Origin of the sequence: Paraburkholderia sp. GAS82, from assembly GCF_050436285.1 — a bacterium.
Classification (GTDB): Bacteria; Pseudomonadota; Gammaproteobacteria; order Burkholderiales; family Burkholderiaceae; genus Paraburkholderia; species Paraburkholderia phenazinium_B.
The window spans coordinates 228,093-343,435 of record NZ_JBNDLX010000009.1 but is presented as its reverse complement, the minus strand read 5'-3'; the positions used below and the strand labels follow the sequence as shown (position 1 = coordinate 343,435).

The window sequence follows — 115,343 nt, the reverse complement described above, 5'->3', positions numbered from 1 at the left end:
CGCATCGGATAGCACCGCCTTCGGGAATCCTTTCTGCAAAGTAACAAAGGGCGGCGCACCCCCGATCCAGCGACCATTGGAGCGGGTGCTAACGGCGGCCCAATGGCATGCGGTACTTCGTGCGGTCGATTCGTGGCCAAGCGAAAAAGTGGCGATACGTGCCCACTGGCTCTTCCTGTTGGCTTACTACTCGTTTTTGCACCGTGAAGAAATCGCCCAATTGAAAATGGGTGACTTCCGCCGATTGTCCTCGGGAAGCTGGGTCATCGAACTTCCCGACCCGTGCTATGGACGTGCACGGATCGCGATTCCTCCAAACCTCTTGATAGCGCTTCAGGAGTATCGCGTCGCCAACGGGTTGCCTCGATTCCCAGCGGAAGAAGATTCGACGCCCGCGATCATTCCGCTGCGCGCCGGTCACGCCAGCAGCCATGGATCGGCCATATATAAGGCATTCAAACAGCTGTTCGCAGAAGCGGCTGCATTCGCCCCAGAGCATGCACAAACGTTTTCGAGGGCCTCGCCTGAATGGATTCGCCATACAGGGATCGCAGAAGCGCTAAACAAATATTCGATCGCGGAGCGTTACGTCTGGCGCCAAGCGCGCCTGGCACGGTACCAGGTCGGTGGATACGTAGCTGACGACGATGAACTGGCGCTAGCGTTTAGGGACATGGGGCCGCCGGACGAGCCTGTCTCTTAGGATATCAAGAAGCCGTTCAGAGCGCCCATATCTCCGTCATGCTGCATTCTCTTTTGGAAATTACCACTGCCTAGAAATTGGGAGGTGGGAGCTCCGGTAAGCGGGGAGTCGTCATTGGCGTAGGAAAATGCCCCATAAATTGGGCATAAGGTCGGTCAATGCGCAGTTTATGGGGCACCGGGGAATCGTCACGTCACTACTTTCATCTCACTCTGCGATAGCCCTTTCTAACTTAGATACTTGTGGGACGGAAAAGTATCGTTGCAGAAGCTTATCTGCGACACGGTATTCGGCCCTCTTCTCGATCCGCGTGACCAGATCTCTCGCTAAGACGAGATAGTCCAACATTGTGTCCTCTCCGGTACGCACTTTCTTCCAAATTTTTCCCTGTTCTCTTGAGCATTCGTTTGCGTCCTTTCACTTCTTGGAAGCACTTTTTCTGACGGTCCGTAAGTGAAGTAATGCCATGCCGCCCGCGGCGCCAGTTTCGGGTCGGCCCTTTTACCGCAAGGCACACAGACAGATCAATCTGCGTATGCAATCGTGTCCGAGCACTACGGCAGCTTCATCGGGCGCTTTGCCTCCTTCGCGTTGTCCGAGTCACCTGCTATGCGCATGAGAGTCGCACCGTGTCGCGGATATCGCGCCTGGGCATGCACGGTGAGTAACGTAGGCAAGCGTGACGGCAGGACGGCTGAGATGGTCCTTTTGCATGCCTACGCCGTCCGGGACGCACGGCATCAAGTTCACCGCCGATCTGAAGAAGCGATTCCCAACCGAGGCTGCGTCACATGCGGGCTAGACAGTAGCGAGCCGGAACACGCCGACCACGGAGCGCAGGCGCCCGGCTTGTTCGTCGAGCGACGAAGCCGCTGCAGCAGCTTGCTCCACCAGAGCCGCATTCTGTTGCGTGACTTCATCCATCTGCGACACGGCCCGGCTGATTTGCTCGATACCGGTGCTTTGCTCGTCTGATGCGGCCGAAATCTCGCCCATGATATCGGTGACCCGGTCAATCGATTGCACGATCTCAGTCATGCGCTCACCGGCCGCCTCGACGAGCCGCGTACCATCGGTGACACTCGCAACGGATACCTGAATCAGGCTCTTGATGTCCTTGGCTGCCACGGCACTACGTTGCGCAAGCGCACGCACTTCACCTGCCACTACCGCGAAACCGCGGCCTTCCTCGCCGGCCCTTGCGGCTTCGACGGCCGCATTGAGCGCGAGGATATTGGTCTGAAACGCAATCGCTTCGATCACGGTCGTGATCTCAGCGATCTTGTCTGACTCGCCCGCGATCTGGCGTATCGTGCCGATCGCGTCCTTCACTGCCGCGCTCCCTCGCGCAGTCGCTGCAGTCGCCTGGCAGGCGAGCGCGTTGGCTTGCCGCGCATTGTCTGCATTCTGTTTGACGGTGGCCGTGATCTGCTCCATGCTGGCCGCTGTTTCTTCCAGTGATGCCGCCTGCTCTTCGGTCCGTTGCGACAGATCAAGATTGCCTTGCGCGATTTCACCGGAACCCGTCGCAATCGAATAACTCGCGGACTGAATTTCTGCAACTATCACGGCCAGCTTCGATTTCATGTCGTTTAGCGCAACGAGCAAGCTGCCCGGGTGCGCGTGACGCGTCTGCACTTCGATGTCGAGATTGCCGCTCGCGATTTGCGACGCGATCTGGGCGGCATAGGCTGGCTCGCCGCCCAGCGCCCGCGTGACGCTACGTGTTACCGCCCACGCGAGCAGGCCGACGGTTGCAAAAATGAGTGCTGCAATGGAGCCGAGCAGCGTCGCGAGCTTGTTGAAGGCCGCATTGATGTCATCGTAGAAAAACCCGGTTCCGATCCACCAATCCCAGTCCGGAATGGCCACGACGCCCTGCAGTTTCGGTACGGCTTCCGCGTCCGGGGTGCGCTTCACGAGCACGTCAACGAGAGCAATATGCGAAGCCGCCATGCCTGGCGATAGGCCTCGCTATCTGTCAGCCCCGAGGTGGTTTTATTGCCCTTTGCCTTTGTGCCGATGAATCGGGCAACTGGATGTACGAGGTTGACCCCTTCCGAAGTGGTAACCCAATAATAGCTTTGGGTATTGGCATTGAGTTGCGCAATCGCATCCTTGGCGGACTGTTGCGCCTGATCGCGAGTCATAACGCCACTCGCCTGTAAATCACGGTAATGGCTGACCAGATGTTCGGCCTTTGTCAGAAGAATGACGATCTGCTCGCGTCGGCTATCGACCAGCGAGCCGCGCAAGATCTGAACCGCTGTCACAGCCAGGACCGCAACGCCGAGCAACGCAGCGATCACCAGCACCAATAGCTTTGTAGAAAGTTTCACGCCGGTGCCCTTTAATGTTAACCATTTGGTACATTTATCGGCAGGATGGGAGTACTTCTTCAGGCATCAAAGCCCAGGACAAACCCTGTCAGGCAATGACTACATCGGACTTGGTTACTTGCTGCGATTTTTGTCAACACCGCGGCCCCAGACCGCAAACCCAACCCCGCGCTTTACTTACGCGCGGTTACTACGTCATCGACACCCGTACCGGCTCAGTACAATCCATTCCGCGCTACTACCCCCTCGTAGTAGCGCCGTTGGTACCTCGACGTATGTGTTGAGGCCCGCCCTTCTCTCGGCGGGCCTCTTTTTTTGTATGGGCCCGACGTCGTCGACGTTACGAAGAAATCGCCGGTAAGATCGAGTAAAAAAACTTTGTTGTCCTGCATGAGTCTGTATTCACCGATATCAACCTGATTCGGTTCAACATGCGCACGACAATCCTCGGCACTCTCCTCATCGCCATATTTTGTATCCTGGCGGTCGCATTGTGCGAATCGAAAACACTTGAGCACCTGGTTCTCGACGGCCCAAGCGACGACGCGCAGCAGCAGGACACCTACATGGAGCGCGCAAACTACCCGTTGGGATTCTGGACAATGTTTCAGGGCGATTTCTACCATGGCTTCGGAAGACGGCAAGCGGCATACGACCGTTATCACTTCAGCTATCTCGATGCAATCGATGCCGCGACAACGCTTCCTATCGAGACCTTGGCGCTGGCGCAAGCTCACCCCTCCGCCACCCCGGCCAATAGCGCAGAGCAGGATGCGGCTGGCGCTGCAAAAAAAATGCGTCGTGCAAGCACGACGCAATAAAATCCTGAGTTTCGAGGATCAGGACGTGAGAGACCAGAAGCACTGGAGCCATCTATCTCCAGACACAGCGAGTTATACGGCAAAACGGGGCTGCCGCTGAAGATCGGCGCCGGCTGAAAATTTCGTAAGGTAATCCTGAATGAACGTTTCGTGACGCTCAAAAACAGCTTCAATTCAGCGTTTTCCCTATGAAACCGGACTCCCACGCGCCAAAAAATCACATCCTTACGAAAATTTCAGGCAATCCCTACATCGGCGCACTACAGAGATCGATGGACGTTGCCGTATACCGAAGTAGCAACCATGGTTATGGTCCTTTCACCTTAGCTTCACAAAGTTCAGCTGCGGATATACACGATTCGATACACGCAACAAGGACAACTTTGGACAACAGACAGGCCGCGTATCGGTACCGTTAGGAGAGCCGAGATTCGAGTTTGATAGTCCGCTGTTGCAGATTGGACGCGTTAGCGATGGACCCGCGGGAATGCGCAATCATGAAGCTCAAGAAACTCCTGAAATCTGTTAGAGAAATTGCGAGCATCCCGCGAGACAATCCGGATCTGCTGATCGCCCAGTACCGGGCTTTCACGTTCCAGATGCCGCTCATGTATGTGGTCCTGATGATCAATACATGGGGGCTCGCGACGACGCACATGCACGTGGCGCCGCATTGGCTGACCGTCGACATACCCGTCATCATGACTGTGATTTCGGTGGTGCGGCTGATCGGCTGGCTGCGTCGCTCGCGGCAGGAAGCAAGCCATGAGATTGCGTTAGAAGCACTCTCCCGTACCCAACGGCTCGCGCCCTTTATTGCTCTCGCCTTCACGCTGTGGGCGTTCGGGCTCTTCCCTTACGGCGATCCGTATGAAAAGGCTCACGTAGCCTTTTATATGGCCATCACCGTGATTGGCGTGATTTTTTGCATGATGCATTTGCGGCCGGCTGCCTTCACGGTTGCATTCATCGTCAACGGCTCCTTTGTTATTTTCTTCGCTCTCTCGGGCACGCTGGTCTTTGTCGCGATCGCCGTCAACACAGCGCTTGTTTCCGCGGCGATGCTCGCCATACTTCTGGTTCACTATCGTGACTTTACCGGCATGGTCAGTGCGCGCGCGGAGAATTTCCGGCTGGCCAATATCGATAGCCTGACGGGGTTGGCCAACCGTCGCGCGTTCTTTTCGTACCTCGATTTCGCCTATGCGCGAGCGAAATCCGATGGAACGCGTCTTGCCGTCGGCATTATCGACCTGGATGGTTTCAAGCTCGTCAACGACATCTACGGCCATGCCACCGGCGACAAATTGCTGCAGATCATTGGAACGCGCCTCGTCGAGGCATGTCCGGAAAATTACTATGTCGCGAGACTGGGCGGGGATGAGTTCTCGATCGTGGCGTCGAACTTTGGCGACACAGTCGAACTGGTCGCGAATGGCGAATTGATCTGTTCTGCTATACGAGCTGTGGCATCGCTAGGCGATATCACGCTGCAAATAGGCGGCTCGATCGGTTTCTCGGTCTTTCCCGATATGGCGAGCGACACGACACAGCTGTTCGCCAACGCCGACTATGCGCTATATCACGGAAAGCGCAGCAGTCGTGGCAAGGTGACGCTGTTCTCCACCGACCACGATGCGAAGATCCGCTACGAAGCCAAGATCGAGCAGGCACTGCAGCACGCCAACCTCGAGGATGAACTGACGGTTGTGTTCCAGCCGATCGTCGATGTTTCGAACCGCTCGACGATTGGATTCGAAGCACTGGCCCGATGGGGCAGCCCCACCCTGGGGGCCATCACGCCGGCGCAGTTCATTCCCGTTGCAGAACGCACCGGAATGATAGAGAGGATCACTAAAACACTACTGAAAAAAGCACTAGCTCACGCGCTGCTTTGGCCTTCGACCATCCGTCTTTCGTTTAACCTGTCCGCCCACGATCTGAGTTCGCCGGACACTGTCCTCGACATCATCACGCAGATCGGCAAGAGCGGCTTCGACCCTGCCCGTCTCGATCTGGAAATAACCGAAACCGCGTTCATTCGTGATTTTGCGCAGGTCCGTCGTGCCACGGAGACGTTGCGGGCCCTCGGTTGTGGTATTTCTCTCGACGACTTTGGAACCGGCTTTTCGAGCCTGACGCACCTTCACGCGTTGCCGCTCACCAAGATCAAGGTTGATCGCAGTTTCGTGACAGATCTGAACACGAATCCCACGAGCTACAAGATCGTCAAGTCGCTCCTCGCGCTCAGCCGGGACATGAACCTTGATTGCATTATCGAAGGCATCGAGACGAGAGACGAACTGGCCATTCTCAAAACGCTGGGCGGTCTGATGGTTCAGGGCTATCTGTATTCCAGACCCATCCAGGCAAGCGAAGTCGTGAATTTCCTCGAACAACCGCTGATGGTCGCCTAGGCAACGTCGCGCAAACCACGCTTCATTCCGGCCGCGACTCCGCGATCAGCCGTTCCAGCAGGCGCTTTAACTGCTTCGAGTTGCGTGGTCCAAGCGCTTCTTCAATCGCCTCGTGATGCGCATCCACACTGCGCTTCAATCGCCCCACCATCTCCAGCCCGCGATCGCTGATATAGACCAGCACCTTGCGACTATCCTGGGCGTCCTGTGCGCGCTGGACGAGTCCGCGGCTTACCAGTCTGTCGACGTTCTTGGTCAGTGCAGGCCCATTCAGCAGTACCTGCTCGGCGAGTTCGCCCATCGAATGACCTTGCTCGTCGGATACGACCTGCAGGATGCGCCAGTGCTCCTCGTTGACATCCTCATCGGCAATCGACTGGGCTATACCCAGCTTCATCTGCCGGTGCGCCGAGGCCAGCAGCCAGGCGAGGTACTGCGAAAGGTCGTGTTCGGGCATGGTAGATGCATGGTGTCGAAGCAATGGCATCGATCTTACGCAAATTAATTTTCCGTGGAAAGTATCGGTGCAAAACTGGCTGAAAATGTGCCAAGCTGGCGCTCGTCCGCCCGTGGTTGGTGCAACGCTTGCGTCCGGCATGACGTTTTTGCCGCTCAGGCGTCGCGGCCAGCCTCGCTTACGTGTTCGACCACTTTGGCATCACACGCCCATCGATGAGTCAGCGTCCCGGTACCCGTAGCAGCAAGCAGGAATTGAATATCGCCTTGTGCGTGCCGCTCGGCGGCGCCGCGGGCATCTGGGGGCCGTCCGCGCTGGCGTCGGCGCGCCTCGCCGTGGCCGAGCTCAACAGCGGGTCGGGCATCACCGGCCGGCCTTGCCGGCTAATCACCCTCAACGCCGGCGACGACGCGCAGGCGATCGAAGACAGTCTGGTCGAACTGGTAGAGGAAGGCGCCGTCGATGCCCTCGTCGGCATGCACACCAGTGCGGTTCGCCATGATCTCCTGCGCGCAATCGGCGGCCGCATACCGTTCGTGTACACCCCGCTCTACGAGGGCGGCGAACGCACGCCCGGTGTATTCGCAATCGGCGAAACGATCTCCAGACAACTGCGTCCTGCCATTCACTGGCTCAACGAGCGCCACCGTCCGCGGCGCTGGATGTTCGTCGGCAACGACTATGTGTGGCCGCGCGCGTCGCATCAGGTCGCGCACCGTTTCGTCGCCGAATCCGGCGGCAGCGTCGTCGGCGAGATGTTTCTGCCCTTCGGTGGCGGCGACTACGAATACGTTCTCGACCAGATTCGCGAGCAACGTGCGGACGCCGTCCTGCTCTCCTTGATCGGCCAGGACGCGGTGGACTTCAATCGCGCCTTCGGCCATGCCGGCCTGGCCTCGCACGTTCTGCGGCTATCCTGCGCACTCGGCGAGAACGAACTGCTCGGCATCGGCGCACGGAACACGGACAACCTGTACGTTGCCTCTGGTTATTTCGCATCACTGGATACCGACGCCAACCAGTCGTTCAAGGAGCGCTATCACAGCCATTTCGGTGTTCGTGCGCCGACGCTGGATACGTTTGGACAGTCCACCTACGAAGGCATCCACTTCCTTGCTGCTTTGCTCAACGATGCGCATCAGCGCAACGCCACTAGCGCCAGTCTGGCGCGTCTCGGCACCGCGCCCCTTTCCTATCGCAGCGCTCGTGGCGCTGTTTACGCTGGCGGCCGGGTGAACCGGGTGCCGATTTATCTGGCCAGGGTCGACGGTCACGCGTTCCGCGTGCTGACCCATCTCTGATCGCGCCGCGCTTTGCCGTCGTCATTTTATTTTCCATGGAAAATAAAATGGTTGACGCAGAAAATAGTCGTCCATACCATTGCTCGCAAGTTGGTCAGGCATTCAGGCGCCTGACAACGCCGCCATCCATCGTCGAATGGTCACCGGCAGCACAGTAGCCGCAGGTCTGTCCGGAATTCAACTTACGGAGCAACCATGGCAGTCAAACGTCCTACGCTGAGCCAGCTTGAAGATGTCGCGTTGAGCCTCGGCATCCATCTTTCCGAAACGCAACTGGCCAGCTACAACGGCTTGCTGCAGGCGAACTTCGACGCCTACGATGTCGTCGATGCCCTCCCCGACTATCTGCCACGCGTAACTTACCCGCGAACGCCCGGCTATCGTCCGAGCGGCGAAGAAAACCGCTACGGCGCGTGGTACGTCAAAGTGGAAGTCAAAGGCGCGCCGGGCGGCAAACTGGCTGGCAAGACCGTCGCACTCAAGGACAACGTCTGCCTTGCCGGTGTGCCGATGATGAATGGCGCGTCGACGCTGGAAGGCTATGTGCCCGATGTGGACGCCACCATCGTGACGCGCCTGCTCGACGCTGGCGCGACGATTGTCGGCAAGGCCACATGCGAGTACTTCTGCTTTTCCGGAGGCTCGCATACGAGTTCGCCCGCGCCTGTCCACAATCCGCACCGCAGGGGATATTCCGCCGGCGGTTCGTCGTCGGGCAGCGCGGCGCTGGTGGCCGCGGGGGAAGTCGATCTGGCGATCGGCGGCGATCAGGGCGGCTCGATCCGCATGCCGGCGTCGTACTGCGGCGTCTACGGGATGAAAGCCACGCATGGTCTCGTGCCTTACACCGGCGTCATGCCGATCGAGCTGACGATCGATCACACGGGCCCGATGACCGCGAACGTCACCGACAACGCCCTCATGCTCGAAGTCCTTGCCGGCCCTGACGGCCTCGATCCGCGTCAGTACGCGGGGCAGACGGCCAAGCCCTATAGCGACCTGATGAAAGAAAGCGTCAAGGGTCTGAAGATCGGCGTGGTCAAGGAGGGCTTCGGATGGCCGCAATCGCAGGCGGCGTCCGACGCGAAAGTGCGCGAAGCCGCCGCGCGCTATAGCGATCTGGGTGCGAAGGTCAGCGAAGTATCGATCCCGATGCATCTGCTCGGCCCGGCTATCTGGCTGCCGATCGCGGCCGAAGGCGCGACCCAGCAGATGATGAAAGACAACGGCCACGGCTTTAACTGGAAGGGACTGTATGTGACCGGCATGGTGGACTTCCATGCGGGCTGGCGCGAACGCGCAGACGAACTCTCGGAGACGCTGAAGCTCACCATGGTGCTCGGCGAGTACTTCATCAAGCACTATCGTGGCCACTTCTACGCGAAGGCCCAGAACCTGTCGCGGCAACTGACACTGGCGTACGACACGGCGCTCGCCGATTACGACCTGCTCCTGATGCCGACGCTGCCGCTGACTGCGACTCCATTGCCCGCCGCGGGGGCGCCCCTCGAGGAAGTGGTTCAGCGTGCCTTCGAGATGCTGCCCAACACTTGCCCGTTCGACGTGACGGGCCACCCGGCGATGAGCGTGCCATGCGGCATGGTCGAAGGTCTGCCGGTCGGCATGATGCTGATCGGCAAGCATTGGGACGAAGCAACGATCTATCGCGGCGCTTACGCATTCGAACAGGCCGCGGACTGGAAAACGCTTTGACGCCGCTGGCGGATTAGCCGTAGAGAGCGCTAACATGGCGCTCGTATTCGATCTTGTTCACCTTCAGGAATCTTTCCATGGATCGCCGTTCCTTCATCAAGACCTCCGCTCTCTCGCTGGCTGCCGGTGCGGCTTGCGGTATCCCGTTTGCCGCATCGGCCGAAGATGAAATCGTCGTGGGCGGGATCACCGATTTATCAGGAGGACTCGATATTTACGGCAAGCCCATGGCCGATTGCCTGACGCTTGCCGTCGAAGAATGGAACGCGCAAGGTGGACTGCTGGGCAAGAAGATCAAACTGCTCACCTACGACCCGCAGTCGAATATGCAGCTTTACACGCAATTTTCGCAGCAGGCCGCGTTGAAGGACAAGGTCGCGGTCGTGCATGGAGGCATCACCTCCGCCTCGCGCGAGGTCATGCGTCCGGTGCTCGACCGCTACAAGACCCTGTATTTCTACAACACCCAGTACGAGGGCGGCGTGTGCGACCGCAATACGTTCTGTACTGGCGTGACGCCGGGCCAGACGGTGGCAAAGCTCGTGCCCTATGCAATGAAGAAGTGGGGCAAAAAGGTCTACGTGGTCGCAGCCGACTACAACTACGGTCAGATTACCTCGCAGTGGGTCAAGAAATTCGTGCAGGACAACGGCGGCACGGTTGCCTCGATTGATTTTTTCCCGCTGGACGTCACGAACTTCGGCCCGTCGATCTCGAAGATCGAAGCGGCCAAGCCCGACATGATTGTCTCGGCGCTGGTGGGCGGCGCGCATATGTCGTTCTATCGGCAGTGGGCCGCAGCGGGTCTGCACAAGAAGATCCCGCTCGCCTCCACCACCTTTGCCGGCGGCAACGAGCAGATCGTGCTTTCGCCCGACGAATGCGACGGTTTTCTCGTCTGCTACAACTACTTCGAGACGATCGACAACCCCGTCAATACAGCGTTCAAAGACCGCTTTCACAAGCGCTTCGGCGCCAACTATCCGAACATCACCGAACTGGCGATGGGCACTTACCAGGGCTTCAACCTGTGGGCGCAGGGCGTGAAAAAAGCCGGTACGCTAGACCGCATGAAGGTGATCGAAGCGCTGGAGTCGGGTATCAGCATCGACGCTCCCAGCGGCAAGGTCTCGATCGATGCGGCCACGCATCACTGCGTGCTGAACGTCAATATCGCCGAAGTGCGCAACAAGAAGCTCGATATCGTCGAGACCTTCCAGGCGCAACCGCCGAGCGATACCAGCGCCGTCTGCAATCTCATCAAGAACCCGCGCGACAACCAGCAATATGTCATCAAGCTTTGACGCTTGCGTGAAGCGGCCGCGCGCCGTCCCAAGGAGCCGCTGATGGATCTTGCCGCTATCGTCCTGATTCAGATCCTGTATGCGATCGCAAGCCTGATTGTCATCTCGTCGGGGCTCGCGGTCATCTTCGGGATGATGAAGGTGATCAATCTCGCGCATGGCGAGTTCATGATGCTAGGGGCGTACGCGACCATTGAAGCGATGCGGCTCGGCATCAATCTGTGGGTGGCGATCTTCGTCGTTGCGCCGGTGACGGTGGGCCTGATCGGCATCGTGCTGGAGCGGGTTTTCATCCGTCGTCTGTATGGCCGCATGATCGACACGATGCTCGCCACGTGGGGTTTGTCGCTGCTGCTGATCGGCGCGGTGACGTCGATTGCCGGCAACACGACCGCTGGAGTCTCGGCCCCGCTTGGTAACTTTACGATCGGCGCTTACTCGGTCAGCAGCTATACGCTCGTGATCATCGCGGTCGGCGCACTGCTGGCGCTCGCCTTGCGCTGGGTCCTCCTGCATACCTCCCTTGGTCTGATCGCACGCGGCACCATGCAGAATCCGCAGATGGCCGACGCGCTGGGCATCAACCCAAGCCTTGTGTATTCGGCCACCTTTGCAATCGGTGCGGCCTTGTCCGGCTTCGCGGGCGGCCTGCTGGCGCCGCTGACCGGTGTCGTGCCGACGATGGGCGGCGCGTTCATCGCGAAGGCGTTCATCACGGTAATAGGCGGTGGCCCGGCGATTGTCGTCGGCCTCGTCAGCGCGTCGACGCTGTTCGGTGCCATCAACCAGATCGCCACTTTTGCCTCGACGCCCGTGTTCGGCGAAGTCGCACTGCTGGTCGGCGCGATCATCATGTTGCGGCTACTGCCGCAGGGCATTACCGGCCGCTTTTTCAAGGGTTCGCTGTGACGAGGCCTGCGCACTCCAGCCAGCCGGCGCAAGGGCCCGACGCGCTGCAGCGCTTCTCGAGGTCGTGGGCAAGCGCCGCGCTTACCATTGCGCTGGGGCTGGCGCTGCTGTTCGTGTTGCCCCACGTGCTGGACGACTTCGCCCTCGTGCAGGCAACTGTCTACGTCGTGATGTCGATCCTCGCCATCAGTCTCGCCTTCATCTGGGGCTATGGCGGCATCCTGTGTTTCGGACAGTCCGCCTTCTTCGGGCTAGGCGCCTATACCTACGCGATCGCCGTGACGAACCTCGGCGACAGTACCGTGCCCTTCGTGCTGGCCATCGTGCTGCCCGCCGCGTTCGCCGCCATCCTCGGCTATCTGATCTTCTACGGACGGCTGTCCGATGTCTACATGGGCGTCATCACGTTGACCGTGACGCTGATCCTCTTCAACCTGATCAACTCCACCGCGGGACCGGAGTGGAAAATCGGCACGGCGCCGTTGGGCGGATTCAACGGCATACCGGGTATCGCGCCGTTGAATATGCCCGGCAATATCGACGACACGATCGGGCCGCGCGGCCTGTTCGAGCTGTCGTTCGGCGCGCTGCTGCTGGTCTATCTGCTCCTTAGGGCGCTGCTCGCCACGAAGCCGGGCCGGGTTATCGTCGCCAGCAAGGAAAACGAGCAGCGTCTCTTGCTGCTCGGTTACGACGCACGCGCCTACAAGCTGTTCACATTCGTTCTCGGCGCAGCTATTGCCGGACTGGCCGGATGCCTGTTCGCCAACTGGGGCGCCTTTACCAGCCCTACGGTATTCAGTCTCGCGCAATCGGCGCAGATCATCATCTGGGTGATCGTCGGCGGCCTCGGCACGTTAGTGGGCCCGGTGGTGGGCTGCGTCGCCATCCAGTGGCTGACCACGCAGATCGGCACGCAGCAGACCATCAACTCCAACCTGGTCCTCGGCGCCATTCTCGTGGTGTTCGTGTTGATGGTGCCCAAGGGAATCGTACCGAGCGTGGGCTCGCTCGGCGCAGCGCTCGTATCGCGCTTACGCCGTCGGCGCGACACGGCCAACGTCAACGGCGCCGTGAAGGAGGACCTGGACGCGGGGCCGCAGGCAGCAAAGATCGATCAAGCCGCAAAGCTCGATCCGCATGGAGAAACCGTGCGATGACGCCGCTCCTCGAAACCCGCGATCTGAACGTCCGCTTTGGCGGCGTCCACGCGACCCGCGACGTCAATTTCACCCTGGCGGAGGCAGAACTGCGCTGCGTGATCGGGCCGAACGGTGCGGGCAAAAGCACCTTCTTCAAGCTGCTCACCGGCCAGGTGAAGCCCACCTCGGGGCAGATCCTGTTTCGTGGCCAGGACATCTCGAACATGCAGCCGCATCAGCCGGCTCGGCTGGGCATTGGCATCAAGACCCAGGTGCCGAGCCTCTTCAACGGGCTCAGCGTATGGGAGAACGTCTGGCTCGCTGCGCGCCGGGTGAACACGCCGCAACAGACAGAACGGGTTACGCGGACGACGCTCGAACGCGTCGGCATGCTGGCGTACCGCGATGCGACGGTCGGCCTGCTCGCGCACGGCCAGCGTCAGTGGGTCGAACTGGCGGTGGTGATCGCGCCGGACCCGCCGTTGATCCTGCTGGACGAACCCGCGGCGGGCATGAGCGATGCCGAGGTCACGCGCACCGCAGAGCTGATCCTCGAAATCAACCAGCGGCACGCGCTCGTCGTGGTCGAGCATGATATGGGTTTTATCCGCAAGATCGCGCGGACGGTCACAGTGCTGCACCAGGGGGCCATCATCCGCGAAGGCACGCCGGATCGCATCATGAGCGACCCGCTGATCCAGCAGATCTATCTTGGCAAAAAGCCGCAATGAGCGGAGTCCGATGATGCTTGAGGTTGTCGATCTATGCGCCGGCTATGGCTCGATCCCGGTGCTCTACGACGTGTCGCTGTCGATCGCCAGCGGGGAATCGATCGGCATTCTCGGCCACAACGGCATGGGCAAGACCACCTTGCTGCGCAGTCTGATCGGAGCGTTGCCGGCGACTTCGGGCACGATCCGTTTCGACGGCGCCGACGTGACGCGCGCGGCACCCCACACGCGCGCGCGACGCGGGATGGCGTACGTACCGCAGGGTCGCGAGATCTTTCCTGCGTTGAGCACGCTGGACAATCTTCGGCTCGGACTCCTGAAGACCGGCCAGCGCCCAGTGGACGCGCTCGAACGGCTGCTGGCCGACTTCCCTCGCCTCAAGCCCTTGCTCGACCGTACCGGCGGATCGCTGTCGGGCGGCGAGCAGCAGTTACTGGCCCTCGCCCGCGCGCTGGCCGGCAATCCCAGCCTGTTACTGCTCGACGAGCCGACTGAGGGCATCCAGCCGTCGATCATCGACGAGATCGCCGAGACGCTAGTGCTGCTGCGCGAACGCAGCCGGCTCACCATCGTGCTGGTCGAACAGAATCTGGATTTCATCGCCGCGGTGTCGCAGCGGGTGCTGGTGATCCGGCGTGGCCAGGTCGGCGACGAGATTCCCCGCGAACACCTGGGCAACCTCGACATCATGAGCCAATACGCCGGCGGTTACGCGTGATGTGTACCGACCTCGGCGCGGCTTGAGGCAGTCCCGGACGACGACGTGCGCGTCATCGCGGCCGCTTCAACCTGGCTATGTGTCAACGCCGACAGCACCGTATGATCATTGAAGCGGAACGAGCACAGAATCTGCGACACCGAGGCGAGTTTCGTGAGCTCCTTGAGCGAAAGGGCCAGCAGAACATCGGCCACCTCGGGCGAGACGCCAAGGGTGCCCATGGCCGTGCTTCTGTCTTCTGCCAGCAGGCGCTGGATCAGCAGAAGATAGGCGAGATTCATCTCGCGTATCAAGCCTTGCGTGTCCTGATTCATTCGACCACCCCCGCGGCACCGGCCGGATCGGCTCTACTTTGAGCACACGGCGCTTCGAACAGACGCAAGCGATCGCCGCAAGTCGATACTAGACACGCCGCGCCGCTAGCGCCGTCAGGACTCCCAGATATTGAATTAGGCCGATATGGAATTCTCCGTAAGGAATTCCTGAGTGTGCTCCGCGTCCCTGTCCGTGAAACCCACTGTCAAGAATTTGACTTTTTTGCCGTCAACCAGGAAACGCCCTCGCCTGGCGAACGCCGGGCCGGCTCATGAATACCTGATTTGAGGATAGCCACGATGACATGGCGCGTGTACACAATGCCCCGGCCGGCCAGTGCTTTCAACTGGATGCCGACGCTCGAACGCATCAGGGAACTGGTGGAGGCGGACGGCGGCAAGTTCTCGCTTCAGCTTGTCGATTCGGAATACGAGGCCGCGACCGAGGCCGCCCGGGCATTTGGATGGGACGGCCAGTTCCTCGAAGGACCGCACGTTTTCACGTTGCCGAATGCGGATTCGATGCAGTTCGGGCTGGTGTGGACCCAGCCCGATGAAAAGCTGACGACGTTTATCGTTTCGCCGCGGGCGCTGCCCTGGCTCGAATGATCGCGCGCCAGTGAGCTAATGAGCTAGTGCGCTAGCTATTCGTTCGCGACCTCCGGCATGATCTTCCCCATTTCCATTGCCTGGCTGGGCGGCAGTTCCTGAATACCGATGACAATCTGGTCATCGGGTGCGCCGGTCGCGGTCTGAAACAGCTTCCAGAGACGCTGGATCAGCTCGCGCTTGTATTCAGGCGGGCGGCCGGTCCGGATCAGAAGCGTCAGCGCGGCGGTGGCCGCCGCTTCTCCGGCCGTGAAACCGTTGCCGGGCGGATACTCCTGAAACACCACATGCACCCAGTTTTTCGGTACACCCGAATACGACGAGTGCAGCTCCGTCAGTTCGACCGCGAGCCGGGTCTTGGCCTCGCTGCTGAGTACGCCATCCTGAGTCATCAAGGTATAAAGCGGCATTGAGGCTACTCCTGTCCTGACGTTTCCGGCCTGTCACTCGACGTAGTTCTTCAGAATCCGCAGATCCGTCACCGAGTAAGACATCCCCAGCCGATAACCGCGGCCAACGCGCAGCGGAGCGATCAGGTGCATGTCCTCACCGGCGACCTCGGGAAGTTTCAGCTCCGCGGTTCCGGTCCAGACATCGACGATCGCCAGATTGTCCGTAAGCGACATGGTCAGCTCGTCGACCGGCGGCTTGTCCTGAAGCCCGGCGGCGAGCTGGGGAAAGTAGCGGCGCATGGTCGTCGGGCGGTTGAACACGGTCGTCGGGTCGGCGACAGGCTCCTCGAGCTGGATACGGGCCGTCGCCAGGCGTTCGCCGTGTGCCGAAACGCTGGCGCCGAAGCGGCTCCCTTTGGCAAGCGGCGCGGCCGCTGCACTCGGCGCGGAGAAGCTGCGGGTCTGATAGACGCTCGCGAGCTTCTTCGGAAAGCCCTGCGCCCATCCGCGGGCAATCGCCGCATCGTTGTCGACGAAGATGTATGGGCAATAGTTGACCGGCACGCCGTCGAATACCGCCTCGACCAGAACGAAGGCCTCGCGGTACTGATAGCGGGCCGGGTCCGTCAATTCGTCGTTGGACCCGGTGAACTGCCAGTCCAGAAACCAGAAGAAGGCGCGCCCGCCGGACTTCTCGTCCACAGTCATGCCACGTGGCAGCAATGCCGCGATGGCCTTCGGATCGGCCCAGTATTCGATGGCCAGACAGTCGCTCGAATAGTGCCACGGCGGCATCGTCGCAAGTGCGGATTGCCCTTGCGGAGTAACAGGAACTGAAAACGCCTTAAGCATTTCGTTTCATCCTCAATGGGAGCGACCGCAGTCGCGATGACCCATTATTCTCGAAGGCGCTAACGTGTCCTATCCCCCGATCGGGTGTCGAAAGGCCGTTTGAAAGCCTTGCGCAAGGCCGTGGTCCATACCGTTACGTCGAAGGTTTTCGCAGTCATTTTGCCGGTATAGAATCGGCCAAATGTTTAAAACTACGTTAATGCCTGCCGAAGACGCCAAGGCTCGCCACGCCTCAGTGGTCAATTGCCCTGCCGTGCTGAAATCCGCGCCAGACCCAGCGCACCGAGGCGGCCATCGCCTTTCATATAGGATTGCAAGAATGAATGGGCCGTGCGGTCGGAGACAAAAGTGAGCGAATTCCCGCCTTTCCGGCTCGACCGGGCCAACCAGTGTGTCTGGCAAGCGACGCCGGATGGGGGCCAATCCCGGCTCAATCTCAGGCCTCGTGCGTATGACATGCTGCAGTACCTGATCGACAACGCCGGCCGCCTCGTGACGCACGACGAGTTTCTCGACGCGCTTTGGCAAAACGTCACGGTGCAACCGGAGGTGCTGAAGGGGCACATGCTGTCCATACGCGCCGCACTCGGCGACGATCCGGCCAACCCCCGCTTTATCGAAACGCTGCGCGGCCGCGGCTACCGTTTCATCGCCCCGCTGCTGGCCCGCACGCCGGTCAACGCCACGGACGATGTCGAGAGACCGGCTGACGGTACCTTCGTCGGACGCACACCGCAGTTGAACAAGCTCAAAACGCTGTTCGACGAGGCTTGCGCAGGCGAATCGCGGATTGTGTTCGTCGCCGGCGAACCGGGCATCGGCAAGACCACGCTCGTCAATCAGTTCCTCGAATCGCTCGACGGCCGTGGCGACGTGCTGACTTCGCTCGGGCGCTGCGTCGAGGGCTACGGCGGCACCGAGCCGTATTACCCCGTGCTCGAAGCGCTGGCTCAACTGGTGCGCGGCGACGCGGGCGCCGCCATCATGCGCAGCCTCATCTCGATCGCGCCCACCTGGGCCGCGCAGCTTCCCGGCTCGGTGCCGGAGCGGCATCGCGCCCAGTTGCAGCGGCAGCTGGTCGGCGCGGTCAGCGGCCGCATGCTGCGCGAGATCTGCGAGTTCTTCGCCGCGCTCTCGGCGCAAACGCCGCTCGCCCTCGTCTTCGAAGACCTTCATTGGTCGGATTATTCGACGGTCGACATGCTCTCTGCGCTCGCCCGTCATCGCACCCACGCGCGCCTGATGGTCGTGGTCACCTATCGCCCCGAAGATGCGGAATTCGCTCAGCATCCACTGTGCCGCCTGAACCACGACCTCGGTTTGCAGAAGCTTTGCCACGACATCGTGCTCGAGCCGCTGACCGAAAACGCCATTGCCGAATACCTTGAAGGCAAGGCGCAGAACGCTCGCGAAAACGGCCTGGCACAACTCGTCTGCGAGCACTCCGGCGGCAATCCCCTCTTCATGGTGGCGACGCTCGATCATCTGGTCGCACAGGGCATCGCGCAGTCCACCCCCGAAGGGTGGAAGCTGCATCTGTCTCCGTCGGAAGTGCGGCTCGAAGTGCCGCTGACTCTGAGCCAGGTTATCGAGCATCGCATCCAGCGGCTGACGGGCAATCAACAGCGCGTGCTGGAAGCCGCCAGTGTGGCGGGACTCAGCTTCGATGCCACGCTTGTTGCGCCGGCGGCCCAGTTGAGCCAGGAAAGCATCGAAGAGACGTGCGAAGCGCTGTGCCGCCAGGAGAGCTTCATCCGCCGCGAAGCGCCTGCGCCGCTCGAGCGCATGATCACGACACGGACCTACGCATTCCGCCACACGATGTACCGGCAGACCTTCTACGAGCGTCAGGGCGCGCTGCGTACCGCTCATTCGCATCTGCGGATTGCCGAGGAGCTCGAAGCGCGCAGCGCGCCGGAAGAGCACGGCAGCGTCGCGGCGGAGTTGGCCCAGCACTTCGCGGCAGCCAAGCAATGGTCGCGCGCGCTGGGGTATCTGCGGATCGCGATCCAGACCGCGAAGAAGCGTCTTGCGTACAACGACGCACTCGCTATCCTCGATCGCGCCATGATGCTGGCCGCCAACTTGCCGAACGAGGCACGCGCAGCGGCCGAGGCAGAGTTTCTCGAGGGGCGTGCGTCCGTCTTTACCGCGGCGCACGACCGGCGCGCGCTTGAGACCTGCGAACAACTGGCTAGGCGTGCCGCGCAACTCGGTCTGATCGATATCCAGAGCCGCGCGTTGTTGAGCCTCGCCTACGCCTATAGCTGGCGGGATCAGCTGCGCAGCAGCCGGATCATCGACGAAGCGCTGGTGCTGAGCGAACGGCAGACCAATCTGCAACAGCAGGCGCGCACCCGCATCAGTTGTTACGTCTGGAGAATGTGGGTGCGCGGCTGGCGTGCCGACGACATCCGTCAGTGCGAAGCTGCGCTGGAACCCCTGGGCAATGGCGACGATCCGTTCACGACCGCCTGGTCGCAATGCGAATACAGCATGGTCATGATGGTGTCCGCGCGGTATCAGCAGGCCCAGGACAACATTCTCGCGAACTACCAGTTCCTCGTCGACAACGACGAGAACCGGCCCGAGTTCAACATGGCTCGCGCCACCTGGATGGTCAATCTTGGCGTGCCCTGGACGCTGCTGTATCTGGGCGAGCTTGGGCGTGCACATCAGGAGTTCGACCGGGCGATTGCCATGTACGCCACCAATGGCAATCAGTACGGTGCCGATACGCTGACGCTGTATCGCTGCTGGGTGCAATTCCATGCGCTGGACTTCGACGCCATGCTCGAGTCCTGCAGCCAGGTTCTCGCGGAAACGCTGGCCGGGACCGCGGTGCGCCGCTCGACCCTTCCCGCGGAACAACGGCTCGCCATCCTCCTGAAGGGACTGGCCTATCTTGGCCTCGGCGACACCTGCACGGCGCGCGTGCATCTGGCCGACGTGATGCAGCGCATGGATAACGAGCCGGTGATTTTCGACTGGTACTGGCGGCTTGCGCTCGAATGGGGTCTCGCGAGCCTTGCCCTGATGCAGGGCGATCTGGACGAAGCGATGACGCACGCCGCGCGTCTGGTGAAGGCGGCGAGCGGCACGGAAGAGCGCACCTGGCAGGGTTTGTCGTGGGAGATTCAGGCACGCGTCGCGCTGCGCTTTGGTGCGGTGGCGGACGCCGTGCGGTATGTGGAAAAAGCGCTCGTTGCCACGCAGCATTTCCAGACTCCGCTCGCGGACTGGCGCATCCATCGCACGGCAAGCGAGGCCTACCGCCTGAGCGGCGATGCGCAAACTGCTGAGCGTCACGCCGAATTCGCAGTTGCCAAAAAAGCGGCGCTCGCGGCAAGTTTGCCTACCGGGCATCGTCTGCGCGTGACGCTCGACGCCGGGGATTAGCCCTCGACCGGCTCCGCGAGCCGCTGGCCGAAACCCGCGTCTTGCGGGATCGAGCCGGCCAGACGGACACGCAATTCGACGTAGCGCTGCTGTGCCGCTGCCATCCGCTGCATGTCGCCGCGCGCTTCGTGCAGCGACGCAGCGGTGCGCTGCAAACGCCAGTCCGCGAGCGGCGTCTCGAAACCTTCGGTCACCGAAAACGCGGCGTCCAGCTGGACCTTGGCGTTCTGCAAATGGCCCTCCCCCAACGATGCGCGCGCCATGGTTTCCCACGCGAGCGCCTGCCAGGTCCGTTCTTCGGTGGCAAGCGCGCGTTCGAGAAAGCGGCGGGCACGATATTGCGCCGCGTCGTAGTCGCCTTGCGCTATCGCGAGGTCGGCGCATCCCCATTCGAGCAGGAGTCGCCAGTACCAGTCGAACATGATCGGTTCGCGCTCCATCTGCTGTTCCGCTTCGGCAAAACGCGCTGCGGCAGCGGCGTTTTCGCCAAGCCCAGCGTGAGCCAGCCCGGCGAGAATGGTCCAGACGCGCTGCTGGGGCGGCAGGAATGCGGCACGCTGGCGGGCTTCGTCGTCGGACCCGGGCCGATCCGCCGCCTGCCTGAACTGACGGTCGAGTTCGAGGACGGTTTCGAAGTCCATCGTATGGATCAGCAGCCATCCGCGATAGACCTGCAGGGTGCGCGCCGCGAAGTAATTGCCGTTGTCGTGATACTGCCGGATGCCATGGTCGAATTCGTCGAGCGAGCGGCCCAGTTCGCCAAGCGACAGGTACGCCCACGGCACGCCCAGACGCACCATCCACATTGGGCGTGAGATATCGAAACACGGGTGACTCGCCGCATGGTCGTACAACACCCGATAGCTCGCCTGCGTGGTCTGCAGCGCTTTGCGGTACTGCGTCGACACCATCATCAGCATGCAGTGCTCCATTTGCGCTTGCGCGATGGACACCGGATCGCCTATCTCGCGCACGATCGCGAGCGCGTCGCTGAATTGCCGCGCATCGTCCGTGTTCCAGCCTTGCGTCCAGATACGCCGCACATTGCACGCGATCTGCGTCGACGCGCTAACGCTCCGGTCCGGATAGGACGCACTGAGCCTGAGCGCATCGTCGAGGCATTCCACCGAGCGAGCCTGATCGTCCCAGCTCAGCACGTACGAGAGGCCGAGCAGCGCGCGCAGTTGCACTTCGATCTTGCCGAGCCGCGTCGACTGTTCGTGCAGCGCCCGGTATGCGTCGATCGCCTGCCGGTCATGAGCGGCCGCATAGAGCGCCGCGCGCGCTTCGACGAATTCGACGCGCCGCAACGCGCGCAAGTCGGCCGGCAGGCGTGCGAGCAGCGTATCGGCCTGATCGAGTGCGGCTAGCGCTTCCCGATAGGCGCAGCGAACCTTGGCGGTTTGCAAGGCGGTGCGTACATAGTCGAGCGCCTTGTCCCATTGCTGCGCATCGGCAAAGTGCCAGCAGAGCTCCGCCGAGAGACTGCCGCGTTGCCCCACCGGAAACAGCGTCTCGAGACGCTCGCCAATCAGCCGGTGCGACCTGGAGCGCCGCGTTAGTCCCTGACGGTCGTAGAAGACGCTGCGAACCAGCGCATGCGTAAAGCTGAACGATTGCGCGCTGTTGCCGTCGGGCAAGCTCTGGACGCCGGCGCGGCGAATGAACTGGCCCTGGCGAGCAAGGCTGTCGCACAGATCCTCGAACGCCTCGATGCTCATCGCAGCCGCTTCGGCCGTTGTTGCCGGCGCAAACGTCAGTCCCGCCACACTCGCGGCCTCGAGCATGCGTTGCGCCCTGGCAGCCAGCCGCCGGATACGCATTTCGATGACCTGCACGATGGTGCGCGGAAGCGCCTCGCGCAACTGCGCGGCGCTCGCCGTCTGATGCCAGCCGTCAACCGTCCTGATCGCGAGGCCATGCTCGTACAGATGCTCGAGAATCGCCTGCATGAACAGTGGATTGCCCCCCGAGCGTTCGGCGACCAGATGCGCCAACTCCTCGTCGAGCGGGTTCAGGCTCGCGCCATGCATGAGCCAGGCGCCGACCGAGTCGGGCTTGAGCGGGGCAAGCTCGACCACCTCACACGCTCTGCGAAGCATTAGCGTGTGATTGAGCTTCATCACCGGATGCCGGACGGACGAGGCGTCGTCGCTACGGTAAACGGCTACGATCATGAGCCGCAGCGGTCCCTCGATCTGGGCAAGCGCGGACAGCATGTCGATGGTCGAAAAGTCCGCCCAGTGCAGATCGTCCAGCACGAGCAACAGCGGGCGTTCTCTCGCCAGCGTCTGCAGCAGGTCGCAGATTTCGCGCATCATGCGCTCGCGCCCGGCGCCGAGTGTCCGGGCGAGCAACGAATCGAGGATATCCGCCGGCACGCAGGACGGCATCAGGATGGCCCAGGTGGGCGCGATCGAGACGAGCGCCGTCTTGACCTGCTCGCCGCCTGCTCCGCGGCAGAGGCGGCCGAGCGCTTCGAGCACCGGATAATAAGGTTCGGTGCCGCCATAGCCTTCGACGCACCCGCCTCCCATCACCCGCGTGTCGCCCTGGCTTGCCGCAGCGAGGAACTCGTCGACGAGCGCCGTCTTGCCGATACCCGCCTCGCCCGTGACAAACACGATCTGCCGCGAGCCGGCCTCTGCACGCCGGTGTGCCGCCAGCAAGGCATCGAGCTGCGGCGTGCGGCCCACGAAGCGCTCCGCCCTGCGTGCAAAGAAGCCTGACTCGCCGCCAACGGCGAGATTGCCGACCGGCGCGATAAAGCGATAGCCCTGCCCGCGATGCGTTTCAACATAGCGCGGCTGACTGGCATCGTCACCCAGGGCGCGACGGATTGCAGCGACATGTCCCTTGAGCACTTCGGGCTGCACATGCACGTCGGGCCACACGGCTTCGAGCAGCGCATAGAACGACATCAGCTGCTGCGCATGTTCCACCAGATGCCGCAACACAGCGAAGGTCTTGGGCGGGAGGTCGATACGGGTAGCGGCCTGCGCCGGATCCAGCCGCCACAGACATTGACTGGACAAGTCGAGCTGAAAGCCGGGAAACTGGAGCGACGTGTGGATACGCAAGTCGGGGTTCAAGCCGGAAAAGTCCTCGGAATCTGGATCAGGCCAAGGCGGGTGGCGAGTGTGACCGCTTCGGTCCGGTTTCTGACCGACAGCTTCGTATAGAGATGCTTCGCGTGCGATTTTACGGTCTCAGGCGCGATGCACAACTGAACCGCGATCTGCTTGTTGGACAGACCTCGCCCCATCAGGTCGACGATCAGACGCTCGCGCTCGCTGAGTGCCGCGGCTGCGTTCGGGCGTCGCGCCGCGAATGGCTCAATCGCCTGGCGCGCGCCGCGTTGCCGGTGCACCAGCAGCAGCCCCGCGTAAGGCAGCAGTTCGCCCGCCTCGTGCACGGAGGCGATCCGCCGTTGCACGATCGCCTCGATCAGCTCCGCGACGCGCACACTGCAATCGACGAGCGTCTGATGCAGACCGACCGATGGCGCGAGCTTGAGCAGATTGACCAGCACCTCGACGGCTTCGCCGCGTTGCCCCGTCACGAGCAACGCCTCGTCAAGCAGGAGCGCAACGGGTACCGCCGCATAGAGACTGCCGCGCCGTACCGTGTCGAAATGAGCCTGCCGCAATGACGCGACATCGACGGTACCTGGCGAGCGGGCCAAAGCGACGTGCGCCCGTGCGAGGGTATGAAAACGCGCGATTTCGAGGGCCGCACTGCTGCCACTGGTGCTCGCGGCCCGCTTTTCACGTGTGAGCGCGGCGAGACGCTCCAGACATTGCTCGGCCTGCTCGAGGCGCCCGTTCCCGGCTTCGATTTCGACCTGGTACGCGAGGCTCGCTGCCCGCAACCGGGGCCAGCCACGCCGCGCACCGAGCGCCTCGGCCTCGCTGAGAATCACGAGCGCCCGGCCGGCTTGCCCCCGGTTCCTGGCGATGCGCGCGAGCAGCACATGCGCGCGCAGTGCGCCTTCGAACGTACTGCGTTCGCGGATATTGGCTATCCGTGCGGCGATCAACGCCTCGGCTTCGTCCACCTGCCCCTGCTCGTAGAGCACTTGCGCGATGATGGACGCGGGAAACGCATCGGCCGGAACCTGCCTGCCGAGCAGGCGCCGCCCCGTTTCGAGCGCGTCGGCAGCCAGCAGGCGTGCCGCGTTGAAGCGCATCTGATCGAAGGCGACGGCGGCATCCAAGGCCAGATCGAACAGCGCGGAGAGCGCCTGCATCGGGCCCGGCCGCGCGTCCCGCTCGACGCGCTCCACCGCGTAGAAGCTCTCCAGATCGCCGCGCCGCCAGTACACACAGCGGCACACGGTCAAAGCGACTTGCGCCGTCGGCGCGCTTGCGCCAAGCGCAAGCGCGGACAACGCAGCCGGCAACGCGGCCACCTCATCGTCCTGGAACACGAGCGCCACAGCCCGCAGCGCCGCAATTTCGCCGTGAAGCGTTTTCGTCACCGTCACAGACAGCCGGCTCGCCTGCTGCTCGATCAGCTCCGCGATGGCCATCGCCTCGCGCGAATCGAAGCGCATGATGGCCTGCCACGCCCGTTCGATATCGAGTCTGATGTGCGCGAAGCCGTCGCCGATCCGGGCGCCGCCAGTGCGCGGAATCTGCAGGGCGGCGGCGCTGCCGCTACCGACCGGCAGAGATCCCGGGGCGGCGCTGGGACGCTGCGCGCCCGATTCCGGCGATACGTACGGAATCGCCCCACTTCGCTGTGTTCGTCCAGTCTTGGAAAAGCTTTCGTATGCAACAACGACATCGTTCATTTCAGGCTCCGTAGGGACACCAGATCGTCGCAACCGCACAACGAGGGAAGATGCGGCCAAGACTAAACCGGGCACCGCTACGAAGCGTGATGATTCGGTTATTTTTCGGTAATGGCCGGGTCGTCAAGAGGCCTATACGGAAGTTAGACGGACAACGTGGCAGGAAATGAACGTGTGACGCCGCTATTCGTATGCGGGAATGTTGCTATCAGGGAGCATCCCGTTGAGCGGCGTGGCTGGGCGAATCGTCCGGCAACCTGGCACCGCGCATGCGCGCCCGCCAGGCGTTCGGCGGCTCGCCAATCATGCGCTTGAAGACCGCGGTGAAATGAGCATGCGAGCTGAAGCCGCAACTGAGCGCCACGTTCAGCACGCTGAATTCCGACGAGCGCAGCAGCATCTGCGCATGTTCGAGCCGACGTCTTAGCAGGTAAGTGTGCGGCGAATAGCCGGTTGTCGAGCGAAACTGGGCCGCGAAATGCATGCGCGTGAGTCCGGTACTGGCGGCCACCTCGGCGAGGCCAATCGGGTTGGCGAGATTGGCCTCGATGAAATCGATCGCGCGGCGCAGACGCCACCTCGGCAGCGACGCGCCTCGCGCGACCGGCCACGCCGCCATGACGTCGGTGCGCCTCGCCAGCAGGCGGGCTACGATTGCATCGCAAATGCTGTCCGCATACATGCGGCCGAAGGTATCGGCGAGCGGATTGGCGTCCTGCAGCGCGAGCGCCAGCCGTTCAACTGCGACATCCCGAAAGATCCGCGGATCCTGGTCCGCGAGATCGGGACGCACGAGCTGACCTGCGGCTTCGTCATAGCGCCGCGACAACAGGTCCGGCGAAATAAACAGATGTATCACGCGGCACGGCGAGGCATAAAAGGCTTTGACGCTTTCGCCGGGCTTCGTGATCTGGATCGAACCGGGCATCACCGGTCCGTCGCAGATGATCTTGCCGTCGTGCTGGAATTTCAGCGTGGTGGCGCTCAGGGCAATGCCGACCGTATAGAAGCGTTCATCGCCGACGCTCGACACTTCGCGCGGCTCGCCCGCGGGGACGTCCTCGCTCCAGCTGCCGGCGAGGATGCGATCCGCCGCCGCGGCATCGACTGCGGAAAACGGCGGACAGCGCCAACGCTCCTCGATCTGCACGACCGAACTCTCGCTCGCCCACAAGTTTGCACCGAACCCGCCTGCCGCATCCGGACAGGCCGCCCGGAGAACGCTCGACGCGTCCTGTGACTGTCTGGACATGATGTCACTCCGTTTTCATTGGTGAGCATCATGCGTGAGACTGGCGCTCCTCCGGTATCCCCCCAATGGGTGAAACCGCACTGCACGAGCGTGTCCGTGTTCTCTCAGGTCCGCGTGCCGCGCCGCGGCTTGATGGCACCGGCGGGATGATTCTTGGCGATGGTCGAGCGCAGCGCCGAGTAGGCGGGGGCCACCATCGGATAGTTGGCCGGCAGCCCCCATTTCGCCCGATACTGGTCTGGGGTCATGCCGTAGCGGTGTTGAAGATGGCGTTTGAGCGACTTCAGCTTGCGGCCGTCCTCCAGGCAGATCAGATATTCGTCGTGGATCGATTCGCCGATCGGGACCGCTGCCTCGGCATGCGGACCTGCGTCCTCGCAAGGATCGCGCAACGCGGCCAGCGCGGCATGGGTACTCGAAATGAAGGCGGGCAGATCGGCCGCGGGCAGCGGATTGCACGAGACGAAGCTCGCCACGATCTCGGCGGTCAGTTCGATCAGATGGGGGCGCTCCGTCACGGGCGGCCTCGCGAGCTCAAAGGCCCTGCGTTACTGGGATTGCCCGAAAGCGGCAGGCGGATTCGCACGGCACCATAAGCTTGTCTCGCTCTCAGGTGGGATACCTGATCAAAGTAGTGGCGCGACCTGAACGGGTCAATCCCCCGAATGGGGGCAAACCTGCGCGCCGGGTTAGAGATGCATTCCATGGAGCGCCTGCATACCGCGTGCGAGCCAGGCGGCGAGGCCGTGCGGCGTTGGCGGTACGTCCCTGGGTGGTTCCATTAACGCCTGTCCGCGGCGTTCACGCTCCGCGAGTTTTGCGGCCAGTACATGCGTCAGTTCGGGATGCCGTTTGAGCAACGCGGCAATCGCCGCTCCCGGCAGTTCATAAACAATTGCGTAGGTCTTCGCCGAGATTTCCGCGCCGATCGCCACGCCCGCTATGGGTCCGCTCTCGCCGAAGTATTCGCACGGTGAAAAGCGCATGACGTCCACGGTCCCGCCGTCGAGCCGGGTGGATGCGTTGATCACGCCATAGCCGATGAGCGTAATCGCTGACGGCACGTCGCCGGCCTGCAGCAGCACGTCGCCAGGCGCAAGTTCGCGAACCTGCAGGACGCTCGCGAGCTGTTCCTTTTCTTCACGCGACAGCAGGCCGAAGATGCCGATGCTCTCGACGAGGCGCCGCCCGACCGAGCGCTCGCCCGAAGCGTCCGCGTCGTCCGCTGGCGTGTGGAACAGCGACAGCGCTTCCAGATGCCGGTGCGCGGCGTCGAAAAAGACGTTGAGCGTGTCGTCGCTGCTGCGATCGCTCGAGACGAAGAACGTCACTTCGTAGTCGGTCGCCTGCCAGCCGACCGTCTTCGTGACGATGTTCGCCGGTAGCGCAGCGTCGATGCCGATGCACGAGTCGATTGCCAGCCGCAGCGCCGACACCACCGACGACGGACGATGCACGGGATCCGCCTGAAACCGGACCACGGTCGCGTGCGTCCCAGCCGGGACACTCGCGTTGACGACCTTCGATTTCGCGATCGCCGAGTTCGGCACGACGATCAGATCATGGTTGCTCTTGAGCACGTGTGTCGCGCGCCACGTCACTTCGCGCACCGAGCCTTCCGAGCCGTCGTCGAGCACGATCCGGTCGCCGACGCGATACGGCGCCGTCGCATTGATGACGAAGCCGGAGAACAGGTCGGCCAATGTGCTTTGCAACGCCAGCCCCAGCACGATCGCGACGGCGCCCGATGTGGCCAGCACGCCCTTGAGCGGAATGTCGAACACATCGGCAACGATGGCGACCGCCGCGGTCAGATACGCCACGACCTCGGCGACATCGAGCGTAAAGCGCTCCTGGCGGGTGCGGTCGTTGATCGTGTAGTAGAGCCGCACCACCGCCATGATCGTGGATGCCGCCAGCAGCCACCAGGCGATCTGCACCGCCCCGCGTGCAAAGCGGTACTCGGCGGAGGCGCCGAGATCGGGCGTCTGCGTCGGCGTCACACCCGCGTGCAGCATCGCGATCGTCAGCGCAGCAAATGCAAGGCAGCGCAACGTGGTGCGCGGCATCGCGAAGCGCATGCGTGCGCAGCACAGCAATACGATGAAATTGAGCGCGACCGCGGCGACCGGAAGCAACAAGGGCGCGAGCGGCTGCGGCAGCATCTAGTTCGCTCCGCTGGCCGCTAATGGTGGCACCGGCGGCCGGCTCGGCAGGTCGTCGCTGCGATAGCCGCCGCCCAGCGCCCGCGTCAGCACGATTTCCGCTTCGAGCTCGTCGCCGTTGAGCTGTAGCAGCGCGATCTGCCCTTGTATCACCGGAGCCTTCGCCTGGATCGACGCGGTGCGGTCGGCAAGACCGCGCTCGTACTGGGCCTCGGTGCTGTCGCTCGTGACGCGCAGCGCGTCGATCCGCTCGTGCTGCAGTTGCGCGCGATGGTCGAGATCGTCGATCTGACTGCCCGTTTGCGCCACATCGCGAACTGCATCGAGCACCGCTTCGTTGTACTGCTCGATCAGCGTGTTGCTGGCCGTGCGCGCGCCATGCAAGCTCGCATTCAGACGACCGCCGTCGAAGATCGGCAGATAAAGCCCGGGAATGATATTGATCTGCTCAGCCGTATGCGTAAACAGATCCCGCATCCGTAGTGCGTTGAAACCGAAGAACGCCGTGATGTCGAAGCTCGGGTAAAACGCCGCTCTGGATGAATCGATACGGTCGAACGATGCGTCGACCAGCCAGCGCATTGCCTGCAGGTCGGGCCGGCGGGCGAGCAGCTCGAAGGACAGCGTGGCCGGCAGGCCGGCCGAGGGCGCGGGTAATGCCACCGGCGTGATTTGCGGCAGGTCGTCCGGTCCCGCACCGAGTACTGCGCGCAAGGCCTCGCGAGTCTGAACGATCTGTTCCTGTGCCGAAGCGATCTGCTGGTCGATCGCGAGCAGTTGCGAGCGTGCCTCGGCCGACTGCGTAATCGCCGCCAGCCCTCGTTCGTGACGCGCGGTCTGGGTGTCCAGTTCGAGCGCCTCGACGCTGCGCAATTGCTGCAGCAGGTCAAGGCTCGCGTAGACGATCTGGATCTGGTAGTAAAGTTGCGCGACGCCGGTCGACACCTCCAGCTCGGCCTGCGCTGCCTCGGCGCGCCGTGCGTTCTGCTCGCCGAGCGCCGCACGCACGAGGTCGCGTTGCTTGCCCCACACATCGATATCGTAGTGAGCATCCACGCCGACCAACCCGGTCCAGTACCACGGGCCGTAGGCGCCGATGGCAGGATCCTTCGAAGCGTAGGCGCTGAGGAATCCATGGCCGGATACGTGCTCGCGATCCGCCTCGGCGATCGCGGAGATCTGCAGATCGCTCCCGGCGCGAACCAGCTCTACCTGTGCGTGGGCCTGCGACACATGCTCACGGGCGATGGCCAGCGTCGGCGCATGACTGAGGCCGCGCTCGATCAGCGCTTCGAGTTGCGGGTCGTGATAGTGCTCCCACCAGCGCGCAGAGGGCCAGCCTTCGCTCGCGAGGTGAATATCGTCGGCGAGGCGGATCTGGTCCTGTGGGATGAGCGTCGCCGGCGGGCTATCGTGATGAATCATCGCGCAGGCTGCCAGCCCCGCACAGACTGGCAGCAGCACCAGCCAACGCGGCACGAAGCTCGGCAACGAATGGCGGGCACCTGTGCCACGCGCGGTCTGCATCAACGGGTTTTGATCGTCGCGCATCGCGCTATCCCTGTCCGGCAACAGCCGGCAATGCTAAAGGCAGTTCATCGGTCGACCATTGCGGCAGGCCCGACAATGCAGTATCGATACGTGCGGCCCACTCCAGCAGCGCGGTGGCAGGCGCGCCTCCCTCTTCACCTGCCGCCGCTGCGGCCACCCTTGTCAAATCGAGTGGCACCGGCGGCACGGCGAGTGGCGGCTCGCCCGACAATTGCTGGGCATATCGCTCAAGCGACTCTGCCAGGTTTCGCTGCAATACCCCGCACACTTGCCTCAAACCCGCACCCGACACGTTGGTGCGTCGCGCGTCGAAATTTGCCTCGATATGGAACGCGTCGCTCGCCAGCAGAATCGAGCGGCTCTGCGCGAGCACCGTTTGCGCGAGAAGCGTGACGCGGGCCGTTTCGCCCTCGCGCCAGTCGGGCTCGAGCGCAACCCGTGCGAGCATTGCTTCGCAATCGGCCAGCATGACCCAGGCGGTCGACGCGGATTGCGATTGTGCTGCCGGAGCGTCGCTTTCGACCACTTGCGCATGATTGCGTGCAACCCCTGCGATCGCGCGCAGAACCTTGGCGAGTTGCAGCCGCAGCGAGTCGGCCTCGCCTTCCGGCCATAGCGACATCTGCATGAAAGTCGCAACCCCCACGCCGAGCAGAATCCCCACCAGCCGATCGCGAATCTCGGTGAGATCGGACGGCGGCGCGAACTGCTCCAGCAGAGCGAGCGAGAAGGTGAACATGATCTGCAGTCCGGCGTAGCTGATCCGCTCGGAACCGGCCGACACCCATGCGCCCAGCGCGATTACCGGCAGACTCATCAGCAGCAGGCCCGTCACGCTTTCCAGATGCGGGATGACGAACGCAACCGCGAACAGCGCAAGAGCGCTGGCAATCAGCGCGCCGCTGATGCGCAGCACGCCGTGCCGGGTCGATGCGCCGAGGCTGGGCAACGCGACGATGAGGCAGGTCAGCATGATCGTGTGAATGCCGGGCCAGTTCACCGCGTTGTAGAACACATAGCAGATCAGTACCGACAGCAGTGTGCGAAGCGCGAAGCGGGCGTAGAGCGGATTTGTAAAGGCATCTGCCGGCAACATCGCGGGGGCGGCGGGCGGCGGCGTGCTGGCGTGCGATTCCTGGCTGGCGGCGGCATCGGCGAGGGCTTCAATGGCTCGCTGCATCGCAGCGACTGCGGGAATCGACGGCCCTTCTTCCTCGCTGCCCGCAGCGACTGCGCGCGGCAATGGCAAGCCTTCGGAAATCGCGGCATCGAGCGCCGCGACTTCGCCCCGAACGCGGCGGATAGCTGCAATCCCAGCCGCAGTAGACGCTTGCGCCGTGACAGGCAATCCCGCCGCTGCTTCGTACAGCCGCGACACGGCGGTCACACAGGCCAGCATCGCTGCGGCCGCAGGCCCGCTGTAGCGTTTGCGCATCGTGGAGAAGCGCATGAGTTTCTGCAACGACAACGCGCCCTGCTGCAGATCGTTCGTATTGAGCGCGACTGGCACCTCAGCGGGATCGACCAGCGCGGCGAGACGCGACTGCACCGCGCCAAGTTGCCGGTGCATGGCGGCCCGCAATTGCCGCTCAGGCTCGGCGGGCAGCAGGATCGTATTGAGGATCAGGGCCACGGCAACCGGATAGTTGACCGCCGACCATACCCACAGACAGGCGCGTACCAATGCTTCAGCGTTATCGGTTCGATCGGCGAAGCTCTGCGCATAGATGACGATCAACGCGGTGACAAAGAAAACCAGGCCGAACTTCGTGACGGCCCGCAGCAGATACGTGCAGCAAAAAAATACCGCGCTCGCGACGGCGATGCGCAGCAGCGGGTAATCGAAGGTCAACATGAACACCACGATCGCGCTGGCGATCGCACAGGTCGAGCCAATCACGATGTTCAGCGCGATCACGCGCGACAACACCACGTTCGACTGTGTGACGAAGAAAACGACGATCAGCGACAGCGCCAGCTCGGGTACCTGCAGCGTCATCGACGTGACGATCACAATCGCGCTACCCAGCACGCAGCGCATCATGACATTGCCGCGACCGGGAAACGCCGCCAGTTCACGTCGCAGAAACGCCGCGAAACGCGCCAGCGGGCGCGGCCACGCGAGCTCGCGCCGCGAGCCGGTCACCGTGCTCATGACTGTGCTCCGCTGGCGGCGGCCGTGTCGTGCGCGGGATCGCGCGTTGCATCTTGCGCATGAACACGCAACACCGCTACCGCCGACGTGCCGATACGGAACAGCCGCGGATCAGGATGATCGATCACGATCTTCACAGGAAAACGCTGTGCGACATGGACCCAGTTGATACTGCGCTGGATATTCGGCAAGCCGTTCGCCGTGGCGCCGCCGTCCTGCGGATCGACGCCGTAGCCGATCGAATCCACCGCGCCGCTGAAGCGAATCCCGGTGTCGCTCATCAGGTAGACCGTCGCGGGTGTGCCGGGGTGGATATTGCCGAGTTCGTTCTCGCGGAAATTCGCAATCACGTACCAGTGTCGTGTATCGATCAGTGTGAACACCGGCTTTTGTGCGGAGACGAACTGCCCGACCGATGTGGTCAGCTGCACGACGCGGCCGTCGAATGGCGCCCGTACCGTGGCGTACTCGAGATTGAGCTGCGCCGACGCAATTTCGGCCTGCAACACCGAGCGTTGCGCCACCAGCGCGTCGACGCTGCTGACGGCCGCCTGCGCTTCGCGTTCCTGCGATTCGGCCGCCGCCAGTTCCGCGAGCGCGGAGCGCTGTGCGGTGCGTGCGCGATCGAGGTCGTCGGCAGAAATGTAGCCCTTGCCGATCAGCGGCGCCATTCTGGCGAGCGTATCGCTTGCCTGGTTCGCCGCGGCCTGGGCACGCACGACCGCCGACTTCGCCGCGGCAGCAGCGAAGGTCTGCGCGTTCACGCTGCGCTGGGTCAACGGAATCTGCGCATCGAGTTGCGCAAGCGAGGCCTGTGCCCGCGCCAACGTGTATTGATACGGACGCGGGTCGATCTGGAACAGCAGATCGCCCTGCTTGACCTGCTGGTTGTCGCGCACGGCCAGGTTGACGATCTTGCCGCTCACTTCCGGCGACACGCCGATGGTGTCCGCATAGGCATAGGCGTCGTCGGTGCGCGGCACCGTGTCGACGCGCCAGATCGCCGCGATGGCCGCAGCCACCACCAGCACGATCAGCAGCATCGCCGGCCAGGTGCGGGGTCGAGGTTTCGTTGTACCTGGGCCGTTTGGCGCGGTCGGATTAGAACTCATATTTCGCACCGTGTGTCACAGATTGAAGCCAATGGCCCAGAGCACAATCGAAAAGAGCACCGTCAGCGCGGGATAGACGATCGCCGGGGGCGTAAGCCAGCTACCGTAGCCATTGCGGTACGACAACACATGCACGACGGCCGTCAGCACCGTGCCTCCGATCACGCAGAACAGCCAGTCCGGAAAATACGCGCCGAGAATCCCCACCGACGGCGAGCCCGAGCACGCCGCCAGCAGCACGCACATCAGGAGGCTCAAGGCTGCCTCGCACCGGCGGCGTGCCGGCCCCTTCTGCAGGCGTGCATCTTCCGCTGTAGCGGTGCTGGAGGGCGGCTTCGGCACGTGCGGTCCAGGTGTAGCGCAGCGCACGCGTGAACCGGTACGGGTAGCCAGCATCAGCGTGTCAGATTCACTTTCGCCAGATCGATCAGCGACTTGCCGCGGCCGTCCAGCACTGACTTCATCATGAAGAGCCCGAAATGCCACGCTTCGTCGATCGTCGTCTTGGGCGGCATGATGAGTTCCTCGCGCGCGCTGACCACATCGACCAGCGCCGGACCATCGTGCGCGAACGCTGCAGCGAGTCCCGCTTCGAGGTCCTGCGGCTTCTCGACGCGAATGCCCTTCACGCCGATCGCTTCGGCCATCTTCGCGAAGTTGGGGTTGATCAGCTCGGTGCCGGTGTCGATGAAGCCTGACGCGCGCATTTCGATTTCGACGAAGCCGAGCGTGCCGTTGTTCAGGACCACGACCTTCACGGGCAAGCCGGCCTGAACCAGCGTGAGGAATTCGCCCATCATCATCGCGAAGCCGCCGTCGCCGGACATCGACACGACCTGGCGGCCCGGACATGCTGCCTGGGCGCCGATCGCATGCAGCAGCGCGTTGGCCATCGAGCCATGGTTAAACGAGCCGATCAGCCTGCGCTTGCCGTTCAGCTTCAGATAGCGCGCGGTCCATGCGATCGGTGTGCCGACGTCGCAGGTGAAAATCGCATCATCCGCCGCGAGCTGGCTGACCAGACGCGTGACGTATTGAGGATGAATCGTCGTGCTCGACGGATTGCTTTCCGCAAGCGAATCCAGATCCCTGCGTGCGGTGGCGTAGTGTTCGAGCGCGCTCTCGAGATGCGAGGTATCGGTCTTTTCGTTGAGCACGGGCAGCAACGCGGCGAGCGTGTCCTTCACCGTGCCGAGCAGACCGAGATCGAGCGAGCAGCGATTGCCGAGCGCTTCGGGGCGCACGTCGATCTGGGCGATCCTGGCGTTGTCCGGATAGAACTGCCGGTACGGAAAGTCCGTGCCCAGCAGCAGGAGCATGTCGCACGCCTTCATCGCAGCATAGCCCGAGGCGAAGCCGACCATGCCGGTCATGCCGACGTCGTACGGATTGTCGTGCTCGATGTACTCCTTGCCGCGCAGCGAATGCACGATCGGCGCCTTGAGGCGCCTGGCCAGTTCCACGACTTCGTCATGCGCACCCGCGCAGCCGGCGCCGCACATCAGCGTGATCTTCGATGCCGAGTGCAACATGCCCGCGAGGCAGGCGATGTCGTCGTCGTTCGGGCGCAGCACCGGCGCCGAGGTGGGCACCACCCAGGCCGGCACTTCAGCGATCGAAGGCGACAGCGCGACGTTGCCCGGAATCACGACGACGGCGACGCCGCGGCGTGCCACCGCGACCCGCATCGCGCGGGTCAGGATCTGCGGCAGTTGCTCGGCGTTCGACACCAGTTCGACGTAGTGGCTGCACTCCTTGAAAAGGCTCTCCGGATGCGTCGCCTGGAAGTAGTCGATGCCGATCTCGCTGCTCGGGATATGTGCGGCGATCGCCAGCACGGGTACACCACTGCGCTGGCAGTCGAACAGCCCGTTGATCAGATGCAGATTGCCCGGTCCGCAACTGCCCGCGCATACCGCGAGCTGCCCGGTCAGATGCGCCTCGGCACCGGCGGCAAACGCCGCGCCTTCCTCGTGCCGGACGTGAATCCAGTCGATCTTGCCACGCCGCCGCAGCGAGTCGGAGATGCCGTTCAATGAATCTCCAACGACGCCAAAAATACGCTTGACGCCAGCATGCTCAAGCGTGGTGACCAGGTAGTCAGCTGCGGTAGTCATGCGGTACCTCCGTACGGACAGGTGAGTGCGAGTGAGCCGGTGGACCGGGAACTGAGGCCGGCATGCCGCGTGCGTCTGGTGATAGTGCCGCGCCGCGCCTGCCGGCGCTGTTCAAATCGCACGGGCTGCTTGCGATTTAGCACGGTGTGCAATCCGGGCTCTGGCGTGTATCGGCCGTAGGTTCGCCGCGTTGTCCGTCCATCGCCCACGTGGCCCGTAACAATCCTCTGGCCGTTACGTAGCGGCAGCCTTTGATGTCCGTTGCGCCGCCGCTGTTGCATTGCCTCGGAAGTCCCGTCCCACAAGGCTTTGCGCCCTGCTCCCCGCCATCGAAGATCACCCTTCATTCACATGGCACGATCCCTGCAGTACAGCCTGTAGAGACGGACGCCGGCGTGGTTTTCTCCCGCGTTCATCGACTAGAAACCAGGCCGTACCAGGGCCGCAACGTCCACGGGGACCACGATGATCGACGACCTTTTGCTCGATTCCGACCTTGCCGAACCGGCGAGCGATATTCATCCGGACTTCGCGCAACGCCACCCATTGCAGATTGCGGTGTGCCTTCGCAAGCTCGTATCAGGCGGGGACTTTGTCACGGCGGAATTCGATGGACGGCAGATCGTCACGCAGGTGCTCGCGGTCGACTCGCGCAACGGCCGTTTTATTTTCGATGCCGGTAGCGTCGCCGCCGACAACCGCAGCTTGCCGGGTGCGAAGAAGCTGATGTTCCGCAGCTTGCCCGGCGGTATTCGGGTCGAGTTCGCCACGGACGCGGCCGAGGCAATCGTCTTCGAAGGACGGCTTGCTTTCGAAGCGCCGTTCCCTGCACTCCTCTACTACGTCCAGCGTCGTGAATATTTCCGCGTGCAGACGCCCGCACTCGATCCGTATGTCGTCAGCGGACGTTACGCGGACGGCGATTCGTTCAAGGTGGAGATGCAGGATCTGTCGCTGGGTGGGGTTGCGCTGCGCACCGCGAATGCGCGTTTCGGCACGCTCGACGCAGGCTGCGTCTTGACGGATGTCACATTGCAGCTTGGCGACTTCGGTACGCTCAGGCTCGATCTGGAAATTGTCGCGCCCAGGCACTTTACGAGTACCAGCGGCGAGCGGCGCTTCGTGATGGGCTGCAGGTTTGCCGGGTTACCCGGGCCTGCCGAACGGATGCTTCAGCGCGTCATTACGCAGCTTGAAACGCGGCGCCAGGCGCTGGTGCCGCGCGAGTGAGCGCGGCACCATTCGACGGTATTGTCGCAGGGATTATTGCGGGTTAACCTTGTGCGGCCTGGTCGCCTTCTCGAGCTTGTTGTACTGGAATTCAGGCAGGTTTTTCAAGGCTTCTTTGGTGGCGCCCGCCAGATAGAGATTGCCGTTGCGGATGTCGAAGCGGTCGATCGGAATGGCCACGTAATGGATACCCATGCCGAGGAAGCCACCCACCGATAGCACCGCGTACGTCGCCTTGCGATCGGGCGCAATGATCAGGTCATAGATTTTGCCGATATTGTCATTGGCATCGTTGTAGACCGGTTCGTCGACCAGCGCCTTACGTACGCTCCAGCCGTGCAGCAGACCATTGGTTTCCTCCACCGAGCCGCCGAGCGGTTGAACGCCGGCAATCTGCGCCTGCGCGAGCGGCACTGCGCAACAGGTGAATACGAGCGCGCCGGCGCATACGAGTGTCTTTGCTTTCATCTTCATATCCTTAATCTGGGTCAAAGGCGTTTCGCCAACAGGCGAATTACCGGGTAGCACACGCCATGCCCACGCCTCATGCGGCGGCCGTTGCCGGCGCCGCGCACGCCGATCGGCCGCGCCGGGTAAGATGGCAAACGCGATGGCAAACGCGGTGACAAACGCAAAGACAAGCGCGATGGCGCCGCCCGCTTCCCTTCCCCTGAACTGAACACCACCGATACCGATGCGCGTTCGCGATGAATGCCCTGCTCCGGCGCTTGAATGCCGACGATTGAGCAAAGCCTACGGGACCGCCCGCGTGGTCCTCGCACAGCTCGACTTTATGCTCGACCCTGGCGAATTCGTAGCGATCATGGGCGACTCGGGGGTCGGCAAATCGACGCTGCTCAACCTGATCGCAGGGCTCGACGCGCCCGATAGCGGCGAGGTCCTCATCGATGGCACGCTGGTCTCGGGCCTCGACGACGATGCAGCGACCCGCCTGCGCCGGCAAAAGCTCGGCTTCGTTTTTCAGGCGTTTCATGTGCTGCCGCATCTGACACTCGCGCAAAACATCGCGCTGCCGCTGCTGCTCAACAATTTGCCGCCGGCCCATGCTGTTGAAATGCTGGCTGCAGTCGGCCTCGCTGGACGCGGCGACGATTTCCCGCGGCAGTTGTCCGGCGGCGAACTGCAGCGGGTGGCGATCGCCCGCGCGCTGGTGCATCGTCCGCGGCTGATTCTGGCGGATGAGCCCACCGGCAATCTCGACCCGGATACGGCTCACGAAGTGCTCGCCCTGTTTCGCGCCGAAGCCAAGGCGAACGGTGCGGCAACCATGATGGTGACGCACTCCGTCGCGGCCGCGGCCGTCGCGGACCGCGTGCTGATCCTCAGTGAGGGCGGCCTGCATCCCGCTGGGCATGCCGACGTGCAGCAGGTTCGTTCGTCTCATGAGTGACGCCTTGCGGCCGGAGTCTGCGCCCGTGAGCGGCAGTCGGCGGCTCGCCCGTTGGCTGCTCGAAGCGGAGTGGCGCAGTCAGCGCGGGCGCGCGATTGTCGCCGTCATGACGATCGCGCTGGGTGTGGCGCTCGGTTACGCCGTGCAGCTGATCAACAGCGCGGCGTTCAACGAATTCTCGGCAGCGGCCCGGAGCCTGTCCGGCCAGGCTGACCTGCAGGTGCGGGGCGCGCAGCCTACTTTCGATGAGTCGTGGTACCCGCGGCTTGCCGATGAACCCGGCGTCGCGCTCGCCAGCCCCGTCCTCGAACTGGACGCGACCGTGCCTGGCCAGAATGCACCGCTCAAGGTGCTGGGCATCGACGTTTTCAAAGCCAGCCAGATCGCGCCGGACCTGGTCGGGGTGCCTGCGTCGCAGCGTCCCATGGATACCCTCGCCGACGACACCCTCTTTCTTTCGCCAGCGGCCCAGCAATGGCTAAACACCGTGACCGGCCAGCACATCTCCCTGTTGAGCGGCACAGCCAGTGTGCCGTTCCGCGTCGCAGGCGGTCTCGTCAGAGCCAGGCCGGGTCAGCGCATTGCCGTGATGGATATCGCCGCCGCGCAGTGGCGTTTCGGCAGGCTCGGGAAGTTGTCGCGGGTCGACCTTGAACTCGCGCGCGGCGTCGACCGCGAACGCTTCAGACGCGAACTTCAGGCGCGGTTGGGCAATCAACTGGTGGTCTCCGAACCGCGCGACGTCGAAAGCCGGACCGACCGTCTGTCACGTGCGTACCGTATCAACATGAATGTGCTGGCGCTGGTGGCGCTGTTCACCGGGGCATTTCTGGTGTTCTCGACCCAGGCGTTGAGTGTCGTGCGGCGCCGCTCGCAACTGGCCATGCTGCGGGTGCTCGGCTTCACGCGCGGCCAGTTGCTGCGGCAGATCCTGATGGAAGGCGCCGTGCTCGGCGTGCTTGGATCAATTGCGGGCCTTGCGCTCGGTTACGCGTTGGCAAGCGCCGCGTTGCGCTTTTTCGGCAGCGATCTGGGTGGCGGCTATTTCCCAGGCGTTCGGCCTGGTGTCAGTTTCGAACCGATCGCGACAGCGATTTTTCTCGCCTTGGGAATTGGAGTCTCCGTGCTTGGCAGTTTCGCGCCTGCGCTCGAGGCAGCACGTGCCCGACCGGCTGCCGCCCTCAAGGCCGGCAGTGAAGAAGGCGCGTTGGCGCGGCTCGCCACGCCGTGGCCTGCGCTCGGCTGCCTCGCGCTGGCGGGGGTGTTCACGCAGATGCCGCCCGTTTTCGAGGCGCCGATTCTTGGCTACCTCGCGGTCGCGCTTCTGCTCGTAGGGGGCATTGCGTTGATGCCGCGTTGCACGGCCGTGTTGTTCACGGCCCTCGGTCGCTCGCGTGTGGGACGTCAGGCGAAGACCACCAGCGCGCTGTCGCTGGCACGGCTTGCCAATGCGCCCGGACAAGCGTCGGTGGCGATGAGCGGCGTGCTCTCGAGCTTCGCGCTGATCGTTGCAATGGCGATCATGGTGGCGAGCTTCCGCGTTTCCGTCGACGAATGGCTCGAACATCTGCTGTCCGCCAACCTGTATGTGCGAGTTGCGCCGAACGGCGACACCGGTGTGCTGAACCTCGCCGATCAGGCAAGCATCGCGGCGACAGCCGGCGTGAAGACCGCGGCATTTACGCGTGCGTCGCAACTCACGCTCGATCCCGCACGTCCCGCAATCGTTCTTCTCGCCCGCGAAATCGACGCAGCCGACCCCGGCGCCAGTCTGCAAGTGTCCGGGCCCGTGCTGCTTCCATCCGCACTGCATGGCGAGACGCCGGTTTGGGTGTCCGAGGCCATGGTCGATCTGTATGGCTACCGGCTCGGCGAACATGTCGAATTGCCGGTCGGGCAGCACAACGAGGCGTTCGTCGTGGCCGGCGTGTGGCGCGACTATGTGCGTCAGACCGGCGCGATCGAGTTGCGGCTGGCCGACTATCGGCGCCTGACTCGCGACACCGGCGCCACCGATGTGGCGATCACCGTCGCGCCCGGCGCCGACATCGATCGGGTCATCGCCGCGCTGCGCGCACTGCCGTTCGGCGACGCGCTGCAGTTCGCACAACCCGGCGAGATTCGCGCCCGCTCGCTGACCGTCTTCGACCGCAGCTTTGCCGTCACGTATCTGCTCGAAGCGGTCGCCATCGTCATCGGGCTGTTCGGTGTTGCGGCGACGTTCTCCGCGCAAACGCTTGCCCGCTCGCGCGAGTTCGGCATGCTGCGCCACGTCGGCGTGACGCGCGCGCAGATCATCGCCATCCTCGCCAAGGAAGGCGGCATGCTGACGGCGCTTGGCATCGCGATGGGCTTTGTCCTCGGCTTTGCCATCAGCCTGATTCTCGTGTTCGTGGTCAACCCGCAGTCGTTTCACTGGAGCATGTCGTTGCACATGCCGTGGTTCGTCTTGAGCATGGTGGCTGCGGTGATGCTGGTCGCTTCGTGCGCAACCGCCGTGGTGGCGGGACGCCGGGCGGTCTCCGTCGATGCGGTCCGCGCCGTAAAGGAGGATTGGTGATGCGGCACAGAGTCCGAACCGTGTCGAGTATTGCGTTGTTCATGTTCTTTCTCGGCATAACGACTGCCATGCCCACGATAGCCGCGTCACCCGGGTTCGCCGCGGTCACGCCCGGTCACGCGCTGGCGTTTCCAGCGGATACCGGCGCGCATCCCTCGTTTCAGACCGAATGGTGGTACGCCACCGGCTGGCTCGACACACCGGACGGCAAACCGTTAGGTTTCCAGATTACTTTCTTCCGCTCTGCCACCGGTGACGACGCAGCGGATCCGAGCGCGTTCGCGCCTTCACAGCTGATCATCGCGCACGCCGCGCTGAGCGATCCGGCTTTCGGCACACTTGTGCACGATCAGAAAATCGCGCGGCAGGGTTTCGGCCTCGCCTATGCCAAAACCGGCAACACCGACGTCAAGCTCGACACATGGAGCATGGTGCGCGCGACCGACGGCCGCTACCTGGTGCATGCCGAAACCCGCGAGTTTGCGCTGAACCTGTCGTTCACGCCGACGCAGCCACTGCTGCTGCAGGGGGACCACGGCTACTCGCAAAAAGGCCCGCTTCAGAGCGAAGCCAGTTACTACTACAGCGAGCCGCAGCTGCGCGTTAGCGGCAGCGTCTCGCGGCCCTCGCACCCGACGGGACGCTCAGGCACCCCCACGTCAGTAAGCGGCGTGGCATGGCTCGATCACGAATGGTCCAGCACGATCCTGAGCCCCGATGCGGCTGGGTGGGACTGGCTCGGTGCGAACCTCGCTGACGGCTCCGCGCTGATGGCGTTCAAGGTGCGCGGCCGCAATGGCGGCTCCGTCTGGGCGCACGCGGTGCTGCGCGACGCAAGCGGCAAGCTCACCACGTTCGACCCGGCCCAGGTCGATTTCGTCCCGCAGAGAACGTGGCGCTCGCCGCGCACGAATACGCTTTATCCGGTGGCCGAAACCGTCAAGACCGGCACGCTCACGTGGCAGCTCGAGCCCTTGCTTGAGGATCAGGAAATGGACGCCCGCGACTCGACCGGCTCTGCTTACTGGGAAGGCGCGGTGACCTTGAAGCGCGGCGGCGCAAACGTGGGCCGGGGCTATCTGGAGCTAACCGGCTATCAGAAGCCGTTTGAACTTCAGAACCCGACGAAGGCTGCGCGGTAGTGCTGCTCCTTGCCGTTGTCCTGATGCGGCCGTCGGCTGATCAAAGCCCTGCCAGCGTGCCCCACAACTGCTGTTTGAGCTTGCCCGTCGCTTCGTCCGTGTTCTCGTAGGGTTGCCCCTGCACGGTCACGATGCGCCAGAACGACGCGTCGATATGGCGCAGCTCCACATGCGTTTTCATCGTGGGGTCTGACTTTAGGCGGCCCTCGGCAATCCAGCTTTCATGACCGTCGACCGTGTCGCGCGTCCCTGGCACGCCGAGCGGCATCGTCGACGCATTGTTGCGCAGATACGCGGGGATGTATCGGCTGAACCCCACGTCCGGCAGAACTTCCCGCGCGAAGACGACCGCAGCGCGGCCGGTCGGGTCGGTGAAGGTATAGATCGGCTCGCCGTTTTCGGTTCTGGTTACCGAGAGCGTCCAGACGCCATCGATCTGCACACTCGCACCGGTGACAGGATTAGTCCATCTGGCGGCGACATTGGCGTGCGGTGCCGCGCTCGCAATGGTCCGATGAACCGGCAGGCGATGGTTCGCGTGCCAACCCGTCCACGCCGCGGCCAATACGATGGCAACGCAAACAACAATCCTGAAGGCGCGCGCCCGAGCCGACTCCTTCGTCTTGCCCTGCTGGGAAGTGGCCGCTTCGGGTGCTGTGTGCCGCCTCTGGTTGAACGTCGAAGCCCTGGCGGACGCCGCGAAGGACGGTTCCGCCCTGCCGTTGCGCTCGCGCGGCGAAGGGTACGCCGGCGCCGCATCGGGCGGCGGCCCCTGCACTTTCGGCACTTGCTGCTCATGCGCCGAAAGTTCGCGGTCGTACGCCTTTCTGCGTTCCGGGTCGCCCAACACCGCGTAAGCCTCGTTGATAATGCGCATGATGCGCTGCGCATCCGGACTGGTATTTTTGTCGGGATGGTAACGCTGGCTGAGGGCCTTGTAGGCGGCCCGGATCACCTCGGCCGGCGCGCCGCGCGTGACCTTGAGATTGTCGTAATGGGTATGCATGTGCTTTCCGTGGCGATTCTTCCCCGCATCGACAGCATATCGGCTCAAAAACAGATTGCTTGAATGGCGCGGCCATGCGAGCCCTTACCGCTTTGCGCGCGACAGGCACGCCGGTTGCTGACGCCTTCCGTGGTGTACCGTTTCACCAAGCCTTTCCGCTTGCAGCAACCGCCCGATTGTATCGGTGCGCAGCCCTGCCGGCCCCGTAAAAACGACGGAGCAACAGGCAATGGAAATTCCCGAACCGACCCGCCGGCGCCATATTCGCCATGCGCGCCGGCGCGCGCGCTCGAGCGAGATGTCCCGTTATGCCGGCAAGCCGATGGCTCTGCTATGGCGCTACATCGCCCGGCGCAAGGTCTCCCATCTGATCGTGCTGGTGAGTGTGCTTGCCGCGGTCGGGTGCGCGCTGGCCTCGCAATGGGGCATCAAGAATCTCGTCGATGCGTTACCTTCTGGCCGCACCCATCCCGCTGTCGTGATGCGGGCCTTCGTGATTCTCGTCGGACTGATTCTCGCGGACAACCTGTTCTGGCGCGTCGGCGGCTGGATCGCCGCGCGGACTTTCGTCACGGTGACCGGCGATATCCGGCGCGAGATGTTCGCCTATCTGACCGCTCACCCACCCGCGTTCTTCGCCGACAAGCAGCCGGGCGTCCTATCGAGCCGCATTTCCGCCACGGCGAACGCGGCGTACATACTCGAAAACACCGCTTCGTGGACGGCGATACCGCCGTGCCTCACGGTAATCGGCGCCATCATCATGGTTGGCGCCGTCAGTGTGCCGATGAGCGCCGCGCTGGTGGCGGTCTCCGGCATTCTCGCTTTCGGCGTTTACATCCTGGCGAGCCGCGGCACTTCCCGGCACCATGCCTTCGCTGCGCGGGCCGCAGCGGTGGATGGCGAACTGGTGGACATCATCGGCAACATGGGGCTCGTGCGTGCGTTCTCAGCCATCGGGAGGGAACGTCGACGCCTCGACGAGCAACTGGGCGTTGAGACCAAAGCGCGTACCGGCAGCCTGCTTTACCTCGAAAAGCTGCGTCTGCTGCATGCAATCGCCACGGCGATCCTTTCCGCTGGCATGCTCGGCTGGACCCTCTGGCTATGGAGCATGGACCGCGCGACGACGGGCGACGTCGTGCTGATCAGCTCGCTCGGCTTCGCGATTCTGCACGGCACACGCGATCTGGCGGTCGCATTCGTGGATCTGACGCAGTACGTGGCGCGCCTTGGCGAAGCCTCGGCCATCCTGCTCGCGCCCCACGCGATGCCTGAGCACCACGACGCGCCGCCGTTGCACGTCACCACCGCAACCATCGATTTCAACAACGTCACGTTTGCCTATCCGGGGCGCCGGCCGGTGTTGAACGGCCTGAACCTGCAGATCCGCGCGGGCGAGCGCGTGGGGCTGGTCGGTCCGTCGGGCGCCGGCAAATCGACGATTCTTGCCCTGATCCAGCACTTCTACGAACCGGCGTCCGGCACCGTCAGCATCTCGGGACAGGACATCTCGAAGGTCGGCCAGGACAGTCTCCAGGCCGCGATTTCGATCGTGCCGCAGGATGTCTCGCTGTTCCACCGGACCTTGCTCGAAAATATCCGCTATGGGGTGCCGAAAGCGAACGAGGCGGACGTGAAGCGCGCCTGCGAGGATGCCAACTGCATGGACATCCTCAGCGCGTTGCCCGACGGGCTCGACACCGTAGTCGGGGATCGCGGCACCAAGCTCTCCGGCGGTCAACGGCAGCGGATCGCCATTGCGCGCGCCATTCTGCGCGACTCGCCGATCCTTCTGCTCGACGAAGCCACGTCGTCGCTTGACTCGGCCTCGGAAGCCGCGATCCAGCTGGCGCTCGAACGTCTGATGCAAAACCGCACGGTGGTCGCTATCGCCCACCGCCTGTCTACGCTGCAGAGCTTCGACCGGATCGTCGTGGTCAATCGCGGCCGCGTCGTCCAGGACGGCTCGCCCTCTGAACTGGCGAACGTCCCCGGCATCTACCGCGATACGCTGACACGCCAACGCAAGCGCAGCACTCCGCCGCCAGAACTGGCGTGACCGGTTGACCGGACCCCCGGGGGCGCTGGGGTCCCACTCGCCGCCCACTCCTCCCATTGCCACGACAACGTTTGCGCAACCCGCTCGCGGCACGCGCACACCGGCAATTTCCCTCGGACTGCTCATAAAAACTGAAGAATGTTAAGAAACCTGCCGATATACGAGGGTTAAGGCTCAATTCACACGAGGAGCACTGATGGGATCGGTAGCTCGAATAAGGGGGGCGTTCACGGTCGACAGCACCGACCCGGAACTCGTGCGCTCGCAAATGCAGGCGTTCGGCCGGCAAATCCCGCTCCTCTACTTCATGCTGGTGGTCAACACGATGGCGGTGGCCATCACCCACCTTGCCTACGCACCGGCCTGGCTCGCCATCCATATTCCGGCGGCCCTTTGCACGGTCTGCGTGTTCCGCTGCGTACGGTGGTGGTTCGTCCGGCACCGCACGCTCACGCATGAGAAAGCCGTACCCGAACTGCGCAAGACTTTCTGGTTCGCGTGCGGGTTCGGCGTCGGCTTCACCACCTGGTCGCTGCTGCTATTCCCCTATGGATCCGCCTACGAGCAGTGTCAGGTGGCGTTCTACATGGCCACCACGGTGGTCGGATGCGTGTTCTGCCTGATGCATCTGCGGACCGCGGCGCTCACGCTGCTGACCATCGTGATCGGTTCTTTCACCATCTTTCTGCTGGCCGCGGGGCGCCCCGTGTTCGTGGCGATGGCGGCGGATATGCTGTTCGTCGGCGTGACCCTCGCTTTTATCGTCCATCTCTACTACCGGAACTTCGCGAGCCTTGTCTCTTCGAAGCGCGAACTGCTCGTGAGCCAGTCGGTCACGCAGAAACTCAGCGACGACAACTTCCGCCTCGCCAACATCGATAGCCTGACCGGCCTGCCCAACCGGCGCAGTTTCTTTTCGTCGCTCAATGCGCTGGCTGAGCAAAGCACAGGCGGCGTCGCCAACTTCCACATGGGGCTGATCGACCTCGACGGTTTCAAGCAGGTCAACGACATCTACGGTCATTCGAGCGGCGACCTCGTGCTCAAGGAAGTCGGCAACCGGCTTCTGGCGCTCGCCGATCCGACGATTTTCTTCGCGCGGCTCGGTGGCGACGAATTCGGCATCATCATTCAACGGCGTCTTGGCGAGGACGAACTCGATCGCCTCGGACAAACGCTATGCGAGCGGCTCAGCCGGCCCTATACGGTCGGCGAGAACACCGCCGAGTTGTCGGGCACGATCGGCTGGGCCGGTTTGCCGCCTGCGAGTGTCAGCGTGGCCGAGGTGTTCGAGCGCGCGGATGCCGCACTCTACGTCGGCAAGGAAAGCCGGCGCGGCACGGCCGTGGTGTTTTCCGCCGAGCACGAAAACCGCGTGCGGCGCGCGAGCCTCGTCGCCCAGGAGTTGAAGGCGGCGAACCTCGACGCCGAACTCTACCTGGAGTTTCAGCCCATCTACGACGTCGCCACCCGTACCGCGGTCGGCTTCGAGGCGCTTGGCCGGTGGCGCAGTCCGAAGCTCGGTCAGGTGAGGCCGGATGAATTTATCCGCATCGCCGAGCGGACCGATCTGATTCGTGTGGTGACCGAGGTGCTGTTGCACAAGGCGCTGAACGAAGCCGCCAACTGGCCGCCGCATATTTACCTGTCGTTCAACCTCTCGGCGCTCGACATCTCGTCGGTGCCGCGCGCAAGGCGGTTGCTCGACATCGTGCAGGCGAGCGCGACGCTGGCCGAACGGGTGCATTTCGAAATCACCGAGACCGCGGTGACCCGCGACTTCAGACAGGCGCGTGCGTCCTTGTCGCTGATCAAGCAAGTGGGCTGCCAGGTGTCGCTCGACGATTTCGGCACCGGCTATTCCAGCCTGAGCTACGTCCATCGCCTGCCCTTCGATACGATCAAGATCGATCGCAGTTTCGTAGCCGAGGTCGATACGGACGTGGCATGCGGCAAGATCATCAAATCGGTGATGGACTTGTGCCGCAACCTCGGGCTCGAATGCGTGGTGGAAGGCGTCGAGACCGAATCGCAGTGCGAAATGCTGACCGCACTCGGCTGCCGTGTGATGCAGGGCTATCTGTTCGGCAAGCCAATGCCGGCCGAGGCGCTGCAGTTTTTCCAGGCCAATGTCGTTTAAAGAAGGCGTGAATTACCGGAGCGCCTGACTCGCACCGGTACATGTTGCGACCACCCGCCCGGATCAAGGCGCCTCTTCGAGCGGCACGCCGCCGAATGCCTGGCGCTGCGCGAGCGAAACGAAAGTCTGGGCATCGCGCGCCGCCTGAACCACCGGCGCCATGCCGAAGAACTCATGTGTCGCCCCCTGATAGTTGCGGTGCTCGACGGCAACACCGGCATCACGCAGCTTTTCCGCGAGTTTCTCGCCATCGGAGCGCAATGGGTCGATGCCCGCGGTCACCACCACCGTAGGCGGTAGGTTCGACAGATCCGCGCTGACCACATCGATCAGCGGGCTTTTCAGATCACCCTCGTCGTTGATCACGTTCTGGACGAACCACAACATCATCTTCTTGTTCAACGGCTTCGCATTGCGATTCTCCTCATAGGAGATCGAAACGATGTTGTTGCTCGCCACGGGATAGATCAGCGCCTGATGCAAGGGTGCGCGCAAGCCTGAATCGCGCGCATGGATGGACACGTTGATGGCAAGATTCGCCCCGGCGCTCTCGCCCATCACCGCTATCCGGCTTGGGTCGCCGCCGAGGCTCGCCGCACTTTCGACGATCCAGCGCCACGCGGCGAACGCATCCTCGTGTGCGGCGGGCAACCTGTGCTCAGGCGCCTGCCGGTAGTGGGCGGACACCACGATCGCGTTGCTTTGTGCCGCAATCGAGCGCGGCGTCGCATCGTAGACGTCCAGATCGGCAATCACCCAGCCGCCGCCGTGAAAATACAGGATCAGCGGAAACGGGCCATCGCCGGCCGGACGGTAGATACGCGCCGGATTGCTGCCCGCAGCGCCCGGAATCAGCTTGTCCTCGCTCTGCACCGCCTCCACTTCCAGCGGTAGCCGGGCGGCGTGACCCGCCTGCGTCATCAGTTTCCGGACGGCGTCGGTGGGCGTCGGCTGCTCGCGGGCCTCGGCGACGCTGCATTCTTCGATCGGCTTTGGGTTCAGTTCCTTGAGCGCGGCGAGCACCGCCTTCATATCGGCGTCTGCGTGGGCGGTCGGATCAAGTCCGATCATGCCCTTGAGAGTATCGGCGAGTGTCATGGCGCGGCTCCAGGTGAGACCGGGGAATCGGGAATGGGTTGTCGTCGAGCCCCCGGCTCAATGCCCCTTGGTATCGCTGCTCGCGTCGGCGCCGGGCATGTTGGTCGTATCGTTAGCCGGCCTGGACGCTGTCGTGTGTTTCTTCTTCGTCTTGCTCTTCGACATCGTCGTCGGGCCGCTGCCGCTGGCGGCGGTCATCGCCGAATCGCCAGGGGCGCCCCCGCCTCCGTTGCCATTCCCATTGCCGCCCGCTCCGCCGTTCCCGGTACCACCTCCACCCGCAGCCAGCGCAACGCCAGAGCTCAACAACAACGCCGAAATCAAGACCGCTTTTTGCATTTTCATGACTTACTCCTTGGTGAGATCAGAGAGATTCAGATTTGAGCGGCTGCGTTGCCAATGCACGCAGGCCTGCCAAAGATTCAGCAAGCGACGTGCCGTTGTAAAAGCGCTGGGAGCGAAGAGCGTGCATCGCTGCACTGTTGTGTAGCCGTCGTGCGTAAAAACTGCCCCGCATTGACCGTCTTGCCAGACGCGTGCTGCCACGAATGCGTCACGAGCTCCGTACGAAAATCGCAAATATGTGATGCGCTACGCGATGCAAATCTGAATCGACACGCGGCTTCGCTTTAGGCCGCAAGCCGCAGATCCTTGTACAGCGCGGCAAAGAGCGCTGCGCGCAGGTGGCGCGAGCGCACGTCGACGAGCGAGGACACGCACTCGCCGCGGCTGAACTCGCAGCTCCCCCTTCGTTCAAGGGCCACGGGCACAGTGCTTGCTGAAAACTATCGGTTTGATTTCTGCCGTACGTCTATCCGCTTACGCCCCACCGCCAAATTTTTATCCGACTATGCCGACGCCGCTCAACGTTTTACTGGTTGCATCCGAAGCAGCCCCTCTTGCAAAAACGGGCGGCCTCGCCGACATGGTCAGCGCATACGGCGCCGCGTTATGCGAAGCCGGCGTCGCTGCGTCGATCCTGATGCCCGCCTATCCCGGCGCACTCGAGCGCGTGCTCGGCGCGACCCGCGTGGCCAGACTCGCGGGTCTGCCGGGCGGCGACGGCGTGATCATCCGGGCGCAGATGCCCGACACGGGCGTGCCGGTGCTGTTGCTGCAGATGGATCATCTGTTCACACGCGAAGGCATCTACCGCGACCGCTACGGCCGCGACTACGTGGACAACCTCGTGCGGTTCGCATCGCTCGCTGCCGCCGCGGCGCGGATTGCGCGCGGCGTGCGCGGCATCAAGCGGCCGGACGTCGTGCACGCTCACGACTGGCACGCGGGACTCACGCCGCTCTACATGAAACTCGGCGGCGTGCAGGCCCGCAGCGTCTTCACGATCCACAATCTCGCGTTTCAGGGTAACTATCCGCTCGCCGCCGGTCCGTGGATGGGCGTGCCGCCTGAACTGCTCGCGCCGGCACTTACCGACGAGCGCAGCATCGAGTTCTACGGTTCGCTTAGTTTGATGAAGGCCGGGATCGTCCACGCCGACCGCGTTACGACTGTGAGCGAGCGTTATGCGACGGAAATTCTGACACCGCGCTTCGGCCATCGGATGGAAGGCGTGCTGAACGCGGAGTCGCACAAGCTCTCCGGCATCACCAACGGCATCGACATGCAGATGTGGAACCCCGCCACCGACGCGCTGATCACGAGCAATTATTCGGCTGACAACGTAGCGGGCAAATACGCGTGCAAACGGGCGTTGCAACAGGCATTCGGACTTGCACGCGAACCGTTCGTGCCGCTGGTGGCGATCGGCAGCCGGCTCACCGAACAGAAGATGGCGGAGGTGGTGGCCGAGGCGATTCCAGCCATGATGGCGCGGCACGAGCGGCTGCAGTTCGCCATTCTGGGCCAGGGCGACGCGCCAATCGAAGCGCGCATGCGCGAGCTGGCTGCGCGTTGGCCAGGACGTGTCGGCACCTGCATTGGTTATGACGAGACACTCGCGCACATGCTGCATGCCGGCGCGGATATGCTGTTGCACGCGAGCCGCTTCGAACCGTGCGGGCTCACGCAACTGTACGCGATGCGCTTCGGTACGATTCCGGTGGCCTCGCGCGTGGGCGGTCTAGCCGACACGATTTCCGACTATGCGTTAGGGCTGGGCAAATCGGGCGCGGCGACCGGCTTCCTGTTCGAAGGAGAGTCGCTCGAGGATGTCGCTGGCGGCGTGGCGCGTGCTGTCGAGGCGTTCAAGAATCCATCGCTGTGGCGCGCACTGCAGCGTAATGCGATGACGCGCGATTCAGGCTGGGGCACGGCAGTCAAACGCTATGTCGACGTGTACTGCGAATTGACGGATGCGCGCCCTGTGGCACCGCGCGAAGAGCCGACGACAGTTCCGGCTATCGCCGCGCGCCGCCGCCGTACCGCGGCGAGGCCGGTACCCGCCGACAATTCGCAGGCGGCAGCCGTTCAGTAGCGGTCTTGGCGGCTAGCTGTAAACGGAAGCTTAAAGCGGGAGGTTAAAGCGAGGTCACGGCGTGGGCGTGCCGGAAGAAGGCGCGACCCTGGTCTCATCCTGTAGTTCCGGCCGCACGCTGAAGCTCGGCTGGACCATCCATTCCTCGAGCCACTCGCGCCATTCGCTCCAGTGCCCCTCCAGACTGAATTCCTTGTCGATGAGGCCGCTGTCGTCGTCTCGCAGCGTCGCGTACACGATACGCTGGCCATTCCAGTAAGCGACGGCGCGATCCGTAAGGTCGGCGGTCGTGCCGAAGGCAGCGTCCTGCAAGATCATGGCTAACCGGTTGTCGAACTCTTCGCGAGTCATGGCGATTTTTTCCCGTAAATACCGGGATCGCAGCATAAACGATGCCTGCGTAGCCAATATTACGGTGCCGGATCGTTCTCGCGGGCTTCGAGCGCCAGCAGCGCGTCGTTCAGTCTTTTGACCCGGCTGACCTGCGACGGCACGCGCGCCGCGACCGTCACACTGGCGAGCCGGCTGCGCCAGTAGCTTAGCGGCAAGGCGCCGTCCAGCGCGGCGATACGCGGCAGCAGGTGTTCAAGATGTTCGATATCTTTTTCGAGCTGGTGGTGATTCATTGCTTCCCCGGGCACTCCCATCAATAAGGTCTTCGCCCGTCGGTGCGTGCGTGTATGGCCTTGCATTGCCTTGATTGCTCTCATGATGCTGCTTGACCGCCAGTGTGCCTGCAGATTGATGCGAGGCTTGACCGTGAGTGTCAGTTTTGCTGGAACATGGGGTCAACTTGATGTCACTGCGGGGAAAGACTGGCATGTTATGCGACACGCATTGTCCTGACCGGCGCTCGTACGGAGCCTCTTGGGCCGCAATCGTTTGCTGGCTGTTTTGTCATGGACGCGTCAGCATTGCGCCCCGGCTGCGGCCGTAGACTGAACTGGCGTTGTGGAGACCGGAATCGGCGTCGCATCAGAAAACAAAGCCGACCATCCAAACGTCCTTTCACCAAGGAGTCGAATATGATCCGAATCGCTTATATTGCAGCAGCCGTATCCGTCATGACTTGCGCCGCGCCCGTATTCGCGCAGGACACCCCGAACGCGCCTCAACCGGCCACAACTTCGAACATGGGAAATGACAACGCCAACAGCAACCAGAATAGCGGCGTCGGCATGGATACCAATGGACAAGTGGCCTCTGGCGCGCCCGCCGGCCTCACCCGTGCCGAGGTGAAGCAGGACTTGTATCAGGCGGAAACCGACGGTCAGATGAAGACCCTCAACCGCACCGTCTACAGGGGCAATTAAGCTCGCGGGCGCGACACGCCGGGTTTGAACGACCGGCGTGTTCCGCGAGCGGTACGGGCCTCATCAGTTCACTGAGTTCGAGTGAAGCAGCGGCCAGACGAGGTTCAGTTTCACGCCCCCTCGGGCGGGCACGTAGAGATCGCGACTGCGCTGCGCGCCGTCGAGGCTGGCAACCAGCCGATAGTGGCCTTGCGGTAGCCGCGCATAAAGATAAGGACCATCCGATGTGGCGTTGAATACGACGGTGCCATCGGATCTCGCTACCTGCACCGCGACGCCCGACAGATACTCGCCCGACCCGGTCGTAAAGGTCGCGCGCATGTTGTAGCCGGAGGCCAGTCCGCGAAACGCTGCAACCTCATCTTGCCCCACTCCGCCTGTGACGTATGCGACACCGTGGTCGTCGTGCGCCACGGGGATGTCGCTCGGCACGGCGTTGCGCACCGGCGCATCGTCGTCCGGTAGCGTGGGTCTTGCTGGGACGCCCGGCACGTTCGCCACGGTCTGCTCGCGAACCGGCATCGGACGTGTGGCCGGTTCCTGCGTTGCGGGGGCAGGTACATGTGGCACAGGCTCACGCGTCGCCAGTTCGCGCGGCAGCGGCGCTTTGTGTTCAGGCACTTCCCGCGCGCTCGCAGGAGCCGGGACGGGAGCAGGTGCCGGTGCAGCGGCCTGCACGTGGGGCCGCGGCGTGCCGGGTTCGCAGCTGAGCCCCGGTATGCTGCCGCCTTCGCTGGCAGGCCGTCCTTCGATCAGCCACGCCGGCAATGCAACACCTTGCCCCTTGGCGCGCGGCGTCAACGTATCGCGCATGCTCGCAGTCACCGCGCTGCGTTCCTGCGGTGTGGAGGCGCGTCGCATTTGTGTGCAGAAAGCGACCCGTTCATCGTCGCTGAGCAGCTCGGATGGAACGGCCGAGGGTTGGGCCAGCAGACGCTGCGCGTGCGTGCCGAAAGCTAGCACCGCAGCGCCGCACATCAGCGTCCACCGGAGAGTCTTCGACAAACCGGAAAACGTAGTGGACATGAATCACCTCCGGGACATTCTCGGGAGTATTGCGTCGGGTCGATTCAGGGAGCGTCAATGAGCGCTTCGCTTAACTTCTTTGGAAACACAGCGGCACGCGTAGTCTTGCGGGGATAAGTTGCGTCGCGGGTACTGCAAAACCCAATCGCAGTGTAGCAAACCCATTTGCTTTCGCTGCGCCCCAAAGGCCGCGCGAATTAGTCGATGTCCGCCATGTTCCAGCATGATCGACCTGAATTCGCACATTGCGGGTGCAAGTTCGCGGCGCGCGTCATGCTACGCAGCGAGATCGTTGCTTGGGCTAGGACACAAACGGCAGCTTCTGATCGCGCGCGGCGGCAAGCATCGACAACGTAATCTTGCGCACTTCGAGTTTGCTTTGCGTGATGTGCGCACGCAGCAGAATGCTGGCTTCGGGCAGGCGGTTGCGTTCGATCAGGTGCAGCATCGTCGAGTGCTCGTCGTAGGTCGCACTGGTGCGATGCGGCTTCAGAAAATCGAGCCGCCGCACGATGCGGATGCGCTCGGTCACCTCGTTGTGGACGCGAAGCATTTCCCGATTGCCGGTCGCGGCGACGAGCTGCCGGTGGAAGTTTTCATCCATGCCGAACATGGTGACGGGATCGCTCTCGCGCGCCTCGGTTTCGACGCACCAGACGGCCTTGAGCGGATCGATCGACTCATGCGGCGCATTGCCCGAGGTAAGACGCTCGAGCGAAGCCAGTTCGAGCACGATGCGCAGATCGTAGAGCTGGTCCAGTTGCTCGAAGTTGATCTCCGAGACTTTCCAGCCGCGCCGGAACCCCACTTCCAGATATCCCTCGCGCTGCAGGCGAAACAGGCCGTCGCGCATCGGCGTGCGCGAGACGCCGTAGTGTTGCGCGATGTCGCTCTCGGAGAAGCGGTCGCCGGGAAAAAGCCGGAAGCTGAAGATGTCGCTCTTCAGTTGCTGATACACCTGCTCGGCCAGCGCGTTCGGAGCGTTCGGTGCATTTGGCGAGGGGCTTGCGGTGCCACCCGTTGTACCGCTTCCGATTACGTTTGCAGCTGCGTTTTCGCTCATATCAAGGCATTGCGATCAGACTGACATGCGCTGCGACGATTTTCCAACCCTGGTGCGCCTGCGCCGCAGACTCGATGCGTGCCCAGGTCTGCATCTGGCGGCCGAGCAACGGGGTCGCGTCGCTGGTGAACTCGGTGCTGACGGTGGCGTAATCGTTGCCGAACGTGGTCACCCCCGTTCGATGCAGGCGTCGCGAACGTGGCACCGGCGCGCACGACGCGCGCCACGCACGAATCGCTTCGCCGCCGTGCTGGACTTCGGCGATTCCGTATCGCACGGTTTCAGGCGTGTGCCAGAACAGCGCGTTCATTGCTTCGACGTCGTTGTCGACCAGTGCCCGTTCGTATTCGACAAAGGCCGCTGTCACTTCGGCGACGATCTCCGGCTTGTTGACTTCCATCCTCACAGTCCCTCTTTCAATGCCGCGAGCGGCGCGGTCCAGCCCACGATGCCTCCCTGCGAGCGGATCATTTCGAGGCTCGCCTGCTTGAACGCGGGAAAGTAGCTCGCGGTCGCGTCTTCGATCAACAGACATTCGTAGCCACGATCGTTCGCTTCGCGCATCGAAGTTTGTACGCAGACTTCGGTCGTTACGCCGGCGAACAGCAAATGCGTAATACTGCGCGCATTCAGCTCGCCGCTCAACGGCGTTGCATAAAACGCGCCCTTGCCGGGCTTGTCGATGACGAGTTCGTCTGCGAGCGGCGCGAGCGCGTCGACGATCGCATTGCCGGGTTCGCCGCGCACCAGAATTCTCCCCATCGGCCCGGGGTCGCCAATGCGCATCTGCGGCGCACCGCGCAAGCGCTTCGCGGGCGGGCAATCGGAGAGATCCGGCGCATGCGACTCGCGGGTGTGCACCACCATTAAGCCTGCCGTGCGCGCGAGCGCTAGCAGCTCCGCGACCGTTGGAACGATCTCGGCGAGCAACGAGACATCGTTGCCAAGCGATTCGCCAAAGCCACCTGGCTCGATGAAATCGCGCTGCATGTCGATGATCACGAGCGCGGTGTGGCGCGGCTCGAAAACAAACGGCGAGGGTAAAGCCTGAACTTCGCTGCTCATGGTTTAAACCTTGGTTTAAGCCTTGTTATAACGTGCGGGCGGCTTGCGCCGCCCGCCGTCACCGGTCCTCTATCCCTGCCCTGCTTGCCATTGGCACGCAGTCACCTGCCACTGCCCCCGTTTTTATACGGTCCTGGAACGCTCATCCCTGCACGTGTCCTAAAGCGCTGCTTCCTCTGTATGTCCCGCCATGTGCTGCCCAAGCACTGCGCGCTCAGCGCTCGCTGCCGGCGTTTCGTAGACCAGCCGGCCCTCCGCCATCACGGCGATGCGGTCAGCCAGTTCCAGCAGTTCATCGAGGTCTTCGCTGACCAGCAGCACGGCTGCACCGGCATCGCGCGCGGCGATCAGTCTCGCGTGGATATCGGCCACCGACGCGAAGTCGAGGCCAAACACCGGGTTCGCGACAATCAGCACATCTACCGGTTGTCCCAGCTCGCGTGCCAGCACGGCGCGCTGCACATTGCCGCCCGATAGCGTGCCGATCATCCGCTCCGGCACAGGAGGCTTTACGTTGAAATCGCGGATCAGTTGTGTGGCCCGCTCGCGCATCGCCCGACGATCGAGGCGCCAGCCGCTGCGGCACACGGGCGCGCGGTCGAAGTCGCGCAAGGCGAGGTTTTCCGCCACGCTCATCCCGGCGACGCAGGCGTTCCTGAGCGGCTCTTCGGGAATCGCAAACACACGTCGTGTAGTCATCTGTTCGCGAGTGGCTTGATACGGCGCACCGGCAATCTGCATCTCGCCTTCTACCGGACGGCGCTGCCCGACCAGGGCCTCGACCAGTTCTTTCTGGCCATTGCCCGAGACCCCTGCGAGGCCGAGAATCTCGCCGGCACGCACTGCCAGCGTGGCGTGCCGCACGGCGGTATGGCCGCGATCGTCCTGCACCGAAAGATCGCGCAGTTCCAGCCGGATCGCTGCGTGCGGATCGACCGGCTTGCGCGCTGGGCGTTCGGTACGGATCTCGGCCAGTACTGGTGAATCCTTCGCCGCAGAATCGGTCTGCAGTGCCGAGCTTGTGCCCATCATCAAGCTCGCAAGCTGGTCGCGATCGGTATGTGCGACGGCCGTCGTGCCGACCTGCCGACCTTTGCGTAACACGGTGACGTCGTCGGCGTAGGCCATTACCTCGCGGAATTTATGCGTGATCATCAGCACGGTCAGTTCGCCGCGTGACGTGAGATCGCGCATCAGGCCAAGCACTTCGTCTGCTTCCTGAGGCGTGAGCACCGAAGTCGGTTCGTCGAGAATCAGGAAACGTTGCTTTAGATACAGTTGTTTGAGAATTTCCAGTTTCTGCTTCTCGCCGGCCGCGAGTCCGGCGACGGGCGCCTCAAGCGGCAGGCTGAACGGCATGCGCTTCATGAACTCCGTCAAGGCCGCGCGTTCGCTCTTCCAGTCGATCCGCCAGGACAGACGCCCACGCGCCAGCAACAGGTTCTCTTCCACCGAGAGGCCGGTTGCCAGCGTGAAATGCTGGTACACCATGCCGATACCGAGCGCCTGCGCATCGCGCGGCGAAGCGATTTTCGCTTCGCGGCCGTCGGCGGTGATCTGTCCTTCGTCGAGCAGTCCATAGCCGACGAGTCCCTTCACCAGCGTGCTCTTGCCTGCGCCGTTTTCGCCTAGCAACGCGTGGATCGTGCCGGGTGCAACCTTGATGGAAACCTTGTCGAGCGCGCGAAACGTGCCGAACGTTTTTGAAGCGCCAAGCACCTCGACGCCCAGGGCGTGCGTGGCGGCGTCTTGCGGCTGGTTGTAGGGAGCGGGAGTCGACATGATCGGTCAGCGTCCGAGTGTGGCAAGCAGCGCGTGCGAATCGGACACCGTGCCGAACACGCCGCCCTGCATCGTGATCATATGCAGCGCGGCGTCGTGATTGCCCTTGTCGGTCGCCCCGCAGCAGTCCGCCAGCACCGTGCATTCGAAGCCGCGATCGTTCGCTTCGCGCATCGTCGTGTGGACGCAGACATCGGTGGTGATGCCGGTCAGCACCAGATTGGTAATGCCGCGCGTACGCAGGATCAGTTCGAGATCGGTCGCGCAGAACGAGCCCTTGCCGGGCTTGTCGATGATGATCTCGCCGGGATACGGCGCGAGTTCGTCGATGATTTCCCAGCCCGGTTCGCCGCGCACCAGAATGCGGCCGCACGGACCGTCGTCGCCGATACCCACGCCGTCCGTACCTGCGCGGCGGCTGCGCCAACGTTTGTTGGCCGGCAGATCGGACAGGTCTGGACGATGCCCTTCACGCGTGTGAATGATCGTGAAGCCCTGCTCGCGCATCAGTGCGAGCACCCTGCTGATCGGCTCGATCGGGGCACGCGTGAGCGAGAGGTCGTACCCCATCTTGTCGACGTAGCCGCCGTGGCCGCAGAAATCCGTCTGCATGTCGATGATCACCAGCGCCGTATTCTCGGGACGCAGGTCGCCGTCGTAGGGCCAGGGGTAAGGCTTCGCATCGATGAATCGGGTCATGGTGGTGGTCTCTTCAGGTTGGCATCGACAGGCGCTATGCGCGAACGCGTGCTCGCGTCAGCACATCAGCGCGTCAGGCTCAGTTCGCCGGGTGCGCCGGCCAATGTTCGATCGGGACGGCAATTGATGATCATGATCACGAGCGTCAGTACATACGGTGCGGCGTTATAGAGGTAGTAACCGCTCGTCACGCCAATGCCCTGCAACGCGGGCCCGAGCGCACCCGCCGCACCGAACAGCAGCGCTGCGACGAGGCATCGCAACGGCTGCCAGCGCGCGAAGATCACCAGTGCGACGGCCATCAGCCCCTGCCCGCTCGAAAGCCCCTCGTTCCAGCTGCCCGGATAGACGAGCGAGAGGTAAGCTCCGCCGACGCCCGCGAAAAAGCCGCCGATTGCAGTGGCTGCAATCCGGATGCGCGTGAGCGGATAACCCATCGCGCGTGCCGTCTCGGCGTGATCGCCGACGAGGCGCAGCGTCATGCCCCAGCGCGTGCTGCGCAGACCCCACTGCAGCAGAAACGCCAGCACGATGCCGATCACGAACAGCGGATTGATATGCAGTGCGTTATGCAGTTGCGGCGAGACGGCCCAACTGCCGAGATCGATCGACGGCAGCATCGGCGCCTGCGGCTGGATAAAGGGCTTGCCAAGATAGAACGCGAGGCCGGTACCGAGCAGCATCAGAGCAATGCCGAAGGCGATATCGGAGACGCGCGGCAACGAGCACACGAGACCGTGCAGACATCCGAATAGCAGACCTACGACGCCTGCGGCCAACACACCGAGCCAAGGCGAGCCGGTCAGATAGGAAGCGGCGTAGCCGCTCATCGCGCCGGAGACGAGAATACCCTCGAGACCGAGATTCACCCGGCCGCCCTTCTCCGTGAGGCATTCGCCGAGACTCACGAACAGATACGGCGTGCTCACGCGAATCGCACCGGCCAGCAACGAGAGCAGCAGAACCACCACAGGCGAGTGCATATCAGGCATGAGTCTTCTCCAGTTGCACCGGCACTTCGGTCACCACGAGCGCCTGCAGTTTCACGCGCCATGCGACGATACGGCCGCCTAACGCTTCCCATGCCAGCAGGTTGGCAAACAGCAACCCCTGCAGAACGAGCGTGGTCGCATCGGGCAGATCGAGGCGACGTTGCAGCAGACTGCCGCTCGCTTCGATCCCACCGATCAGCACCGCGCACAACACGATGGCCAGCGGGTTCTGACGCGCGGCGAAAGCGACGAGAATGCCGCTGTAGCCGTAACCCGCCAGCAACGATGCGTTCGCGCTGCCCTGTACTGCGGCCACTTCGAACATGCCGGCAAGACCCGCTGCGGCGCCTCCCATCGAACAGGCCGCCAGCGCCAGCATGCCGACCGGCAAACCGACCAGACGGGCCGCGCGGTTGCTGCCGCCCACCACGCGCATCGCAAAGCCCTTGGTGCTGTGCTTGACGAACACCCACGCGGCAATACAGGCCACCACGCCCCACAACAGGCCCCAGTGCACTTCGAGTCCCGGCAGCGAGCCGATCGTCATTGGGTCGGGCACGGGCAGCGTCGAGGGCTTGTTCAGACTCGCGGGATCGCGCAACGGTCCTTCGACGAGGTGCTTGAATAGCGCAATCGCGATGTACGACATCAACAGGCTGCTGATTGTCTCGTTGACGCCGCGCCATTGCCGCAACGCCCCGACCGCTCCGATCCAGATGCCGCCCGCGAGCATTCCTGCCACGGCCATCAAAGGCGTCGCGATGAGCCACGGTGTACCGGCAGGCAAACACTGCGGCACCACCGCGGCGGCGAGACCGCCGAGCGCAAGCGCACCCTCGCCGCCGATCACGATCAACCCGACCTGTGCCGGCAAAGCGACGCACAGCGCGGTCAACATCAGTGGCGACGCGCGCAGCAAGGTGCTTTGCCATGCGAACGACGAACCGAATGCGCCCTGAAAAATCAGCCCGATCGCATCGAACGCCGGCGCGCCCTGCACCAGCAGAAACAGCCAGAACAGCAAAAGCGTGCCCACCAGCGCGCACAGGGTCGGCAACGCAGGCAGCACCCCAAGCATCAGCCGGGCAGAACTCGCATTAGGGCGCATAGCCGCTCCTTGAAAGACGTTCGGATTGCGAAAGAATCAGATCTGGCCCACGACACCCGAGACCAGATAGTTCATGCTTTCCAAGGTGTAGTCGGTCTGGATATGGCTCGTGCCGTCGGCGACTACCACGCCGCCCTTGTTGTCCTTGATCGGGCCTTTGAAGATCACGAACTCGCCGGACATCATTTTCGATTTCACGCCGTCAGCGTTCTGGCGTGCGTCGGGCGTGACTTTCGGACCATATGCCGACATCTTCACGAAGCCTTCCTTGAGGCCGCCGCGCAAGACGTTCGGTTGCGGTTTGCCGGTTTGCGCGCCTGCCACCAGTTCCTTGTACGGCGTAGCCCAGTCCCACTCGGCGCCCGTCAAATAGCCTTTCGGCGCGAGTGCCGCTTGGCTCGCGTGATAGCCGCAGCTCATGACGCCGCGCTTTTCGGCGGTTTCGATCACCACCTTCGGACCGTCGACGTGACAGGTCAGCACATCGCAGCCCTGATCGACGAGGCTGTTGGCCGATTCGGCTTCCTTGACCGGCATCGACCAGTCGCCTGTGAAAATCACATGTGTGGTGATCGAAGGATCAACCGACTGTGCGCCGAGCGTGAACGCATTGATATTGCGCAGCACCTGCGGAATCGGCTTGGCCGCCACGAAACCGAGCTTCTTGCTCTTGCTCATATGGCCGGCAACAACGCCGTTCAGGTACTGGCATTCGTCGATATAGCCAAAGTAGCTGGTGATATTCGACGGGTTGCCCTGCTTCCACAAACCGCCGCAATGCGCGAAGCGCACGTTCGGATATTTGGCGGCCATCTTCAGCACGTGCGGATCGAAGTAGCCAAACGAGGTGGCGAAGACAAGCGTCGCGCCGTCCTGTTCGATCATGGCTTCCATCGACTTCTGCACGGCGATGGTCTCCGGCACGTTCTCTTCTTCGACCACCTTGACGTTGGGGAGCGCCTTGATTACGTTGGCGGCGGCGGCTTGCGCCTGGTTATAGCCGTAGTCACCGCGGGCGCCAACATAGATCACGCCAACGGTCAGTTTGCCGGCGGCAAAAACGGATTCGAACGGCAGCACCGCGCCGAGCGTCAGCAGGCTGGCATTCTTTAGAAAGTGGCGACGATTGCTCATAGCGGATCCGGTCTCGTGTGGTTGAGGTTGATTGCAGCGATAGCGGTAGAAAACGGCGCGTCGAAGCGCGTGAGGTTCATGAGTTCAATCTTGGATACAAGTTTGAACTCATAGAGCAGGAGTTATGCCAATTGACGGGTGCGTAGCCCATTACGTGGCGCAGAGGCTTACGCAGCAAGGGTCTGCGGCGCGCCGCGAGGAACTTCGCTGGGGAACCGGGACAGGCCCGGACGGCTGGAGGACGGCCTATGTTTGTGCGTCATTCCCCACAACGGGGCGATCGTGAACCGCGCAGGATCGTGCGCGATTTACGGTCGACGGGGGAAGCGGAAGGGACGGACTGCGGGGTCGGCCTAAACCACCCTACTCTGTACTCGCCGCAACGCGAGCCGCGAGTTTGGCGTCGTAACTCGAATGCACATGCACCCGTTTCTGTTCCGGGTAGGCATAGGTGTAAGCCTTGCGCAAGGCCAGCGATGCCTCATGGAAGCCGGACAGAATCAGCTTTTGTTTGTTCGGATAGTTGGCGACGTCGCCTACCGCGAAGATGCCTGGCCGCGAGCTTTCGTAGTTCGACGTATCGACGTCGATCCGGCCGGCATGAAGGCTTAGCCCCCAGTCAGCGATGGGGCCAAGATTCGCCACCAGTCCATAAAGCACCACAAGATGATCCGCTTCGATCTGGGTCGCGCCGCCAATCTGGCGAATCTCAATCGATTCGAGCTTGCCGTCGGGCGCGCTCAAGCCACCGACCGCGCCGACCATGAACGTCATTTCCCCGGCGTCGACTGCACGCCGCATCTGCTCGACGCTCGAATCCACAGCACTGAAACCATTGCGCCGATGCACCAACGTCAGCTTGCGCGCCACCGAACGCAGTGCGAGCGCCCAATCGAGCGCCGAGTCGCCGCCGCCCGCCACAACCACGTTCTTGCCGGCGAAATCCGCGAGCCTCGGCACGCTGTAATGTACGTGACGCCCTTCGAGCGGCACGGCCTCGTCCAATGCCAGCCGCTGCGGTGCAAACGCGCCGTTGCCTGCTGCAAGCAGAATGGCGGCGGCATCGAACACGAGCCCCTGGCCGGTCTTGACGGTCCAGCGGCCGTCGTCGCGTTGCTCGACGGTGTCGACCCGTTGACCCAGATGAATCGGTACGTCGAACGGTCTGCACTGCTCCAGCAAACGCTCGACCAGTTCGCGCGCAGTGCACGACGGTATGGCCGGGATATCGTAGATCGGCTTGTCGGGATACAGCTCCGTACATTGGCCGCCGACGCGGTCGAGTGCGTCGACAATGTGGCACGACAGGCCGATTACCCCCGCTTCGAACGCGGCAAAGAGTCCAACGGGTCCAGCGCCGACGATCAGTACGTCGGTGCGTAGCGGTACATCAGATGTCCCTTGCGACGCGTCGAGGCCGCCAGCTTGTTGCGGGGTAGGCGCTGCCTGTGATGGATCTGTCGGCGGGGTTACTTCTGAAGTCATTCGGCGTCCTTGGGGTTGAGCACGCGGGGTCGTCTCTGGTCACGACCAGGCGCGCATGGCTCACCCACCATACAGACTCGGCCGCATCCCGGCAACGATGCCACCACGAACTGTGTGGACAGTACCGTCGTCGCCGTGATCGCCTTTAGAATTGATGCATGATCCCGACGTACGCCCCCGTCTGCGACTCGCCTTGCAGCGGGCTTGTGCTGCCCGTGCCTTCACGAGGATTGGCGAGCAGCGAGAAGTCGGCTTGCCTGCTGTTGTCCACGTAAGCGATCGTGCCGTAAAGGAAAGTCCGCTTGGTAAAGTTGTACGTTGTGCTGAGCGTATACATCGAGGCGTGACCGGATGGATCGTGCAGCGCATCGCCGCCGCCATCGCCGACAATCACGTAGAAGCCCGCTGCCGTCACAGCCCACGTTGGATTGAACGTGTAGGTCGCGCCCAGCCAGTAGTAATTCGCACTGTCCGCGAGACCGGCTGGCGTATCCGGTGCGGAGTAATGCGTATAGGCGCCCTGGATTTTGACCGAGTCGAAGTGCACGTTCGCGCCCGCGAAAAACTCGCGCGAACTGGTGAAGATATTGGCGAACTGGCCGTTGCTGTCGCGTAGCTCGTCGTAGATGCCGCGCACGTCGAACAACGTCGAGTGATACGTCAGCATGATGCCGTCGGAGCGCCCGAACTGGCCAACCGCGCCGTTGTTGAAGGCGCCCGGCTGATTACCGAGTGCGTACTGGCCTTGTACGTCGAAACCGCCAAACACGGGGCTGTGATATTCGACGTTGTTGCTGGTCTGCTGCCAGTTGCGGCCGCGCACCAGCGAGGCCGATGAAAACGCCTGCTGCACCATTGGGTCGAATTCCCACACCCCGTCGCTATCGATAAACAGGTTGCGGCCGGCCTGCAGCGTGCCCCACTCGTCACTCTTCAGGCCCGCAAATGCACGCCGCGAAAACAGCAAGCCGCCGCTCGTGGTGCCGTTCTGTACCTGCAAACCGGTTTCCAGGGTGAAGATGGCGTGCAACCCGCCACCCAGATCTTCCGTGCCTTTGAACCCCAGCATGCTGGTGCCCCAGTCGCCGCCTTCGGCGCTCCAGCTATTTGCGGTGCCGCCGTTGCCGGTCGGCACATGATTGATATATTGCAGACCCGCGTCGAGCCGCCCATAGAGCACGACACTCGATTGCGCTTGCGCAAAAGGGCTTGCCACCAGCAAGGTGGCCATCAACGGTTCGCGTAGTTTCATTTTATTCTGCCGAACACCATCTATTTATTGGTTTCGCCCAAAACGGGCCATCTCCAGACCCTATGCGAGCGGGCTTTCGCGACGCTGGATAAGTTGACTCTAGGTGAAAAAAGCCGGCTGCGCAAAACAGCGTCGGGGCATTCGACCGAGGCCCGATTGTGCGAATTACTTAATTGAATGGGCCGGTAACGGTCGATCTGAAACAGCCTGAAGCGGCGACCGGACGCGAGGCGAATCGCCATTCGCAGATGGAACCGGCCTGCGCCCGCTCGCAGGTCCGGGATAAGATAGACGTTTGCTCCTGGCCGGCATGGCTGAACCCGATCGACACGCTCCGATGAACGCTCCTGAATTGACTGAAGCTGAACACCTTGGCCTCTACCTGCGCGCCACCGACACCGGCGACGAGTGGTGGCGCGTCACCGTAGCGGACCGGCCGCAAACCTATCGCCTCGAACACGGCGTGCAGCACGCGCAAGGCAATGGCGCCGTCGATATCGATCTGGTGGTCGACGCCGAAAACCTGCGCGCCAAGCTGAAGAAGTGGCATCGGGAAGGTTTCGTCTTCGAGGCGCGAGGTGCGGTACCAGAAGCGGATGCACTGCAACGGGCAGCGTTTATGCCGGACCTGCAGCGAGCGGCGGCGCAGCGGCGTGCGTGTGCTGGCGCCCCTGGCGCTGGCCTCGGCCCCGGCTCCAGCTCCAGCTCCGGTGAGGCCCGTGCCGCGACGGTTCGCATCGGCGAAGTCGACGTGCCCTGCGGCGCCGGCGGCCCGCTCGTGCCGCGCGTCAACCCTGCCTATCTGTTCTCCGAGCGCTTTAACGACATCGTCGAAGATATCGTCGAAAACAAACGCGTCATGCTGATCGGCCACACCGGTGCGGGCAAGACCAGTCTGATCGAACAGGTGGCGGCGCGTGCCGGTCATGGCGTGGTGCGCTCGAACATGAACGGCCAGACGACGGTGGGCGATTTCGTCGGCTTCTGGACCGTCAAGGGCGGCGAGACGCTCTGGGTCGACGGCGTCCTGCCCACTGCCATGCGCGAAGGACTCTGGCTGATCGTCGACGAGATCGACTTCGCCGAGCCGTCGATTCTCGCCGCGCTGACCGCCGTGCTCGAACCGCATGGCCGCCTCACGCTGAAGGAAAAAGGCAACGAGGTCGTGGCGCCTCATCCGGCGTTTCGCCTGTTCGGCACGGCCAATGCGGTCGGCGCCATGAGCCAGTTCCGCCATCTGTATCAGGGCGCGAATCTCATGAATGAGGCGTTTCTCGACCGGTGGCGCGTCTATCTGCTCGACTATCTCTCGCCGGCCGAAGAAACCGACGTGCTGGTGCGCACGCTCGCCCCGCATATGACGCCTACTGTCGCCGCCACGCTCGCGGCGATCGCAGCCGATTGCCGTGCGGCGTTTGCACGCGAAGACCTCGCGAGCGCCTTCTCCACCCGGCGGCTCCTCGACTGGGCCGAACTGATGCTGCGCACCGGCGACCCCGAGCGCGCGGCCGGCCCTGCCATCTACGCCAAGGTGAGCCCGGAAGACGCCACGCTGATCCGCGGCATCATTCGTCATCACATCGCTCCGGCGGAGTGAGCGCGATGCACGCGGCGCGCGACGCCAAAGGATTCGAGTTCGAGTCCGCGCTCAGCAAGATTGCGCGCGTCCTCACGGGGCAGTATGGCGTGAGCGTCGTGTTCAGTCCGGATGGACCGCGGGTCGAGCGCGGACGGATCGTCATTCCCGATTACGAGGTGGGCGGCGCCCTCTCGACCGATGTACTGGTCGGCTATCTCGACCTGCTAGTGGCGCGCGCAAAACATTCGGACCTCGCGCAACTCGAAGCGCTGCCTCGCGGTGTCGAAGCGAACCTCGCGCAGGTGATCGAAGACCGGCGCGTGTGCGGCCAGTTGCTCGACGAGTATCCCGGTGCGCGCTGGTTTATCGGCAAGCTGCGCGCACATGCTGCGGCCCGCACGCAGCAAGGCTGGAATCGTCTGCGCTGGCGCGAGCGCTTTATCTGGCGCGTCGAGCGCAGGCTGTGGGACGAGACCACCAGCGGCGCGGAAAACAGCCAGTCGCTTTCCGCTGCGATGGTGGCCGCGCACGATCTGCTCGAGCGGGCGAGCCGCAGCCGGTCGACCGCCGACAGCATCGCCGCCGCGCGGGAGATTCTGGCGCGGGTCCGGGCGCTATCCGCGGGCGACGTCAATAACATGATGTTCACGGGCAGCACCGCGGAGGACATCGATACCGATCCGCTGCGCTCCTCCTTCGAGCCGTTCGAAAGCGACGGCACGCGCGCCAGCGAAGAGAACGCAGCAGCCGCGCCGCTGGATCCGGGCGGTGGCGCCGAGGCCTTGAACGGCGCCGGCATGGGGCACGCGCTCGCCGATGCGCAACCGTCCGCCGCGCGTGCGGACAGCACGGTACAACCCCTGCGCGCGTCTGCCCGGATGGTGATGTCGATCCCGCTTGCCACCGAATTCGACGTGGTCAACGACCAGACGGGCCGCGGCGACCTCGCCGCCTGGCGCGAACTGCGCACGCGGGCGCGAGCCGAAACCGCGCAACTCAAGGAAAAGCTCGAGCGCGCACTCAGCGCCGACGAGCGCACGCGCTGGCGGCGCGAGCAGGAGCGCGGCGAGATCGACCGGCCGTCGCTGGCGAAGCTCGCCACGTCGCCCGGCTATCGAACCCCGTTCAAGGTGAAACGCGCCACCAAAGGACGCGACGTGGCCGTCACGCTGCTGATCGATCGCAGCGGTTCGATGGCGGGCCGCAAGATCGAACTGGCCCAGTTGTGCGCCGCCGCGCTAGGCGACGCGCTAACCCAGTTGGGCTTCGATTGCGAAGTGCTCGGCTACAGTTCGATCGAATCCCCGCAGATGAAACTGCTCTACGCCCGGCAAAAGGCCGCCGGCGCAGATTTGCACCGCTACAACCGGCTCGTCGAACGGCTCGATCTGCAGATCTATAAACGTTTTGGCACGGCGGATCTGAGCGGCCTCACCGGCATCGACTGCGGTCACGAAAATCCGGACGGCGAAGCACTCGCCTGGGCAGCGACGCGGCTCGCCGATCATGCCGCCGAGCGCCGTATCCTGATGGTGTTCTCCGACGGCTATCCCGCCACCGGCGACGGCGATCCGCTGGTGTTGCGCAGCGATCTGCGGCAACGCGTGACGGCGATCCAGAAGACCGGTATCGAACTGGTGGGGATCGGCGTGCTGACCGACGCGGTGGAGGCGTTTTATCCGCACAACGTGGTCGTGAGCCGGCTGGCAGAACTGCCGTCGACGGTGTTTTCCGTGTTGAGCGCGATGTTGCTGAAGCGGTAGAGACAATTCGAGGCGGATTCAAGGCAGATTCAGACGCGCAGAATCAAAGCGTATTCAACGGAATCTTCAGATAGCGCACGCCGTTTGCCTCCGCCTCCGGCAACGCTCCGGCGCGGATGTTCACCTGAATGGCGGGCAGAATCAGCGTCGGCATCTCGAGCGTGCGGTCGCGCGCCGTGCGCATCGCAACGAATTCGTCCTTCGTCACACCGTCGTGCAAGTGGATGTTGCTGCGCCGCTGCTCGGCCACCGTGGTTTGCCATTGCGGCTCGCGCGTCGAGGGCGGGTAATCGTGGCACATGAAGAGCCGCGTTTGCGCCGGCAGCGCGAGCAGTTTCTGCACGGAGCGGTACAGCATCCGCGCGTCGCCGCCTGGAAAATCGCAACGCGCCGACCCTACGTCCGGCATGAACAGCGTGTCGCCGACGAACACCGCATCGCCGATCTGGTACGCCATGTCCGCTGGCGTATGGCCCGGCACATGCAGCGCCCGCGCCTGCAACGCACCGATGCTGAAGGTTTCGTCCGGCGCGAACAGATGATCGAACTGCCTGCCGTCAGCGTGAAGCTCCGCACCGAGATGGAAGACGCCCTTGAAGACCCCTTGCACCGTGCGGATGTTTTCGCCGATCGCGATGCGGCCACCCAGCGCTTCCTTCAGGTACGGCGCCGCCGACAGGTGATCGGCGTGCGCGTGCGTCTCAAGCAGCCACGCCACCTGCAAACTGTGCTCGCGTACGAACGCGACCACCCGCTCCGCCGATGCGGTCGACGTGCGCCCGGCTTTCGGGTCGTAATCGAGCACCGGGTCAATCACCGCGCAGGCCGAGCCGTCGCCCGCATGGACCACATAGGTCACGGTCGAGGTGGCGTGATCGAAAAAAGCTTCAATGAGGAGCGGCATGGTCGATTTCCGGCGAGCGGTTCAAAGCCATATTATTCGCTATTGCGCGCCGGCAACGGCGCTCAGGCCCACCTATGCGCTCCGCGTAGCGCCACCGAGGGTTTGACTCTAGACAATTGCGGGCAGCGCATGCCGATAATCCGTTCAGGGCCGGCGGACCTGGCTGCCGCGGCCCGCCCTGGACAACAAGCACCTCACGGAGTGTGCATGCGCAAGCTCGGATTCAAGCAGAAACTCTGGCTACCGCTTCTCGTCAGCCTGACCGCCCTGCTGCTGGTGTCGATCTCCGCTGCCTGGCTGTCCTATCAGACGCGAATCGACGAGCGCAAACACGATCTGGTCAACGTCGCGCATATAGGCCTGTCGATTGTCGAGGAGTACGCAGCGCTTGCGCAGGCCGGCACCCTCACCGAGGATCAGGCTCGCCAGCAGGCGCTCGCCCGGCTGCGCGACATCCGCTACGGCGAGGATGGCTACTTCCTCGTCATCAATTCGCGGCCGCAGATGGTGATGCATCCGATGAAGCCGGCGATGGACGGCAAGGATCTGAGCGGCGTCGCCGACGCCGACGGCCGCCACCACTATGTCGCTTTCGCCTCGACCGCGCAGGCCCCGCAAGGCGGCTTCGTCGACTACGTGTTTCCCCGGCCGCATATCACGCCGGCCACGGCGGTCGACAAGCTGGGCTACGTCGTACGTTATGCGCCTTGGGACTGGATTATCGCCACCGGCGCTTACACAGACGATATCGCCGCTGCGTTCCATAATTCCCTGTACGCAGCGGGCGGCGTGTTCCTCGTGCTCGCCGTGCTGCTGGCGTTGCTGGTCGCGCTTATCAACCGCAGCATCGAACGCACCATTGGCGGCGATCCGCACTACGCCGCCGACATCACAGAAGCGATCGCCTCGGGCAACCTCGCCATCGGCATCCGCACGCGCAGGAACGACACCGATAGCCTGATGCAGACCATCCGGCGCATGCGTGATGCGTTGAAACGCACCATCGGCGAGATTCGCGGCGTCGCCGACAACGTGGCTGTCACCGCTCGCCAGATTGCCAGCGGCAATGCGGACCTCTCGGCGCGCACCGAGAGCCAGGCGGCTGCGCTACAGCAGACCGCGTCGAGCCTGGAAGAAATGACCTCGATGGTGCACCAGACTGCGGAGAACGCCCGCAGCGCGAGCCAGCTCGCAACCAACGCCGCGCAGGTCACCGACCGCGGCGGCGCGATGGTGGTCGAGGCGGTCGCCACCATGCGCGACATTTCCAGCGAATCGCAGAAGATGGTCGACATCATCGCGGTGATCGAAGGCATCGCCTTTCAGACGAATATCCTCGCGTTGAACGCCGCCGTCGAAGCCGCAAGGGCCGGTGAGGAAGGCCGCGGCTTCGCGGTGGTGGCGGGTGAAGTGCGCAATCTGGCGCAGCGCAGCGCGAGTGCTGCCAAGGAAATTCGCGGATTGATCCAGAACGCCGTGGGCAAGGTGGGCTCGGGCGCCGAGCTGGTCGAGCGGACCGGTGCGACGATTCAGGAAGCGCAGGACGCCATGGCGCGTGTGACCAGCATCGTGCAGGAGATCGCCTTGGCGGTGGCGCAGCAGAGCGAGGGCATCGAACAGATCAACGTGGCCGTCACGCAGATGGACAACGTGACGCAACAGAACGCCGCGCTCGTCGAGCAGGCGGCTGCGGCGGCACTGTCGTTCGAGGATCAGGCGCGGCAGTTGCAAGCGGCCGTGGCGGCGTTCGACGTGGGGGAAACTTCGCATGGCTCAGCGGTCCAGCATTGAAGCTGTGGCGCTATGTCTTGAAGCTGAGCGCGTGGCCGCGCCCGCGCCCGAAGGTTGACCCGGCGCCCCCCACGTAAGCCCGCCTTAGCCCGCCTCATCCCAGGTGCGGGTTGAAGTCGTATTGTTCGATCTGGCCGCCACGCGCCACCACCGCCGTACGCTCCGGAATCTCCTCCCACCAGCCGGGCAGATCCACCAGCGGCTCGGACAACACCAGAAACGCATCGTCGCCGGCCGCGGCGATACGTGCATCGTGCGGATACAGTTCATGCAGGTGGTGGAACGACGTGCTGTGAAACAACGTGCGCGAATCGCGCTCGCTCGAATAACGTACTGCGATGATCTGCTCGCCATCGGTCGCGCAGACCGTCATGTTCAGCGGGTGTTCGACGCCGTTCTTGTGGCCGGTGGCCTCCACAAAAGCGACCATCCGCTCCAGCGCGGTGACCGGCGTCAATTCCAGGCCGAAGGTCAGCGCGAGATAGAACAGCACTTCAGAGTCGGTCGAACCTTCGATCGACGGGAACAGTTCCGGCTTGATCGCCAGCATCAGTTCGCGCCGCACCAACGGGTAATTGCGCACGAGGCCGTTGTGCATGAATAGCCAGCGTCCGTGGCGAAACGGGTGGCAGTTGGTTTCCTGCGCGGGGGTGTCGGTGGCTGCGCGAATATGCGCGACAAAAAGCGGCGAGTGGATCGCGCGAGCGGCTTCGCGCAGGTTGCGGTCGCTCCAGGCGGGCTGCATACAGCGGTAGCGGAACGGGATGTCCGTAGGACGCCCGTACCAGCCGATGCCGAAGCCGTCACCATTGGTGGTGGTTTTGCCAAGGCGCGAATGCAGGCTTTGATCGATCAGCGAATGTTTGGCGCGGAACAGAACCGTCTCGAGTTGGACGGGATTGCCGGTGTAGGCCAGCCAGCGACACATGTGGGACCTCCTCGGGTTGATTCGGGATATCGGGACCTACGCGGTTGGCTTACCCGAACGCGTGCGAAGCCTGGTCCAACACCTCGTCGGCCCATTGACTAATACTTTTACCAGCTGCCGCGGCGGCGACACTGACTGCGGCATGGACCTCGGGGCGGATGCGGAGCATGAGTTTGCCCGACGCGGCCTTTTGAGGTTCCCGCCCGGTCTTCTCACAATCGTCCAGGTAGTGATCGACTGCTTTGCGAAAGTCAGCCGTCAACCCGGCTACTGTTTCGCCGTGGAAAGTGATGCGGTCCGACACACCGAGCACATGTCCAACAAAAATGTTGTCGGCTGGATCGAATCCGACCTTGCCCAGATAACCCTTATAGGTCATTGCATTCATCATGGCGTTACTCCCAATTCGATGAACCATTCCCGCACTTCCTCCACCTGATACCTTTTCGCGTCCTTGCCCGGATGCGGTCGATGCAAATATCGTCGACTGCCATTCAATTCGAATGCAATCCGCGAACCGGCGCCTTCCCTGACTTCGCCTCCTAACGCAACGATCAGCGATTCAATTTCCGCGAACACGATGCCGCCGGGCGTAGGTCGTTTGAAGACCGCGTGCAATGTCGATTTGTGCCTGGCTTTCATGGTCGATGATATCATAAAGTGATATCATAACGCGCCACGTATCTCGATAAAGCTGCGTCTCACTGGCACGTTGATGTCGCGCAAATTTTCAGCGCTGCAGCAGTTCTCTGTGCAGGCCGCCACTTACTTCGGCGGCAACTGCGCAATAGGAATCAGAAACTCCGAAAACCCCGTCAATATGATCTGCACGCCAATGCAGAGCAGCAGAAACGACGACACCCGCATCGCCACCTTGGTGCCTTCGACGCCAAGATAGCGGGCAAAAATGACGGCACGGCTATAGGTGACATAGACGACCACGGCCACGATGATCGAGATCACGACCGAGGCGATGCTGGACAGCACGAACTCGGACAGCTTGTGGGTTCGGTTCGCATTCAGCGCGATAGCCGTGGCGAGCGAACCCGGCCCGGTGGTCAACGGCACCGTGAACGGGAAGAAAGCCCGTGACGTGGCGTTCTCCGCATCGACCCGCTTGACGGCGGATTCCGCCGGCGGCGTATCGGGCGCATTGAGCATGTTCCAGCCGGCGACCGCGACAGCCAAGCCACCGCCGATGCGCAGCGCCTCCATGGAAATGCCGAAGAAATGCAGAACAGGCGTGCCGAGGAAGAACGCGACGAGCAGCACGCACATCACGTTGATGGCAATCTTGCGCGCCAGCGCGGTGCGTTCTTCAGTGGTAAGCGATGCAGTCCGGTCAAGGAAAACGAAGGCAATGCCGAATGGATTGATGATGCTGATCAATCCGGTAAACCCAAACAGAATGTCCGAGATCAGACTTTCCACCATGTTGACGATCCGCATCGAGCGACAGCTCAGATGGGTCCCGGCCGGGACGCGATGAGCCATCGGATTGTGTCTGGCTGGACGGAACCTGCTTCCCCGCCCAGATCGTTCTTCTGTTATTCACGCGGTCAGACCATGCGGGCAAACCCGATTGCCGTAGACACCCATGGCCACACTATGGTCGCACGCCTAATCATATCCCGGCCGCTCCCGTTACGACCGCCGCGGCTCAAAGCCTTCAAATTGCCTACATCTTTTTGACGACCTTTACGGACCAGAGCCATCTGGCATAAAGTCGGGACGGAAGACTGGCTTCCCCAGACGCACCTACCGTTCGAGGAGTTGCTCCCCATGTTCCTTCGCATTCTCGCCGCGCTGCCGTTCATCGGCATCCTGCTCGGCGTGCCGTTCGTCAACCGTGTCGAGCCGCTCGTGCTGGGCATGCCATTCGTGCTTGCATGGATCGTCCTGTGGGTGATCCTGATCTCGATCATCATGGGAATCGTCTACCGGCTTGATCCGACCAATCGTCAAACCGCCGTCGATACCGAAGAGGCCCGATCATGAGCAGCGCTCTCGTTATCATCGCCCTCTTCACGGCATTCGCGCTGTATCTCGGACTGCGTGCCAAGCGCGGTCACGACATGAGTCTCGAACAGTGGACCGTCGGCGGCCGCAGTTTCGGCACCGCGTTCGTTTTCCTGCTGATGGCGGGTGAGATCTACACCACCTTCACCTTTCTCGGCGGCAGCGGGTTCGCCTACGGCAAGGGTGCGCCGGTCTATTACATCCTCGCTTACGGGTCGCTCGCCTACATCCTGTCGTACTGGATGCTGCCGCCCATCTGGCGCTTTGCCAAAGCCCAGCGGCTGATCTCGCAGCCGCACTTCTTCGCCCGCAAATACGACAGCCCGGCTTTGGGCGTGCTGGTCGCGCTGGTCGGCGTGGCTGCGCTGATTCCGTATCTGGTACTGCAACTGAAGGGACTCGGCATCATCGTCGCAACCACCTCGTATGGCGCGATCTCGTCGACCTCCGCCGTCTGGATCGGTGCCGCGGTGGTGACGTGCTACGTGATCGTCTCGGGGGTGCGCGGCTCGGCGTGGAACTCGGTCGTCAAGGACACGCTGATTCTGGCGATCGTGCTGTTTCTCGGCATCTATCTGCCGATCCATTACTACGGTGGCCTTAGCGATATGTTCCGGACGATCGACGCCGCCAAACCCGGCTTCCTCACTTTCCCCGCCAAGGGGTCGAGTGTGGCGTGGTTCCAGTCGACCGTACTGCTCACCGCGCTTGGGTTTTTCATGTGGCCGCACACCTTCGGCTCGGTATTTACAGCCAAGGACGAACGCATTTTCCGCCGCAACGCGATCGTGCTGCCGCTCTATCAGCTGATCCTGCTGTTCGTGTTCTTCGTCGGTTTTGCGGCCGTGCTGAAAGTGCCGGGCCTGAAAGGCGGCGATATCGATCTCTCGCTGTTCAAGTTGTCGTTGCAGACCTTCGATCCCTGGTTTGTCGGGATCATCGGCGGCGCGGGCGTGCTGACCGCGCTGGTGCCGGGCTCGATGATCCTCAACACGGCCTCGACCCTGCTCGCCAATGACGTGTACCGCGGCCTGCTCAAGCGCGATGCAGCCGACGAGTCCGTGAAGAAGCTTGCACGCGTTCTGGTGCCTGTCGTCGCTCTGGTCGCCGTGGCTTTCACGTTGCATGGCGGCGAAACCATCGTCGCATTGCTGTTGATGGGCTACAGTTTCGTCACCCAGCTGTTTCCGGCCATGGTGTGCAGCCTCGCGCCGCATAACCGGGCGACCAAACAGGGGGCGTTCTGCGGAATTCTGGCCGGCGTGGCGGTGGTGGCAGTGACGACACTGATGCATCTCAGCATGGGCCAGTTATTCCCGTTCCTGCCCGATGTCGCCAAGGACGTGAATATCGGTTTTGTCGCACTGGCCTTGAATATCATCGTATTCGTGCTGGTCAGCGCGGTCACGCAGCCGCGCGCCAGCGGGCAACAGCCGGCGCATACGCAAGTGCATTGAGCACGCGACGCGGCTTCTATTTGCAGGTGTCGGCAAATAGAGGCCGCTTTCCCTGGATTGATTGTTAGACATCCTTCGCGATCTGCGAATCTATCTGTTTCCAATAACAGCGCCAATCGGCGCCAAGCAGTGCCAATTCCCTCCTCAAACTGCTCCTATCAATCCATTCATAAGCCATTTCTACCTGCAATCGATAATTGATTAAACTTTCCGGTAATGGTGACGTTATTATTAGTCACCCACTTCGATATTAAGAACGCCAAATGAACGAAGATACCGTGGAGTTACCCGTCAGGGCAGTGCCGGCCGCATTGAACCTTGACACCGTTCCGGTCGGCACGCCGCTTGACTGGCCTATCGTGGACGGCGACGGCACCTTGCTGCTCGATGCCGGCGCGATCCTGGTCGGCGTCGAGGAACGCAAGTTCCTGTTCGACAACTTCAAGCCGCAGCGCGGCGACGTGCCTGATGCCGACGCATCGCCCGGCGAGGCTGGCGCCGCCAGGACCGACACGTCGGATCCGCTGGCGGTCAAAGACATGCATCTGACGATCGGTGCGCTGATCGGCGTGCGTCTGCATGTGGGCAGCGCCGCGCCGATGCATCCGTGCCGCATCATCGGTTTCGCGCCGAACCAGTCGCTGTTCGCTACCCCGCCGCTGTTCGAAGGCAAAATCCTGCCGCTGGGGGTCGGCGAAAACGTGGAGATCGTCGCGATCGCGAGCCAGGCGGTGTTCCGCTTCGTCTGCACGGTCGAAGCGGTCTGCCAGTTGCCGTTCGACTACGTCGTGCTGTCCAGACCAGGGGTAATCCGCCGGCTGCGCGAGCGCAAATCGATCCGCGTGCGGGCTCGCCTCCCGGTGCGCTACGGGGTCGGCGAAACTGGAAACACGTACGAAGGCATCGGCCTCGCGAAGGGCGTCAGCGCGCTTGGCATGTCGCTGACGGCGTCCTGGCCGCTAGGGTCGGTGGGCGAGCGTTTGCGCGTCGCCTTCCGTCTCAAGTCCAAGGAGCTCGACACGACGATCGAGACCACGGCGATCATCCGTAACGTGCAAAAGGGAGTCGCCGGCGAACCCGCCGTGCACGGCCTTGAGCTCGACCGGCTCGACATGGGGCAGCAGATGGCCATGAAGGTCTTCGTGTTCGACCGGCAGGACGACGTCCTGTATTGGACCAACGGCAGCAACAAGTAGCGGTAGCGGACTGCGCACGAATCAGGGCGCCACGGGCTTCACCGACACGACCTGGGGCGTACCGCCCCCGTTGTTGGCGCGCAGTTTCACGCGCCAGTCCGGGTGATCGGCAAACGGAAACTGGGCTAGCGCGCTCTTCACGAGGTACGGAATCGCATGCTGCGGGTCGGCATCGTGATCCACGCTGCTGGCGCTTACTTTGTAGACCTCGTGTCCGTTGGTCTGCTCGAAGAAGCGCAGCGTCAGCGAGTGTTTGTACGAGTGGCCGAACAGTGAGAACGAGGCCTGGCCTGGGCTGCTGCAGTCCGCCTCCGGGCACCCTGCCGTGCCGACGCCCACGCCCGCAAGCCGGGTGTCGTAAGCGATCGACAGCATATAGTGCGCGTGCAGTTCGGTGGCATCGGCGAAGCCGTATTTGCCGAGCTCGGTCCGGATCAATGCTTCGTATTCCCGATGATCTGGTGTGTCGTCCTGCAACGGCGAGCGTGCCAGCACATAGCTGCGCTCGCCTTGCAGCGGCGCAGCCGAGGGCGACGCCCGCACGTCGGTGTTGACGCCGGCACATCCCGTCAGGCCGGCGGCGAGGCTTGCTGCAATTAGCACGGTACCTATCAGCGTGATTTTCATCATCTTCTCGCTTCGTCAAAAGAATACGGTGTGCCCGTCAGGCGCTTCATGGCCGCTAGTCTGCTTGACGCTAGCTACCGCAGCCTGGCGTCGAGTTGCGTATCGAGCTTCGCGTCGAGTGTCGTGTCGTCGAAGGCCGGGAGACACACCGTAAACGCGGTGCCCTTGCCCGGTGCGCTCTCGACCTGCACCTCGCCGCCGTGACGCGTCACGACAGTTTTCACGAAAGCCATCCCGAGTCCCGCGCCGCCGGTCTCCGGCTGCTCGGTTTCGTGGAAACGCCGGAACCGCTGGAATAGCCGGCTCTGCTGATCAAGCGGGATGCCATAGCCCTGGTCGCGGATCGTGCATTGCACGCGTCGCGGCAAGCCGTCGACCGGCCCCACCGTGCAGACGATGCGCGACCCAGGCGGGCTGTACTTCACGGCATTGTTCATAATATTGACAAGCGCACGCGTCATCAACGAGCGATCGGCGCAGATCCAGTAGCCGTCGTCGCCTTCCGCGGCGGTTTCCATCTGGATCTGCTTGGCATGAGCCTGCGGCCACACTTCGTCGCTGGCGTCGATGGTCAGCTCGCTCAGGCTCACCGGTTCGAGAACATACGCCTGCGATTCGGCGCGTGCCAGTTGCACGAAGTCGTCGGCCAGCGTCAGGGCGCGGCGCGAATAACGTGCGATGCGCTCCAGCAGTTCATGTACGTGGCCCGACTCGGTGCGGGCGCGTTCAATCTCGACCAGCGCGAGAATCGAGGCCTGCGGCGAGCGCATGTCGTGCGACAGCAGCCGCAATGCATCCTCGCGCTGGCGCTCCGCCGCGTGCAGCGCAGAAACGTCGACCAGACCGGCGATCCAGCCGGTCACTTCCCCTTCTTCGTTGCTGCACGTCGCGTAGCGCAGCAGGTGGTCGCGCTCGGCCTGATCGCGCACTTCGATGCCCTGCGCCATCAGGTCTGCGAATTCGCGCCGCGCCGGATCGAGGATCGCCGGCCAGTGTGTGCGCGCCCGCGCATCGTTTTCGGCGTCACCCTCGCCGCCGGCATCGATGGTCTTCACGAACGTCAGATCGCCGAGCACCTCGCCCATCAGACGGCCTTGCGGCGGCTGGGCTCCCAGTCGAGCAAAGTGCGTCATCGCGGCGTGGTTGGCAATCAGCACGATGCCGCGCACGTCGCTCACGAGGATCGACTCGGGCATGCTGTCGAGGCTGTCCCAGACGAAGCGCTTCATGTCCTGCACGCGCCGGGCGGCCTGCGCCATCAACGCCATATGCTGCTCCAGCACGTCGCCGCCGAACTCGCGGCGGCGCGGCGGCGTCTCCGGCAGCAGGTGCGGTTCGTCTGCGAGACGCTGCAGTTCCTTGCGCAGATACGTCATGGTCATTTCGAGCCGCCGCCAGTTCCAGATCGGATACACCACGATCAGCCCGAGCACAGCTGGCACCGGCGACACCCACAGCCGTGCGCCGTATAGCAAGGCGGCACTCCCGCAGCCGATGACCGCGCTCAGCGCCGCCGTCAGCAACAACGAACGCCATGGCGAGAGCACGAGGAAGCCCGCCAGCAGCGCGGCGAGCGGCACCAGCGAGACCAGGATCAGCAGAAAAGCCGGGACTGGATCGATAGCCCGGCCGGTCAGCAGCGTGTCCAGAATATTCGCGTGGATATAGACGCCGGGCAGCGGTCCCAGATCACCGGAGACAGGCGTCGCGAAGCGGTCGTATAAGCCCGAGGCGGTCACGCCTACCAGCACGACACGACCGCGCACCGCGTCCGGCGGGACCTCGCCTGCCACGACGCTGGCGAACGACACATGCGAATAGTTCGTTGCGTTCAGGCTGAAGGGGATCAGAAAGCGCGCTTCGTCGACGGGTTCGCGGGTGCGGTCCTGCCGCCCAGCTAACCCTTCGACCGGTTGCGCGAGCCGGATGGCACCGCTTTTGATCGCGCGCCAAGGGGGTACCATCAACTGCGGCCAGCGCGAGTGGGCATCGCCTTCAAACAGCGCGACACTGCGGACGATGCCGTCATTGTCGACTTCCAGATTGATGTGTCCCAGTCCCGCCGCGGCTTCCGCCAGGCGCGGGACGGGTTTGACGACGACCCGTGCACCGTCTTTGTCCTCGGGACTGAGCAGAACCGGCAGATAGGTCGGGCTGAGGGCGACCGCGTGGGCCAGTTGCGCGTCGTCTGCAGCGGCCTCGGTGAACAGCACGTCGTAGATCACGGCGGCCGGCTTCGCCTCGGCCAGCCGCTCCAGCAGGCTCGCGTGGACGCTGCGCGGCCACGGCCAGTGGCCAAGCCGCTCGATGCTCGCATTGTCAATTTCGACCACGACGATATCGGCCAGCGCTGCTTGCTTATGCAGCATCAGGAAGCGGTCATAGACGAGATGATCTATGCCTGCCGTCCAGCGGCCCGAGGCGCTGGCCAGGATCACCGCAATGCCCAGGCAGCCGATCGCGCCCCACTCCAGCAGGAAGCGTCGGCCAGCCGGCCGCCCAAGTCGTGCACGCGGATCGAGGCTCATGCGCGGAGAGTTAGAAGAGTCCTAGCGGGCAAGCGTGAACGACCGGACCGAGCTGCCCTTCTCGTAGAACCGGCCGTTTTCGAACTGCTCGGCAATCACGGTCCAATAATAAACGCCGCGTGGCAGATCCGTCACCACGAGCTCGCCGGCCGGCAGGTCGGTCCGGTCGACAAGCGGACTGCGGAGATCGGGCGAGGCGCCAAGGACGAAGCGGAAACGGGTCTCCACGCCCGGCCGGCTCGCGAACCAGCGGAACGTATAGTCGCGGGTGCCGGCGCGTGGCGTGGCCGACGCGCTCAGACCCAACTGGCGCCGCTCGAAAGCGTAGATCTGCGGCAGGCCTTCAAGGCCATTGCGATCGACTGCGGAGATGCGCACGAAGTAAGTGCCGTCGGGCAGATCGCCGAAATCGGCATGCGGTTCTTTCACCGGTAGATCGCGGATCAGGTCGAGCAGATCCGCATCGCGGGCGATCTGCACGCGATAGCCGGAGGCCTGATTTTCCGGCAAGAGATCGAACGCGACGGTTTTGCCGTCCTGTACCCTGCCGGGATCGGTCAGCGAGGGGGCGGCCAACAATTCGACCGGCGTGCCGATCGAACCGCTCGCGCTGGACACGTTGCCGAAGCGCGCCGACACGAGCTGCTCGGACGCTTGCAGCGGCACACCCGGCGCGGGTGCCGCCGCCGACCCGCTGGCCGGATCCACGCCGACCGCGCCGTCCAGCACTTCCACCGCGGTCTGCTGCTGGGCGGTGTCGTAGCTCACCCGAAAGTGCGTGCCGCGCACGCCCGCCACCACCGACGGCGAACGGATCTGGAAACGATCGTCCTTCTTCGTCGCGTGCGTGACTTCGCTTTCCACCTCTCCACGCTGCAGCAGAAGCACCCGGTCGGAGGCACCCGTCAGGCTGGTCACACGCAGCTTGCCGACCTCGAGCCTCGCGCCCTGCGACAGCGTCACGTGCGAGCCGTCCGGCAGTTCCAGCGACGCGAAGCCATCGTGGCCGGTACGCACGCGATCGCCTTCGCCGAGACTCGTGCCGGCCGCAAGCGGCGTGTACGGGCCGGCGCCAAACGCACGTTCGACCGGACCGCTGACGGCCACCACCCGCGCGGCTTCCTGCTCCTGGCGCAGCAATGCTGCCGGGATTTGCAACTGGATGCCGGCCTGCATGTGGCGCGGCGCCGGCACCTTGTTCAGGCGGCTCAATACGGCCCAATCGTGCGGATCGCGCAGGTAACGTGCCGCTATCTCATACAGGGTGTCGCCGGCCTTGGTCGTGTAGGGCACGGTCACAAGTGACGCGCTTTTGCTGTTGTGCGCCGCGGCCAGTGCCGGGGAAAGCCCGAGCGCCGCGACGAAGCAAGGCACGAAGATCGCCAGCGCACGGCGCGCACTGCCAGCCGCCAGACCCACCGGCGGCGTGAATCCAGAAACCGTCACGCATCCCCCTTTTCGATGCGCTCAAGCCGGTATCCATAGCCGTAGATCGGCGTCAGGCGATAGCCGTTTTCCGGTCTAAGGCCGAGCTTGCTGCGCAACATCGAAACGTGGGTATCCATTGTGCGTGACGGGATTTCAGTGGCCTGCTTCCAGATCACATCGAGAATGTGCGCACGCGAGAGCGGCCGGCTCAGATGCTGGAATAGCAGCAGGGCAAGGTCGAATTCCTTTTGCGTGACCGCCACGGCGGTGCCTCGCACCAACACGTGCTTGGAACTGAGATCGAACTCGTAATCGCCGAAGGTTTCCTTGAGCGCCGCAGTGTTGAGCTTGTACGCTCGCCGCAGCAACGAGCCGACGCGAGCCAGCAGGACGCCCGAGGACACCGGTTTCACGACATAGTCGTCCGCGCCCGTGTTGAGGATCGAAGTGATATCGGTCTCGCGGCTGCGGCTCGTCATGAACAGCACCGGCAAACGCTCGGAGAGGCTCTCGCGCACCCAGCGCAGCACTTCTTCGCCGGACATATCGGGGACGTTCCAGTCCAGCACCAGCAGATCGAAAGTCTGGCGCCGAAGCTGGCGGACCAACGCGCGGCCCTCGGCGTAGGCGTGGCAGATGTGACCAGCGGCCGAGAGCGTTTGACATACCAGATCGGCCTGAGCCGGATCGTCATCCAGGACTGCAATTCTCATAACACCCCGCAACGCAATTCCGTTATTCGTATCTGGATGGCCGGTCATCGGTCAAGAAAGCACGTGCCTCTGTTGGGGCTGCACCGCGGCGTTATCTTTTGCGTCAGACGCGTACCCGGCGCGTCAAGCACGAGACAACGAACTCCGCCACCGACAACTCTATTTATCGATTATTAGTCGTGCGCCACAAACCTGCGTTTAAAACAGGTATCGGGAATATCTCAAAAATGGCGCACGCTTCACCCGGTCACAAAGCGTGATTGGGTTTTTTATCATAATCGAAAACCGCCACCCCCTTCCGAATGTCATCCACCTGCCATCCGGCATCGGCTCAAGCTCTCGAGCCTGTCACTCCACTTCCCTAAAGCACTTCCTTGGGTCATAACCGGGCTTACAGCAGGTCTCGCTCGCGCTAATTCTATGGCCCCGTCTAACCTGTTCTTGTGGGCGCAAAGCTCTTTGCATCGCTCTCGCCTTCGTCATTCTCATCGTCGTTCTGCGGCTTCGACCGACTGTTCAAAGCCGCGTCCAGGTGAATGCGTACGTGCTCCCAGGCTCCGTGTGCATAGTCAGGTTGAGTCGCTGCCCAATCTTGTGCCAGTCCGAATACACGCCGCACTGTCGCGGCGCAAGCACTCAGATCGTCGTCCGAGTCACGCTTCGCCGTCTCACGCAGCAACTCGGCCAGCCACGGCATCTCGGGCGCACACGAATCGGCATAAGCAACCACCGCTGCGCGGGCGTGGCGATCATTCGCCGGATCGAGTTCGATACGCTGCAGGCGCCGCCCGACCTTGCGCTTCTGCTCGTTCGCCCTGAACGGAATGCGCGTCGTGCCTGGTCTAAAAAACATCCAATCCCTCGATTAGCGGTGCAGCACCCGTCACGCTATTTTTTCCAGCGTGATGCATCCCGCATGTTTTTCGTGACGCCGTCCCCGCCATACGTCCGAGTGTCAAATAATTATGGTCTGCGAGACAGTATAAGAACTGTCTCAATTTAAATCGTTTAAAGATTGTTAGATCGGTTTCCGGGTGTGTTCGGGAGCGCGCGTAAAAACGCGGCCTCGACGCGCCAATCCATTGAGGGCAGGCAGGTAGTCAGTATTTTGCGCAGTACCGGCCAGATTATCGTGTTACAGAATTTGTGCGGCCGGCGATTCGTCAGGCGGAATTTTGCTTTCGTAATTGGCGCGGATGCAGCGCGGGACCGTTCGACTATTGCGCTGCCCATTCAGCCAGAGTCGCCACGGTATTCATGTTGCGTGCGGTTCCATTCGTGGCGGCCCGGATCTTCAGTTTTGAGTTTGCGATCCCGTTTGCATAGTGCACGTAGATCTCGCGGGTTCCGAGTGCGATCTCTTCCGTCTGCTGGCCGCTCACCTTGCTCAAGGTGTCCGCAGGCGGCGCTGCGTCGAGAAAGATGGCCACCGTCCGGTTCGGCGCGGCCGACTTGAAGGGGTTAGCGTCAAGCACCGCTGCCAGTTCCGCACCGGTTCGGACCAGCACGCCCACGGGCTTGCCGGCGTAGGCCTCGAGGGCACCTTCCAGCTTTGCCTTGACGGACTTTTCAGAGAGCTTGCTGACAAAGACGACGTTGCCGCTCGCGATGTACGTGCGCACCTTCGTAAAGCCGAGGGATTCGCACATGGCGCGTAGTTCCACCATCGGAAGTTTGCCGGTGCCGCCGACATTCACGGCGCGCAAGAGAGCGATATAGGTCGTCATGTCGGCATTCTATTGCGTGTCGAGCGGTCGCGGTTTGTCTATGGCCGATCCCCTTACGCCTTACCCTTCACCCCGCGCGGGCGATCTCCGGCATCGGCGCGAACAGCGCGTCGAGATCGTCATCGGAGAATTTCACTGTCTCCGCCGCGTCCTCGGACAGAATGCTGTCGGCCAGTGCCGCCTTCTTCTCCTGCAACCGGACAATCTTCTCCTCGATACTGCCCGCCGCGATCAGCTTGTACACGAACACAGGCTTATCCTGTCCAAGACGATGGGCGCGATCCGTGGCCTGATTCTCGGCCGCCGGGTTCCACCACGGATCGTAGTGGATCACCGTGTCCGCTGCCGTGAGGTTCAAGCCGACGCCGCCCGCCTTCAGGCTGATCAGGAAGAGCGGCACCTCGCCGCGCTGAAAACGCTGCACCGGCGTGGCGCGATCGGTGGTGTCGCCGGTCAGGGTGACGTACGGGATCGCGGCCTTGTCGAGCGCCGCCGCAATCAGGTCCAGCATGCCAGTGAACTGCGAAAACAGCAGCACGCGCCGGCCTTCTTCGATCAACTCAGGCAGCATCGCCAGCAATAGCTCGAGCTTGGCCGACTCCTTGACGCGCGCCGCCTTCTCGAGTTTCACAAGACGTGGGTCGCAGCACACCTGACGCAATTTCAGCAGCGCATCCAGCACGATGATGTGGCTTCGGGCAAGTCCCTGCGAATTCACCGCCGCACGCACTTTCGCCTGCATCGCCGTCCGGACGATTTCGTACAGATCACGCTGCGAGCCCTCCAGATCCACCGTACGCACAATCGTGGTCTTTTCCGGCAGCTCTTTCGCCACCTCGTCCTTGCGCCGGCGCAGCATGAACGGACGAATGCGCCGCGCCAGCAGCTCGCGCCGAACGCCATCGCCATTGCGCTCGATCGGATTGCGCCAGCGCTTGGTGAAGTCCTTCTGCGTGCCGAGAAAACCCGGCAACAGGAAGTCGAACTGCGACCACAATTCCCCGAGATGGTTTTCCAGCGGCGTGCCGGTGAGGCACAGACGGTGCCGTGCGCGCAGATCGCGAATCGCAGTCGCCGACTTGGTGGTGGCGTTCTTCACATACTGCGCCTCGTCGAGAATCAGCAGGTGATACTCGTGCTCCGAGAGGACAGCGTGATCGCGCCATAGCAGCGCATAGGTCGTGAGAATCAGGTCGTGCTGGCCGATCAGTTCGAAGCGCTCCTTGCGCTGCGGCCCGTTCAGGACCAGCACCTTCAGATCCGGCGCAAAACGCTGCGCCTCTTCCCGCCAGTTATGGACCAGCGTGGTTGGCAAGACGATCAGCGCGGGACGGTCGAGACGCCCTGCTTCCTTTTCCGCCAGCACGTGGGCGAGCGTCTGCACCGTTTTGCCGAGGCCCATGTCGTCGGCCAGAACGCCGGCCAGGTTGTGCTCGCGCAGGAACTGCATCCAGCTCAAGCCCTGATGCTGATACGGACGCAACTCGGCCCGCAGTCCGCGCGGCACCGGCACCTCCTGCACACCGCCGCCGGTCTGCAGACGCTGTGCCAACTGGCGGATCGACGCGTCGCCCTGGAACTGCCAGCGTCCCGTATCGGTCAGTGCGGCAAGACGTCCGGCATCAAGCTCAGGAATCCTGAGATTCTCGTCACCCTTCCAGCTGCCCAGCCCGTCGAACAGATCGACCAGCACCCGCACCACCGGCTTGAGCCGTCCCGCACGCAGACGCAAGCGTTCGGCGCGGTCGGTGGTCAGTTCGATGGCTTCGTCATCGTCGATCGTTTCGAGCGCCCCGCCGAGCCAGCGGCGGTCGCGCCGGAACAGTCCGGCCAGCAGCGGCTCGAGGCGCACGGTGCGATCACCCAGCGTGATGCCCATCTCGAGGTCGAACCAGCCGTCGCCGGTCCGGCGCGCGGTACCTTCGATTGCATCGATTTCGATCACGTGATGACGGAAGCCGGACGCCAACGTTACGCGCCATCCCGCGTTGCTGAGCGCCGGCAGGGTTTCGTCCACGAAGTCGGGCCAGGCGTCGACATCGGGTAACGCCAGTAGCGTCTCGGGCAGCGTGTGCCGCGCGTGGCCGCCGCTTGCCGGCACCACCTGCAGCCCTGCTTTGCGCAGTTCGAGAAGACGCTTCTTTTCAGTGTCGTAGCGGCGCCGGATATGCAGCACGCTGCCGCCGGGCACCGGCACTAGCGTAGCGCTGCTCTCCGCCTTGATGCTGACGCCTTCGTAGTCGAAGCTGGCCGTTGCGAAGTCCAGCATCTGATTGCGCTGGAAGTGTTTGCCAAGGCCGAGCGCGGACATCGACAGGCTGTTGAGGGCAAGCACCGGCACAGGCTCAACATCGATGACGCGGACTTTGGCCGTATCGAGCGCGGGCGGCAACGGCAGATCGGGTGCGACTTCGCGCAGCACTGCGGCCACCAGCGGCGCCTCGGCGAGCGAAATAGGCGGCATCGACAGGTAATCGGGCAGTTGCGGGAATGGCAACGACAGCTCGACGATGCCCGCCTCGCCCGCCTCGGCGTCGACGTACCAGACCGGCTCGGTGGCGAGCACCATCGCGGCCTGCGGCTCGGTGCGCAGCACCGGCCTCAGACGGTCGTCCGCCTGAGCTTCCCATTCAATGCGGCCCGCTCTTGCCGCGCCCCTCGAGAGCGGGCGTGGCGGATGCCGTGGTGTGCCGTCGGCTGGGTTCGCGGGAAACAGACGCCCTGTCGCCACGAGCTTATGCAGGACGTCGCCGCCGTTCGAGCCACGCAAGATGAAATGCCCGTGGTTCTGACGCGAATGGCCGAGCCACAAACTGCGCAGGATAACCAGGTCGTCGTCGGAAACGAATTTGGGCGCCTTGATCAAGGCTGCTTCGACATTGCTCCACGGTTCGTCGATCGAACGAATCACGCCTTCCGAATCGAGCCGTGCCTTGAAAAGCTGGATCTCGTGGCGCTGTTGATAACGCGACCAGCCGAGCTGATAGGCGAGCGCATGGGTCGGCTCGGCGCCTGGAGTGCGATGGCTCGGGGTGGTCTCGCTTTCGGCGCGTGCACGGAATGTCTCCATCCACCGGACCAGCTCGGGCCGCACGCCCGGCTGCGACTCGACCGCCCCTTCGAGCCCCGCGATCAGCAATGCGGCCATATGCTTGCACTGGTAGCCGACCGGGCACGAGCAGTCACCCTCGACCCATAACTCGTCGCCAATGTCATGAAACTGCACATCCACGACGTACGGGTGCCGTTGCGTACCCTGCACTTCGCCGCTCAGGGTGTTGTTTTCCCAGTGCAGGTTCGACACTGCATCGACGTAGTCGCGCGCCTTCTCGACCGTTTTGGCTCCCAACCACTTCGTAACGTGTTCTCGATCGTAGAAAACTGACGACATCCGGGTGACCCATCCATGCGTGTTCAGGCGAGCGGCAGCGTCGAGGAAATGCCGGGGCAGCCTGACCCGGGCTGCGGATCCTCTGCTGTTCTGCGAGGCCCGCCGAGGGTTGGCGGGGGCCGCATTCGCCACTGCAAACCGACTATTTTACGCATGTGCCGGTCATCACCGTTGCGGATGTGTCAAGAAAACAAACACGCGTTTGAAGCGGGGTGCACCGCCGCCGGATCGCTCAGGGCGCGACGCCCGCCGCAGCGTCCGCGGGCATGCCAGAGCTCACCTCCAGATCCGCTGCGGCAAACAGCTGGGTCAGCGCAGCAGACGGCGCCTGATCGGTAATCAGCAGATCGACCGCCTCGGGGCCGAACGCATGCACAAGCGCGGTGTGGCCGAATTTAGCGTGGTCAGCCACCACCACGCGCCGCTCGGCTTGCGCAAAAGCGACGAGCGAGTACGACACGTCGTCGGGCTGTGCGTCCATGAAGCGGCCTTGCGCGTCGATTGCCGTCACCGAGACGAACGCATAGCGCACGTGAAACTGGCGGATGAACGCCAGCGCGCTTTCACCGAACGCGGCCGAGTCGTCGGCGCGCAGTTCGCCGCCCGCGATGAACACCCGGTTGCCGTTGCGCGGCGCCAGCGTACGGGCAATTTCCGCGGAATTGGTCACGACGGTCAGTTGCGAGCGGGCGCACAGTGCCTGGGCGATATGGACACAGGTCGTGCCGCTATCGAGGATGAGCGAAGCGCCGTCCTGCACCAGATCGGCCACGCGCGCCGCGATTACCCGCTTAGCTTCGAGATTCTCTTGCATGCGGCGCTGGAACGGCGGTTCATCGAGCCGCTCCGGCAGCATCACGCCGCCGTGCACCTTCAGCAACACGCCTTCGGCGATCAACGGTTTGATGTCGCGACGGATGGTCTCGTCGGACACGGCAAAAACTTCGGCCAGTTCGGTGACCGTGCAGGTGCGCTGGGTCTGCACGATGCGCAGGATTTCAGCTTGACGTTGGGTCGAAAACATACCGGAGGGCGGGAAGGTGCGAGTGGTGCCTAGTCTAGCAAAGGTGTCACGCCAGAGAAAGCCATTTCCACACATATCCAACCAAATCAACTTTACCCAAAAAATGAGCTTAAGCCTTTATATTTAATGAAATAAGACGCCTTATCCAAATCACCTTGCGATGAATTTTCCGTGACAGTGTTGCGTTTTGAGGCGTTATGTTGCACTCTACGCCAACGAATTTCCACGCATATCCACATTCATCGCCCAGGACCTGAAAGATGTCTACACCTCTCCCCCAGCACGCCCGGGTTGTGATCGTCGGCGGCGGCATCGTCGGCTGCTCCGTGGCGTATCACCTGACGAAAATGGGTTGGACCGACGTGGTCCTGCTGGAACAGGGTCAGCTGTCTTGCGGCACTACCTGGCACGCAGCGGGTCTCGTAGGCCAATTGCGCGCCCAGGAAAGCATGACAAAGCTGATCCGCTATTCCACCGCCCTCTATGCCGAACTGGAAGCGGATACCGGCCTCGCCACCGGCTGGAAACAATGCGGTTCGCTGTCCGTTGCGCGCACGGCGGAGCGGATGACGCAACTCAAACGCACCGCGGCCGTCGCGCGCGCCTACGGCGTGACCTGCGATGTCATTAGCCCGCGGGAAGCCGGGGATCTGTGGCCGGTGATGCGCACCGACGACCTGCTCGGTGCAGTCTGGCTGCCCGGCGACGGCAAGGCCAACCCCACCGACCTCACGCAAGCTCTCGCCCGCGGCGCCCGCACACGTGGCGCGCGGATCGTCGAGAACACCCGCGTCACCGCGATCCATACACGGCAAACTCCGGGCGGCCGCGAAGTCAGCGGCCTTGCGTGGCGCAACAAGGACGGCGCCGAGGGCATCATCAACGCCGAGATCGTCGTCAACTGCGCAGGGCAATGGGCGAAGGGCGTCGGCCGGCTTTGCGACGTGACAGTGCCGCTGCACTCGGCCGAGCACTACTACATCGTCACCGAGCGGATTGCCGGCGTGCATCCCGACCTGCCCGTGATGCGCGACCCGGACGGCTTTATCTATTTCAAGGAAGAAGTGGGCGGCCTCGTGATGGGCGGCTTCGAGCCGAACGCGAAGCCGTGGGGCATGAACGGTATCCCCGAGAATTTCGAATTCCAGCTGCTGCCCGACGACTGGGATCAATTCGAAATCCTGATGGAAAACGCCCTGCAGCGCGTGCCGGCACTCGAGAGCGCCCGGGTCCGGCAGTTCTACAACGGCCCCGAGTCGTTCACGCCGGACAACAACTTCATCCTCGGCGAAGCGCCTGAACTGCGGCATTTCTTCGTGGGCACGGGCTTCAATTCGATGGGAATCGCCTCGGCCGGCGGCGCGGGCATGGCGCTCGCCGAATGGATCGTCGCCGGCACGCCGACCATGGACCTGTGGCCGGTCGATATCCGCCGGTTTGCGCGTTTCAACGGCAACGATACGTGGCTGCACGACCGCGTGAAGGAAACGCTGGGTCTGCATTACGCGATGCCTTGGCCGAACCGCGAACTCGATACCGCGCGTCCGTTCCGGCGCTCGCCGCTCTACCCGATGTTGCGCGATCAGGGCGCAAGTTTCGGCAGCAAGATGGGTTGGGAGCGGCCGAACTTCTTCGCACCGAGCGTGGCCGAAGCGAAGATCGACTACGCCTTCGGTCAGCAAAACTGGCTGCCGTGGAGCGGCGCCGAACATCGTGCCTGCCGCGAAGGCGTGGCGTTGTTCGACATGACGTCGTTTTCGAAATTCCTCGTCAAGGGACGTGATGCGGAAGAAGTATTGCAAGGCATCGTCGCCAACGATGTTGCTGTGCCGCCTGGCACCACCGTCTATACCGGCATGCTCAACGAGCGCGGCACATACGAGTCCGACTTCACGCTGACCCGCCTCGCTGCCGATCAATACCTGATCGTCACGGGCTCGGCGCAGACCACGCGGGATTTCGACTACATCGAGAAGTCGATCCCGCACGACAGGCACTGCACATTAGTGGATGTCACTGGGCAATACGCAGTGCTGGCGGTGATGGGTCCGCGCTCCCGCGAGCTGCTACAAAGCATCTCGAAGGCGGACTGGAACAACGACGGATTCCCGTTCGGCCAGAGCCGCGAGGTGGATATCGGCTATGCCACCGTGCGCGCTACGCGGCTCACCTATGTCGGCGAACTGGGCTGGGAACTGTATGTGCCGGTCGAATTTGCCGCGGGCGTCTACGAGACGCTGCATACCGCAGGCAAACCGTTCGGCCTCCTCAACGCGGGCTATTACGCCATCGATTCGCTGCGTATCGAGAAAGGCTATCGTGCCTGGGGACGTGAACTAACGCCGGATTCAAATCCGTTCGAAGCGGGCCTCTCGTTCGCCTGCAAGCTGAACAGGGAGATCCCGTTCCGCGGCCGCGAGGCTCTGCTCAAGCTGCGCGACGAGCCTCTGCGCCGACGCATGGTCGTACTCACGGCCGACGGTGCCGCCGATCGCATGCTGTGGGGTGGCGAAGCGATCCTGCGCAACGGTGCGCCGGTCGGCTTCGTGAGCTCGGCGGCGTTCGGTCATACCTTGGGTTGTCCGGTGGCGATGGGGTATATCAACAACCCGGATGGCGTTGCCGATGCCGCATATCTGACGAGCGGGCGATACGAGATCGACGTGGCCGGCGATCTGTTGCCCGCCATGGTTCATCTGAAAGCACCGTACGATCCGCGTTCGGAACGCGTCAAAAGCTGACCGTGCCGCGCGGTACCGCGCTGGCTTGCGCCGCTCACGCCTGAACGATGTGAGCGACGTAGGCGGCGTGAGCCTGCGGCCTTTCAGGCCCGACGAGCGCCGCGTGCCATGCTCGAAAACACGCCGTCGCGGCGAATCAGTCCATGAAACAACGCGGCCGCGAGGTGCCCTAGCACCGTTAGAAATAACGCGAGCGCCAGGTACGTATGCAAAGCCCGCAACACGGCGAACAGCGCTACGTCATGCGGCACAATTGCCGGCAGATGAACCCCACCGAACAGCGTCACCGGATAGCCCTCAGCCGATAACATCGCCCACCCGATCAACGGCATCGCCAGCATCAGCGCGTAAAGCACAAGATGCGAGAGTCTGGCGACGACGCGCTGCGGCGCAGGCATGTCGTCCGGCAGTGGCGGGCTGCCACGCTTGAGCCGCGCACCAATGCGCAGCAACACCAGCAACAGGATCGCGATGCCGAGCGGCCGGTGAATCGCGATCAGCGTAGCGTGCGCATGCGACACCGTCGCGACCATGCCGATCCCGATAAACAGCATCGTGAGGATCAGCAGCGCCATGGTCCAGTGCAGCAGTCTCTGTAGCGGGCTGAAATGCGTGTGTGTCGGCGTCATGACCGATCTCCGTTCGGCTGCAGATGGTGCAGGTTGGGATTGAGCGCTTCTTCGCGAGTGCGCCGGTTATACGAGACCGAATAGGCCGCCGAACGCGCGGCCAGCAGCGGATCGTCGGAGGTCTTGATGCCCGCGGGCAGCACGGTCGGATCGAAGTTGACGTCGCGGCATGGGCCGTCGTCCTGCGAGGTCTCGTGCTCGATCACGAGCGTGCCAGCATCGATCTGCTGACGCCCATCCGGCCACATCTGGGTGGCGTCGTCGGTCGGGTCGCCGGGTGCGGCCACCGTCACGATCAGATGCCAGCGCAGCGGGCCGTCCTGCAGATGCAGGGCGAGATCGGCATCAAGGAAGTCCTTGGCGCTCTTCTGCGCGTCCGTAATGGGCGCAAACGGCGTCTCGGGCACCATCGCCCAGCGCACGGCACGCGCCTGGCCGTTGGCATCCACGAAACGGAATGCGTTCACGCTGTAGTACGACCCATTGGCAAAACTCGACGAGGGCGGATGGCCCTTGACCCACGCCTGAAACGGTTTGGTCTCAGGGTTCGCGGCGTTGAACGCCTTGAGGGCTGCCGGGTCTGGCTTCCCCGTGGCCGGATCCGGCCTGGCGGCAACCAGTTGCTGATAGAACTGCTCAGGCGTATGTACCGGGAACACGGGCACCGAATTCATCCCGGTGCGCCACTGCTCGCCATCGTGCTGCGTGAACATCAGCGCGAGACTGCGGATCGGCACACTGGTATCAGGCGCAGACGGATTGCCGCCCGGAATCGCAAAACGGCCGATCACCGGTGTCAACCCCGGCGCAAACACGCCAGCACTCGATAATGCGGACGCGTTACCGTTGCTGTCAAAATAGCCGGACACGCAGACACCCTTCGCATGGTTGCGGCGAAAACCCGGATGGCTGCCGTTGTCCGCCTCGAAGGCGTTGATGATGCGATGCGTGGTCAGGCGCTGAGGCGAGAGCCAGCCGGCCACATAGGCGAAACCGCCGGCCATGGCCAGCACGACGGCCCCGATCGCGGCCAGCCGGCATGGCACGCAAATGCGGCCGGGTGCGGGAAATGATGGATCTGTCACAAGGACTCCTTTGGGCTTTACAAGCGGGTCTGCGTGACGGCGAACACACGTCTCCTGCGTTTATTCCTGAAACGAATGCATTCATGTGAGGGAATAAAGGCGCCTCCGTCGTGTTAGCGCAGTAACAGCAAACTACTGGCGCAACCCTTATGAAATCCGATGACTCGCGGCACGATCCGCCGCTCTCCGAAACCGATATTCAGGCTTATGCCGACGGCCTTCTCACGCCCGAACGTGCCGCCCACTTGCGCCAGTACCTTGGCAAGCGACCGGGCGAGGCGCGCCGGGTGGCCTTCTACGGCAAGCTGAACCAGCAGATCCAGGACGCGTTTCAGCCGGTCGACGAGCCCTCGCCTGTTCCGGCGGCGGCGACGGGCTTCATCCACACCACCGCTGGCCGGTGGCTGACGCGGCGGCTGCAGATGATCCGGCTGCGTCCGCTGCGAGCCACGCTGGCGGTAGCGCTCGTGCTGGCGCTGGCTGTGGTGGCCACGAGCGGCTGGATGGCGGCTTCCCGGGTTTCGCAGGACGCATTGGACAATGCTGCCGTGATGGCATTGGCGCAGGCCGCCGGCGAGAATTTCGGCGCAAAGGCAGCTCCGGCGGCCGGGGCCGTCGCGGCAGATCCCGCAGCGCCCAATCTCGTGCCGGTCGGTATGCACCTGGTGAGCCGCCGGACACTGGATCTCGGTCCGCTCGCCCGGGCAACCGAATACGTCTATCTCAACGCCCAGGGCGAACCGATCGTGCTGCTGGTCGCGTCCACCCGGCCAGCCGCAGCTGCCCAGTCACAATGGAGCGCCCGGCGGGTTGGCACGCTTCGGCTGCTCAGCTGGACGGGCCGCCAGCAACGTTATGTGCTGGCCGGCGCCGCCAATGCACGCGGCCTGATGAGCGCCGCCGACCTGTTGACGATGAGGTAAGTCTTGTCTGAACAAAGAACTTGTTGCCGTACGTCAATCAGGCCGGGAATAAAATGTAAACAGGCGTGTTTGCACCTGTAACGCCGTGAGTCGCCTGACCCCATCCGTGCGGGCGACTGAAGTGGCACATTTCGCAGGAAAACGCCGGAACGTCCCCACCGTGCTCCTTCGCCTTCACAGGCGCGGCGCGCAGGAAGCGGTTCGGCGGCACTCACTGGTAAGGGCAATGGACATCCGTGATGAGTTAATGGAGCACGTCCCGAGGTTGCGCCGCTACGCAAGGGCGCTGATCAACAATCGGGACCTGGCCGACGATCTGGTGCAGGACACGTTGGAGCGCGCATTAGGGCGCACGTCGATGTTTCAGGCCGGTACTGACCTGCGTGCGTGGCTATTTACAATCATGCACAACGTGTTTGCCAATCAGGCGCGCAAGGCTTCGGTGCGGGCCGTGCATATTTCGGTGGACGACGAAAGCGTCGCGGAAAGCGAATTCGCGGTTCCTGCGGACGCGACCCGCTCGCTTGAAATGCGCGATCTCGACTACGCGTTGCAGCGTTTGCCCGCCGAGCAGCGCGAAGTCGTCTTGCTGGTCGGTCTGGAAGAGATGAGCTACGCCGACGTGGCGCTCGCTTTGGATATCCCGATCGGCACGGTGATGTCGCGGCTCTCACGCGGACGTGAACGACTCAGGGCTTTGATGGCGGGTACACAGCCCGGTGCGAAATTACAGGTGGTGCGATGAACGAACAAGTGACTCCGATCGGCGAAGAAGACCTCCACGCATACGTGGACGGCACGCTATCCGACGAGCGCCGCGCCCAGGTGGAGCGCGCACTCGAGCAGAGCCCCGAACTGGCCGCGCGGGTCAGCGACTACTTTTCCCTGAACAACCTCTTTCATGACCGCTACGATCGCGTGCTGAGCGAGCCGGTGCCCAAGCGGCTGCAGCCGCCTGCGCCGAAGCGTCGCTGGCTGGATGCGGCGAACTGGCCGCAGTTTGCAGGCATGGCGGCGGCGTTGGTGCTGGGTGTCGGCATTGGCGTGGGCACGCAGATGGGCAAGGAAGTGCCCGGCATGACGGGTAACTCCATGAGCATGGGTGGCGGTTCTTCGGACACGCGTCCGGTCAGTGCGGACGCGTCGGATGGGCTCGCCCGTCAGGCGGCGGTCGCCCATGTGGTGTATATGCCCGCTGTGCAGGTGCCCGATAGCACGGGTACGGACCACGATCAGGATTTCGTGCAATGGCTGTCGAACAAGCTCGGCACCGATGTTCATGCGCCCCTGCTCAACAAGAGCGGGTTTGAGTTGAGCGGCGGGCGTATCTTGCCTGGCGCGGATGGCCCGGTTGCGCAGTTCATGTATCGCGGCCCCGGCGACGAGCGCGTGACGCTATGCATCTCACACCGCAAGGTCAATTCGAATACCACCGCGTTCAAGCTGTATCAGGATGGGCCGGTGAATGTGTTCTATTGGGTAGATGGGGATTATGGGTATGCGGTTTCGGGCGGGATTGATCGCAAGGTGTTGCTGCAGCTTTCGCATGATGTGTATGCGCAGTTGACGGCGAAGGGGGGGTGAGCCCGATCGGCAGGCTTGTCTCAGCTCAATGCTTCTTGCTCCACCGTAAATTTGGCGTCGACAAGTGCTGTCGCCAGATCCGGCCAGCCTGCCTTCTGGGCGAAATACGACATCCGGTCGACTTCCCTCTCGGTCGCTTCCCGTCGAAGCAACTCGGGAACGTCCTGGGGGCTCATCCTGAACGGCAGGAGCTGATGTCCGGCGCGCAAGGCGACCGCCGCTATGTTAGAGGCAATTCGGAAGCCACCCTCATCGACATCGCCCCAATGCATAACCGGGACGCCGACCGGGACATCACATAACAGGCGCTCATACATTGCGCGCCAGGCGGGCGACGGCATTCCCGCCGTATACACAAGTAAGACGCTCTCGTTGCAGCGCCGGCTCGCTTCCGTATGAAACGTCGTCAGATTTTCTATCGTGAGAACGCTATCCGGTGTGCTGTTCAGTCCCATCACCGTCGAGGGTGAAAAGGCCACATAGGGCTCGTCGAGCACTCCGCTTACACGTGACCGCCGCACCCTCACGGCACCCGCAAGTCTCGCAGGCTGCTCTTCGCGACGTAGTCCGATCTCGTACCACACCTCTGCGGCTTGCCGCGGAATAGCATCGATGCTGCCAGACAACAATACGTCCAGGGGAATGGTCAAGCGCTCGATGCGCTTGCTGTTTTTGAAGAGCTTGACACTGACTTCCCGCACGGGCAACTCGGTTCGGTTGACCTCACCAGTTTGCGCCAGATGCGCAAGCACTTCGGTTGCATCAAGCCAGTCTTTCGGAGACTCAGGACCGCAGCCCCTTACCTTGCGAAGCGCCCGCCATCGTTCGAGCACCGAATCCAACACAGGATATAACCCCAACAACGGTTCGAGCACGTCCCGAGCCAGCTCGACCTGAGATAACCGCGTGGCGCGGCCGAGGAAATCCGCGAGCCGATCGACATCACGCAACGTGACGCGAATAATGGACCGGTCAGCACCGGCGCCTTTTTCTAGATCGAAACTCACCGCACCGGCATCTGCCGCTGCGCGTATGGTGGCTTCGAAAGCGTCACGCTCGTGTACGCTCCGGCTTTGCGCGTATTCACGAAGTGCCGTACCTGTCAGCGAGGCTGCACGAATTCGACGGCCTGCCACGATCTTCTCTCCATCGTGCAGCAGTTTGGTGAGCAACGGTGTTGCGAGTGTATCCATGACGTTCAGCTTGCTCGAAGCATATCAGGGGCGACTTTGCCTAGCTGGGCGATCTCGGCTTGCAGCAACTCAGGATGATATTCGAGCAGATCCGAGCGCATTAGATCCCGCATCTGCTGCGTCACGTTATGGCCAGAGATCGACACAACGTTGTTCTCAGGATCCCGCACGATGTCGTAGTAGCGATACAGGAACGCGCTGAGTATGCCTTGGTGCTCACCCGGGCTCGCAAGGAAAACCTGCAGACCAAGATCTTCAAAATACCGCATCGTCGCGGTAATGTTGTTAGGGTCCATTTTGTTGAAGGCCTCATCCAGCAGAATAAGTCGGATGCCATTACGTTGCGATGGCCTAAGCCGATACGCCGACGCCAATGCCGCCCCCGCAATTACGTAAAGCGGCGCCCGATGCTCTCCTCCCGACCCCGGACCGATCCGGGCGCTGAGGTGCCCCACGATACGTGGTCTTCCGCCGTCCAGCGCGTCGCGCAGAATTTCAATGTCGAACTCGTAGAATTCGCGGTAGTCGTCCAACGGACTCCGTACGCTGCCCGCGCCTGCTACAGCCTTTTCCTCCAACAAGGAACGGAATTCTTCGGGCAGATCCCCGGCGCCGCCAAGAAGGTCGTCTTCCGGACCGAAGGCCGCAATGTCCTGAACGAACTTGCAAAGCCTCGAATGGTCCGGGCGCAAGGTGCGTTTGAACCGGTACCTTTCGCCATTCGAGAATGCCGGACATGTGGCAAGCACATCATTCAGCTTCGTAAGGGTATCGTTGAGCCACGTAAGGTTGTTGTTCAGCGCAATCGCGACGTCGGTACGGAAGGTCTGTTGCGACGTCCGATAGGCTTCATCCATTGCCTCCCGCTTTTCGATGAGGTCCGTATCGCGAAGATGCCGCACGCGTTCCGTCACCCATTCGTGCGCCCTCGACCAATCCGCGCGCGTCTGATCATCGACGTGCTCCTGGAAGTCGACGATGAATTTATTGAACCGCGCCATACCTTGCGCTACTGCGCTGCGGTGGTCCGAGGCTTGCGCGACGGCTCGGCGTTCGCATAATGCGATCATGCCGCCATAGTCGCCGTTAGGATGCGCCAGGAGGAGGCGGTCCCACTGCTCGTCGGCGAAAATAGCATCGTGCGGCGTATTCTTCCGCTCTTCCGCCAACGCCACGCGAGCTCTCTCCGCTAGCTCCTCTGCCTCGGCCCAACGGCGTGCCTTTTCTGCCGCAATCTGTTCTTGCTTCGCGGTGTCAGCTATCAGTGAGGCGCTCTTACCGCTAGCCTCAGCGACCTGAGTCTGCAGCGCAGTGACCTTATTGCACAACTCCTGGTACTCCCCATCTGCAAGGCCGCGCAACCTGCTCGCGTGAGCCTCACCCTGCAAATGGGCCGAGATCGCCAGGCCGAGCTTCGAGCGGAGTTCATCCGTCACCGCCTTCTCTGACTGCACCGCGTATAGCATCCGGCATTGGACATCGAGCGTCTTCTGTTCACTAAGCTTCTTTTCCAGTTCGGCATGACAGTTACGAAGGCTCTGGCTTAGTTCGGCCTTATGTTCGCCTGCTGACATGCCGAGCCGCAAGTGCTTTGGCGGCCGCAGACGCTCCATCGTGCCACCGCCAACGAGCATGCCATCAGCGGTAAGCGTTCTCTGCCCTCGCAATGCCTCATCATTACTCTCTGCCCGCCGCATGTCGCCGAGGATGTTTCTCAGGAACGCCACGGCAACCAGGTTATCACCCGTGATCAGCTCAGCAACGCTCCCCACTGCGGGGGATTTTCTGATCTCAAACCGGCTCGACATGACGATTTTTGCACCATATACCGCACCGCGTCCTGCCATGCCGCGATAGATTTCAAAGGCGCGTCGTTCGTCGGCATCGTCAACGATAAGTGCCTCCATGTTGGAAGCACTGAGATAGGCTTCGATCGACTGTTGCCATCGGGTATCCGTCACGCGCACCACATCGCATACTGGCACGGCATGGATGCCCCGATCCTTCAGTGCCATTGAGAGTTGAGTCACACTGTCTGATAACGGGGCCTTGCCTTCCTGGGCACGCGCAAGGTTCTGTTCCAATTGCTGCTTCTGCTGCTCCAGAAACGTGATCTCTTGCGCCGCCGACTGACCGGCCTTTAGCAGCAACTCCAGCGCGCTCCTTGCCGCCTGTATGGCAGGCCGCAGTTGTACCGCCACAGTTTCTGGATCCAGTTCCAGCAGGTCTGAACGGGCGAGTTCAGCCAGCGCGACGTGCTGATCCCGCAGTTCCGTCTCGCACGGTTTCAGGCACGCAGACGAAGACACATTGCGCAATATTGTCGCAACTTCCGTGATGAACTTTTGAACCGATATCACGTGCCTTTTTGTTTCTTCCTTGCGCATGTTCAGTTCATGTTGCAGGTGTCCAAAGTCAGCGTGCGATGAATGCGCATCCCGCAGTTGCTTGACCGTCTCATGCTCGATCGTCAGGTTCTCCATCATGGCCGCAGCGGCGTCCCGTCGCTCCAGAACATTTTCGAACGCTTCGCCTGCCTCGTCCGAAGCGACCTTTGCCTGATTCGCGGCGTCCCGAGCCTTTTCGACCGCTGCGTCGTGAGCAAGAATCGTCCAGCTAGCCTCTCGCAGCCCGTGCTCGCGAGCTTTCTCAAGATGCTTGACGATTTCTTCGCCGGTCGTGATCTGCGAATCGATGCGCTCCACCACCTGCGTTAGCGCACGAAACGAGTCGGTTACCTCCCGAAAGCGCTTCACATTCGTGGGGCGAGTCTCTAACACCTCATCTCTGACAATCTGATCGACCGACTTGTCGAATCGCATCCTGAGCGCAAATCGGAAGGCGCGCTGGAAAGCTTCGTGATCGGGAACGCTTCCATCGCTGCGCAGCAGCGCGAGCGCCGCGCGAACGTATTGGCGCGACGTCTTGTAAATGACTTCGTCTTCGCTGGTTGCCTTCGCACGGCGCAGCAGGTCCGCACGGAAGGTTCTCCAATCCCGAGGACGTTCGACGCCTGACTCCTGGGAAAGATGGTCGGCGAGGCTCAGTTCGATTCCGGGCACGACATACAACCCTTGAATCTCATGCGACTCGCTGTCACCCGCCGCATACATACAAACGCCCATCGACGCGGAAGTCTGGGTTTCATCATCGCGCCAGATGAGCGTGATGTAGGTCGTGGCATTATCACGAGCCCGCTGCTCTGTGCCTTCACCGTATTGGCCAAGGCAATAGCCGTGAATGGAACGTGTCGATTTTTTGTCATCGGCCTGGGCGTTCAAAGCCATCAGTCGGGTCTGCGCGCCGAACATTGCAATCTGTACAGCATCGATGAACGAGCTCTTGCCACTACCGTTCGGGCCGAACACACCCGAAACCTCGTCGATAGTGATCGTTTCGGCCTCGAACAGAAAAAACTGTATCAAGTGAACGGCATGCAACTTCATCATGATTGAAAATCCTCACCGTCATCGCCGTCCTCTTCCCTGTCGCTATCAGGCTCTTCCTCGCGAAGTTGCTGCTGTACCTCGGTTCGTGTCCAGGACGTGAGCCTCGCGATGGCCGCTTCGCCCAGCACGACAACGATCGCCGGCCGGATAGCAATGCCTGAACGCACAGATCCCCCTTCAGAGTCCTGCAGCGTTTCTTCGTCCTCGATACGACGTACGATGCCCCAGCGGTTCAGGATCCGGATGGCGGCCTCAAACTCTCCCTTAGGTGGCAACTCCCGACCCGTCATCAACTGATACTTCTGCGCAAGTTCAACGAATCCGCATACGACTTCGCCCTCGTCCGTAAGATCCCCCTTTTGTGCCGACTCATCGTAGAGACCGCGCAGCACGAGAGCCAACAACGTCTGCGCCGTCGTCGCCGGTACGCTTTTGTCGTGACGCGGTATCGCGTAGGCATATCTCAGGTGTCGATTTACACCAAGATCGATACCTAGCCGGCTGAGCAGTTCTCTGAAATCGCGTTCATAGCGTTCGACGATTCCGTAAGCGGTGCGGCTGCTCTTGTCTGCGTGGTACAGCACCTGCTCCGCTACGATTCGGTAAGCCGCGTATTCGAAATCTGCTGCCTCGTACGTGCCGTCAGACGCGGCTATCGTCTCCCAGGTCTGCATTAGTTGTTCCTCTTTCTGATTGAGATGAGAAATGGCTTTCCACCCATATACTCGCCAGTCACCTCTTCGTCACCGCTGAATTCGGCCCGAAAACCTCGCGCCGTGAGCGAGGCGATTGTGTTGAGCTGCCGCGAAGCCGAGCTCATTGATAGTGCAACTGCGGAGATCGTCTGAAGAACGCGCGCATCCTTGATCGACTCCACGGTCAGTTCCGCACTTTCCACTGCATCTTCGTTTCCGAGATGACGGAGTACGTATTCAGCCAGTTCGGGTACCGTTACGGAGCGCGCAGCTCTCGCTTTGGCCATCAACTGCGCTCGTGCGATGTCAGCTGCGCTGGGTATCCGTTTGCGTAGCGCATCGGGCTGTTTGCGCTTGACATGCTGCCGTGGCTCGGCAAGGACGGCTGGACCCACAAGACGCCCCGGTGCGAAACCGGTCAAGTGTTCAGTTTCGCCACGCTCGACAATCTTATTGATTGCCGTCGCGATTGCTGCATCAAGCGGCCGGGACGACCGCAGGCGATAGTCCAGGAAAACGAGCGCACGTTTGTTGGCACGGCGAATTTCGTCATCGAGGCGATCGAGGTACTCGTCGATCATCGACAGTTCGTGTAGCCGCGCGATGTCCCGCTCGAACATCCGGAGCGCGCGCGCTTCATCACCGTTCGTTCGCCAACTCTGATACCAACTGATCAAGCGCCGCCGTTCGACATCATTGCCGTACAACTCATCAATCTGCGCGAGTATCCTGGCTCGATGGGCCAACGGATGGTCTTTCGTCCTCAATTGACGATAGTCCCCGATGAATACGGTCTCAATGTAATCGCTGAAGAAGAGTCGTACGTATTCGCGGGTGGTGACCTCGACACCCAGCCGGTCCATGAGATCACGGACGTTCGTGCCGGTATTCCGGACGTGTTCAAGCAGGTTTCTGGCGGTTTCGGCGGCTTCCATCAGAGTGTCGCCATTCGCGCCAGCAAGGACGGCCTGCAGGTTAAGCTCAACCGAACGGATTTTTCCGGCAACGAACACTGGCCCTGTTTCGGCATACGCAATAAGCTGCGAGAGAAAGTGGCTGACCGCCGGCGCCATGAACAACCGCCGTTCGAATCCCTGACGGTCGATTCGCAACCAACCGGCCTCAATCAGGATCTGCAAGATTATGTTCGCGCGCACGTTGATGGCGGTAGCGGGAGCTTCGTCAGCCTCGGACTCCCACTCGTCCATATCGGTGAGCGCATCCTCTATGTCCCTCGTGATGTCGCGTGACGCAAAGCCGTCACCGGGCGGCAGCGGCGCATCGGGGCCGAAACGCTTTCGGTGCAGATGGCATAGGAGAATCCAGTAACGATGTCGGTTCTGCGAAGCAAGCGGACCGAACAGCCGATCGGGAAGCCGCTGGAAAAGCATGGACGCCGCTGCGCCGCCCAGCAAGCCCGCGCCGGGATGTCCTAAGGAAATAGCCACGTGCGCACCTTCTGCGGATTCTTCGCAGCGCGTTGGGAATTAGGCGCCTGACGAATTGCTATATCAGGCGCAGTCGTTAAAGGTAGAACAGTATAGTAAATGCGTGAGTAGCGATTTTTCCGTTACCCGGAGGCGATAATATGCCCGCTGGATTGTTAGAAGCGCAAACGCCATGCTCGAAAATGTGTGCATACCGAGATCAGAAAACTTTGCGTTATCTCGATTGACGCCGGCTATTGCCGGCGTCAATCTGCTTTCTCGCCCTGACCCGGCGGAAGCACCGCCAGCTCCGATTCCTTTACACCATTCTGGCCGGCTTCGTCGTCGACCGGTTGCACCTTGCCGCAGTGTCACCCAGGATCCTTCCGTCCAGCACGACCGGGACCTTGATCGCCGAAGACTACTGGCGGTAGATCTGAAGCTCGACAAATTTTATCAAAATATTAAGTACATTTAGCTATCTTTATTATTTTTTACATCGAATTATTCGGACACGTAAGATGGTGATATTTTTGCCAGAAAAATCTGCGCAAGAACCTCGACGTTCCTGAGTATAAAAATCCGTAGCTCCGAATTACATGTATCTTTCCAAAGATAGAATGACTAGGATACCGAATCAAACATGAGTACTTTTTCTGGCAATTTATGAAACACCAGCAGGTTCGTCACCATGACTTTTTCGGCTCGTCTCATTTCGCTTCGCAACGAAAAATTCTTGTCGCAGCAAGGCATTGCTGATCTCACCGGCATCCACGTACAGCAGACCCGGCGATGTGAATCTGGATTTTGTGAACCTTCTTCAGGAGTGTTGCGCAAGCTCGCGAAAACATTCTCGATTTCGGCTGACTGGCCACTTTTTGATAAAGACGAACGCATACCCTCCGATGACCTCGCTCTTCAGAGCGAGGCCGTGAAGCAGTTCACGGACGATGAGCGCGCAGCGGTAAAAGAGGTAGTGGAAAGTCTCATCATCAGATACCGAGCACGACGACGCAACTCGGAACGGCGAGCGTCGCCGTCTTCGCGAAAAGTACGACAGGATGACTCCGGTCCCGCCGAAATGGGGAATATGCGACGCAGTAAATAGTGCAGGCTGAATGGGCGGCAACCCAGACGGCCCGCTGACCACAACCAGCTCATACAGGGAGTTGACCATGGGTAATATCCATCTTAAAACACGTCGCGCATGCGCTGAACCGTCGACAAACATTTCCGTTGAACTTGCTGAGCGTATGCTCAGCGTCGATCACAGGTACGGCAAGATCACCCTTTCTCTCGATCGCAACTACACAAACGCAGGCAGGCCTATGACCAGGGAACAGATCAGAGAACGTGGCGGCCTCAGCCTCGACTGAGCCAGTTCCACATACAACAAACCCGGCTCTCGCCGGGTTTGTCACTTTCGGGCAACTGCACTATCTATTGGAAATCAACATCCAGACGTTCGATCTTCCATGCGACCATTTTTCCATCCAAGTATCCAAACTCACTTTGGAGCACTTCATCTTCGAAGGTAATAGAACCCGCCTTAACCCTCCCCACATCCAGCCTTCCCTGAACCACATAAGAGAAGGAATTTTCAATCCGCTGCACAAGTGGCGCAGAAGCATCTGGGATCTCGCGCACATCATATTCACCGAAGACCATTGGCAGAAACTCAATCTCACACTCCGTTCCGATCGAATCCAGTGCGGGTGGCATGTTCGAGAAGCATATCAGTTCAAGCCCATTTACGAGCAGCGTTACTTCGCCCTCGATATCCTGACTGATGTCCGTTATAAATGCGGAATATGTCATCGTTTCGGCCAAATAGTTTTGTCAGCGGGATTGCCATTCAGCATCTTCCAGAAGCTCTTGCCGCTTTCCGTGTGAATGGTAGTGATAGCTCCATCTGTATTCGTACCGACAAAGCCAAACTTCGCAACACCTCTCGATGAATTGCTCATGAACTGGGCGTAACCGGTACGCAGCTCGCCAGCCGGTTTGTAGAAGTACTCAACCGGCACTCCATTTCTCATGATGTCCTGACCAACCTGCAAATACTCAGAAGCCGATGATGCACCGAATTCGACCCCGTGTTTTTCGAAGTGCCCAACAAGCTTCGCTTCACTCGAGAAACCAGCTGCTGCAGACACTCCAAACGATGGTTCCGCCACATATGACGTCACCCCCATCCGATAGTTTAGCTGGTCCATTCGGGCAGCGAAGGCCTGCCCCGTTCCCGATTCACCAATGGCTCTCACCCCTGTAGCAGTCGAGCGGGTCGCCCCCACAAGAAGGTTCTCACCGCCAATCGCAAGCGTTCCGGCATTGATGACGAGATCTTCCTTCGCCCGCTGCAACACCCCAGGGCTCACCATTTCGCCCGAGACAGGATTCAGGTTGTTCGGCGAGAACAGCGCCGCCGTATTGCCGATCACGCTCTCTACAACGTTGTAGCCGAAGCCCAGTATTGCGCCACCCGGCGTGCTCGCAACCGATGGATCCCTCAGCGCGTCCCGCAGGTTCCACGGCACCGCCCGCATTTCTCCATAGCTGTCCGGTACCTCGCGAGAACCAACCCCTGTCACCAGAACATTGAGTTCGCCCGGTCGCGGCGACGCATGCACGATGGCCGGATTGGTCGCCTCGATCTGCATGTCCGCGATACACTGCGCACGGGCCTGCTCGACGTTGAACGCAACACCGCCATACGCACTCGGGATGCCGCCTACATAACCGCCCGCGACGCCTGCGCCAGTACCCGATGCTGCCTGCCCCTGCAACGCGAAGTCCCAGTTCGCCATGTTCGCAAACTGTTCCCCTGCACCGACGTTATAGCTCGCCTGCGTGGTTTGCCGAACAAGGTCGTCGTAGTTGCCACCGACCCCGTACAGACTGCTCATGCTGCCGTTACTACCCACGGCGGTTTTCCCGTTGCTGGCTTCGGCCACCTGACTCACCACCATATTGCCAACCGTGCTCGCAACCGCGTCGGCCGTGATCGCCCCAACTCCACAAACAACAAACCCGGCTCTCGCCGGGTTTGTTGCTTTTATTCAACTCTCGGTCTTGGACATACCTGGTTGATACTTCGGATTTTTCACGAACTCGCCGGTAAGTTGACCATGCTCATCGACCTTCCACGCGCCAACAATACTCTCCGGAGGCACATAGTCCTCCGCCCCGAAGGTACCTTCAATCTTGTAAACCCAGCCATTCGGATGCTGCCGGGCGGCATCAATAACCTCAGCCGTAATTTCACCCACTGCGCTCTTCTCGTTCATCATCCCAAACTCCTTAACCATTGCTCATACGCCGCTCTTTGTTCTGCAACGCTAACAACGTCACCAGCCTCTGCGGGGGCGAGCGCGTCAACAAGATCTGACAGTTTCGCCTGCTGCCCCGCATGCAATACATAGACCTTGAATCCACCGCCCATCTGCCTCACCGCACGTGATGGATACGTATCTCTGCGGGCTGCGTTGCAAAGCAGTAGATATCCAGCCTCTTCTAATCGAAGACGTAGCTTGTTCAGCGCATCAAATAAATTTTGCCCAATGAACTGCTGCTCGCCAGCAAAGGGAAGACTCGCAGCCAGGGCTACTTCCTGCCCCTTGGCTATATAGTCGAGTCGACACGGCTGGCGGCTTCCATCACTCGCTGTGACATAGACAAGAATTTCAGACACGTGCCCTACCTTGTGTATCCCGGGTTCTTGACGAACGGACCGATGAACGTCACCGCAGCACTTGAGCGCGCGCCGGCCACAGCCTGCGCGCAGCAACAGGCCAGACGTCTCGCCTTTCCGTGGATGCTCGTCACCGATGCCCTGCTCGAACGCATCGGCTTCCTGCCCGGACAGCGCGTCATGTTCAGCGTCGACCACCGGCTCGGCCACATCACCATTTCCCTCGATCGCAATTACACCATCGCGGGCAAGCCCATGACTCAGAAACAAATCGGGCAGCGCAGCAGACTCCGCGCTGACTGAACCGGATCCTCCGATTGAACTGCAAAGGGCTGCTCTCGCAGCCCTTTTTCCTATGCCCGTCGCTTAAGCCAAGCTATGCCGACAAATACAATCGCCAGCAACGTACCTCGTACAAGCACATCCTTTAAATTGACGGCAGACACTAAACCATGGAAGGTTAGATGGCTCATACAACCGGGGGCGAACAGGCAGTTGACGCTTAGTCCAATCAACCAAGCAACAAAGACACCGGCAACACAGATTCCCCACGCACCGGAGAAAGCAATTAGCCATCTACTCATTTCTGGCCACTCCCATACGGGAATGAGGGAACAATTGGCCCAATCATTCCCTGGCCCAAGCCGCCAACAACCGATCCGCCGATCACTGGGGTCGTATTGGGCGCAAGCAGGTTCCAACCGCTAGCAGACCATGTTCCTGTCGTAGCCCAATTCGGAGTATTGATGGTTGGCTTCATTGCGGTATTGATCCATGACTCACCGAGTTTACCAATTCCGTAACCAACGCCGGACAGAAGACCACCATTAACTCCAGCCGCGACTATATTGTCGTCCTTGCCGTACACAATGTTATTGATAGCAGTGCCGGCAACGCCTCCAGCCGCATTTACGCCCATGTTCCATGCTAGCTTGCCGGACGAACCCAGAAAGCCCGTTACAAAGCCAACTGCAATGTCGACCGGATTGATCGTGCCTTGCTGGAAATATTCCAACCCACCAGTAATCGCAGCGCCGATTGTCCCCGTACCCACCGAGGACGCCCACATTCGCGAACCCAGCAAACCGCCAGAACTGAAGATCGGCGCCCCCCCGCCTATGACCTCGCTCGCGAGCAGCGCGCGACCGCCATTCACAAGCGCATTTATACCCGTATTGATTGGCGCTGCCGCGCCTAATGTAAAAACGGTCAACCCGGCTTCCAGAACGGACTGGGTTCCCTTCGCGACGGCCATCCCGTAGTTACCAGCATCCCAGTTCGCACGAGCGGCGTCCATACTGGTAGCCCCAACCATGTCGTGTGCAAATTGCTTGGTTGCGTTCCAGCCGTCGGCACCGTACTGTTTGGCCCGATCCCACGCGTACAGTAAGTTCTCAGAACTGCCGCTGTTATCGACCAATCCCACCGGGTGAGAATCAATCTGCGATGCTGCCAGTCCCGACGATGGACCAAATAACGCGGCTGCACCGCTGTACGGCGTCTGACTGTTGTCGGCGAGACCACCATACACACCGAACAGCGCAGCGTTACTGCTGTACGACGTCTCCGGTGCTACAAATCCGCTGCCAACACCACCGAGACCACCCGGCAGAATCTGACCAGTCACGCCATCAATCGCCTGCTGCGTACGCAGCTTCGTCGTGTCAGTCGCCGCAATGCGATCGACCACCATATTGCCGATGGTGCTTGCGATCGCATCCATCGTGATCGCCCCGATGTTGCGCCCAACGTTGCGGCCACTGCGCTCTTATTCATTTGATGAACGCACCAAGAATGAAGTCGGCCAGCCATACCTGATCGTTTCCACGATAAAAGGCAATGCCAGCCTCATAAGCCTGTGCGGCATTCACTTCCAGCAGGACAGGTGTCTTCGATTTACGGTGCCCCACCTGGGTAGCTGTGGCCTTGTCTACGGAGAGGTGGACATACTGGCGCGCCATTGGTCTCAGTCCATCCGCTTTGACCCGTTCAACCGTTGCCGGCGATGTGCCGTGATACAGGATAGTTGGCGGCTCGGCCGGCTGTTTTAGCAGTTTCCCGGGCACCGAATGGCCGTAGAGCGCGCGAATCTTGCCATCTCGCAATTCGTGCCGCTTCTTGTCCGAACACGAAATCATCTCAGCAAGGTCTGACTCCGTCAGTGGCGGCCACTCCGGCCTTTCTGCCCGTAGTGCCGACAGCAATTCGTCGACCGGCACCCAACCCTCGTCTTCAAGTTCAAGCTCATAGAGCCAAGGCTCATGACGAAGCGCGTGAGAAGCAAGTCGGCTGATCGCTCTAAAGTCCTTTCGATCAGTCATCGTATCCCTCCGACTCTTCTTGCGCGGCCAATAACCAAGCCTGGAACGATGGGTAGCTATCCCGCTCCTCCCAACCTGGTGCGCTGAAATCATGCACCACCTCTACAGACGGCGAAGACTTACTGTCCCAACAAGCAACATCATCACAATCCAGACGGCGTGCAAACGGCACCAGATCTCGATCAGGAAATCGCTTTTTTAATCCCTCATGCCTGACACGCAACCATTTCCCGTCCAGAATTTGCCACGCCCCGACGTCACGCAGACCCGACTGAAGAGCACACAGGAAGTCCTTCGGATACGAGAACCACGGCGGGATTTCTTCAGTACTAAGCAAATCAATATTCATCAGTATCTAGTTCCAGTGTAAGGCGAGCCGGATGGGTAAAGATTTCGGAACACCGAGCTTTGGTTGCTGATTCGATTCATTATCGCATCGCCATAGGTCTTCGGCACTTCACCATTACGGCCGACGAAGCGCGAAACATAATCCAGATCATTTGGCAGTGAGGCAGAGTAGTCAAATACCCGAGCCTGGATATTTACACCGGCGCGCTGCGCCGCCAAGATTCGCGTATTGTCGAGAGACGTAAGCTGGCCATCCGGCATTCGGACTACATCAATAAGCCTATCCGATTCAACGACGAAGCCATTTTTCTGCATACTTTCAATGAGCTTGGGAAGCGTCGCCCCCTGCTGTTTCACCGTCGTTTGTGTAAAACGTATCGTACTTGGGTCCAGTTCGACCAAGCCAAGTCCATTGCCCGGCGCTATGCCTCCGCCCTCAACCACCGGCAGCCGAAGCCCCGGCACCACGCGTCCAAGCATACCGTCAATCTGCGGCCCGAACATCGCAGCCCCGCGCTCCAGCAGGGGCCCAGCCGCGCCCTTCAATAGAGGCGCGCTCAGCGCAATCTCCCACGGTCGCGTCGGCAAGGATGATCCGGTGGCGTCGCCCCATGCACCGTAGCCTTCCGCCAGACCATGCAAACCGACTGCATCCAGCCCCTCGACCATAAAGGCATTGCCGCGCTGAGCTGTATCACGGACGTTTTCGAGCCATCCAATCGGTCGATCCGCCCACTTCGCCAGGCTCTTTGCGCCATCCAGGAATGACGAACTCGTATTCCCGTCGGTCCAGTTGCCCCCACGATGCCCAAGGTCAATGGCCAGCGCATCGTCCGACCAGTTATTCGGACCGCGGCCCAGGTCCAGACCCGCCGTATTCAGCCGCGCGGCCGCCGCTGCGTGCTCCGCACGCTGGGCGGCCAGCGACGTATTTGCCTGACCCGCAAACTGCGCGCCGAGTTGCTGCTTCAAGGCCTGATCCTGCGCACGAGAAGCCGCCAGCGCATCGTTGGCCATCTGACCAAACTGATCCTGCAGGCCGCCTACGAACGCCTGCTCCCGAAGGCCCGCCTGCAATGACAGGTTCCAGTTCGCCTGCTGTTCGAACTGTGTGCCTGCGTCGCCCCCGTACGCCTGCGCGGCCTGCCTGACCATATCGTCAACACTGCCAACCGGCCCGTACAGCGTACTGGTCGACGCAGTCGCGACGCGATCCACCACCATATTGCCGATGGTGCTGGCCACCGCATCCATGGTGATCGCCCCAACATTGCGCCCAAGACTCCCACCCCGAGCTAACGTACTCGCCGCGCCCGCCGCAACTCCCGACGCAACTCCACCCACCACCGGTATTTTACCCACCGCCGTCTGGCCAACACCATATCCCGCACCCGACGCAATTGCACCCGCCGCCACCCCCTTCCAGTCAAACCCATGCTGAAGCCCCGTAACAACACCCAGGCCCTGGGTCAACGCCGAACGCCCAGCCCCCATCACCGCTTGAGCACCGACCTGGCTACCCGTCTCACCCAGCCCGCTCATCGCCCCGGCCAGTGAATTGCCCATACCCGAAGCGGAGAACCCGCCCGACACCGCCCCACCCATCGCCCCCAGCGCCACATCCTTCAACTGCGGCCCATCCGGATTCCGCGAGCCCATCGCCGCACCCATCCCTCCGGCCGCCGCACCCGCACCCACCATCCCCATCGCCGTGACCGGCGCCAGCGCACCCATCGTCACCACCGAGGCCACCACCGCCACCACCACCTCAATGATCGACGACATCCCTCCGCAACCGCCCTGACTGCCGGCACCGCTGACCGAACCCCCTATTACCATCGGCGGCGGTGGCGCCTGCGGCACCGTCGGACGCGTATCGCCGATGGCCTTGCCTGCGTCGTATGGCTTGAATGTCGCATACGTGTTGTGGATGTTCTCCACCTTGTTCGGGATCGTCAGCACCATCCCTGCCACCAGCGTGTCCGCTCCCTTCAGACCGTTCGCGTCCGCGATCACGTACCAGAGTGTCGCGTCTCCGTAGTATGCCGCTGCCAGACTCTGGAACGTGTCGCCTCCGCGCACCGTGCACCGCCCTGGCGCCGCTGCCGGATACAGGCTGTTGATTGGCTGGTAGTTCTCGTCGAAATCCGCCGAGTTGGTCGGCACAAAGCGCTTCCACCGATCATCCCGATCTCCCGTGTTTACGGGCTGCGTGGCCATCTCTCGCGCATAGTCGATACGGTCCACACCGTCGTTGCCCACATTACCGACCCGATGACCACCGAAGTAGAAGTAGCTGTGCGATGCACGCGACGTGTTGTAGTTGCCCAGCTCATCACGCTGCAGTACCTGGCCATCCGCATCGGTCCAGTACGTGAACGTCCGGCTTGCGGACGCGTCGACCACCTTCCTGATGTGCCCGTTCACATCGTATTCGAAGTGCGAAAGGCCCGGTGCCCAGCTGGCTACCTGTTGGTTCGAAGCCTGGACCCGAACGTCGCTCTGTTTGGCGCTGTCCCACCACTCATAGCTGTACGTCGTGCGCAGCGTGGTCGCCTCACCGTAGCTCTGCGTGGCCGCGAGCGTGCCGTCGGCCAGATACTCGTAGCGTACCCCGGTGCCGTCCAGATTGTTGCGCTCATCGAGCAGCTGGTTGTCTCCATCCCACGTGCGCGTCTGGCTCTTTGTCTGCGTGCGCCCGGTGGCATCCCACTCCTCGTACTTCGTGACCCGGCCCGCCGTGTCGTTCGTGCGCCGTGCGCGCAGCACGTTGTCGATCTTCGTGTCGGTAAGCAGGCCGTTTGCGTCGTACGCGTAGTCTTCCTTGTGGCCATCGTACGCATACACCGCCTGGCGACGCTGGCCCGCCAGATCGTAGGCCACCTGCACCCCGTCTCCGCTGCTGCCCGCCACTACATACGCAGACGCGTCGTTAGCATTCGAGCCGCGCTGGCCATTCTTCAGCTGGCCCATCGTGACCGTGAAGCGGTTCATCGCGTCGTACGAATACCAATAGTCCTGGACCGCCTTCGCGCCCGTCAAACCATCGTTGTACGTGGACTTCATATGGATGCGGTTGCCCAGCGCGTCGTACTCGTACTGGATCGTGTAATGTGGGTCGACGATGAGTACCACACGATTCAGTTCATCGTACGTCACCCTCGACTGCTGGAACGCATACTGGCCGCCCTGCGCCGTGTAGCCCTCAAATGTTCGATTGCCGTTCCGGTCATACTCGTAGCGCGCGTCAGTGCGCATGGCTGTGTCCAGCATCCGGCTTACCAAGCCGTTCGCGTAGTATTCGAAGCTGACTCGCTGACCATTGCTCGACCACTGGCTCAACACCAGTCCCGCGTTATTGTACGTGTACAGAAACACCCGTCCGCCCAGGTCCGTGTGTTGCACCATGCGGCCGTAACCGTCGCTTTCGTCGACCAGCGTGCGGCCGTTCGCGTCACGAGTGGTCACCCGCCAGCCCATGGGTTTCATGTAGGCCTGCACCGTTTCGTATGTGTACGACGTGGTACGGCCCTGCGCGCTGGTCGTCCCGATCACCCGACCCTGATAGTCGTAATACGTCCGGTCCCGCAATCCCAGTGCATTGACGTGCGCGATCCTCTGGCCAAGGCCGTCGTACTCATACGTCTCCGAGCTGCGCTGGCCATTCGCCAGCACCGGTCGATCGATACGCGTGAGCTGCCCCATCCGGTCATACGTGTAGTCCGTACGCCGCCATGTGTTGCCGTCTACCTGTTCGATCTGCACCCGCTGGTTGCCGAACTCGTCGTAAGAGTATGTGTGCGTGCCGCCTTCGGCGTAGCCGTCCGCGCGTATGCCTTGCCATGTCTGCGCGATCGACGCTTGCGCCAGACCATAGTTCCAGGTCTGCGTGGCAAGGATGCCGTTCGCGTCACGCACGCCCACCGCATTGCCCGTGAGATCAAAGAAGTAACGCGTCTCCGGCGTAATTCTCGTCTGGAAGCCGTTCGCGAGCGTGATGGTCGTCAGCGGGTCTTTCTTGTCGATCAGATGCCCCAGCGTGTCATACGCGAGGCGAGTGAGATTGCCCAGGCCATCCGTTTCCGTATCGACCTCGCCAAAGGCATTGCGTGTCTGCTGACGATGAATGGTCAGAGCGAAGTTGCCCAGGCTGTCGATTTTCCACAGCAACTGACTCGCGCTCGCCGGATCCTGTGGCCTGAAGCTGCCTTCGACACGGGTCAGCAACCTGGCGCTATAGTTCGTGGGATTGTTGTCGTAGATGTCATAGAAGTACTCATACTCCAAATTCGGATCCAGCAGGCCGAACGCGTCCCAGTGCCACTGCGTGGTGCCGTCGCCGCGAGAGCGATACAGTGTCGACGTAGGTTGGTCCTCAAGAAATCCGGAGACCTGACGGAAGGCGTCGTTGCTGCCCTTCACCCGGTAGTTGAGATTCATGAAATTGGCGTTCGCGAGATTGCCAGGATCGAATGCCAACTGATACGACGTTTGAGTCGCGTGCAACGCCACCATGCCCTGTCCGCCGGGTCCAAGCGTAATCGTGCCGGTGCCTTCGTAGACAAGCCCACCATCGCGCCCGATAGCCTCGATCCTGACCGGCCACGCGTGACTTACGTTGAGTGAATTGCACCATTCGGCCGGTAACTCCTCCCATGGAATGATGCCGGGCGTAGGTACCCAGACTGACCGTGAAACCCACGCGCCGGATTGGCTCTGATAGTTGATGCGCAGGTAGGAAGTCGATTTAGGCAGATTCTCTATCGTGATCGACTTCGACTTATCGGCGCTCGTATAGCTCAGCGAAACATTCGAGCCGGACGCGAGATATGCGGTCCCCTCGACGAGGCACGAGTTACCCCCCACATCTGTCAACGTTACCAGCACATCATAGTCCGCCCGCGCGATTGCGCGCGTGTCCCAACGGAAACTTCCGGTCGAGCCGAGCGAGGTCAACTGTACGTTCGTATAGACGCCCGTCGAACCCTTCGGTCGATATTGCAGAGCCGCGGCTTGGGCGATAAGACCACCCGCTGTTCGTAAGCTGTAGAAATCGACGCCGCCCTGCTGCAAGACAATCGTCCCGATCTGGCTGGCATTAAGCGTGCTTCCGTTTACAGCGAGGGGTTTTGCCGAGGCGTTGCCGGGTACATCCAGGAGGAACGAATCGCGCCGCATCACGGTGCCTGTCGCGCTGGTAGCGACGAACAGCATCTCGTACTTGCCGTTGGCCATCCATGAAAGATCGGCCCCGTATGATCCGCCGTCCGGCCACTGGGAAACCGTGATCGGTATGGCGGCCGAGGTCGCACCCCATGGGCGGTAATACAGCGCGGTAGTGGCCGCTTCTGTCAGATTGCCTGTAGCAAGCTGTAACCAACCGGACTTGTCAAGCGGAGCGCTTTGTTTAATTGACTCCAACTGTGTGTACGGGGCCGTGTTACGCGACACGGCTACCGTGTCCTGCACGGTCGTGACAAGAACCTCCTGACCGGTACTCTTTTTTCGGATATGGACTGTTGTTGTGTACGTGACCGTGCCATCTCTCCCGGCAATCGTCTCAAGCTGAAACCGGACCCTACTCGCATCGACGTACGCGGGGTTATCTGTCGAATTGGCTTCCGCAAGCCTGCCTGACGAGGCAGCAGGTGACAGACTATTGTCCATCGCGACGGCCAACACATTGACATTGCTTGCCACGTAGTCGAACGTGACATAAGCGTCGTATTCCCCGTATAGCGCAAAGAGTTCGCTACTTGGCAGCGAGATGCTGGCTAATCCGGGAGAGCCGAGCCCGCCATAAGGCGCCCGCGAATTCACTTCCAGCTCGACAAAGGACGTAACCTGCGCAGTCCCGACGAGGCGCGGACTTCCACTACTGACCGGGGGCACCGGATCGCCGGATGCCGACAATCCAGCAATCAACCCACCGCCAATGAATACCGGTACGTCGCCGCTTTGCAGCGCCAACCCGATGCGAGTGCCCTCGAAGCCCATCACACTGCTTGAGCCTGTCATGTCGGGCTGGATGATGTCAATGACTTGATTGCGCTTGTCATAGACGGTAAATGTCTGCGCGATCTGCTTGCTTGAGTAGATCTGATCGATCGTCAGCGACCGCATATCGAGAGTCTGCGACTCCATCTGCAATGTCGCGTTGCCATTCGCGTCATATACATAGGCGTGCGCGATGCCGCGATCGAAGTTGCTTTTAACGGCACGCCCAGCCTTGTCATAATCGGCGTAGTACGCGAGCGTATTGATCGAATAGAAACCCCCAGCGTAGACGCCTTGCGCGACGATCTCCCCATACGCGTTATATACGGTACGCGTTGTCGGGGAGTTTTCCCAGACTGGCTGGCCGCTCCTGTCCACGTTCCCCGTCTGGTTGGACGCGCTCCAGCGTTCGAACTGCCGATTGGCGGCGTCGTAACTTATATAATTCGCTTCCTGATATGTGCGGCCGTCTGCGTCCCCGCGCGTGTAGTTTACGAGCGTCATATTGCCAGCGCTGTCGTACGCGAATGTGGTGGTGACATTATTCGCATTCGTCTTGCTGGCAAGGCGGCCGCCCGTTCCATACACGTAAGCCGTCACCAGGTCATTCTGGGCGATGCCCGAAGCACTGCGCTGGGTTTCGCGCAGCAGGTTGTTCAGACCGTCGTATTCGTAGCTCGTGCTGGCGCGCACGGTTCGGCCCAGATAGTCGGCGAAAGAAGGCAACAACTCGCCTGTCTTCCGGCCAACGAGATCGTAGCTCCAGTTGTACTGGCTTCCGTTGGCATCGATGCGCTGCAGCAGGTGCCCTTCACCGTCATAACTGTAATGGTTGACCGCAGAACCTTGGCGTTCGATCAGACGGCCATTGCCATCCACTGTGGCGTAAAAGACATTCAAACGGGAGTCGCTGGTCATGCGACCGTTGCGGTCCCACGTGAACTGCGTGATGCGGTCGTCCGCACCGACTGGCCAGGCGGCGACGAGCGTTGCGGCCTGGGCCTTCGGATCAAACGCGCCCGCCGACCGTTGTGCGAAGCACCGCTCCTCGGTAACATTGCCCATCGCATCGTATTTCCACGCGGTGGCATACCCTTCGGCGTCTATCTGCAGGATTCGTCTGCCAAGCCGATCGTAATAGCAGTATGTTTTGTTGTCGTAGCCATCCACCGTGACGATGGGCTGACCTGATGCGTCGTATTCCGTGCGCGTAACCAGATCCCTAAGGTCGTATTCCCATGCACCCGTGGTGGGATTCTGGCGCCCAGTGTTCACGCCAGGAATACGCGTTTCCACAAGCCGGTTGTTTGCGTCATACGCATAGCGCGTTTCACGGACATTCGTCACCACGGCGGCCGAAGGCGGTGTAGAGCCGAAGGTCGCGGAAACCATGTCGCCATACACTCTCTGGACCATCAGGTTTCCAGCGCCATCGTAGGCCCACATGGAAAGCGTACCGGCCGCGCTCACCTCAGCGCTCTTGTGATCGGCTGGATCGTAGTACCAGGACGTCGTATTCCCGTTCGCGTCGGTGTGCCGTACCAGGTTTCCCCGTGCATCGTACTCGAAGCTTTCGACAGGCTGCACGGTCGCCCAGCCGTTAGAACCCGAAGTGCCATTCGTGTAGACGGTCAGCACATCGCCGGTCTTTTTTATCAGCCGGTCGAGCGCGTCAAACTGGAACTGAGTGAGTCGCTGCTCCTTCAGCCCCACCGCCTCGATCGTTCTGATACGGTTGCCCCGCGAATCGTATTCGAAGCGGTTGACAACGGCTGCGCCTGCCGACGTCACGGGTAGCGTTTCGGATAGCAGTAGTCCGCGTCGGTCGTAGGTGTACGAGTAAGTGCCGCCCACCCGGTTCACGTGACTCGTGCAATTGCCCCACCCGTCATATATCCACGACTCGCTATAACCCTCCGCGTCTACAGATTTGATCAGGCGGTCCAGCCGATCATACTGCATTGTCGTCACCGCATCCTTGGCCGGATTCGCTGGCGGCGTAATACGTGCTGGATCAGTGTACTCATCCAGCGATCCGACGTAGGCATTAGCATATTGGGTGATCTTGACCGGCTTGCCGGATGGGCTGTATTCGGTTCGCGTCACGCCGCCCATTGGGTCGACGTACGATACGTTGCGATTCCCTTGGTCGAAATAGAAATAACCGGCGTTACCGTTGGCATCCGTCACCTTGACCGCGTTGCCGAAGGCGTCGTAGGTGGTCGTCTTGGCATAGCCAAGCGGATCCGCCGTTTGCAGCAGCTCGCCCCGGGAGTTATACGTGTATGTCGTGGTGTATGCGGCGCTGAGCGCCCGACGCTGATCCGCTGTTAGTCCGGAGGCCGTCAGGCCATCACCGTTTGGAGCTGTAAAACCCCGCGCCTTGCGCTCGGCGAACGCCCACGCCGAGTCACCTTCGGCGGCTTCGACGCCCCGCGGATCCGTTTGCGCCACAAGTCGGCCCATACCGTCGTAGCGATAACGTGACGTCGCCGCGACCGCCGTGCCGTAAGCACGCGTCTGCTCGGTCATGCGGCCCGCCGCATCGAATACTGCCCGTGTCACACTCTGTCCCGCCGTACCGTCGGCGATGCTGGTCAGTACTGCCCGTCCCAAAGCATCCAGTTCATAGCGGGTGACGATGCCTCCCGCGTTAACGGTATTGATCAATCGACCCGCCGTGTCATAACCATAATTGCTGGTCACAGCTGCGAGAGAGTCCCACGTCGGCAAGATCCCAGCCATTTGCCTCTGCGTATAGCTGCGGCTTGACTCGTAGGCCGCGACATAGCGCCGTGTTGTCGACAAACGGCCTGCAGCATCGTAACGGTTTTCCGTCACGAAACCTTCGGGGTCGATCGTGTACACCGACCGTCCCGCCATGTCGTAGATCCAGTTTGTCGTGCGGTCAC

General features: G+C 62.1%; 91 protein-coding genes and 1 pseudogene (2 of these 92 cut by a window edge). 33 read left to right on the top strand and 59 right to left on the bottom strand.

The annotated features are described in order from the left end of the window. On the top strand, nt 1-703 hold the 3' portion of the coding sequence (locus P3T17_RS27565; RefSeq protein WP_429409605.1) for a hypothetical protein. 341 nt of this gene lie to the left of the window's left edge; the window shows 703 of its 1,044 coding nt (coding positions 342-1,044); its start codon lies off the left edge, out of view; its stop codon occupies nt 701-703. A 798-nt stretch (nt 704-1,501) separates the two neighbouring features. Here P3T17_RS27565 and P3T17_RS27560 read toward each other — a convergent pair. Then, nucleotides 1,502-3,042, bottom strand: a pseudogene (locus P3T17_RS27560) (methyl-accepting chemotaxis protein). Between the two features lie 431 nt (nt 3,043-3,473). Here P3T17_RS27560 and P3T17_RS27555 point away from each other — a divergent pair. Continuing rightward, the gene (locus tag P3T17_RS27555; RefSeq protein ID WP_429288830.1) at nt 3,474-3,863 is read left to right on the top strand and encodes a hypothetical protein; all 390 of its coding nucleotides are present in this window, start codon (nt 3,474-3,476) and stop codon (nt 3,861-3,863) included. Between the two features lie 497 nt (nt 3,864-4,360). Beyond that, on the top strand, nt 4,361-6,280 hold the full coding sequence (locus P3T17_RS27550) for a putative bifunctional diguanylate cyclase/phosphodiesterase (protein ID WP_429409604.1): 1,920 nt from the start codon (nt 4,361-4,363) through the stop codon (nt 6,278-6,280). Nucleotides 6,281-6,302: 22 nt separating this feature from the next. Here P3T17_RS27550 and P3T17_RS27545 read toward each other — a convergent pair whose 3' ends face one another. After that, entirely contained in the window at nt 6,303-6,737 is a 435-nt protein-coding gene (locus P3T17_RS27545; protein ID WP_083611706.1) for a MarR family winged helix-turn-helix transcriptional regulator, read from the bottom strand. A gap of 215 nt (nt 6,738-6,952) precedes the next feature. Between P3T17_RS27545 and P3T17_RS27540 the strand changes: the two genes are divergently transcribed. The 7 genes from P3T17_RS27540 to P3T17_RS27510 all read left to right on the top strand — a co-directional run bounded on the left by P3T17_RS27540 (nt 6,953) and on the right by P3T17_RS27510 (nt 14,555). Further along, nucleotides 6,953-8,038, top strand: a complete 1,086-nt coding sequence (locus P3T17_RS27540) for a substrate-binding domain-containing protein (protein WP_429288828.1) — start codon at nt 6,953-6,955, stop codon at nt 8,036-8,038. A 195-nt stretch (nt 8,039-8,233) separates the two neighbouring features. Further along, the gene (locus P3T17_RS27535; protein WP_074268427.1) at nt 8,234-9,751 is read left to right on the top strand and encodes an amidase; all 1,518 of its coding nucleotides are present in this window, start codon (nt 8,234-8,236) and stop codon (nt 9,749-9,751) included. A 77-nt stretch (nt 9,752-9,828) separates the two neighbouring features. Further along, entirely contained in the window at nt 9,829-11,055 is a 1,227-nt protein-coding gene (locus P3T17_RS27530; RefSeq protein ID WP_074268426.1) for an urea ABC transporter substrate-binding protein, read from the top strand. A gap of 42 nt (nt 11,056-11,097) precedes the next feature. Beyond that, nucleotides 11,098-11,964: a branched-chain amino acid ABC transporter permease gene (locus tag P3T17_RS27525; RefSeq protein ID WP_429409603.1), complete on the top strand. Its 867-nt coding sequence runs from the start codon at nt 11,098-11,100 to the stop codon at nt 11,962-11,964. Next, the gene (locus tag P3T17_RS27520; protein WP_429409601.1) at nt 11,961-13,124 is read left to right on the top strand and encodes a branched-chain amino acid ABC transporter permease; all 1,164 of its coding nucleotides are present in this window, start codon (nt 11,961-11,963) and stop codon (nt 13,122-13,124) included. The genes P3T17_RS27525 and P3T17_RS27520 overlap by 4 nt, the downstream gene beginning before the upstream one ends. Further along, nucleotides 13,121-13,837 (top strand): ATP-binding cassette domain-containing protein, encoded by a 717-nt coding sequence (locus P3T17_RS27515; protein WP_074268423.1) that lies wholly within the window; start codon nt 13,121-13,123, stop codon nt 13,835-13,837. The genes P3T17_RS27520 and P3T17_RS27515 overlap by 4 nt, the downstream gene beginning before the upstream one ends. A gap of 10 nt (nt 13,838-13,847) precedes the next feature. Further along, entirely contained in the window at nt 13,848-14,555 is a 708-nt protein-coding gene (locus P3T17_RS27510; RefSeq protein ID WP_429409600.1) for an ABC transporter ATP-binding protein, read from the top strand. On the opposite strand, the gene flhD is transcribed toward P3T17_RS27510, so the two are convergent. Further along, a complete protein-coding gene (gene flhD / locus P3T17_RS27505) occupies nt 14,546-14,869 on the bottom strand; it encodes a flagellar transcriptional regulator FlhD (RefSeq protein WP_429409599.1) in 324 nt (107 codons plus the stop codon). The two genes, P3T17_RS27510 and flhD, sit on opposite strands and share 10 nt — an antisense overlap. Nucleotides 14,870-15,169: 300 nt before the next feature. Between flhD and P3T17_RS27500 the strand changes: the two genes are divergently transcribed. Beyond that, entirely contained in the window at nt 15,170-15,478 is a 309-nt protein-coding gene (locus P3T17_RS27500) for a hypothetical protein (RefSeq protein ID WP_074268421.1), read from the top strand. Nucleotides 15,479-15,513: 35 nt separating this feature from the next. Here P3T17_RS27500 and P3T17_RS27495 read toward each other — a convergent pair whose 3' ends face one another. Next, nucleotides 15,514-15,888, bottom strand: a complete 375-nt coding sequence (locus tag P3T17_RS27495) for a tautomerase family protein (RefSeq protein WP_074268420.1) — start codon at nt 15,886-15,888, stop codon at nt 15,514-15,516. A gap of 33 nt (nt 15,889-15,921) precedes the next feature. Continuing rightward, entirely contained in the window at nt 15,922-16,722 is an 801-nt protein-coding gene (locus tag P3T17_RS27490) for an acetoacetate decarboxylase family protein (RefSeq protein ID WP_074268419.1), read from the bottom strand. A 348-nt stretch (nt 16,723-17,070) separates the two neighbouring features. Between P3T17_RS27490 and P3T17_RS27485 the strand changes: the two genes are divergently transcribed. Next, complete coding sequence (locus P3T17_RS27485) at nt 17,071-20,121, top strand: AAA family ATPase (RefSeq protein ID WP_429409598.1); 3,051 nt, start codon at nt 17,071-17,073, stop codon at nt 20,119-20,121. Here P3T17_RS27485 and P3T17_RS27480 read toward each other — a convergent pair. The 10 genes from P3T17_RS27480 to poxB all read right to left on the bottom strand — a co-directional run bounded on the left by P3T17_RS27480 (nt 20,118) and on the right by poxB (nt 35,268). After that, nucleotides 20,118-23,213: an ATP-binding protein gene (locus P3T17_RS27480; protein ID WP_429409597.1), complete on the bottom strand. Its 3,096-nt coding sequence runs from the start codon at nt 23,211-23,213 to the stop codon at nt 20,118-20,120. The two genes, P3T17_RS27485 and P3T17_RS27480, sit on opposite strands and share 4 nt — an antisense overlap. Next, nucleotides 23,210-24,916, bottom strand: a complete 1,707-nt coding sequence (locus P3T17_RS27475; protein ID WP_429409596.1) for a LuxR C-terminal-related transcriptional regulator — start codon at nt 24,914-24,916, stop codon at nt 23,210-23,212. The genes P3T17_RS27480 and P3T17_RS27475 overlap by 4 nt, the downstream gene beginning before the upstream one ends. 208 nt (nt 24,917-25,124) lie before the next feature. Further along, nucleotides 25,125-26,168, bottom strand: a complete 1,044-nt coding sequence (locus P3T17_RS27470; protein ID WP_429409595.1) for a helix-turn-helix domain-containing protein — start codon at nt 26,166-26,168, stop codon at nt 25,125-25,127. Between the two features lie 104 nt (nt 26,169-26,272). Then, nucleotides 26,273-26,686 (bottom strand): MucR family transcriptional regulator, encoded by a 414-nt coding sequence (locus P3T17_RS27465; protein WP_074268415.1) that lies wholly within the window; start codon nt 26,684-26,686, stop codon nt 26,273-26,275. 171 nt (nt 26,687-26,857) lie between these two features. Then, nucleotides 26,858-28,333, bottom strand: coding sequence for a mechanosensitive ion channel domain-containing protein (locus tag P3T17_RS27460; RefSeq protein WP_429409594.1), 1,476 nt, complete (start codon nt 28,331-28,333; stop codon nt 26,858-26,860). Beyond that, entirely contained in the window at nt 28,334-29,884 is a 1,551-nt protein-coding gene (locus P3T17_RS27455; RefSeq protein ID WP_429409593.1) for an MdtP family multidrug efflux transporter outer membrane subunit, read from the bottom strand. 4 nt (nt 29,885-29,888) lie between these two features. Further along, nucleotides 29,889-32,039, bottom strand: a complete 2,151-nt coding sequence (locus P3T17_RS27450; protein ID WP_429409592.1) for an FUSC family protein — start codon at nt 32,037-32,039, stop codon at nt 29,889-29,891. Next, complete coding sequence (gene mdtN / locus P3T17_RS27445) at nt 32,036-33,151, bottom strand: multidrug transporter subunit MdtN (RefSeq protein ID WP_429409591.1); 1,116 nt, start codon at nt 33,149-33,151, stop codon at nt 32,036-32,038. Before mdtN ends, P3T17_RS27450 begins: the two co-directional genes overlap by 4 nt. A gap of 15 nt (nt 33,152-33,166) precedes the next feature. Continuing rightward, nucleotides 33,167-33,547, bottom strand: coding sequence for a YtcA family lipoprotein (locus tag P3T17_RS27440; protein WP_429409590.1), 381 nt, complete (start codon nt 33,545-33,547; stop codon nt 33,167-33,169). Further along, a complete protein-coding gene (poxB, locus tag P3T17_RS27435; protein ID WP_429409589.1) occupies nt 33,547-35,268 on the bottom strand; it encodes a ubiquinone-dependent pyruvate dehydrogenase in 1,722 nt (573 codons plus the stop codon). Before poxB ends, P3T17_RS27440 begins: the two co-directional genes overlap by 1 nt. 465 nt (nt 35,269-35,733) lie before the next feature. Here poxB and P3T17_RS27430 point away from each other — a divergent pair, with 465 nt between their 5' ends. Then, nucleotides 35,734-36,498, top strand: coding sequence for a flagellar brake protein (locus tag P3T17_RS27430; RefSeq protein ID WP_429409588.1), 765 nt, complete (start codon nt 35,734-35,736; stop codon nt 36,496-36,498). Nucleotides 36,499-36,531: 33 nt separating this feature from the next. Here P3T17_RS27430 and P3T17_RS27425 read toward each other — a convergent pair whose 3' ends face one another. Then, a complete protein-coding gene (locus P3T17_RS27425; protein WP_429409587.1) occupies nt 36,532-36,966 on the bottom strand; it encodes a PRC-barrel domain-containing protein in 435 nt (144 codons plus the stop codon). 226 nt (nt 36,967-37,192) lie between these two features. Between P3T17_RS27425 and P3T17_RS27420 the strand changes: the two genes are divergently transcribed. The 3 genes from P3T17_RS27420 to P3T17_RS27410 are packed head-to-tail and all read left to right on the top strand — an operon-like array spanning nt 37,193 to nt 41,611. Then, nucleotides 37,193-37,909: an ABC transporter ATP-binding protein gene (locus tag P3T17_RS27420; RefSeq protein ID WP_429409586.1), complete on the top strand. Its 717-nt coding sequence runs from the start codon at nt 37,193-37,195 to the stop codon at nt 37,907-37,909. Continuing rightward, entirely contained in the window at nt 37,902-40,469 is a 2,568-nt protein-coding gene (locus P3T17_RS27415) for an FtsX-like permease family protein (protein ID WP_429409585.1), read from the top strand. Before P3T17_RS27420 ends, P3T17_RS27415 begins: the two co-directional genes overlap by 8 nt. Further along, the gene (locus P3T17_RS27410; protein ID WP_429409584.1) at nt 40,469-41,611 is read left to right on the top strand and encodes a lipocalin-like domain-containing protein; all 1,143 of its coding nucleotides are present in this window, start codon (nt 40,469-40,471) and stop codon (nt 41,609-41,611) included. The genes P3T17_RS27415 and P3T17_RS27410 overlap by 1 nt, the downstream gene beginning before the upstream one ends. 40 nt (nt 41,612-41,651) lie before the next feature. Here the strand turns inward: P3T17_RS27410 and P3T17_RS27405 are convergent, their stop codons facing one another. Continuing rightward, nucleotides 41,652-42,617, bottom strand: a complete 966-nt coding sequence (locus tag P3T17_RS27405) for a J domain-containing protein (protein WP_429409583.1) — start codon at nt 42,615-42,617, stop codon at nt 41,652-41,654. A 229-nt stretch (nt 42,618-42,846) separates the two neighbouring features. On the opposite strand from P3T17_RS27405, the gene P3T17_RS27400 reads away from it, so the two are divergent. Both P3T17_RS27400 and P3T17_RS27395 read left to right on the top strand, forming a co-directional pair. Further along, a complete protein-coding gene (locus tag P3T17_RS27400) occupies nt 42,847-44,679 on the top strand; it encodes an ABC transporter ATP-binding protein (protein WP_429409582.1) in 1,833 nt (610 codons plus the stop codon). A gap of 196 nt (nt 44,680-44,875) precedes the next feature. Next, nucleotides 44,876-46,819, top strand: a complete 1,944-nt coding sequence (locus P3T17_RS27395; protein WP_429409581.1) for a putative bifunctional diguanylate cyclase/phosphodiesterase — start codon at nt 44,876-44,878, stop codon at nt 46,817-46,819. A gap of 63 nt (nt 46,820-46,882) precedes the next feature. Here the strand turns inward: P3T17_RS27395 and P3T17_RS27390 are convergent, their stop codons facing one another. Next, the gene (locus P3T17_RS27390; RefSeq protein ID WP_074268403.1) at nt 46,883-47,917 is read right to left on the bottom strand and encodes an alpha/beta hydrolase; all 1,035 of its coding nucleotides are present in this window, start codon (nt 47,915-47,917) and stop codon (nt 46,883-46,885) included. 57 nt (nt 47,918-47,974) lie between these two features. Further along, a complete protein-coding gene (locus tag P3T17_RS27385; protein ID WP_429409580.1) occupies nt 47,975-48,262 on the bottom strand; it encodes a hypothetical protein in 288 nt (95 codons plus the stop codon). Nucleotides 48,263-48,767: 505 nt separating this feature from the next. Between P3T17_RS27385 and glgA the strand changes: the two genes are divergently transcribed. Next, nucleotides 48,768-50,354 (top strand): glycogen synthase GlgA, encoded by a 1,587-nt coding sequence (gene glgA, locus P3T17_RS27380; RefSeq protein WP_429409579.1) that lies wholly within the window; start codon nt 48,768-48,770, stop codon nt 50,352-50,354. Nucleotides 50,355-50,408: 54 nt separating this feature from the next. Here glgA and P3T17_RS27375 read toward each other — a convergent pair whose 3' ends face one another. Beyond that, nucleotides 50,409-50,705 carry a hypothetical protein gene (locus P3T17_RS27375; protein ID WP_429409578.1) on the bottom strand — a complete coding sequence of 99 codons (297 nt, stop codon included), beginning with the start codon at nt 50,703-50,705 and terminating at the stop codon, nt 50,409-50,411. A gap of 59 nt (nt 50,706-50,764) precedes the next feature. After that, nucleotides 50,765-50,980 (bottom strand): hypothetical protein, encoded by a 216-nt coding sequence (locus P3T17_RS27370; RefSeq protein ID WP_429409577.1) that lies wholly within the window; start codon nt 50,978-50,980, stop codon nt 50,765-50,767. A 399-nt stretch (nt 50,981-51,379) separates the two neighbouring features. On the opposite strand from P3T17_RS27370, the gene P3T17_RS27365 reads away from it, so the two are divergent. Next, nucleotides 51,380-51,667 (top strand): DUF4148 domain-containing protein, encoded by a 288-nt coding sequence (locus P3T17_RS27365; RefSeq protein ID WP_429288814.1) that lies wholly within the window; start codon nt 51,380-51,382, stop codon nt 51,665-51,667. A 63-nt stretch (nt 51,668-51,730) separates the two neighbouring features. Here P3T17_RS27365 and P3T17_RS27360 read toward each other — a convergent pair whose 3' ends face one another. From P3T17_RS27360 to P3T17_RS27310, 11 genes are all read right to left on the bottom strand, one after another. Further along, the gene (locus tag P3T17_RS27360; RefSeq protein ID WP_429409576.1) at nt 51,731-52,693 is read right to left on the bottom strand and encodes a carboxypeptidase-like regulatory domain-containing protein; all 963 of its coding nucleotides are present in this window, start codon (nt 52,691-52,693) and stop codon (nt 51,731-51,733) included. Nucleotides 52,694-52,994: 301 nt separating this feature from the next. Then, nucleotides 52,995-53,756 carry a GntR family transcriptional regulator gene (locus P3T17_RS27355; RefSeq protein WP_429288812.1) on the bottom strand — a complete coding sequence of 254 codons (762 nt, stop codon included), beginning with the start codon at nt 53,754-53,756 and terminating at the stop codon, nt 52,995-52,997. 1 nt (nt 53,757) lies between these two features. After that, nucleotides 53,758-54,156 carry an oxalurate catabolism protein HpxZ gene (gene hpxZ / locus P3T17_RS27350; RefSeq protein ID WP_429409575.1) on the bottom strand — a complete coding sequence of 133 codons (399 nt, stop codon included), beginning with the start codon at nt 54,154-54,156 and terminating at the stop codon, nt 53,758-53,760. Between the two features lie 2 nt (nt 54,157-54,158). Beyond that, nucleotides 54,159-54,821: a cysteine hydrolase family protein gene (locus P3T17_RS27345; RefSeq protein WP_429409574.1), complete on the bottom strand. Its 663-nt coding sequence runs from the start codon at nt 54,819-54,821 to the stop codon at nt 54,159-54,161. A 159-nt stretch (nt 54,822-54,980) separates the two neighbouring features. Continuing rightward, nucleotides 54,981-56,603, bottom strand: a complete 1,623-nt coding sequence (locus P3T17_RS27340; protein WP_429409573.1) for an ABC transporter ATP-binding protein — start codon at nt 56,601-56,603, stop codon at nt 54,981-54,983. A gap of 6 nt (nt 56,604-56,609) precedes the next feature. Beyond that, entirely contained in the window at nt 56,610-57,302 is a 693-nt protein-coding gene (gene biuH, locus P3T17_RS27335) for a biuret amidohydrolase (RefSeq protein ID WP_429409572.1), read from the bottom strand. Nucleotides 57,303-57,367: 65 nt separating this feature from the next. Continuing rightward, nucleotides 57,368-58,294, bottom strand: coding sequence for an ABC transporter permease (locus P3T17_RS27330; RefSeq protein ID WP_429409571.1), 927 nt, complete (start codon nt 58,292-58,294; stop codon nt 57,368-57,370). Next, nucleotides 58,287-59,402 (bottom strand): ABC transporter permease, encoded by a 1,116-nt coding sequence (locus P3T17_RS27325; RefSeq protein WP_429409570.1) that lies wholly within the window; start codon nt 59,400-59,402, stop codon nt 58,287-58,289. The genes P3T17_RS27330 and P3T17_RS27325 overlap by 8 nt, the downstream gene beginning before the upstream one ends. 36 nt (nt 59,403-59,438) lie before the next feature. Continuing rightward, nucleotides 59,439-60,536: a BMP family ABC transporter substrate-binding protein gene (locus tag P3T17_RS27320; protein WP_429409569.1), complete on the bottom strand. Its 1,098-nt coding sequence runs from the start codon at nt 60,534-60,536 to the stop codon at nt 59,439-59,441. A gap of 363 nt (nt 60,537-60,899) precedes the next feature. Beyond that, nucleotides 60,900-62,021, bottom strand: coding sequence for an NAD(P)/FAD-dependent oxidoreductase (locus P3T17_RS27315; RefSeq protein ID WP_429409567.1), 1,122 nt, complete (start codon nt 62,019-62,021; stop codon nt 60,900-60,902). A 145-nt stretch (nt 62,022-62,166) separates the two neighbouring features. After that, the gene (locus tag P3T17_RS27310) at nt 62,167-63,252 is read right to left on the bottom strand and encodes a porin (RefSeq protein WP_429409670.1); all 1,086 of its coding nucleotides are present in this window, start codon (nt 63,250-63,252) and stop codon (nt 62,167-62,169) included. A 358-nt stretch (nt 63,253-63,610) separates the two neighbouring features. Between P3T17_RS27310 and P3T17_RS27305 the strand changes: the two genes are divergently transcribed. Together P3T17_RS27305 and P3T17_RS27300 are read left to right on the top strand one after the other, a co-directional pair. Beyond that, complete coding sequence (locus P3T17_RS27305) at nt 63,611-64,870, top strand: AAA family ATPase (protein WP_429409565.1); 1,260 nt, start codon at nt 63,611-63,613, stop codon at nt 64,868-64,870. Nucleotides 64,871-64,875: 5 nt separating this feature from the next. After that, nucleotides 64,876-66,615, top strand: coding sequence for a cobaltochelatase CobT-related protein (locus P3T17_RS27300; protein ID WP_429409564.1), 1,740 nt, complete (start codon nt 64,876-64,878; stop codon nt 66,613-66,615). Between the two features lie 43 nt (nt 66,616-66,658). Here P3T17_RS27300 and P3T17_RS27295 read toward each other — a convergent pair whose 3' ends face one another. Next, a complete protein-coding gene (locus P3T17_RS27295) occupies nt 66,659-67,519 on the bottom strand; it encodes an MBL fold metallo-hydrolase (RefSeq protein ID WP_429409563.1) in 861 nt (286 codons plus the stop codon). Between the two features lie 207 nt (nt 67,520-67,726). On the opposite strand from P3T17_RS27295, the gene P3T17_RS27290 reads away from it, so the two are divergent. Then, a complete protein-coding gene (locus P3T17_RS27290) occupies nt 67,727-69,310 on the top strand; it encodes a methyl-accepting chemotaxis protein (RefSeq protein ID WP_429409562.1) in 1,584 nt (527 codons plus the stop codon). A 94-nt stretch (nt 69,311-69,404) separates the two neighbouring features. Here P3T17_RS27290 and P3T17_RS27285 read toward each other — a convergent pair whose 3' ends face one another. From P3T17_RS27285 to P3T17_RS27270, 4 genes are all read right to left on the bottom strand, one after another. After that, on the bottom strand, nt 69,405-70,238 hold the full coding sequence (locus tag P3T17_RS27285; RefSeq protein ID WP_074268384.1) for a class II glutamine amidotransferase: 834 nt from the start codon (nt 70,236-70,238) through the stop codon (nt 69,405-69,407). Between the two features lie 49 nt (nt 70,239-70,287). Continuing rightward, nucleotides 70,288-70,629: a type II toxin-antitoxin system HicB family antitoxin gene (locus P3T17_RS27280; RefSeq protein ID WP_429409561.1), complete on the bottom strand. Its 342-nt coding sequence runs from the start codon at nt 70,627-70,629 to the stop codon at nt 70,288-70,290. Further along, entirely contained in the window at nt 70,626-70,880 is a 255-nt protein-coding gene (locus P3T17_RS27275; protein WP_429409560.1) for a type II toxin-antitoxin system HicA family toxin, read from the bottom strand. Before P3T17_RS27275 ends, P3T17_RS27280 begins: the two co-directional genes overlap by 4 nt. 123 nt (nt 70,881-71,003) lie before the next feature. After that, nucleotides 71,004-71,672, bottom strand: coding sequence for a MarC family protein (locus P3T17_RS27270; protein ID WP_074269428.1), 669 nt, complete (start codon nt 71,670-71,672; stop codon nt 71,004-71,006). Nucleotides 71,673-72,020: 348 nt separating this feature from the next. Between P3T17_RS27270 and P3T17_RS27265 the strand changes: the two genes are divergently transcribed. The 3 genes from P3T17_RS27265 to P3T17_RS27255 all read left to right on the top strand — a co-directional run bounded on the left by P3T17_RS27265 (nt 72,021) and on the right by P3T17_RS27255 (nt 74,910). Then, complete coding sequence (locus P3T17_RS27265; RefSeq protein ID WP_074268382.1) at nt 72,021-72,236, top strand: DUF3311 domain-containing protein; 216 nt, start codon at nt 72,021-72,023, stop codon at nt 72,234-72,236. Next, nucleotides 72,233-73,714: a sodium:solute symporter family protein gene (locus tag P3T17_RS27260; protein ID WP_074268381.1), complete on the top strand. Its 1,482-nt coding sequence runs from the start codon at nt 72,233-72,235 to the stop codon at nt 73,712-73,714. Before P3T17_RS27265 ends, P3T17_RS27260 begins: the two co-directional genes overlap by 4 nt. A gap of 263 nt (nt 73,715-73,977) precedes the next feature. Beyond that, complete coding sequence (locus P3T17_RS27255) at nt 73,978-74,910, top strand: flagellar brake protein (RefSeq protein ID WP_074268380.1); 933 nt, start codon at nt 73,978-73,980, stop codon at nt 74,908-74,910. A 21-nt stretch (nt 74,911-74,931) separates the two neighbouring features. Here P3T17_RS27255 and P3T17_RS27250 read toward each other — a convergent pair whose 3' ends face one another. The 8 genes from P3T17_RS27250 to P3T17_RS27215 form a co-directional block, all read right to left on the bottom strand. Then, a complete protein-coding gene (locus P3T17_RS27250; protein ID WP_429409559.1) occupies nt 74,932-75,540 on the bottom strand; it encodes a DUF4136 domain-containing protein in 609 nt (202 codons plus the stop codon). Between the two features lie 71 nt (nt 75,541-75,611). Continuing rightward, nucleotides 75,612-78,065: a CHASE2 domain-containing protein gene (locus P3T17_RS27245; RefSeq protein WP_429409558.1), complete on the bottom strand. Its 2,454-nt coding sequence runs from the start codon at nt 78,063-78,065 to the stop codon at nt 75,612-75,614. Between the two features lie 21 nt (nt 78,066-78,086). Continuing rightward, nucleotides 78,087-79,511 (bottom strand): FecR domain-containing protein, encoded by a 1,425-nt coding sequence (locus tag P3T17_RS27240; RefSeq protein ID WP_429409557.1) that lies wholly within the window; start codon nt 79,509-79,511, stop codon nt 78,087-78,089. After that, a complete protein-coding gene (locus P3T17_RS27235) occupies nt 79,508-80,206 on the bottom strand; it encodes a response regulator transcription factor (RefSeq protein WP_074268376.1) in 699 nt (232 codons plus the stop codon). Before P3T17_RS27235 ends, P3T17_RS27240 begins: the two co-directional genes overlap by 4 nt. Before the next feature lie 430 nt (nt 80,207-80,636). After that, a complete protein-coding gene (locus P3T17_RS27230; RefSeq protein WP_074268375.1) occupies nt 80,637-81,059 on the bottom strand; it encodes a hypothetical protein in 423 nt (140 codons plus the stop codon). A 364-nt stretch (nt 81,060-81,423) separates the two neighbouring features. Beyond that, complete coding sequence (locus P3T17_RS27225) at nt 81,424-81,933, bottom strand: DUF1697 domain-containing protein (protein ID WP_429409556.1); 510 nt, start codon at nt 81,931-81,933, stop codon at nt 81,424-81,426. A gap of 67 nt (nt 81,934-82,000) precedes the next feature. Continuing rightward, complete coding sequence (locus P3T17_RS27220; RefSeq protein ID WP_429409555.1) at nt 82,001-85,324, bottom strand: SNF2-related protein; 3,324 nt, start codon at nt 85,322-85,324, stop codon at nt 82,001-82,003. 232 nt (nt 85,325-85,556) lie between these two features. Next, a complete protein-coding gene (locus P3T17_RS27215; protein WP_429409554.1) occupies nt 85,557-86,348 on the bottom strand; it encodes a DeoR/GlpR family DNA-binding transcription regulator in 792 nt (263 codons plus the stop codon). Nucleotides 86,349-86,608: 260 nt separating this feature from the next. On the opposite strand from P3T17_RS27215, the gene P3T17_RS27210 reads away from it, so the two are divergent. Continuing rightward, entirely contained in the window at nt 86,609-89,089 is a 2,481-nt protein-coding gene (locus tag P3T17_RS27210) for a GcvT family protein (RefSeq protein ID WP_429409553.1), read from the top strand. Between the two features lie 83 nt (nt 89,090-89,172). Here P3T17_RS27210 and P3T17_RS27205 read toward each other — a convergent pair whose 3' ends face one another. After that, nucleotides 89,173-89,718: a cytochrome b gene (locus P3T17_RS27205; RefSeq protein ID WP_429409552.1), complete on the bottom strand. Its 546-nt coding sequence runs from the start codon at nt 89,716-89,718 to the stop codon at nt 89,173-89,175. Beyond that, nucleotides 89,715-90,803, bottom strand: a complete 1,089-nt coding sequence (locus tag P3T17_RS27200) for a catalase family peroxidase (protein WP_429409551.1) — start codon at nt 90,801-90,803, stop codon at nt 89,715-89,717. The genes P3T17_RS27205 and P3T17_RS27200 overlap by 4 nt, the downstream gene beginning before the upstream one ends. Nucleotides 90,804-90,952: 149 nt before the next feature. Here P3T17_RS27200 and P3T17_RS27195 point away from each other — a divergent pair, with 149 nt between their 5' ends. The 3 genes from P3T17_RS27195 (at nt 90,953) to P3T17_RS27185 (ending at nt 93,310) form a co-directional block, all read left to right on the top strand. Further along, nucleotides 90,953-91,726 carry an anti-sigma factor family protein gene (locus P3T17_RS27195; RefSeq protein ID WP_429409550.1) on the top strand — a complete coding sequence of 258 codons (774 nt, stop codon included), beginning with the start codon at nt 90,953-90,955 and terminating at the stop codon, nt 91,724-91,726. A gap of 226 nt (nt 91,727-91,952) precedes the next feature. After that, nucleotides 91,953-92,471 (top strand): RNA polymerase sigma factor, encoded by a 519-nt coding sequence (locus tag P3T17_RS27190; protein WP_074268367.1) that lies wholly within the window; start codon nt 91,953-91,955, stop codon nt 92,469-92,471. Continuing rightward, entirely contained in the window at nt 92,468-93,310 is an 843-nt protein-coding gene (locus tag P3T17_RS27185) for an anti-sigma factor family protein (RefSeq protein ID WP_429409549.1), read from the top strand. Before P3T17_RS27190 ends, P3T17_RS27185 begins: the two co-directional genes overlap by 4 nt. Before the next feature lie 20 nt (nt 93,311-93,330). On the opposite strand, the gene P3T17_RS27180 is transcribed toward P3T17_RS27185, so the two are convergent. The 4 genes from P3T17_RS27180 to P3T17_RS27165 are packed head-to-tail and all read right to left on the bottom strand — an operon-like array spanning nt 93,331 to nt 100,095. Continuing rightward, nucleotides 93,331-94,503, bottom strand: a complete 1,173-nt coding sequence (locus P3T17_RS27180; protein ID WP_429409548.1) for a Wadjet anti-phage system protein JetD domain-containing protein — start codon at nt 94,501-94,503, stop codon at nt 93,331-93,333. A 5-nt stretch (nt 94,504-94,508) separates the two neighbouring features. Continuing rightward, nucleotides 94,509-97,952 (bottom strand): SbcC/MukB-like Walker B domain-containing protein, encoded by a 3,444-nt coding sequence (locus P3T17_RS27175; protein WP_429409547.1) that lies wholly within the window; start codon nt 97,950-97,952, stop codon nt 94,509-94,511. After that, nucleotides 97,949-98,626, bottom strand: coding sequence for a DUF4194 domain-containing protein (locus P3T17_RS27170; RefSeq protein WP_429409546.1), 678 nt, complete (start codon nt 98,624-98,626; stop codon nt 97,949-97,951). The genes P3T17_RS27175 and P3T17_RS27170 overlap by 4 nt, the downstream gene beginning before the upstream one ends. After that, nucleotides 98,626-100,095 carry a Wadjet anti-phage system protein JetA family protein gene (locus tag P3T17_RS27165; RefSeq protein ID WP_429409545.1) on the bottom strand — a complete coding sequence of 490 codons (1,470 nt, stop codon included), beginning with the start codon at nt 100,093-100,095 and terminating at the stop codon, nt 98,626-98,628. The genes P3T17_RS27170 and P3T17_RS27165 overlap by 1 nt, the downstream gene beginning before the upstream one ends. A 670-nt stretch (nt 100,096-100,765) precedes the next feature. Here P3T17_RS27165 and P3T17_RS27160 point away from each other — a divergent pair. Together P3T17_RS27160 and P3T17_RS27155 are read left to right on the top strand one after the other, a co-directional pair. Further along, nucleotides 100,766-101,182, top strand: coding sequence for a helix-turn-helix domain-containing protein (locus P3T17_RS27160; protein ID WP_429409544.1), 417 nt, complete (start codon nt 100,766-100,768; stop codon nt 101,180-101,182). 67 nt (nt 101,183-101,249) lie between these two features. Then, entirely contained in the window at nt 101,250-101,450 is a 201-nt protein-coding gene (locus P3T17_RS27155; protein ID WP_429409543.1) for a hypothetical protein, read from the top strand. A 64-nt stretch (nt 101,451-101,514) separates the two neighbouring features. Here P3T17_RS27155 and P3T17_RS27150 read toward each other — a convergent pair whose 3' ends face one another. The 4 genes from P3T17_RS27150 to P3T17_RS27135 form a co-directional block, all read right to left on the bottom strand. Continuing rightward, the gene (locus P3T17_RS27150) at nt 101,515-101,892 is read right to left on the bottom strand and encodes a hypothetical protein (protein WP_429409542.1); all 378 of its coding nucleotides are present in this window, start codon (nt 101,890-101,892) and stop codon (nt 101,515-101,517) included. Then, complete coding sequence (locus tag P3T17_RS27145; RefSeq protein ID WP_429409541.1) at nt 101,889-103,028, bottom strand: hypothetical protein; 1,140 nt, start codon at nt 103,026-103,028, stop codon at nt 101,889-101,891. Before P3T17_RS27145 ends, P3T17_RS27150 begins: the two co-directional genes overlap by 4 nt. Nucleotides 103,029-103,133: 105 nt before the next feature. Next, nucleotides 103,134-103,364: a hypothetical protein gene (locus P3T17_RS27140; RefSeq protein WP_429409540.1), complete on the bottom strand. Its 231-nt coding sequence runs from the start codon at nt 103,362-103,364 to the stop codon at nt 103,134-103,136. After that, a complete protein-coding gene (locus P3T17_RS27135) occupies nt 103,361-103,765 on the bottom strand; it encodes a hypothetical protein (RefSeq protein WP_429409539.1) in 405 nt (134 codons plus the stop codon). The genes P3T17_RS27140 and P3T17_RS27135 overlap by 4 nt, the downstream gene beginning before the upstream one ends. A 42-nt stretch (nt 103,766-103,807) precedes the next feature. Here P3T17_RS27135 and P3T17_RS27130 point away from each other — a divergent pair, with 42 nt between their 5' ends. After that, nucleotides 103,808-104,068, top strand: coding sequence for a hypothetical protein (locus P3T17_RS27130; RefSeq protein ID WP_429409538.1), 261 nt, complete (start codon nt 103,808-103,810; stop codon nt 104,066-104,068). Between the two features lie 277 nt (nt 104,069-104,345). Here P3T17_RS27130 and P3T17_RS27125 read toward each other — a convergent pair whose 3' ends face one another. The 4 genes in view from P3T17_RS27125 to P3T17_RS27110 are tightly spaced (at most 49 nt apart) and all read right to left on the bottom strand, a layout consistent with a single transcriptional unit that may run on beyond the window. Further along, entirely contained in the window at nt 104,346-105,488 is a 1,143-nt protein-coding gene (locus tag P3T17_RS27125) for a hypothetical protein (RefSeq protein ID WP_429409537.1), read from the bottom strand. Between the two features lie 49 nt (nt 105,489-105,537). Next, nucleotides 105,538-106,086 carry an RNA 2'-phosphotransferase gene (locus P3T17_RS27120; RefSeq protein ID WP_429409536.1) on the bottom strand — a complete coding sequence of 183 codons (549 nt, stop codon included), beginning with the start codon at nt 106,084-106,086 and terminating at the stop codon, nt 105,538-105,540. After that, nucleotides 106,079-106,435, bottom strand: a complete 357-nt coding sequence (locus P3T17_RS27115; protein WP_429409535.1) for a hypothetical protein — start codon at nt 106,433-106,435, stop codon at nt 106,079-106,081. Before P3T17_RS27115 ends, P3T17_RS27120 begins: the two co-directional genes overlap by 8 nt. Beyond that, nucleotides 106,435-115,343, bottom strand: the 3' portion of a protein-coding gene (locus tag P3T17_RS27110) for a LysM peptidoglycan-binding domain-containing protein (RefSeq protein WP_429409534.1). Its footprint extends 5,329 nt past the window's final position; only the last 8,909 of its 14,238 coding nucleotides appear in the window; the start codon falls outside the window, past its right edge; its stop codon occupies nt 106,435-106,437. The genes P3T17_RS27115 and P3T17_RS27110 overlap by 1 nt, the downstream gene beginning before the upstream one ends.

Coding starts and splice junctions, on each gene's coding strand:
- P3T17_RS27305 (WP_429409565.1), top strand. CDS start 63,611: ATGAACGCTCCTGAATTGACTGAAGCTGAACACCTTGGCCTCTACCTG.
- P3T17_RS27455 (WP_429409593.1), bottom strand. CDS start 29,884: ATGCGCGACGATCAAAACCCGTTGATGCAGACCGCGCGTGGCACAGGT.
- P3T17_RS27270 (WP_074269428.1), bottom strand. CDS start 71,672: ATGGTGGAAAGTCTGATCTCGGACATTCTGTTTGGGTTTACCGGATTG.
- flhD (WP_429409599.1), bottom strand. CDS start 14,869: ATGAATCAGGACACGCAAGGCTTGATACGCGAGATGAATCTCGCCTAT.
- P3T17_RS27130 (WP_429409538.1), top strand. CDS start 103,808: ATGAACGTCACCGCAGCACTTGAGCGCGCGCCGGCCACAGCCTGCGCG.
- P3T17_RS27355 (WP_429288812.1), bottom strand. CDS start 53,756: ATGAGCGAAAACGCAGCTGCAAACGTAATCGGAAGCGGTACAACGGGT.
- P3T17_RS27450 (WP_429409592.1), bottom strand. CDS start 32,039: ATGAGCACGGTGACCGGCTCGCGGCGCGAGCTCGCGTGGCCGCGCCCG.
- P3T17_RS27345 (WP_429409574.1), bottom strand. CDS start 54,821: ATGAGCAGCGAAGTTCAGGCTTTACCCTCGCCGTTTGTTTTCGAGCCG.
- P3T17_RS27550 (WP_429409604.1), top strand. CDS start 4,361: ATGAAGCTCAAGAAACTCCTGAAATCTGTTAGAGAAATTGCGAGCATC.
- P3T17_RS27490 (WP_074268419.1), bottom strand. CDS start 16,722: ATGCTTAAGGCGTTTTCAGTTCCTGTTACTCCGCAAGGGCAATCCGCA.
- P3T17_RS27440 (WP_429409590.1), bottom strand. CDS start 33,547: ATGCTGGCTACCCGTACCGGTTCACGCGTGCGCTGCGCTACACCTGGA.
- P3T17_RS27295 (WP_429409563.1), bottom strand. CDS start 67,519: ATGCCGCTCCTCATTGAAGCTTTTTTCGATCACGCCACCTCGACCGTG.
- P3T17_RS27185 (WP_429409549.1), top strand. CDS start 92,468: ATGAACGAACAAGTGACTCCGATCGGCGAAGAAGACCTCCACGCATAC.
- P3T17_RS27330 (WP_429409571.1), bottom strand. CDS start 58,294: ATGCCTGATATGCACTCGCCTGTGGTGGTTCTGCTGCTCTCGTTGCTG.
- P3T17_RS27265 (WP_074268382.1), top strand. CDS start 72,021: ATGTTCCTTCGCATTCTCGCCGCGCTGCCGTTCATCGGCATCCTGCTC.
- P3T17_RS27115 (WP_429409535.1), bottom strand. CDS start 106,435: ATGAATATTGATTTGCTTAGTACTGAAGAAATCCCGCCGTGGTTCTCG.
- P3T17_RS27375 (WP_429409578.1), bottom strand. CDS start 50,705: ATGACTCGCGAAGAGTTCGACAACCGGTTAGCCATGATCTTGCAGGAC.
- P3T17_RS27225 (WP_429409556.1), bottom strand. CDS start 81,933: ATGACGACCTATATCGCTCTCTTGCGCGCCGTGAATGTCGGCGGCACC.
- P3T17_RS27510 (WP_429409600.1), top strand. CDS start 13,848: ATGATGCTTGAGGTTGTCGATCTATGCGCCGGCTATGGCTCGATCCCG.
- P3T17_RS27340 (WP_429409573.1), bottom strand. CDS start 56,603: ATGTCGACTCCCGCTCCCTACAACCAGCCGCAAGACGCCGCCACGCAC.
- P3T17_RS27285 (WP_074268384.1), bottom strand. CDS start 70,238: ATGTGTCGCTGGCTGGCCTACACCGGCAATCCCGTCCAACTCGAGACG.
- P3T17_RS27360 (WP_429409576.1), bottom strand. CDS start 52,693: ATGTCCACTACGTTTTCCGGTTTGTCGAAGACTCTCCGGTGGACGCTG.
- P3T17_RS27530 (WP_074268426.1), top strand. CDS start 9,829: ATGGATCGCCGTTCCTTCATCAAGACCTCCGCTCTCTCGCTGGCTGCC.
- P3T17_RS27495 (WP_074268420.1), bottom strand. CDS start 15,888: ATGCCGCTTTATACCTTGATGACTCAGGATGGCGTACTCAGCAGCGAG.
- P3T17_RS27150 (WP_429409542.1), bottom strand. CDS start 101,892: ATGACATATTCCGCATTTATAACGGACATCAGTCAGGATATCGAGGGC.
- P3T17_RS27325 (WP_429409570.1), bottom strand. CDS start 59,402: ATGCGCCCTAATGCGAGTTCTGCCCGGCTGATGCTTGGGGTGCTGCCT.
- P3T17_RS27215 (WP_429409554.1), bottom strand. CDS start 86,348: ATGTTTTCGACCCAACGTCAAGCTGAAATCCTGCGCATCGTGCAGACC.
- P3T17_RS27210 (WP_429409553.1), top strand. CDS start 86,609: ATGTCTACACCTCTCCCCCAGCACGCCCGGGTTGTGATCGTCGGCGGC.
- P3T17_RS27190 (WP_074268367.1), top strand. CDS start 91,953: ATGGACATCCGTGATGAGTTAATGGAGCACGTCCCGAGGTTGCGCCGC.
- P3T17_RS27385 (WP_429409580.1), bottom strand. CDS start 48,262: ATGAAAATGCAAAAAGCGGTCTTGATTTCGGCGTTGTTGTTGAGCTCT.
- P3T17_RS27365 (WP_429288814.1), top strand. CDS start 51,380: ATGATCCGAATCGCTTATATTGCAGCAGCCGTATCCGTCATGACTTGC.
- P3T17_RS27245 (WP_429409558.1), bottom strand. CDS start 78,065: ATGAGCCTCGATCCGCGTGCACGACTTGGGCGGCCGGCTGGCCGACGC.
- P3T17_RS27255 (WP_074268380.1), top strand. CDS start 73,978: ATGAACGAAGATACCGTGGAGTTACCCGTCAGGGCAGTGCCGGCCGCA.
- P3T17_RS27155 (WP_429409543.1), top strand. CDS start 101,250: ATGGGTAATATCCATCTTAAAACACGTCGCGCATGCGCTGAACCGTCG.
- P3T17_RS27195 (WP_429409550.1), top strand. CDS start 90,953: ATGAAATCCGATGACTCGCGGCACGATCCGCCGCTCTCCGAAACCGAT.
- P3T17_RS27540 (WP_429288828.1), top strand. CDS start 6,953: ATGAGTCAGCGTCCCGGTACCCGTAGCAGCAAGCAGGAATTGAATATC.
- P3T17_RS27120 (WP_429409536.1), bottom strand. CDS start 106,086: ATGACTGATCGAAAGGACTTTAGAGCGATCAGCCGACTTGCTTCTCAC.
- P3T17_RS27125 (WP_429409537.1), bottom strand. CDS start 105,488: ATGGATGCGATCGCAAGCACCATCGGCAATATGGTGGTCGATCGCATT.
- P3T17_RS27410 (WP_429409584.1), top strand. CDS start 40,469: ATGCGGCACAGAGTCCGAACCGTGTCGAGTATTGCGTTGTTCATGTTC.
- P3T17_RS27400 (WP_429409582.1), top strand. CDS start 42,847: ATGGAAATTCCCGAACCGACCCGCCGGCGCCATATTCGCCATGCGCGC.
- hpxZ (WP_429409575.1), bottom strand. CDS start 54,156: ATGGAAGTCAACAAGCCGGAGATCGTCGCCGAAGTGACAGCGGCCTTT.
- P3T17_RS27370 (WP_429409577.1), bottom strand. CDS start 50,980: ATGAATCACCACCAGCTCGAAAAAGATATCGAACATCTTGAACACCTG.
- P3T17_RS27525 (WP_429409603.1), top strand. CDS start 11,098: ATGGATCTTGCCGCTATCGTCCTGATTCAGATCCTGTATGCGATCGCA.
- P3T17_RS27230 (WP_074268375.1), bottom strand. CDS start 81,059: ATGTTTTTTAGACCAGGCACGACGCGCATTCCGTTCAGGGCGAACGAG.
- P3T17_RS27470 (WP_429409595.1), bottom strand. CDS start 26,168: ATGTCCAGACAGTCACAGGACGCGTCGAGCGTTCTCCGGGCGGCCTGT.
- P3T17_RS27170 (WP_429409546.1), bottom strand. CDS start 98,626: ATGCAGACCTGGGAGACGATAGCCGCGTCTGACGGCACGTACGAGGCA.
- P3T17_RS27515 (WP_074268423.1), top strand. CDS start 13,121: ATGACGCCGCTCCTCGAAACCCGCGATCTGAACGTCCGCTTTGGCGGC.
- P3T17_RS27425 (WP_429409587.1), bottom strand. CDS start 36,966: ATGAAAGCAAAGACACTCGTATGCGCCGGCGCGCTCGTATTCACCTGT.
- mdtN (WP_429409591.1), bottom strand. CDS start 33,151: ATGAGTTCTAATCCGACCGCGCCAAACGGCCCAGGTACAACGAAACCT.
- poxB (WP_429409589.1), bottom strand. CDS start 35,268: ATGACTACCGCAGCTGACTACCTGGTCACCACGCTTGAGCATGCTGGC.
- P3T17_RS27205 (WP_429409552.1), bottom strand. CDS start 89,718: ATGACGCCGACACACACGCATTTCAGCCCGCTACAGAGACTGCTGCAC.
- P3T17_RS27500 (WP_074268421.1), top strand. CDS start 15,170: ATGACATGGCGCGTGTACACAATGCCCCGGCCGGCCAGTGCTTTCAAC.
- P3T17_RS27290 (WP_429409562.1), top strand. CDS start 67,727: ATGCGCAAGCTCGGATTCAAGCAGAAACTCTGGCTACCGCTTCTCGTC.
- P3T17_RS27175 (WP_429409547.1), bottom strand. CDS start 97,952: ATGATGAAGTTGCATGCCGTTCACTTGATACAGTTTTTTCTGTTCGAG.
- P3T17_RS27160 (WP_429409544.1), top strand. CDS start 100,766: ATGACTTTTTCGGCTCGTCTCATTTCGCTTCGCAACGAAAAATTCTTG.
- P3T17_RS27280 (WP_429409561.1), bottom strand. CDS start 70,629: ATGATGAATGCAATGACCTATAAGGGTTATCTGGGCAAGGTCGGATTC.
- P3T17_RS27460 (WP_429409594.1), bottom strand. CDS start 28,333: ATGCTGCCGCAGCCGCTCGCGCCCTTGTTGCTTCCGGTCGCCGCGGTC.
- P3T17_RS27555 (WP_429288830.1), top strand. CDS start 3,474: ATGCGCACGACAATCCTCGGCACTCTCCTCATCGCCATATTTTGTATC.
- P3T17_RS27390 (WP_074268403.1), bottom strand. CDS start 47,917: ATGACACTCGCCGATACTCTCAAGGGCATGATCGGACTTGATCCGACC.
- P3T17_RS27475 (WP_429409596.1), bottom strand. CDS start 24,916: ATGAACGATGTCGTTGTTGCATACGAAAGCTTTTCCAAGACTGGACGA.
- biuH (WP_429409572.1), bottom strand. CDS start 57,302: ATGACCCGATTCATCGATGCGAAGCCTTACCCCTGGCCCTACGACGGC.
- P3T17_RS27430 (WP_429409588.1), top strand. CDS start 35,734: ATGATCGACGACCTTTTGCTCGATTCCGACCTTGCCGAACCGGCGAGC.
- P3T17_RS27395 (WP_429409581.1), top strand. CDS start 44,876: ATGGGATCGGTAGCTCGAATAAGGGGGGCGTTCACGGTCGACAGCACC.
- P3T17_RS27415 (WP_429409585.1), top strand. CDS start 37,902: ATGAGTGACGCCTTGCGGCCGGAGTCTGCGCCCGTGAGCGGCAGTCGG.
- P3T17_RS27140 (WP_429409540.1), bottom strand. CDS start 103,364: ATGATGAACGAGAAGAGCGCAGTGGGTGAAATTACGGCTGAGGTTATT.
- P3T17_RS27545 (WP_083611706.1), bottom strand. CDS start 6,737: ATGCCCGAACACGACCTTTCGCAGTACCTCGCCTGGCTGCTGGCCTCG.
- P3T17_RS27535 (WP_074268427.1), top strand. CDS start 8,234: ATGGCAGTCAAACGTCCTACGCTGAGCCAGCTTGAAGATGTCGCGTTG.
- P3T17_RS27320 (WP_429409569.1), bottom strand. CDS start 60,536: ATGAGCAATCGTCGCCACTTTCTAAAGAATGCCAGCCTGCTGACGCTC.
- P3T17_RS27405 (WP_429409583.1), bottom strand. CDS start 42,617: ATGCATACCCATTACGACAATCTCAAGGTCACGCGCGGCGCGCCGGCC.
- P3T17_RS27310 (WP_429409670.1), bottom strand. CDS start 63,252: ATGGCCACCTTGCTGGTGGCAAGCCCTTTTGCGCAAGCGCAATCGAGT.
- P3T17_RS27180 (WP_429409548.1), bottom strand. CDS start 94,503: ATGGATACACTCGCAACACCGTTGCTCACCAAACTGCTGCACGATGGA.
- P3T17_RS27250 (WP_429409559.1), bottom strand. CDS start 75,540: ATGATGAAAATCACGCTGATAGGTACCGTGCTAATTGCAGCAAGCCTC.
- glgA (WP_429409579.1), top strand. CDS start 48,768: ATGCCGACGCCGCTCAACGTTTTACTGGTTGCATCCGAAGCAGCCCCT.
- P3T17_RS27220 (WP_429409555.1), bottom strand. CDS start 85,324: ATGTCGTCAGTTTTCTACGATCGAGAACACGTTACGAAGTGGTTGGGA.
- P3T17_RS27235 (WP_074268376.1), bottom strand. CDS start 80,206: ATGAGAATTGCAGTCCTGGATGACGATCCGGCTCAGGCCGATCTGGTA.
- P3T17_RS27315 (WP_429409567.1), bottom strand. CDS start 62,021: ATGACTTCAGAAGTAACCCCGCCGACAGATCCATCACAGGCAGCGCCT.
- P3T17_RS27260 (WP_074268381.1), top strand. CDS start 72,233: ATGAGCAGCGCTCTCGTTATCATCGCCCTCTTCACGGCATTCGCGCTG.
- P3T17_RS27420 (WP_429409586.1), top strand. CDS start 37,193: ATGCGCGTTCGCGATGAATGCCCTGCTCCGGCGCTTGAATGCCGACGA.
- P3T17_RS27300 (WP_429409564.1), top strand. CDS start 64,876: ATGCACGCGGCGCGCGACGCCAAAGGATTCGAGTTCGAGTCCGCGCTC.
- P3T17_RS27275 (WP_429409560.1), bottom strand. CDS start 70,880: ATGAAAGCCAGGCACAAATCGACATTGCACGCGGTCTTCAAACGACCT.